This window comes from Microbacterium arborescens (assembly GCF_049707515.1).
Lineage (GTDB): Bacteria > Actinomycetota > Actinomycetes > Actinomycetales > Microbacteriaceae > Microbacterium > Microbacterium arborescens_B.
Genome location: NZ_JBNAFI010000003.1, coordinates 1 through 110981, shown reverse-complemented (window position 1 = coordinate 110981; position 110981 = coordinate 1). Strand labels below are relative to the sequence as shown.

Here is a 110981-nt window from a genome sequence, read left to right as displayed (position 1 = left end):
GCACCGTCAACTTCTACACCTCGCACGACACGCGCGCGGCGTTCTTCGAGGACCTCGGCCTCTCCACCCCGGCAAGCGTCGAGGAGGCCTCGAGCGACAGCGAGAAGTTCTCGGGCAGTGTCAGCGCCGAGCAGGTCGACGTGTTCTCCGATGTTGACATCATCGTCACCTACGGCGACGACCAGCTCGTCAGCACCCTCGAGGGCGACCCGCTCCTGTCGCAGATGCCCGCCGTCGCGAACGGTGCGATCGTCTCGCTCGACGGCGCCGGCCCGCTCGGGACCGCCGCCAACCCCACCCCGCTGTCGATCTCGTACATCCTCGACGAGTACCTGACCCTCCTCGCGGAGGCCGCTGGAAAGTCGGCGTGACACACGCCCCTGTTCGCGGTTCGGGCGTCGCCATCGTGCGGCGCCCGAACCGCGTCCGCGCTGCTTGGCTGATCATCCTCGTCGCGGTCACCGTCGGGCTGTGCATCCTCTCCGTCTCCGTCGGGTCGCGCAGCGTGTCGTGGGACGAGATCCTCGCCGCCCTGAGCGGCGCACAGGCGAACCTCGACCAGGCGGCCGTCGGCCAGCGGATCCCCCGCACCGCGCTCGCCCTCCTCGTGGGCGCAGCGCTCGGAGTCGCGGGCGGGGTCATGCAGGGCGTCACGCGCAACCCGCTCGCAGACCCCGGCATCCTCGGCGTCAACATGGGCGCTTCCCTCGCGATCGTCATCGGCATCGCCTGGTTCGGTCTCGCCTCGGCCAGCGGCTACATCTGGGTCGCCATCATCGGCGCCGCAGTGGCCGCCGTGTTCGTCTATGCGATCGGGTCGCTCGGTCGCGGCGGAGCCACCCCGCTCAAGCTCGCCCTCGCCGGTGCGGCGACATCCGCCGCTCTCGTGTCGTTCGTCACGGCGATCTATCTGCCCCGCGGCGACATCGCCGACAACGTGCGCTCGTGGCTCATCGGCGGCGTCGGCGGCGCCACGTGGCCGTCGGTGTCGCTCGTGCTCCCCTTCCTGCTGGTCGGCTTCGCCGTGAGCCTGCTCTCGGCCCGCAGCCTGAACACGCTCGCCCTCGGCGACGACCTGGCCGCCGGTCTCGGCGAGCGCGTGGCTGTCGCCCGAGCCGTCGCCGCCCTCGGTGCCGTGCTCCTCTGCGGCGCCGCGACCGCGATCGCCGGCCCCATCGCCTTCGTCGGCCTCGTCGTCCCCCATGCCTGTCGGCTGCTCGTCGGTGTCGACCACCGCTGGCTGCTGCCCTTCTCCGCGGTCGCGGGGGCCGCCCTCGTCGTCGTCTCCGATGTCGTGGGCCGCGTCGTCGCGCGCCCCGCCGAGATCGACGTGGGGATCATCACCGCCCTCGTGGGCGGACCGTTCTTCGTCGCGATCGTCCGCCGCCAGAAGGTGAAGTCGCTGTGACCGCCCCGAGCGCGGCGTCCGCCAGCACCGCCGTCACCACCACCGCCGTCACGACCGTCGCTAGGCTGCGGCATCAGCGCGGACGCCGACGCCGTGCGGTGATCCTCGGCCTCGTCGGCGCCGTCCTGGTGGCCCTGGCCCTGAATGTCCTGGTCGGGCAGACCTTCTACTCGCCCGCCGAGGTGATGGCGGTGGTGCTCGGTCAGGATGCCGGCGGCGCGACCTTCACGATCGGACGCCTGCGTCTGCCGCGCGCGACCCTCGGCGCCATCGTCGGGCTGAGCTTCGGACTCGCCGGAGTCGCGTTCCAGACCATGCTGCGCAATCCGCTGGCGAGCCCCGACATCATCGGCATCAGCGCCGGATCGAGTGCCGCCGCCGCTTTCGCCATCGTCATGCTGGGTCTCAGCGGCTTCGCCGTCTCGGCGTTCGCCATCATCGCGGGACTCCTCGTCGCGCTCCTCATCTACCTGCTGTCGTCGCGATCGGGATCGGCGGGCACCCGCCTCATCCTGATCGGTATCGGCATCGCCGCGATGCTCGATGCGCTCACGCAGTACGTCCTGTCGCAGGCCGGGCAGTGGGATCTTCAGGAGGCGCTGCGCTGGCTGAACGGCAGCCTCAACGGCGCGACCTGGAACGAGGTCATCACCGCCGGCGTCGCGCTGCTCGTGCTCGCACCGGTTCTGCTGTCGCGTTCGCGCGATCTCGCCGCGCTGCAGCTCGGCGACGACACCGCCGCCGCCATCGGCACACGGGTGGCGCGGACGCGACTGATCGTCGTCGTCACGGCGGTCAGCCTCATCGCCTTCGCCACGGCGACCACCGGTCCCATCGCGTTCGTCGCGTTCCTCTCCGGTCCGATCGCCGCGCGCGTGATCGGACCCCGCGGGTCGCTCCTGGTCCCGAGCGCCCTGATCGGCGCGCTTCTCGTGCTCGTGGCCGACTTCGTCGGTCAGTACGCACTCGGCATCCGGTATCCGGTCGGCATCGTGACCGGCGTGCTGGGCGCGCCCTACCTGCTCTACCTCATCATCCGTACCAATCGCGCCGGAGGTTCGCTGTGACCGACGATCACACTCTGCTCGCCGAGGACCTCACCGTCGGATACGGCGATCGCACCATCATCGACGGGCTCAGCCTGCGCATCCCGTCGGGCCGCATCACCGCTGTCGTCGGGCCGAACGCCTGCGGCAAGTCGACGCTCCTGCGCTCGATGTCGCGTCTGCTGTCACCCCGGGCCGGGCACGTCCTGCTCGACGGCGCCGAGGTTCATCGGATGCCGGCGAAGGAGCTCGCCCGCACGCTCGGCCTGCTGCCGCAGTCGCCCACCGCGCCCGAGGGCATCACCGTCTCAGACCTCGTGGGCCGCGGACGCAACCCGCACCACGGCCTCTTCTCACGCTGGACCACCGCCGACGACGAGGCGGTGGCCGAAGCGCTCACGGCGACCGAGACGCTCGAGCTGGCCGACCGTGCCGTCGACGAGCTGTCGGGCGGACAACGACAGCGCGTGTGGATCGCGATGGCGCTCGCACAGCGAACCGACCTGCTGCTGCTCGACGAACCGACGACCTTCCTCGACGTCAGTCACCAGATCGAGGTGCTCGACCTGCTCACCGACCTCAATCGGAATCGCGGCGTCACCGTCGTCATGGTGCTGCACGACCTGAACCTCGCCGCACGCTACGCCGATCACCTCGTCGCCATGCGCGGCGGCAGCGTCATCACCTCCGGCTCGGCCGAGCAGGTGCTCACCTCGGAGACGATCGAGTCGGTGTTCGGCATCCGCAACGAGGTCATCACCGACCCGCGTTCGGGCAAGCCCCTCATGCTCCCGCTCGGGAGGTACCACGTCGAGGGCGAGTAGCGGGCATACCGGCTCGGCGCCGGTGCGTCGTCGCCATCATGCCGCCGCCGGCGGCCGTGGTCAGGCCCACCGCGACCGCAGCGGCTGCGAGAGCCAGCGGAAGGGTGGCGGCGCCGGCGATCACGCCGACGAGGATCGGCCCGCCCGCGTCACCCACCTCTCGGCCCAGTTCGGCGCTGCCCATCGTGCGCCCCATCCGCTCGGGCGGGGTGGTCGACGCCAGGCGCGCGAAGCCGAGCGGGGTGATCGCGCCGACGCCCAGACCGATGAGCACGGCCGCGAGCACCATCGTCGGCACGGAGGGGGCGAAGGCGACGAGGACGAGTGCCGCGATGAGCAGCACGGCGCCCGTCACCATGACCGCGACGACACGGTGGGGAGCAGCGTCGTGGAGACCACCGATCCGGGGCTGCACGACCGCGGACACGACGGCGAGCAGACTCACCACACCCATGCCGATGAGCGGATGCAGCCCCAGTTGCGCGCCGACGAAGGGGAGGAATCCCACGGCGATGCCCAGGGTGCCGGTGGCCACCGCGAGAAGGAGAACGGGGCCGAGGAAGACCGGCGCCGTCGACTGCCGCACGAGCTCCACGAGCGTCGCCCGCTGCTTGGGCAGCACCGGCACAGCCGGCATCGCGACGAGTGCCCACGCGGCCGCCGCGACGGCGAGCAGCGCGAGCGCGAGGAAGAGGGCGGGAAGCCCGGCCCACATGATCAGGGCGGCACCGATGAGCGGTCCGGCGGCGTACCCCAGGCCCTTCCAGGATCCGTACTTGCCGAAGTACCGTCCGGCTGACGCGGGGCCGACGAGGCGTGCCACCGCCGAGGAGGAGGCCGGGGAGAACGCGGCGGCCGCGGCTCCTTGGCCCAGCCGCGCGACCGCGAGCACGGCGGCACTCGAGGCGAAGACGCCTACGAGCGAGGCGGCAGCGAACACGAGCAGACCGCCGACGATGACGGGTTTGACTCCGACCCGGTCGCTGAGAGCTCCGAAGAGCGGCTTGAGAACGACCTCCGCGATGTCGTAGATCGCGAGGATGAGCCCCAGCGTCACCAACGTCAGACCGATCTGATCGGTCTCCGTGCCCAGAGCCGCAGCGACGCCGTGCGCCCCGAAGGCCGTGGTGAACCCGGCGAGGTACAGCGGTTTCAGGCCGATGATCCGTGTCGTCACGGATCGAGCGTAGACGCGCGCCGTGGACTCACACGCCGGAGTGCGCCTCCGCGGACGCCGCGCCGGCGGCGCGCCCGCCACGGCCGCGCGCCCACCGCGCCAGGAAGTACAGGGCCACCCCGACGATGAGGAGAACAGCGCCGAAGATCCACACTCGAAGCGTCTGCTGGCTCAGGAGAAGCAGGCACGACGCGATGCCGAGGACCGGGACGAACGTCCACACGCGGAAGTGATCGTGCTCGACACGGTCACGGCGCAGGACGAGCACCGAGATGTTGGCGCTCAGGAACACGAAGAGCAGCAGCAGGACGACGGTCTCGGCCAGCAGCGCGAGGTCGCCGACGAGTGTCAACAGCATCGCGACGAGCGTCGTGGCGAGGATCGCGACCCACGGAGTACGCCGGCCCGGCAGCACCCGCGACAGCGTGCGCGGCAAGAGCCCCTGCTCGGCCATGCCGTACGTGAGACGGCTCGCCATGATCATCGTCAGAAGCGCGCCGTTGGCGACGGCGATGAGCGCGATCAGGCTGAACAGCCACGACGGGACGGCGACGCCGCTCGCCTCCACGACGGCCAGGAGAGGTCCGCTCGAGCTCGACAGCTCCTCGGGCGGCAGCGCGATGCTGCTCGCGAGACCGACCAGCACGTAGACGAGCCCTGCGGCACCGAGCGCGGCGAAGAGCGCACGCGGATACATCTTCGAGGGCTCCTTGACCTCTTCGATCATGTTGGCCGAGGTCTCGAACCCCACGAAGGAGTAGTACGCGATGATCGCGCCGGCGAGCACCGCGGACGCGACCCCGGTGCCCTCGGGAACCTGGGTGACGCGCGACACATCCCCGCCGCCCCCGGCGAGGAGGAACCCGACCACGACGACGACGATGACCAGGCCGGAGACCTCGATCGCGGTCATGACGAAGTTCGCGCCCATCGACTCGCGGATGCCGCGGGCGTTGAGCGCTGCCAACACGGCGAGGAACACGATGGCGACCGGAACCACGGGAACCTCGACGAACGTCTGCAGGTACTGGCCCGCGAACGCGATCGACAGCCCTGCCGCGCTCGTCACTCCGGCGGCCAGCATGCAGAAGCCCACGAGGAACGACACGAGCTTGTTCTTGAAAGCCCGCTCGGCGAAGACTGCCGCGCCTCCGGCGCGCGGGTACTTCGTGACCAGCTCGGCGTACGAGCCGGCGGTCAGCATCGCCAGCACCAGCGCCGCGAGCAGAGGCGCCCACAGCATCCCACCCACGCGCTCCGAGAGCACACCCATCAGTGCGTATACGCCCGCCCCCAGAACGTCTCCGAGGATGAATGCGAACAGCAGCGGTCCGCCGATGCCGCGCCGCAGGCTGGAAGGCGCAGGGGTATCTGTCTTGCTCATTCCGAGAACATTAGGTCGCGGCATCCCGAGACCCGTAGCGGGTTGACACCGGGCGCATGGCGCATCCCCTCGGGATGCGGGTCCCGCGTATCCTCGCGAGACACGCGGAAGGGATGTTTCTCAGCGGTAGCGCCGCGGCACGGTCCAGGGGCGACCGAACTCGGTGTTGAACGACTCGGGGTCGAACGGGCTGTCGCCGCCGGCGGGGAAGCTCGTCAGCTCGCCGAACACGACCCGCCCGTCGACGTCGTACAGATCGACGCGGACGAAATCGGCGCTCTCGCCGAGGCGCTCAGCGATGCTGATCATCTCGTCGAGATGCGCGGGACGGGCGCGCTCGGGCTCAGCCCACGGCGGCCCTCCGCTCATCGGGATACGACTCCAGTCGGGGCGGAAGAAGTCCTGCGTGCGACCGCCGAAGCGCCCGCCGTCGACCTGGATGAAATGGCATCGGCCGTGGAAGACGAAGAACTTGTAGTCGTCCGGGATGCCGCCGTCGGCGCCGACCAGGAACTCTTCGACGATGACGCGGCGCGGCACCTGCCCGTAGACCCACTCGCGGTTCGGACCCTGCCCGTAGAGCTTGGTGAGCCAGCCCGCGGCGATCGCCGCGATGTCGTGCGGGTTCGCGGCCTGCGGCCGTACATGCCGATAGACCCAGCCCCAGCGCGCCTCCGGAAGCCGCGCCTCGGCGGGCGCAGCGGGCGACACGACGATCGCGGCGCCGCTCCCGTGCGTCGGCTTCACCACGTAGGCCTCGGGCCACTCGAGGTTCAGCAGATCCTGCGGGTCATCGACGATCGCGTACGCGCGGGGCAGGTAGTGCTCGCCGATGACCGCGGCGACGTGGTCACGCACGGCGGCCTTGTCCGCGAATGTGACGATGATGCTGCGGCGGTCGCGCAGCATCTTGTAGCGCACCTTCTCGCGGAACGTCGTCGGGTTGCGGGTGCGCCACAGGCGCAGCATCCGCACCAGCCGACTGCGCTCACGCCACCTGACGCCGCCGCGTGCTGCGCTCACGACTCGTCGGTGTCGTCTTCCTCGTGGCCGACCGACTTCGCTTCGAGGAACGAGCAGAGCTCGGCGGCGACGGTGAACTCGGCGGCAAGGGCGTGCATCTGGAAGCTGCTCAGGATCGTGAAGTCCGGCTGCGGCTCGATGGTGACCCGCCAGCGTGCGTCGCCGACCTCGATCGGCTCCATGAAGACCGATACCGACGAGTTCGCGAGGGGCACGACGACGAGGCCGGTGTCGGAGCCCTCGGACCCGTCCTGCACGAGCACCCTGATCAGATCTCCCGCCCCCCGGAGGTCGTTGAACTCGCGCAACCAGCGCTCGAGCGTCTCTTTACTGCGGAACGGCATCGGGCTCCAGACTGGCCGAGAAGGGGGGCGCGCGGAATCCCGCGCATTGGATCCTAACGGGTCATCAGCCGCAGATCTGCTGCACGTGCTCGCGCCACGACCGTGCTACGGCAGTTGCAGCGCTCCATCCACGCGGCGGGGGATGTCGACGGGTCCGTCGCGCAACTCCGGGGGGAGTTCCGAGGCCGGAGCGTTCTGCCAGGCGACGGGTCGAAGGTAGCGCCGGATGGAGGTGGCGCCGACCGACGTGTGCACAGAATCGGTCGACGGCCATGGCCCGCCGTGATTCTGGGCCCATGCCACGGCGACCCCCATGGGGTACTGATCGAACAGGATGCGTCCCGCCCGGGCGCCCAGGGTCGCCCGAGCGGCGGGCACACCGGTGTCGCCCGGCTCGAGGAACAGCGACGCGGTCAGCGATCCGGGCAGCGAGGCCGCGAGGCGGGCGGCGTGATCGTCGTCGCGATAGCGCACGACGACAGCGGTCGGTCCGAAGCACTCCTCGGTCAGGCGGGCCGGCAGCTCCTCGCCCTCGAACTCGACGAGAGAGGGAACCGTGCGCCCGCGCTCTGCTGCGGCAGCGACCTCGCCGAGGCTCGCACCGGACACTTCCTGTGCCCCGGTTGCGGCCACCAGATCGACGACGCCGGCACTGTAGGCGGCAGCCATTCCGCGTGTGAGTGCAGGCTTCGCCTCGACCCGGCCGATCTCCCCCGCGAGAGCGGTGACGAGTGCGTCTCCCGTGGCTCCAGCGGGAACGAGCGCGACTCCGGGTTTTGTGCAGAACTGTCCGCCGCCCAGCACGATCGACGCCGCCAGTCCCGCCGCGATGGACTCCGGCCGGGCTGCGGTTGCAGCGGGTGAGATGAGGACCGGATTGATGCTGCCCAGCTCGCCGTAGAACGGGATGGGGTGCGGCCGGGACGCTGCGAGCTCCGCCAGGGCACGCCCACCACCCGGCGATCCCGTGAAGCTCGCCGCTCGGATGAGGGGAGCCTGAACGAGATCGATTCCGGCCTGGTACCCGTAGACCACGGAAACCGCGCTGCCCACCACGGGCTCGACGACGGAGGCGATCACCGCACCCACCAGCGCGCTGGTGGCCGGGTGCCCGGGATGCGCCTTCACGACGACGCCGGCGCCGGCAGCCAGAGCGGCGGCGGTGTCGCCCCCGGCTACCGAGAAGGCGAGCGGGAAGTTGCTCGCCGCATAGACGGCGACGGGTCCCGAAGGCACGAGCATGCGCCGCAGATCGGGCCGAGGACCCATCGGGGTGTCCCCGGCGTGATCGATCGTCGCTTCCAGATACGACCCCTCTCGCACCACGTCGCCGAAGAACCGCAGCTGGAAGGTCGTCCGTGCGAGTTCGCCCTCCAGCCGGCTCGTTCCCAGCGCCGTCTCCGCATCGGCCGTGGCCACGATCTCTCGGCGGCGCGCCTCGAGCGCGTCGGCGATCGACTCGAGGAGGGACGCCCGCCCGGAACGGCCGAGCGTGATCAGGTGATCCGTTGCCCGCGCGGCCGCGGTGACGGCTGCGGCGAGCCCTGCGCCATCGGTTTCCTCGAGGTCGAGTGAGCGCTGGATGCCGGTCGCCGGGTCGGTGGTGGTGACAGGGGTCATGTGTCGTGGTCCTTCGGTCCGGGTGAAGTCGTTCGATGCTGCGAGCCGCACACGGGGCGGGTGCGGGACGGGTGCGGCGGGGGTGCGCTCACATCCAGGCGGTCGATCCGTCGGGCTTCACCGGGACGCGGCGCTCCCAGTGCACCCAGTCATCCTTCGCGAGTGAGCTCTCGTCGATGGTGATTCCCCATCCGGGCCGGTCGGGCCGCAGTTCCAGGTGACCGTCACGCGGCTCGTACGGGTCATGGCACCACGACACCGGGTCGGGTTTGAACTCGAGGATCGAGAAGTTCGTCGTCGCGGCGGCGAAGTGAACGTTCGCCGCGGTCGCTAGAGGTCCGAGCGGGTTGTGCGGGGCGACCGGAACGTAATGGGCCTCGGCGAGATGAGCGATCTTGACCATCTGCGTCAGCCCGCCGACCACGCAGATGTCGGGCTGGACGATGTCGGCTCCCTGCGCGGTGAGCAGACCGAGGAACTCGTAGGGCGAGTAGAGCGATTCGCCCGTCGCGAGCGGCACGGACAACGCCGAGAGCTCGGAGCGGATCCGGGCCCAGGCCGGAAGGTGCTCCGGCCTGATCGGCTCCTCGAGGAACAGCGGTTCGTTCGGGGCGAGAGCGGCACCGAGCGCGACCGCCTGCTGCGGCGACCACAGGCACGCATGCGCGTCGAAGGCGAACTCGACGTCTGCCGGATGTGATTCACGCACCTCGCCGAAGTACCGTCCGAGCTCGGCTGCGACGACGCCGAACCGGTGCCGGTGCAGATCGGCGCGGTAGGGACTCAGCTTGAACGCGGTGAACCCGAACTCCTCGTGCAGTTCGGACGTGCGATCGACCAGCTGCGGGATGTCCGGGGCCGAGTACAGCCCGGCGTAGACCCGCACCCGGTCGCGCACGGCACCGCCGAGCAGCTGGTAGACGGGCATCCCCGCCGCTTTCCCGGCGATGTCCCACAGCGCGTGATCGATTGCCGCGAGAGCTGCCAGACCGATCGCCCCCGGTGGGAACCGGGATGACTGCAGCAGCAACTGCGACACGTACGAGGTGCGGCGGGCGTCGATGCCTTTGATCTGCTCGAACAGGTACTCCAGCAGCGGGGGGAAGGCGAGATCGGGGCCGTGGTTGTAGACCTCCGCCCAGCCGTCTATCCCGTCATCCGTGGTGATCTTCACGAGCACGCGCGGCCGATCGCCGACGCGCTGCAGGTAGGTGTCCAGCCTCTCGATGACGCTCATGCCGGCACCCGTACGGACTGGGTTCCGGCGGTCGTCGTCGGCGGCGGTGCCGACCACGAGGCGATCGACTCGGTCACTTCCTCGCGAGCTCGAGCAGACAGCGGGGCGCTCGGGGGACGAAGATCCCGGCGGCAGAGGCCGAGCTGGTGCATCGCCTCTTTCACGACGGCGACGTTGTCGGCAGAACGACGACGGGCTCGCAGGTGCTCGAACTGGCGGATGCTGCGCCACACCCGCTCCGCCTCGGCTGGATCATTGCCCCGGAGGGCATCGAGCATGGCGAGCGATTTCGCCGGCACCACGTTCACGAGCCCGGACGTGAAGGCTCGCGCACCGCCCTGCCAGTAGGCGGGAGCGTACGACTCGGCGAGACCGGCGATCCACAACACGTCTGCAGTCGTGCCGGCGGCGACCTCCGCGCGAACCGACGCGAAGACCACCGGATCCGGCACGGAGTACTTCAGCGCCACCACGTTCGGTGCTCGGTCGATCAGTCGGGCGATGTGAGCACCGGTCACCAGCGGCGTGCTGAGGTAGGGCACCACGCCGATCTCCGGAACAGCGTGCGCGACGGTGACGTTGTATTCGACCCATCCCTCGGGCGACAGGTACGGCAGGACGGGTTGATGCACCATCACCGCGTCGACGCCGGCCTCCCGCGCGAACCGCGCGTCCGCCACGGCCGTGGCGAGGTCGAAGCCCACGCCACCGACGAGCACGGCTCGGCCGGCAGCCGCGTCCGCGACGGTGAGAAGGACGGCTCTGCGCTCCTCGGGCGAGAGCGCATAGAACTCCCCCGTGTTGCCGTTCGGAGTCAGCGCGGTGACACCGGCGGTGACGAGCCGGTCGATGAGGCTCGCGAGCAGCGGGTGATCGACGTCACCGCCCTCACCGAACGGCACCACAGGAATGCCGACGACAGTGGAGAGTCGGTCGATCAGGGAAGCGCGGTCGAAGGATGATCCGGTCATCATGACGCCCTCTCATTCGTGGGGTGGATGACGTCGGAGAGCGCCACAACGGGTTTGATGCGCACCCAGAAGGCGTAGATGCCCGCGCTGATGAGGCAGCTCAACGCGGCGAACACCAGCGGTCCGACGTAGGAGTTGTTGCTGAAGGTGAGGAAGAGGCCGATCGCGATGGGGCTGATCAGGTTTCCCAGCTGCGAGCCGAAGTTCTGGAACCCGGCGACCGAGCCGACGGTGTCGGGCGTCTCGGCAACCTCGGCGGGAAGGCTCAGGATGGCCGCTCCGGCGAAGGAGTGCGCAGCGCTCGAGACGGTGAGCACGACCATCACGAGCACGTTCGACTCGATGAAGGGACTGAACCCGATGCAGGCGCTCAGAACCAGACCCGCGATGATCGGGATCTTTCGCGCGGCTCCGGCGGACACCCTGCCCGACGCGAGCAGCCGATCCGACACGATGCCGCCGAGAACGGTCGCGCCGATCGCGATGACAGCCGGGATCGCCCCCACCAGCCCGAACTCCTCCTTCGACAGGTTCCGATCGTTCAGCAGATAGCTCGGATACCAGGTGAGGAAGAACGCGCCGGCCAGAGAACGGAAGACGTACCCGAACATGAGCGCCCAGACCTGATTGTCGCGCAGGAGCGCCCGCCACGGCTTCTTCTCGGCGGCGCTCTGGGCGAGGACCATCTCACCCTGGTCGGAGTTGATGTACTCCAGCTCGGCGGCGTTCACGCGAGCGTGCTTCTCCGGTGCGCGGTAGACGATGAGCCAGCCGATGACCCACAGGACGCCCACCGCGCCGATCAGAAGGAACGCGAACCGCCACCCGGCGAACAGTGCCAGCGCGGTGACGATGGGGATGGAGAGCGCGGTGCCGATCTGCTGCCCCATGTCGAACAGGCTCGAGGCGAACGCGCGCTCGCGGCGCGGGAACCACCGCGAGACCACCTTGATGTTCGCCGGCTGCACCGGCGCTTCTCCGATGCCGAGCCCGAGCCGGAACACGATCGTCGACGCCACGCCGGTCGCGAGCGCGGTGAGCGCTGTCCAGATCGACCACCAGCCGACCGCGATCGGGTAGATCACGCGCGGCCCGAACTTGTCGAGCAGCCAACCGGAAGGGATCTGGAAGAGCGCATACGTCCAGAAGAAGGACGAGAGCAGCACGCCCTGAATGGCGGGCCCGATCTCGAATTCCTCGGCCATGAAGGGCAGCGCCACGCCGAGGGCAGCCCGGTCGAGGTAGGCGATCGTGAGTCCCAGCGCCGAGAATCCGACGATCGTCCAGCGCGTGTTGCTGCGTCGAGCACGCGCGGTGGATGCGGCGGAGGAAGACGGTTTCGTATCATTGTGAAGCATCGTTGCTCCTTGCTAAGCGACGGTGACCACTCCGTGAGGAGCGTTGAACAGGGGGCGGCTCGGGAACTTGGCGGTGAACGAGCCGTCTCTTTCTCTAGGCCGACCCTCCTTCCGCGGAGTCGGGTCCCGTGGGCGCGATGCGTCGACGGGCGAAGTCGGCGACGTGCTCACGCACCAGGCGTGCCGCGGCTTCCGAGTCGCCCGAGCGGGCGACCTCCAGGATGCGGGCGTGCTCTGCGGCCTCGTGGCGCCACGAGGCGGTACGAGCCCACGAGCCGGCCGAGATGAGCGCGATCTGGTCGCGGAGACCATCGAGCGTCTGCACGAGCAGCGGATTGCCGCACTCGCGGTACAAGCTCCGGTGGAAGTCACGGTTCGCCAGGCTGCGCTCGGATCCGCTTTCGGCGGCTTCAGCGCGCTCCAGGGCCTCGACGGCTCCCGCCGCGTCGAAGCCGGCGGCGACGCTTCGCCGAACCGCTTCCGGCTCGAGCAAGAGGCGCATGTCGTAGACGGCGACGGCGTCGTCCTCGGTGAACACGCGCACGACCGCGCCGGTGTATGGCCGGATGACGACGAGGCCGGTTCCTTCCAGCGTCTTCAACGCCTCGCGGACCGGCGTCTTGGATACCCCTAGGCGACTCGCGAGATCCGATTCGACGAGTGCGTCGCCCGGGCTCAACTGCCCGTTGAGGATCGCGCTTTTCAGCAGTTCGAGGACGTGCGATGTTCGTGATGTCGTGGCGACAGGTCCGAACGATGGGATCGACATCGCTGGCACACCTCCTCGTGGCTCTCGTACATCATATATGAGAGCCGGTGTCAGCTGTCAACCGATCAGCCCTCGGCTACAGGATCGTCACGGAGCCGGATCGGTGATCCCGATCCGGCTCCGTGGCGGTCATGCCAGCGCCTCGATGACAGCCTTCGCGACGGCTTCGCTGGATTGCGGGTTCTGGCCGCTGATGAGGTTGCCATCACGCACCACGTGCGACGTCCACGGCGCGCCGCCCACCACCAGGGCGCCACGCTCGCGAAGCGTGCTGGCCACCAGCCACGGCGTGTTCTGCCCCAGCCCTCCGGTCGACTCCTCCTCGTCGGTGAACACGGTGACCCGGCGTCCCGCGAACGCGAACACACCCGAGGCGTCGATCGCGCTCAGCAGCCCGGCCGGGCCGTGACAGAACGGTGCGATCAGCGTCCCGGCGGCGTTGGCCGTGGTGAGAATCGTGCCGAGGTCCGCGTCGAAGGCGAGGTCGGCCATCGGCCCGTGACCGCCCGGAAGGACGACGGCGTCGAACGCAGTGGCATCCACCGCGCCCAGCGCAACCGGATGGCCCAGCGCCTCAGCGATCGAGGCGAGGTAGGTGCGGAAGTCGTCTACCTTCGCCTGGTCGCCCACGATTTCCACTGTCAACGAGCCGGAATCGACTGTCGGAACCCGTCCACCGGGCGTGGCGATGATGATGGTGTGGCCTGCCGCAGCGAGATCGCGGTGCGCGACAACGAGTTCCTCGGCCCAGAACCCGGTCGGATGAATCGAGCCATCAGCGAGAGTGAGCGAGTCGGCCGCGGTCACGACCATCAGAATGTTCGACATGAGAGAGTCCTTTCGACAAGGACGACTCTCCTCCCCGCCGCTTCCCAGGAGGCATCGGTGATCCGATGCGTGCCATCAGAAAACCAGGCACTCTGACGGCTAATGGATCAGCCGCCTCAGCTCGGCGGCCACCGCGCCGATCGCCGCGTTGCCGTCTGCCTCCCGACCCCGCGTGGCCAGGTACAGCGTGTTCAACGGCGCCACCTCCGGCCTCTCCAACGCCACCAGGGTTCCCGCCGTCAGATCGGCAGCAACCAGATACGACGGCAGCACCGACATCCCCACCCCCGCCCGAACCACCTCGCGGATGTCCCGCAGGTCGGGGATCACCGCCGCCACCCGCAGGCCGGTCGGCGCCCTCTCGAACACGCTGCGCCAATACCGGCGGATGATCGGGAGATCCTCGGCGTACGCGACAACCGGGATGCTCTCCGGCTCCACCCCCTGCCACCCGGGTCCGGCGACCAGCACGAACTCCTCGTCGTAGAACGGCACCGCGGCAATGCCCCGTCGACGAGGCGGGACCGCGCTCACCACCACGTCGACGGCTCCTGCGAGGAGGCCATCGAGCAGGTCATCGGCGAGTCCGAACACCAAACGGATCGGCGCGCCCACCGCATCGATCATCTGCCGCAGATGCGGCACCACCATGAACGACAGGATCTCCGCCGCACCCCCCACATGCACCGCCCGCGGCGCCGCCGCCGCGCGGCTGGCGAGAACAGCCGCGTCTTCCAACGCATCCACATGCGTGGCGACCTCACGAGCCAGCTCGACCCCCTTCGCGGTCGGCGACACCCCCGACGAGCCCCGAACGAAAAGCGCGAACCCCAGCGTCGCCTCCAACGCCTGCACATGCGCCGACGCCGTCGCCTGCGACACCCCCAACAACTGCGCAGCCCGGGTCAACGACCCCGTCCGAAACACCGTCACGAACGTCCGCACATGATCGAGGCTGGTACCCGCCATGTCACCCCCTGCTGGATCGGTCGTTCACCCCAAGAACATAGTGATCTGCGGCCGGCACACCGCGAGCGTCCGCCACGCGCGCACGCGCGTGCGTCTCTTCGACATCGCCGCCAGACCCGGTGGTAGAGGATCACGGAGCGCATCGAAGCGGGTCAAGTTCCAGCTCCCTCGACCATGCGCCCGAAGGCGAACGCAAGTGGCGGAATTGCTACTCGATCGCCACTTCCCGTGAGAATCCGCCATCGTCGCCGATGACCGACAGCTCAGTCCATTCCCACGGCCATGTCGGTGAAGCGCGAGAAGTGACCCTGGAACGCCACCGTCACGGTGTCGGTCGGGCCGTTACGGTGCTTGGCGACGATCAGATCGGCCTCACCGGCGCGGGGGCTGTCCTTCTCGTAGGCGGCCTCGCGGTGCAGCAGGATGACGATGTCGGCGTCCTGCTCGATCGAGCCCGACTCACGCAGGTCGCTGATCGCGGGCTTCTTGTCGGCACGCTGCTCGGCACCACGGTTCAGCTGCGATAGCGCGATGACCGGGACCTGCAGCTCCTTCGCGAGCAGCTTCAGGGCACGCGAGAACTCCGAGACCTCCTGCTGGCGCGACTCGACGCGCTTGCCGCTCGTCATCAGCTGCAGGTAGTCGATCACGACCATCTTGAGACCCACGCGCTGCTTGAGGCGGCGGCACTTCGCGCGGATCTCGACGAGCGTCATATTCGGGCTGTCGTCGATGTACAGCGGCGCGTCGTTGATCCGCCCGCGGGTCGCGGCGACGGTCGTCCAGTCGCGCGAGTCGAGCGTTCCTTTACGCATCGACTGCAGGGGCACAGCTCCCTCGGCGCTCATGAGGCGCATCGCGATCTCGCTGCGCCCCATCTCGAGCGAGAAGAAGATCGTCGGCGAGTCGTTCTTGATCGCGGCGGCGCGGGCGAAGTCGAGCGCAAGCGTCGACTTACCCATGGCGGGTCGGGCGGCGACGACGATCATCTGGCCGGGATGCAGACCGTTCGTCAGTTGATCGAGGCCCGAGAAGCCGGTCGGGATGCCGGTCATCTGACCGTCACGCCCGCGCGCGGCCTCGATGTCGTCGATGGCCGCGGTGACGGCGACCTCGAGCGGGACGTAGTCCTCGGCCTTCTCTGCACCGGTGACCGAGTAGATCTCGGCCTGCGCATTGTTGACGAGGTCGACAGCGTCGCCCTGGCCGTTGTAGCCCATCTGAACGATGCGGGTTCCGGCCTCGACGAGCCGGCGCAGCAGGGCACGCTCGTTGACGATCGTCGCGTAGTACCCCGCGTTCGCCGCGGTGGGCACGATCGAGGTCAGGGTGTGCAGGTAGTCGGCGCCGCCGGCACGCTGCAGCTCACCGTTCTTGATCAGCTCGTCGGTGACCGCGACGACATCGGTCGGTTCACCGTGCGAGTAGAGCGAGAGCAGCGCCTCGTAGATGAGTTCGTGCTTGGGCACGTAGAAGTCCGTGCCGCGCAGCGTCTCGATGACGTCCGCGACGGCATCCTTCGATAGCAGCATTCCGCCGAGCGTGCTCTGCTCGGCGAGCATGTCGTGAGGTGGGGTGCGGTCGGGTTCGCGCCGTCCGCCGAGCCTGTCGTCAGAGATGTCCGCGATCGACATCCGCACCCCCGCATCCTGGCCTGTGACCGAGCCGGAGTACACGGTATGGAGGGCATCTGACACCCGCAAACCGGCCTGTGGATAACTCTGTGGAGAGATTGCGGGAAACGCCGCGACGGTTGTGCAGAAGTCCTGTGGAAAACGCCCGGGAATACGTCGAAAGTCAGCGAGTTTCTACCGTCTGACCAGGGCTTCGAGTTTCCCCAGCCTGTGGATGAAGATCCTGGTTGAAGTCTCACTTGAAGGTTGTCATCTGGGGACTCACTTGTGTAAAACACCGTACTTGTCAAGTCCACCGGAGCCCCCGCGCGTCACGCGTCGCAACGATCGCACCCGTCACTCCGTGACCTCCGGAGCGCCTCGAGAAGCGGTCCTCCGAGGCGCGCCGGGCCCCCCGCGTGCTCCTGTTCCAGCCTGCGCGAACGGGGGCCTCAGACGCCGTCCCACAGGAGCATCCCGTGTACGGTGCACGGCCCGGAAACGACGGATGCCGCGAACCCGAAGGTCCGCGGCATCCGTTCTGGTGCGCCAGGTATTACTTGGCGGCGACCACCTGCAGGGTGATGACGGCGGTGAGGTCGTCACGCAGGCGAATGGTCGCCTCGTGCTCGCCCACGGCCTTGATCGGCGAGGTGATGTGGATCTTGCGCTTGTCGAGGTCGCCGAGGCCGGCGGTCTTGACCGCGTCAGCCACGTCGGCGGGCTTGACCGCACCGAACAGACGGCCTTCGGCGCCGGCCTTGACCGACAGCTTGACCTTGTTCGACTCGAGGTTGTTCTTGAGGGCCACGGCCTCTTCGTGGTCGTGGATCGCGCGGGCGTCACGAGCGGCGCGGATGGACGCCACCTGCTTCTCGCCGCCGCGGGTCCAGGCCACTGCGAAGCCCTGGGGGATGAGGTAGTTACGGGCGTACCCGTTCTTGACCTCGATGACGTCACCGGCGCTTCCGAGCCCGGCGACCTCGTTCGTGAGAATCAGCTTTGCCATGTCGGTGCTCCTTACCGGCCAGCGCCGGCGTAAGGCAGGAGCGCCATTTCGCGCGCGTTCTTGATCGCCTTGGCGATCAGACGCTGCTCCTGCACCGAGACACCGGTGATACGACGGGCGCGGATCTTCCCACGCTCCGAGATGAACTTGCGGAGCGTCGAAACGTCCTTGTAGTCGATGACGCCGACGCGGATCGCCTTCGCGGGGGCCGCGTTCTTCGCGCCCTTCCGCGGCTTGCGGCGGTCGCCGGTTGCCTTTCCAGCCATTGTGTTTCCTTACGAGTGTGATGATCGGATGCCGCTGCGCGCAGCATCCGGAATCCGATTCAGAACGGGGTGTCGTCGCCGTAGGAGGCGCCGCTGGTACCCGGTGCGCTCCACGCATCGGGAGCCGAAGAACCCGGGGTCGCCCACGGCTCCTCCTGCACCTGCTGCTGCGGGCGCGACTGCTGACCGCCACCGAAGCTTCCGCCGCCACCACCACCGGAGCCGGATGCCGCGCGCGTGACCTGTGCGGTCGCGTAGCGCAGCGAGGGGCCGATCTCGTCGACCTCCAGCTCGATCGCGGTGCGGTTCTGGCCCTCACGGTCCTGGTAGGAGCGCTGACGCAGGCGGCCGGTCGCGACGACCCGCATGCCCTTGGTCAGCGAACCCGCCACGTGCTCGGCGAATTCGCGCCACACGGACGCGCGGAGAAACAGCGCTTCGCCGTCCTTCCACTCGTTCGCCTGACGGTCGAAGGTGCGAGGAGTCGAGGCGATCGTGAAGTTCGCCACCGGCAGGCCGTTCTGCGTGTAACGCAGCTCGGGGTCTGCCGTGAGGTTGCCCACGACGGTGATGACGGTCTCGCCGGCCATGTGCCTTAGGCCTTCGCAGCCTTAGCGGGGGCAGCAGCCTTGCGGGCGGCCTTCGCCTCGGAGCGCGCCTTCTCGGCGGCGACCTGTGCGATGGCCTCCTCGGCGCGCAGGACCTTGGTGCGCATGATCGACTCGCTCAGCTTCAGCTGGCGGTCGAGCTCCTGCGTGGTCTCGCTCGTCGCGGTGAAGTTGACGACGGCGTAGATGCCTTCGTTCTTCTTCTGGATCTCGTACGCCAGGCGGCGACGGCCCCAGATGTCGACGTTCTCGATGGTTCCGCCGTCATTCGTGATGACCTTGAGGAACTTGTCAAGGTTGGGAGCAACCTGACGCTCATCGATCTCGGGCTGGAGAATCACCATGAGCTCGTACTGGTACGTGTGCGTCACTGACCCACCTCCTTCGGACTAGAACGGCTCCCGGGCATTTCCCGGAAGCAGGAGGGTGTGTAGCACGTGCCCGACCGAGGTCGGACAACCTCAACAGCTTACCTGATCGCACGTCGGTTCGCCGACCGACCACCGGTAGCGTGGGCGCATGGAGTGGACGGCGGACGTCTCGGTCGGCGACTGGCTGCGCGAACGGGTCGATGAGCCATGGCGCGGGACGATCCACGACGTCGTGCCCCGCGGCTTCGAGGCGTACGCGCGGATCCTCCATCCGGCATCCGTTCAGGCGCGGGCCGACGGCACGCCCTTGCCGTCACCGGACGCGTGGTTGGCGATGGGGTGGCAGCAGTCGCAGCAGATGAGCTCGGACCTCGTCACCGATCCCGTCACATGGGCGGAGACCGCCGCCGCTTTCGGGACGACGCTGCACCCGCTGGCGCAGTGGGACGCGATCGTCCGCTCGCCCGAGTTCGGCTCGAATCAGATGACATCCCCCGACGGCCGCTGGTTCCAGGCGCCCGAGATGGGCGAACTCGACCCGCACCGTCTGACTGTTCTCGCGCGTGAGCTCGACAGGCACACCTCGACGGCGGATGACGTGTACGCGGGCCTATGGGAGGGTCGCGGCGGCCTGCTCGGTCATATGGGCCGTCATCCCTCGCGCGCGTTCGTCCAGATCGGCGACCCCGACGACGCCACTCTGGCCCGCCACAACCGCATGCTCGGCTCGTCGTTCTCGGACCGTTTCAACAACGTGTTCCGGAAGCCCACCTGGCAGGAGGGCATCCTCTCGCGCGAGATCTCCGAGGGCCCGCGGCTCACCCTGCCCGAGCGCGCTTTCGTTCTCTTCCGCGGCGACGCAACCGAGTTCGCCGACGACGACTGGGAGCTGCGGATGCCGTGGCGCGACCGCACCGCCGACGCTGCAAGCTTCGACGCGCGCGCGCAGAGCCCCAGCCTGCTCTGGCCAGCAGACCACGCGTGGGTGATGGTCTCGGAGGTCGACTTCGACTCGACCATCGTCGGCGGATCGCATGAGCTCGTCGACGCGATCTGCCGCTCCCCCGAGTTCGAAGCCCTCCCCCTGCCGGTCGACGCATCCCTGTACTGGGGCGCAGACGAGGTGAACCGATGAGCGTTCCGTTCGACCCCCGCCCCCTGCAGGAACCCGTCTCGCCGACGACCGCGCGGGCCTTCCGCAAGCACCTGGCCGACAGCGGTCGACTTCCGGGCGGGTCGGGCACCGCCGGCGTGATCATCGCGGTGGTCGTGGTCGTCTTCGTGGTGCTGGTCTTCGGCGGCGTCCTCTCGGCCATCGTCGGCGGCTTGGTGTTCGCGATCGGGACGCAGTCAGGGTCCGGTGCCGCACTCTCGCTGACGCCCCTCATCCCGCTCGTCATCCTCATCGCGCTCGCGGCGCTCATCCCGTTCTTCGGCCGCCGCCAGCGCGCTGCGCAAGCCGCGGTCTGGTACCGGCTCGACCGCTTCGCGCGCGCCAACGGGATGAGCTTCGAGCCCCAGCGCCCACAGCCGCCGCTGCCGGGCATGATCTTCTCGCAGGGGTCGGGCCGGATGGCATCCAACCTCGTTCGCGGCGACCAGCCGAGGTTCGTGGAGTTCGCCAACTACCGGTACACCACCGGGTCGGGCAAGAACCAGCAGACCCACACGTGGGGCTACGTCGCCGTGCACCTGTCGACTCCTCTGCCGCACATCGTGCTCGACGCGCTCGGCAACAACGGGCTGTTCGGCTCGAACCTCCCGGTCACCTTCGACCGCGACCAGCACCTGAGCCTCGAGGGCGACTTCGACAGGTACTTCCGCCTGTATTGCCCCCGCGGGTATGAGCGCGACGCCCTGTACCTCTTCACGCCCGACATCATGGCGCGCTTCGTCGACAACGCCGCTGCCCTGGATGTCGAGATCGTCGACGACTGGCTCTTCTTCTACGGCCGGCGCGACTTCTCCACCCTCGACCCGGCGACGTGGTCGTGGCTGTTCGGTGCGGTCGCGGCGATGATCGACAAGCTCGCGCAGTGGGAGCGATGGCGCGACGACCGGCTCGCCGCCTCGGCCGGGCACGCCGGGCCTGCGACGTCGGCGTCCGACACCGCTGCCCCATCCCCCGCGGCCGCCGGCGCTGGCGTGTCGGCCGGCCCCGCCGCGGGCACCTCAGGCGCGGGCGCGGGCACCCCGGCCGACGTTCCGACGGGGCCCGGCCCCTCGGCGAGCGCCGCGCCCGCCCTGCCGGTCACCCCGCCGCCCGGTCTGCTCCGCCCGCCGCCCGGTGTCGCCGCGCCGGGCCAACGCCTGAAGAAGGGCGTGCCGTGGATCACGGTGGTCGTCGTGCTGCTGATCGTCACCGTGGGAGCGATCGGACCCGTCATCGCCTTCATCGGCGGACTCTTCGCCGCTGTGCGTTGAGCCGGGCCCGGCGCCGGGGGCAGCGTGTGGGTCTGCGGGGGTGCCGAGCCCATAGCCTGGGCGGATGACGCTGGAGATCAGACGAGTCATCGATGCCGATGAGGAGGCGTGGTCGACGCTGTACGCCGGATACCGCAGCTTCTACTCACTCGAGGATGACGCGTCGGCGGTGCGCCGCACGTGGGAGTGGGTGTCGCAGGGGCGGCACGGTCTCACCGGTCTGGTCGCGGTCCACGATGGCTCCGTCGTCGGGCTCGCCAACCTCCGCCGGTTCGCGCGACCGTCCACGGCCACGATCGGTCTGTACCTCGACGATCTGTTCACCGCGCCCGAGGCGCGAGGCGCCGGGGTCGCATCGGGTCTGCTGCGCGAGGCCGCAGCCGTCGCCGCTGCCGAGGGCGCAAGCGTCGTTCGCTGGATCACTGCAGCCGACAACGCCGTCGCACGACGAATCTACGACGGCGTGGCCACCGCCACGGCATGGGTCACCTATGACATGAAGCCTTCCGCGACCGGCTGAATCCATCCGGAACCCGCTCGTCCACCTCGCCGAGGTCCCACTTCGGCCGGAGACTCACGCCCGATTGCCGGCCCAATCGGGACCTCGCATGCTGTGGCATCCGCCCCGGGCGCGACCGGCGCACTCTTCGCCGCGGTGCGCTGAGCTGCCGCTCAGCGCAGCATCCGCGCCGTCAGTTTCTGCGCCGTGCCGGTGAGGAACATGACGAGCAGCCCGAGGTAGCCGACGGCCGGGAAGCCGATCGCGATCGCGAGGGCCACGAGGAACAGGACGATCATCGAGAGGTCGATCGACATCCCCGCCCGCAGGTCCTGACGTGAAGCGCTGTGCAGCTCCGGATGCCGCGACAGGTGGATCCGGGTGACGAGCAGCATTCCGCTCGTGACGACGAGTGTGCCGATGTAGAGCACCTTCTGCAGAGCATCGTCGGCGACCTGTCCGGTGAGGGCGGTGACGACCGGCATCCACACGATCGTGAGCATCCAGCCGACCGTGATCCACATGAGCGCGGCGGTGATCCGCTGGACGGACACGAAGAGCCGGTGGTGCAGCATCCAGAACATCGCGATCAGCACGAAACTGATGAGGAAGCTCTGCAGCTGATGCCGCTGGTCGACGAGCCACTCCCACGTCGTATGGTCTCGGGCCGCGCTGTCGCCGACGCTCTCCATGAGCGGCAGGACCAGCAGCGTCATCGCGATGGCGACGACCGCGTCGACGAAGGCCTTCGTGCGCTCGGCGCTGAGTCCCCGGAAGCCGGACTCGGGCGCGACGTCCTCGCTCATGCCGAGGATGCTAGCGCGCCCGCGCCGGCCGTCGTCACTGCGAGAGATTGCGGTCCAACCGGTCGAGGAGAGACTCGAGCGAGATCTCGAACTCCTCGTCGCTGCGGTCCTCGCTGAGCAGCGCTCGCAGGCGGAGGACTTCGGGAGCATCCTGAAGATCGACGCGCCCGTCACCCTCGGGTATGGCGGCATCGCCCTCATCGAGGGCTTCGTCGACGGGTCCCGTGTCGGCGCCGCGGACGGCTGATTCGAGAAGCAGTTGCCCGAGGAGGAAGCTGCTGAACGCTCGGTAGGCATCGACCGCCTGGCCGTCGGTGAAGCCCTGCGAGATCAGCGAACTGAGGAAGATGTTCACGACTTCGACGCTCCGCAGCGGCGGACGCAGCCAGGGAGCTGCCGGGTGTCGAGTCGCGATCAGCGGGAAGGCCTGAGGGTGATCGATGGCGATCCGGCGAACGCTGTGAGCCGTCACCTGCAGGAATCCCTGCCATCGCGTGTGGGTCTCGGCGCTCAGTGTGGAGGTGAGGTCGGCCATGAGGAGCGCAACGACGCCCTCGAGCAGATCTTCCTTGCCATTGATGTACCGATAGAGCGACATCGCCTCGACGTTGAGTTCCTGCGCCAGCGAACGCATGGAGAGCCCCGAGGCCCCCAGGCGATCGATCTGACCGAGAGCGGTCGCGACGATGAGGTCGCGACTCAGCCTCGGAGAAGAAGCGTTGCCTGACGTGCTGTCGTCGTGACCCATCGCGAGCATCACCTTCCGGTCGTCCTCGAGTGTCCCACTGCTCGCGCACCATGCGCGCACGGGCCGCGTCCGACTTACGGTGTAAGCCGGAAAACCATACGCTCATCCGCCTGCGACGACAACGGCATTCGCGGCAGCCATCGATCGACGTACCGTCGCGCCATGAGCAGCAACAGCACTCCTGAGTACCGCGAGCCGGGTGCGCCTGTGTTCGATTCCGACTCCACCAGCGCGGCCGTCCCGGTCGAAAAAGGCCACACCGTGCGCCACGACGTCCACGAACGCGAGAAGGCGGAGTTCGGAGGCTTCAAGTTCGGATCCGCGTTCTTCGGTTGGCTCACCGCCATGGGATGCACCGTTCTCCTCACCGCCCTCGTCGCCGCGATCGGGGCCGCCATCGGCGTCGGCAGCGGCGCCACTCCCGACCAGGCCGCCGACGCAGCCGCGGACAACAGCACGACGGTCACCGTCGTCAGCGCCATCGTCATCGGTCTCGTCCTCCTCATCTCGTACTTCGCCGGCGGCTACGTGGCGGGACGAATGGCCCGCTTCAGCGGCGCGAAGCAGGGAATCGCCGTCTGGATCTGGGCGATCGTGATCGCGATCGTCGTCGCGGTCATCACCGCGATCGCCGGATCGCAGTGGGACATCCTCGGCAACCTGCAGGGCTTCCCGCGCATCCCCATCACACCCGAGACCGCGACCCTCACTGGCATCCTCACTGCGCTCGGCGCAGCCGTCGTCACCCTTGTCGGAGCCGTCCTCGGCGGACTCGCCGGGATGCGTTACCACCGCAAGGTCGACCGGGTCGGACTCGGGAGCTGAGCGCACCTCAGCAACCGCCGCAAGAACACCAGTGAAAGGCAAGACCACCATGATCAGTGAACAGAACGTCGCCAGCCTCATCGGAGCGAACGTCACCGACCCCGACGGCCACAAGGTCGGTTCCGTCGGGCAGATCTACGTCGACCCCGCGACCGGAAGGCCCAACTGGGCCACCGTTGCCACCGGGTTCTTCGGCACGTCCGAGTCGTTCGTTCCGCTCGATGACGCCGACGTCATCGACGGCGACCTGCGGGTGCCGTTCACCAAGGACTTCGTCAAAGGCGCCCCTCGGATGGAGACGGACTCGGAACTGTCCGAAGCCGAAGAGGCGAACCTGTACGAGTACTACCAGGGCCGCGACTCCTCGGGCGGCGCAGCCGATCGCGACCGCGACGTCTCGACCGATCATGCGGATGCCACCGCGGGCCACGACACGTCCGGCCCCAACACCGATCACGCGATGACCCGTTCCGAGGAGCAGCTGCACGTCGGCACCGAACGGGTGGAGACCGGCCGCGCACGGCTGCGCAAGTACGTCGTCACCGAGCAGGAGACGGTGACGGTTCCCGTCAGTCGCGAGGAGGTCCGGCTCGAGCGTGAGCCGATCACCGACGCGAACGCCGGCGACGCGCTGTCCGGACCCGACATCAGCGAGGAAGAACACGAAGTCGTCCTCTCGGAGGAACGACCGGTCATCGCCAAGGAGACCGTGCCGGTCGAGCGGGTCAAGCTCGACACCGACACCGTCACCGACACCGAGCAGGTCAGCGCGGACGTGCGCAAGGAAGAGATCGAGCTCGAGGGCGGTACTCCCGGAACCGCACACGATCGCCCCTGACCGACCTGTGCGCCCGTGCGGACGGGACGTCACCACGGAAGCGCCCCGTCGCGACAGCGAGCGGGGCGCTTTCGTGGATCGCGCCCCGCCTCAGCGCGGCGTCACCGCGACCGCGACCTGCCGTAGCGCTTCGAGGACTCTGCGGACGGGCGCGTGCGCAACCGCGTCGGGGCGGGCGAGCACGTCGACGTGGCGCGCGAACGGGGCGCCGACGATCGGGCGGAGAACCATCCCGTCCACGGCCAACGGGGCGGCGGTCGTCCGCGGCATCACGGCGACGGCACCGCCGGCGCGGACGACCTGAGCGGCGACGGAGAACTCGTTGATGCGGTGGTCGATGCGCGGGCTCTGACCGATCAGCGCGCCGAGGTGGGTGAGCACGCCGGCAAGAGGGAAGCCCTCGTGCGTCGAGATCCACCGTTCATCCCGCAACTGTTCGGGCCGGACGGCCTCAGAAGCGGCGAGGGGATGCGTCGCGGGCAGCGCGATGTCGAGCGGCTCCACGAGGAGCGGCATGACCACCAATCGCCGAACCGGCCACTCCGGATCATGCGCGAGGCGATGCGCGATCACGAGGTCGTAGTCGGCGGTGAGGCCGGCGAACTTGTCCTGTGCGACGTCGGCATCGGCCAGCGAGACCCGCGGCCCGTCGCCCAGCTCTGCGAGGAGCGGTGCGAAAAGGGTGAGGCCGGCGCTGTGGAACGCGGAGACGCGGACTGGCCGCTCATCATGGACGAGGAACGAGCCGACCGCGTCCTGTGCCTCGGCGAGGGCCTGCTCGACGCGCGTCGCCGCGATCGCGAGCGCTTCGCCGGCCTCCGTCAGTACGAGCCGGCGCCCCTGCTTGACCGTCAGTGGAACCGGCACACCGGCTTGCAATGCCGCGAGCTGCTGCGAGACCGCGGACGCGCTCACGTGCATCGAAGCGGCGACGGCCGCGACGCTGCCGCGGTCGCCGAGTTCGCGGAGAAGGCGGAGCCGAGCCGGATCCATAAGCAGATCCTTCAGTGTCGATGAAGAAGCAGGCCGTTGCTCTTCCGCATCGGCCCTCTGAACACTAGCCCTATGCCTCTCCGCCCGAGAACCGATTCCCTCGTCGATGCCCTCCTGCTCGGCGTCGCGGCCGTCTGGGGTGCGAGCTTCCTCGCCGCCAAGGACCTCGCTGCGGACACGGGCGTACCGTCGGCCGTCGCTCTCCGCTTCCTCGTCGCCGCAGCCGCGACGGCTCTCCTCTGCCTGGCACGGCGCGAGCACGTCCCCCGGGGACGGGGCCTCCTGATCGCCGTCGGCCTGGGCTGCTCGCAGGCCGCGGTCATCGGGCTCGAGACCTGGGGCGTACACCTCACGACGGCGACGAACGCGGGACTCCTGATCAGCCTGGCACTGGTCATGACTCCCGTCCTCGAGGGAATCGCCTCTCGCTCCTGGCTGCCGCGGCCATACTTCATCGCCGCCATCGTCGCCGTGGTCGGCGTCGCGCTCCTCGTCTCGGAGGGCGGTCTGCGCGAACCCACCATCGGCGATGCGCTCGTCATCGCCGCGGCGGCCGTCAGAGCGTTCCACGTGACGGCGAGCGCGCACCTCACCCGCGGCCGCGCGGATGGCTCACTTGGTATGGTGCTCGTTCAACTGGTCGTCTGTGCTGCCGTGTTCACGGTCATCGCCGGGCCCGATCTGCCCGCGGCCGCCCTCCGACTCGACGCGGGCGGCTGGATGAATGCCCTCTTCCTGGGGCTGCTCTGTTCGGTGTTCGCCTTCGTCGTGCAACTCTGGGCCGTGAGGCGCACCTCCGCCTCGCGAGCCAGCATCCTGATGGGCACCGAGCCGGTGTGGGCACTGCTCGTCGGCGTCGTCATCGCGGGCGAGGCGATCGGATTCATCGGGCTCTGCGGTGCCGTTCTCATCGTGGCCGCGAGCTATGCCGGTCAGGCCATCGAGCGGCGGCATCGAGAGCAAACGGAGGCGACCGCGAACCGATCCGGAGCTGCGCACGCTCCCCTGTCGATCGAGTGAGCCTCTCGCACGAACGCCGAATGCAACGGCCGAACGGCCGAATGCCCGACCACACCCGTCGCCTGGGCGATAATGAGCGCTGGGCATGGGCGCAGGGTCCTCGCCGTGGTCATTGGAGGACCGGATGCCGTTTCGGACGATGGAAACGCTGGAAGCATGGCTGGCGGAGTTCGGCGAGCTGGGTTACCCGATCAGCGACCGGTTGCGTGTGATGCCGCAGGAAGGCCCCGACGGACAGGACACCGGCTTGATCGGGCTCGACCTCGCCAACGCCGGGACGGTGACCTACCTCCAGCCCGAGCCGATCGGGTCGACGCACTGGGCCATCACGTTCGAGGCCCGCGAACTCGAGGTCAAGCTCGATGCCGGCCGGGCACTCGAGTTGTCGACCGAGCTGGCGATGGTCTCCGCGCTCTGCGCATTCCTGCAGAGCAAGTCCACCGCCTTCCTCCTCGAGCAGCACGCCGCGGCGACGTCCAGCTGAGGCGTCACGTCAGCCGCACGGGCCGCCTCAGCGCCGCGAACGGCGCGTGACGAAGCCCTCGGCCTGCTTGGACTCATGGGCGACGCGCACGCCGTAGCGGTACGCGAGCTTTCCGCCGAGCCACCCCGAGACACTCAGCGTCAGCAGGCTCACCGCGCTGAAGATCACGCCCGCGATCGGGATGTCGTCCGTCGAGGTGCGCAGGAAGAGCTGGAACAGGTACGCCCCGCACACGACGAAGTTGAGCCCCATGTGGATGGTGGCCGTGCTCGACGACCGGGTGCGGTCGGGGATGCGCATGTAGTCGAAGATGCCGAGCACGATGGCCACGACGCTCCCGACGAGGCCGATCCCGATGAGCACGCGCGATCCCACGGCGTACGGGGTGGGGTCGGCGACGATCAGGCCGATGATGTCGAAGACGAAGCTCGCGATCCACGCCCCGATCGGGATCGTGACGGCGATCGGGTGGAACGGATGTCCGTAAGGGCCGGCCAGCGGATTCGCAGGCCGCTTGTCGGGACGGGTGTCCAGGTCGGTCATGATCTCTCCTCGGTCAGGGCAACGGTTCCAGGCCCTCGGCCTGGGTCGTCTCGGTCGCGACGCGGACTCCGTACGTGTGGGCGAGCTTTCCGCCGAGCCATCCCGACACCGAGAGCAGCGCGAGTCCGCCGAAGCTCGCGATCATGGCGAGCGTCGGAACCGTCTCCTCCTCGACGCGAAGAGCCAGGCTTCCCGCGAAGACCGCCATGGCGATGAAGTTCAGCACCATGTGGGTCAGACCCGTCACCCGCGCGGGCGTGCCCTTCGGAATGCTGCTCCAGTCGATCAGACCCAGCACCGAGGCAACGACGGCGCCGAGAAGGCCGATCGCGATGAGGATGCGGGCGCCCAGGGCGTAAGCCGCGGCATCCGGGCTCATGACCGCGATGACATCGAAGACGGATGCCGACACCCACGCGCCGATGGGCAGGATGATCGCGATCGCATGGAACGGATGCCCATAGGGCCCCGCGATCAGCGACCGCGGGTATTTCGCCCGTGTCAGGGGTGCGGTGTCGACCATGGCGTTTCCTCTCGTCCGACATTCCGACCGTACGGGCGTCCCGGGGGGAGGTACGTACCGGGTTGACAAGCCCCGCGTCCGACCTCTACGGGCGCTCGCGCAGGCTGCGCTCCACCGCCTCAACCAGCGAGCGGAACCGCGGCGACGAAGCGAGATCGTCGAGCAGGACGACTCGGCGGTCGGCGTCCGCGAGCGGCACCTGCCAATTCGGGTACTCGTCGTCGGTTCCCGGCTGGTTCTGGACGCGCTTCTCACCGACCGCGTCGACCAGCGAGACGCCGAGCAACCGCGAGGGGGAGGCGGCGAGGAGGACGTGCAGGGCCTCGACGACCTCCCGCTCGCCGGCGTCGTCGCCGATCAGTCCGCGCGAGCGCAGCATCGCCAGCATCCGGTCGCGCTCCTGCTCGAAATCGGCGAGCTCGTCCTCCACCGAACGTGTGAGCAGCTCGAGCCGCGCGCGCAGGGCGACGTGCTCACCGTCGAGGTACCCGGCGGTCGGCGGCAGGTCGTGCGTGTTGACGGTGGCGAGCACGTCCGTGCGGTAGCGCTCCGGGGCAAGAGGCCCGCCGTCCTCATCGGTCTCGAACCACAGCACCGACGTGCCGAGGATGCCGCGCTCGGCGAGGTAGTCGCGCACCCAGGGCTCGACGAGGCCGAGGTCCTCCCCGATGATCACGGCGCCCGCCCGGTGCGCCTCGAGGGCGAGGACACCGATCATCGCCTCGTGGTCGTAGCGGACATAGGTGCCTTCGCCGGGCCCGAGCCCCTCCGGGATCCACCAGAGGCGGAAGAACCCGAGGATGTGGTCGATGCGCAGCGCTCCCGCATGCCGGAGGAGCGAACGGATCATGTCACGCAGCGGCGTGTACGCGTGCTCGGCGAGAGCCTGCGGCAACCACGGCGGCTGATTCCAGTTCTGACCCTGCTGGTTGTACATGTCGGGCGGCGCGCCCACGACGACACCCGGCGCGTAGAGGTCTCCCATCGACCAGGCGTCCGACCCCACCGTCGAGACGCCCACCGCGAGGTCGTGCATGATGCCGATCCGCATCCCGGCTGCTGCCGCCGACGCTGCCGCTTCATTCAGCTGCTCGTCGACGATCCACTGCAGCCAGACGTGGAAGGCGATGCGATCCCCCAGCGTGTCCCGGAGCTCGGTGACGACGGGGTCGTCGATCGCGGTGCCATCGGGCAGGCGCTCCCCCGTCTCCTTCTCGTGCTCGCGCACCGCGGACCACAGCGCGAAGTCGGCCAGGGCCGACCCCTCGCGGCGGGCGAAGGCGTCGCGCCGCGCGCGGCGCGCGGGCGACAGGGGGACATCGTGCACGAGAGCGAGCGCTTCGCGCTTAGCGGTCCAAGCGGCGTCGCGATCGATCCGCTCGGCGTTCGTGTTGCCTTTGGCCGCAGTCTGTTGCAGCGACGAGAAGCGTTCGCGCGCGGCATCACCGAGGTATGCCGCTTCGGGAATGAGCTCGGGTCGCACGTACAGGGGAGCCAGGAAACGACGAGATGACGGGAGGTAGGGCGACGGCTCGATCGGCGTCGTCACCTCGGCGGCGTGCACCGGGTTGATCAGCAGATAGTCCGCACCGGCCTCGCCCGCGACCGCGGCGAGGTCGGCGAGGTCGGCGAAGTCCCCCAGTCCCCAGGAGCGGCGGGAGCGCACTGAATACAGCTGAGCCATCAGACCCCAGGAGCGCTGCGCCCTCTCCGCGGGCGGCGGGGCCAGCCGCTGCGGCGTGACGATGAGCGCGCCGCTGTCGAGCACCTCGTCATCCCCGCCGTACTGTCGCGCCTGAACCGTATGCCACCCCAGCGGGACGTCGGCAGGCACGGGAACCCGCACCCGCCAGCGCGTCCGGCCGTCGACACTGCGCGCGACCGGCTGCTGCTCGGGAATAGCGAGTGGGCGCACGGAACCGTCCTCGAGCACCAGGGCGACCTCCACGTCATGACCGTCGGCGACGTGCAGCTCGATCGTCCCTCCCCCGCGGCGAACGACCGAGGATGCGGGCACGAGGCGCCGCCAGGGTGCCGCCTCCCCTTCGGCGAGAGCCGCCGCGGCCTCGTCGTCGTCGGCAGCCGCCACGCCCATCGCGCCGAGGATCGCGCGCAGCGTCGCGACGGGCACCTGCACCTGCACGCCCGAGTACGACCAGTACTCCGTGGCGACGCCGTGCGCCCGCGCGAGCGCGAGGAGCGTCGGTGTCGGCGCGTCATTCGGCGCGTTCATCTCGGACATCTCGCCACTCCTCATCTCCTCGACCGATTCGGTCACGACCCCGTCACCCGCTCGAACAGTCCCGGGTAGCTGAGGACGAATCCGTCGTCGTCGACCGTGATGGTCCGGCGGAAGTCGCGGTCACGCGACTCGAAGCAGTAGGCGCGCGGTCCGACACGCGTGTATCGCTGACGCCCAAGCCCGACGTCGAGGGAAGGCACCTGCACCCAGGCCACCTCGACGTCCGCGTGTCCGCCGACGGTGAGCTTCAGCCGCCGGATCGGCAGGGCGTTCGTCGCGGGGGTGGCGGTGATGTCGATGTCGATCGCGCCGTCGACCTCGCCCACGATGCGGGTGCCGTCATCGGAATACTCCGTCGTGCAGCGCTCGATCGTCTCGACCGATCCGATGCTCGTCCATGTGATCCGCGTGGTCCTCACGGATCGCCTCCCCTCGAGGTGCGGATGCCTCGGCACCCACCGGAGCGATGTTTCACGTGCAACATCGCGCCGCCATCCTCTCAGCGCATGCGGCGCGACGGAACGGTCGCTTGTCGGGGTTGCCGAGCGAAGCGAGTCATGCGACGATGCCGGGTCGCCGGGGACGACGGGGCGGGTCAGTTCGCGCTGCGCGCGGCCCACCACTCGCGCAGTCGCTGCTCCGCAGCATCCTCGCCGATCATGCCCTCATCGAGCCGGATGTCGAGGAGGTACCGGTACGCCTCGCCGACCTCGCGGCCGGGGCGGATGCCGAGGATCTCCTGGATGCGGTTGCCGTCGAGCTCCGGTCGCATCGCGCCGAGCTCCTCTGCCGCCGCGAGCTCGTCGATGCGGCGTTCGATGTCGTCGTACGCCGACTTCAGCCGCGCGGCCTTCCGCTTGTTCCGCGTCGTCACATCGGCGCGCGTCAGGATGTGCAGACGTTCGAGCTCGTCGCCCGCGTCGCGGACGTAGCGCCGCACGGCCGAGTCCGTCCACGCACCCTCGGAGTACCCGAAGAAGCGCAGGTGCAGCTCGACTAAGCGGCTCACCGATGCGATCGTGTCGGAGTCGAACCGCAGAGCCTGCAGGCGCTTGCGCGCCATGCGCGAGCCTTTGAGGTCGTGGTGGTGGAAGCTCACTCCCCCGCCGGGCTCGAGCTTTCGCGTCGCGGGCTTGCCGATGTCGTGAAGCAGCGCCGCCAGACGCAGGACGACATCGGGCTCGGTACCCGGGTTGCGCTCCTGCTCGAGCTCGATGGCCTGGCGCAGCACCGTCAGGGAGTGCTCGTAGACGTCTTTGTGGTGGTGGTGCTCGTCGATCTCGAGCCGGAGAGCGGGCACCTCGGGCAGCACGAGCTCCATCAGCCCCGTGTCGACGAGCGACCGGATGCCGTGATCGGGGTCATCGGTGCGCAGGAGTTTCACGAGCTCGCCCTGCACGCGCTCGGGGCTCACGATTGTCAGCGTCTCGCGGAGTTCCGCCATCGCCTGCCGGGTGGCGGAGTCGAGCGAGAAGCCGAGCTGCGACCCGAAGCGCGCGGCGCGCAGCATCCGCAACGGGTCGTCGCCGAAGCTCACCGCGGGATCGCTCGGAGTACGCAGCGTCGTGGCCACGAGGTCTTCGACGCCGCCCGTCGGGTCGACGAGGGACGGCCCCGGCACGCGCAGAGCCATGGCGTTGACGGTGAAGTCACGGCGCGCGAGGTCCTGCTCGAGGGTGTCGCCGAACTCCACGGTGGGCTTGCGGGTCACACCGTCGTAGCTGTCGGCGCGATAGGTGGTGATCTCGATCTGCTCGCCGCGGATCTTCGCACCGATCGTGCCGAAGGCGCGGCCGATGTCCCACGTCGCGGTGGCGAGCGGCTTGACGACGTGGAGGATGTCGTCGGGCCGGGCGTTCGTGGTGAAGTCGAGGTCGTTGGTCTTTCGCCCCAGCAGCGCATCCCGCACGGGGCCGCCGACGATCGCCAGCTCGTAGCCGGCGCGCTCGAATGCGTCGGCGAGCGCGGAGACGACGGGGGATGCCGCCAGGGCGCCCAGGCGCGCGACACCCTCGGCCATGTTCAGCATGCCCCGAGCCTACCCGGCCCCTCCGGGCCTCCCTCAGCCCGCGGTTCCGCTCGACCGTGCAGTCGGCCGGTCGCCCAGTCGCCCGGTCGCTCAGTCGGCCATCGCCGGCGATACGTCGGCGAACGACAGGAAGCCCGTGAAGAGCAGCTCGCGCACGCGAGGCAGCAGATCGGCGCGCAACGCACCGGGGTCCACCTCGAGCAGGTCGGCGATCGCCGCCACCAGCACTCCCACCGGAAGATCACCGTCGCTGGCTCCCACCAGCGCGGCGAGGGCGGGATCGACGTCGAGCACTCGGCCGAAGCCGGCACCCTGTCGCAGCTCGATCACCTGCGGGTCTTCGACGCCGGGCACATGGTGGCGCGCCTCGGTCACATCGGGCGCGACCCGCAGCACCGCGACATCCAGATCCGCGTCGGTCATGCTCGAGAGCCGCTCCCACGCGGCGAGCGCATCACCGACGTGCGGACCGAGGGCGCCGGGGATGCTGCCCGCGACGCGCTCGTAGCGTGCGAGCGTCGGGATGAGCGGCGGCCGGTGCAGCGTGATGTAGCCGAAGCCGACAGCCGTGACGCCGCGACCGGCGAAATCGTCAAGCCAGGCCTGGACGAGCGGAGCGTAGGCGGGCGAACCCGGCGCCGTGCCGCCGTCGCGCACCCACAGCTCGGCGTACGCGAGAGGATCGAGCTGTTCGCGCTCCACGACCCACGCGTCCAGCGCCACGGACGACTCCGACACCCACGAGCGCACGCGCTCGAGGCCGTCCTCGCCCTCGCGGTACTCCCAGTTGCCGAGCAGCTGTGCCACACCGCCGGGGGCGAGCACCGAGCCGACCTCTCGCACGAAGGCGGCGACGAGGTCATCGCCGGCCATCCCGCCGTCGCGGTACTCGTACGCCGGGACGCCCTCCACGCGCGGTGTGATCACGAACGGGGGGTTCGACACCACGCGTTCGAATCGCTCCCCCGCGACCGGATCGAACAGGCTGCCCAGCCGCGTCTCGATGCCGGCGACGTCGTTGAGGAGCGCGTTCAGCCGCGTGAAGGCGAGAGCCCGCTCCGACACGTCCGTCGCCACGACCGTGTCACCCGCGCGTCGCGCCCGGAGCGCCTGGATGCCGCACCCGGTGCCGATGTCGAGCACGCGGCCCACCCGGGTCGTGAGCTGGAGTCCCGCGAGCGTGAGCGAGGCACCGCCGACCCCGAGCACGTGACCGGTCGGCAGTGGACCGCCCACGGCCGCCTCGTCGAGGTCGCTCGCGATCCACCAGTGGCCCTCGCCGGCGGCATCCGAGATGTCCTGCGGTCGCACGAGGGCGTCGGGCACGACGAGCTCCCCCTCCCCGTGCGCGAGCCCGAGATCGATCAGCCCGTCGGCCCCGAGCGTGGGCAGCGCGGTGTTCACGACCGCGCGCGGCGCGGAGCCGCCGAGGAACAGCAGTCCCGCCAGCACGGCGAGGGCGTCGGTGCGTCCGGCGAGCACGCGGCGAGCGGGCTCGACGAGGCCGTGGCCCACCGCGGTGTCGACCATCGTGCCCCAGAGCCCGCGCACCGCGTCGGCGCGGTACCCCGCGGCATCCAGGTCGGTGCGGAGGGCCGCACAGCGGCCGGCGTCGGGGTTCAGGGTCACCCGACCATTCAACCCTGCAGAGCGCACGAATAGCCGCAGGCCCCGGCCCGCCTCGGATGACGCACAGCAGCGCCGCCCTAGACTCTGTGCGACCCTGCGGTCGGGTATCGCAGCGGGTCGAGAGCCGCCATGACCGACATTTCCCCTGCCCCCGCCCGCGCGCGTCGCGGCCGTCGCGGTGCCCGCCTGCTCGGGTGGCTCGCCGCGGCAGCCATCGCCGTCGGCCCGCTCGCCGCCCCCGGCGCCGCCCTGGCCGACTCCACGCCGACTCCGACGCCGAGCGCGAGCGCGACTCCCGGTGCTTCCGGAACCACAGCCCTCATCGTCGCTCCGGCCAACTCGGGGCTCGTCGCGACCGGCGCCGACGCCACGATCTCGGTGGTGCAGCGCAACGGCTCGGAACGGGCTCTCTCCGCCGGTGCGGTGTCGGTGGGGCTTTCGCGGTCGGCGCTGACCTCCGCGCAGGCCGTGGTCGATTGGCTCCGTCCCTCTGAGGATGCCGCAGAGCCGCTGCCGGTGCTCGAAGAGGTGGGCCGGGCCGACGTTCCCGAGCTCGCCGCCGGCGAGGAGCGGGGCACGAACGTGACGGTCTCCGCCACCGAGAAGGACCTCGTCGGGCTCGCGCCCGGCGTGTATCCCGTCTCGGTCTCCGCCCCCGGCGGCTCCTCCCGCACCGTCATCACGGTGCCGCGCCCCGACGCTCCCGCCCGGTCGGCCACGGTCGTCGTTCCCATCACCGCGGGGGCCCGGACGTCGGGGCTCCTCACGGCGACCGAGCTCTCCGATCTGACCGGTGACGACGGAGCGCTCAGCGCCGCCCTCGACGCCGTCGCGGGAACACCCGCCGTCCTCGCCGTCGATCCGGCGATCGTCGCGTCGATCCGCGTGCTGGGTTCGAGCGCACCGGCGAGTGCGACGGCGTGGCTCACGAGCCTCATGACCCTTCCCAACGAGCGCTTCGCGCTGCAGTTCGGCGACGCGGACCTTGCAACCCAGGTGCACGCCGGGCTCTCCGGCCCTCTCGAGCCCATGACGCTCGCCCCGTACGCCGATCCCGCCGACTTCGCCCCCGCCGCGGGGTCGACCACGAGCGCTCAGGTGCCCGATCTCGACGAGCTGCTGGCCGTCGGGACCGCGCTCAACACCGTCGACGACGTGTTCTGGCCCGCCGGTGGCACGGCCGGTGCGGATGTCGTGACGACGATCGACGCGACCTCCGGACCGGACGCCGCCGCGCTCACCCTCGTCCCCTCCGACACCGTGTCGAACGCCGTGTCAGGCGCCAGTGAGGATGTTCGAGCGGCCGTCGGCGAGGCCGACCTGCTCGTATACGACCGTCTGGTCTCGTCGGAGCTCGCGCGCGTGGCTGCGGCATCCGACGACGCACCGGTGCGGAGCGCGGCGCTCGCGGCTGCGACGGCGCAGGTCGCGTTGAGCGGCGAGGGACCGCTGGTCGCCACGATCGACCGGCCCGCGACGAGCTCGCGCGCCGGGCTGCGCAGTGCCATCGCAGCCGTCGCCGCCAGCCCGGGCGCATCCCCCGCCTCACTCGAGGACCTCCGCGCCGTGCCCGCGTCGCAGGTGACGGTCGCGGAGATCCCGGCCGCCGAAGACCGCGTGGCCGCCCTGCAGCGCTTCCTCGACGACGAAGCCCGCCTCGCCACCTTCGCCACCGCGCTCGTCGAGCCCGCTCAGCTGACGACGCGCGAGCGCACCGCCATCCTGCAGCTGATCGGCAACGCGTGGCTGGCGGACCCCTCGGCCTGGACGACGGCGGTCACCGACCACGAGCAGGCCACCGTGAGCACGCTGGATGCCGTCGGCATCGCCAATCCCGGCACGATCAACTTCCTCGCCACGAGCGCCCCCATCCCGGTCACCGTGCGCAACGACCTGCCGTGGCCGGTCTCGCTCGTGCTCTTCGCCGAAACCGGCGACCCCCGCCTCATCGTCCAGAAGGCGACCGTCGTCGAGGCCGGAGCCCAGCAGAACACGCGTGTCGACGTGCCCGTCGAAGCCCGCGTCGGGCGCGGCGAGACGACGCTCGATCTGCAACTGCGCAGCACGGCGGCGGTGCCGATCGGTGCCCCCGAGGCCATCGAGCTGACCGTCCGTGCGGAGTGGGAGTCGGTCGGTATCGCGGCGATCGTCGTGGTCGTCGTGGTCCTCATCGTCGCCGGTGTGATCCGCACGGTGCTGAAGCTGCGCCGGCGCCGAACCCACGGCGTTCCCGAACAGCGGAACGACCCCGAACAGCAGGAGATCACCGAGTGAGCGGAATCGGCCGAGCAGGAGCGGTCGTCGCCGCGGGAACACTCGTCTCCCGGGTCACGGGCCTCGTGCGCAACATCGTGCTCGCCGCTGCGCTGCCGGTGATCGCCACGAGCGCCACGGGCGGGGCGGCCGACGCGTTCGCGATCGCCAATCAGCTGCCGAATAACATCTACGCGATCATCTCGTCCGGCCTCCTGGCCGGCGTCATCGTCCCCCAGATCATCCAGGCGGCGAAGCACCGCGACGGCGGCAGCGCCTTCGTCTCCAAGCTGCTGACGCTCGGCGTCACCGCCCTCTTCGTCACGACGGTCATCGCCGTCGTCGCTGCGCCTCTGCTCGTGGCGGCGTTCGGCTCCCGGCTGGGGCCGGAGGCATCAGCGCTGACGCTGGCATTCGCCTACTGGTGCCTGCCGCAGCTGCTCTTCTACGGCATGTACGCACTTCTGGGCGAGATCCTCAACGCGCGTGGGGTGTTCGGTCCCTTCGCCTGGTCGCCGATCGTGAACAACATCGTGTCGATCATCGGCTTCGTCGTCTTCATCTGGCTCTTCGGGGTCCAAGAGGACGTGGTCGGCTGGACGCCGACGATGGTGTCCGTCATCGCCGGCACCGCCACCGCGGGCATCGTCGCGCAGGCTGGCGTGCTGCTCCTGTTCTGGCGCCGCGCCGGTCTGCACGTTCGTCCCGACTTCGGATGGCGCGGTATAGGACTGCGGCACATCGGGCGCCTCGCGGGCTGGACGTTCCTGATGGTCGTCGTCGGCCAGCTCGCCGGCCTCGTCCAGACGACCCTCGTCAGTGCGGCATCCAGCGCGGGCGCCTCGGTGGCCGCTATGTCCTACGCGTGGCTGGTGTTCATGCTGCCGTTCTCGGTCATCGTCCTGTCGATCGGAACGCCCTACTTCACCCGCCTGAGCGAGCATGTCGCCACCGGACGCCCCGACGCGCTCCGCTCCGACCTGGATGCCGCCACCCGAACGATCGGGATCTTCATGGTCGGCGCGCTTGCCGCGATCGTCGCGGCGATCCTGCCGATCTCTCGCGTCTTCACGACCGGTCCGCAGACGGCGGCGACGTTCGCCTGGGTGCTCGCCGCGTACCTCGTCGCTCTGCTCCCCCTGTCGTTCCAGTTCGTCCTGCAGCGCACGTTCTATGCCCACCAGGACACCCGCACACCCTTCGTGTTCACGTTGGTGCAGGCGATCCTCGTCGCCACGACCGCCGTCACCGCCTACCTCGTGCTGCCTGTCGAATACCTCGCGGTCGGCATCGCGCTGGGCCAGTCGCTCGCGAACATCGTCCAGCTGGTGCTCGCGGTCGTCCTCCTGCGGCGGAAGATCGGCCCGCTCGGCCTCGCCGGCGCGGTACGGGGCGTTCTCCGCTTCATCGTCGCCGGCATCCCCGCCTGCGCCGCGGGATGGGGCGTCTCGCTGCTCCTGACCGTGGTGTGGGGGTGGACGATCGAGACGATCGCCGCCGCGCTCTTCGGAGGCGCCGTGATCGGGCTGACGACACTCGTCGCCTACGTCATCCTCCTCGCCGTGCTTCGCGCGCCGGAGCTCGGTCCCGCCGTCCGCGCGGTGCGCCGCATCCTGGGGCGCTGACACTCCTCTCCTCGGCCGCCGGGGAATGCCCCACGGCTACCATGGGTTGGACGTGTCGGGGTATCCGCGACGCGGATTCCAGACCCCAGAAAGGGATGTCGACGTGCGACAGGTCATCATCATCGGATCCGGCCCCGCCGGCTACACGGCCGCGATCTACGCGGCACGCGCGAACCTGAAGCCGCTGCTCATCGCGAGCTCGGTCGAAGCGGGCGGCGAGCTGATGAACACCACCGAAGTCGAGAACTTCCCCGGCTTCCCCGAGGGCATCATGGGCCCCGATCTCATGACGAAGATGCAGGAGCAGGCCGAGAAGTTCGGCACCGAGGTGCTGTACGACGACGTCGTCGACCTCGACATCGCCGGCCCCGTCAAGAAGATCACCCTGGGCAGCGGTGCGACGCACGAAGCCGACAGCCTCGTCTTCGCCACCGGTTCCGCTCCTCGCAAGATCGGCATCGAGGGCGAGAGCCGCCTCTCCGGACGCGGCGTCTCGTACTGCGCCACCTGCGACGGCTTCTTCTTCCGCGACCGCGTGATCGCCGTCGTCGGCGGTGGGGACTCCGCCATGGAGGAGGCCACGTTCCTGACGAAGTTCGCGTCGAAGGTGTACGTCATCCACCGCCGCGACGAGCTGCGCGCCTCGAAGATCATGCAGAACCGCGCGATGAACAACGACAAGATCGAGTTCGTCTGGAACAGTGAGGTCGCCGACATCCTGGGCGAGGATGCCGTGACCGGCGTCGTCCTGCGCGACACCGTCGACGGATCGACGCGCGAGCTCGCTCTCGACGGGATCTTCGTCGCGATCGGCTACGACCCCCGCACCCACCTCGTGCACGGCGCGCTCGACCTGACCGAGCACGGCACCGTGTGGGTGGACGGCCGCTCGTCGCGCACGTCCGTCCCCGGCGTCTTCGCCGCTGGTGACGTCATCGACCCGACCTACCGCCAGGCGGTCACCGCCGCGGGCAGTGGAACCGTCGCGGCACTGGACGTCGAGCACTACCTCGCCGCCCTCGGCGAGGCCGCCGAGCCTGCGGCCGACTCGTCGCCGCTGCGCGGCCGACCCGACGAGGGCCTGGAGTCGCTCGTCGCCGAGACCGAGAACGCATAACGGAACATTTCACCCGCCCGCGTCGTTGACGTAGGCGACACCCTTTCGAAGGAGATCACACATGACCGCCAAGGCCACGACCGAAAGCACCTGGCAGCAGGACGTCCTCGACGCCGACGGACCCGTCCTCGTCGACTTCTGGGCCGCGTGGTGCGGTCCGTGTCGGATGGTCAGCCCCATCCTCGACGAGATCGCCGGCGAGCACCCCGACAAGATCACGGTGCTCAAGCTCAACGTCGACGAGAACCCCAACCTCGCCATGCAGTACCAGATCACCTCCATCCCGGCGATGAAGGTCTTCAACAAGGGTGAGGTCGAGAAGACGATCATCGGCGCCAAGCCGAAGTTCGCCCTCGAGCAGGACCTCGCCACCTACATCGGCTGAGAGCCCGGACGTAGGAAGTCCCGGTCGGATATTGCATCTGACCGGGACTTTTCTTTGTCCTGCATGAGGCAGGATCAGGAAGCATCCGCGCGCGTCGCGGCATCCCAGCGGCGGTGCGGTTCGCTGCCGAGAAGCCGCCATACGGCACGTGTCAGCTCCGGATGATCCAGGGCGATCTGCCGGAGCACGCGGTAGTTGCGAGCGGAGCTCGGACGTCCACCGCCGTAAGCCGCGATGTTCTCGGCGCGCAGCATCAGCACGACCAGTTCATCGACCGTCGGAAGCTCCTCCATGAACTCCCACGGGTCTTCGCCGCTTCGCAGGCGCTCTTCCACGAGAACCGAGAGCTCGTCGGCCGCCTCCGCGCGAAGCAACTCGACGCTGGCGCGCCTCGGGGTCTGCTCGTCACTCACCGAACAAGCCTAAGCGGCGTGGCCGACATCGGGGTCAGCGGGCGCCGTACGCGTCCTCGCCCAGCTCGGCGAGGATGCGGTTCAGGTCCTGGATCGTCGCGAAGTCGACGACGATCTGACCCTTGCGCGCGCCCAGCGAGATTTTGACCTTCGTGTCGAGGCGGTCGCCCAGCCGACCCGCGACCTCATCGAGGTGCGCCCGCACACCGCCGGCCTTCGGCGCGGGGCGGCGGGTGCCGGCCGACTCGACGGTCTTCGCGGCAGCCTCGGCGGCGCGAACGGACAGGTCTTCGTTGACGATCTTGTCGGCGAGACGCTGCATCCCGTCGGGGCCGTCGACCGAGAGGATGGCTCGGGCGTGACCGGCGCTCAGAACACCGGCCGCGACGCGCTGCTGTACGGGCATGGGCAGCCGCAGCAGACGGATCGTGTTGCTGATCTGCGGCCGTGAGCGCCCGATCCGGGTGGCAAGCTCCTCCTGGGTGATCCCGAAGTCTTCGAGGAGCTGCTGATACGCCGAGGCTTCTTCCAGAGGGTTCAGCTGCGACCGGTGCAGGTTCTCCAGCAGCGCGTCCCGGAGCAGATTCTCGTCGGAGGTGTCGCGCAGAACCGCGGGAATCGCCGTCAAGCCCGCCTCGCGCGCCGCGCGGGTGCGCCGCTCCCCCATGATCAGCTCGTACTTGCCGTCCTCGTTCGTCCGCACGACGACCGGCTGCAGGACACCGAACTCCCGCACACTGTGGACGAGTTCCGCGAGATCGTCACTGTCGAAGTGCGTGCGCGGCTGCCGCGGGTTGGGAACGATGTCGTGAGGATCCACCTGGATGAGCGCGGCCCCTGGGATCGAGACCAGCTGCGGCGCGTCGGCATCCTTCGCATCGGTGGACGTCGACGCATCCCCGGCAACGGTGGCCGTCGATCCACCAGGGAAGAAGACGTCGACCGGGCGCGTTGCCGACGCTTCCGAGGTAGGGATCAATGCGCCGATTCCTCGACCCAATCCGGTGCGCTTGGCCATCAGGCTTCTCCCTTGTCTGCGTGTGGCGTCGCAGACGCGCGCTGCGCGATCTCGACGGCTGCCTCGCGGTATGCCACCGCGCCGGCCGATTGCCCATCGTAGGCGATGACTGTCTGGCCGAAACTCGGCGCCTCCGACACACGGACCGAGCGCGGGATGACCGTGCGGAGTACCTCGTTCGGGAAGTGCGACCGGACCTCCTCCGCGACCTGCTGTGCGAGGCGGGTGCGCCCGTCGTACATCGTCAGCAGGATCGTCGACAGGTGAAGTCGGCTGTTCAAGTGCTTCTGGATCATCGACACGCTGCCCAGCAGCTGGCTCAGGCCCTCGAGCGCGTAGTACTCGCACTGAATAGGGATCAGAAGCTCGTCCGCGGCGGTGAACGCATTGATCGTGAGCAGACCCAGGGAGGGCGGGCAGTCGATGAGGACGAAGTCGATACGATCCTCTGCCGTTGCCAGGTAGTCCTCGATCGCGGTGCGCAGCCGATGCTCGCGCGCGACCTGAGAGACCAGCTCGATCTCCGCACCGGCGAGGTGGATCGTGCTGGGCGCGCAGAGGAGGTTGGGCGACTCCGGGCTGGTCTGGATGATGTCCGAGAGCGGGAACTGGTCGATGAGCACGTCGTAGACGCTCGGGATGTCCGCGCTGTGAGGCACCCCCAGCGCGGTCGACGCATTCCCCTGCGGATCGAGGTCGATCACGAGGACTCGTGCGCCCACAGATGTGAGGGACGCAGCCAGGTTCACCGTCGTGGTGGTCTTCCCGACGCCGCCCTTCTGGTTCGACACCGTGATTACGCGCGGCTCGCCGGAGAACGTGAGGGTGATCGTGTCCAGAGCACGCCGTCGCGACGACAGATCGGCGATCTCACGCGCCAGGGGTGAATCGAACGTCAACGACGCGCGGCCCGAATCGGCTTCTGTCATTCGTTCAACTCCTCGTTGTCAATGTCTCACTCTAGGCAGGGCCGCCGACGTTCGCGTGATCCGGCGGTCCGCCGGTGTTTCACGTGAAACATGCACCCGCGACCGGCCGGCATCCGTGTTTCACGTGAAACATCAGCGCACGGTGGCGCGGATGACTCGCGTGGGCTCCGCGAGGACCGCATCCCCGACGACCTCGACACGCACATCGGTCAGGCGGAACCGTCGGATGGCCTTCTCGGCTGCGGCGATCTCCGTCTGTGCGTTGGCGCCCTTAAGCAGGATCAGCTCGCCACCGTCACGAACCAGCGGAGCGGTCAGAGGTACGAGAGTCCGGAAAGCACTCACTGCACGAGCGGTCACCGCATCGAGAGTCGCACCCCGGTTCCACTCCTCTGCCCGCGTGCGGACGATCTCAACGTTCTCGAGACCGAGGTCGCTGACCTGCTCCGTCAGCCATGCCACGCGGCGCTCCATCGTCTCGATGAGAACCCACTCGACGTCAGGTCGTGCGATCGCCAGCACGAGACCGGGCAGGCCGGCTCCCGAACCCACGTCGCCCACGCGACCCGAGAACAGCGGCGCAGCCGCAGCACAGTTGAGAACGTGGCGTGTCCACAACCGGGGCAGCTCGAGCGGGCCGATGAGACCACGCTCTTCCCCGTGGGCGGCCAACGACGCCGTATAGCGACGAACGAGATCGGCTCGAGGCCCGAAGAACGCCTCGACGGCGTCGGCCGGCTCGGGTTCGATCACGGGTGTTTCACGTGAAACATCAGCCATGACGGATGACGGTGTGCCGGTCGGCGCCTTCACCGTAGGACTCCGACACGACGCCGCGCTCGGCGGCGATGTCGTGCACGAGCTTGCGCTCGTAGCTCGACATCGCAGGAAGCGATGCCTGCGAGGCGCCGTCGTTCAAGCGCTCGACGGCCCGGTCGACCAGGCGCTCGAGCTCGCGCTGGCGCGCGTCGCGCGAACCGCCGATGTCGAGGATGAGCCGCGAGAAGCGACCGGTCTTCGTCTGCACGGCGATGCGCGTGAGTTCCTGCACGGCCTGCACCACGTCGGGGTCGGCGAGCAGCCGCAGCGACTCCGGCTCTTCGGCCTCGACCGAGACGTACGCCCGACCCGCGCGTACGTCAAGGTTGAGGTCGCCGTCGATGTCGGCGATGTCGAGCAGCCCTTCGATGTAGTCGGCCGCGATATCCCCCTCCTGCTCGAGGTCTTCGACCGTCGCCTCGGTTCGCTCAGCCGTCGGGGACTCGGTGGGGTTCGTCATGGTTCCTCGCGTGTTCGATCTATCCGGTGAAGGCAGCCCGGGGCTCAGCCCTGCGGCGTGTCCTTCTGCGACTGCTTCTTCGCGCGCTGCTTGCCCATGGGCTGCTGCCGCTTCGGCTGAGCAGCGCGTGCGCGCTCAGCCTCCTCGAGAAGACGCTGCTGCTCGGCCTCGTACTTCTCCATCGAAATGACGCGGCCCTTCGCATCGAGTGCCTTGCCCTTACGCGCGAGGCGCTCCTCGCGGGCCTTCGCGGCCTCGGATCCGGGGGTCGGAAGGTTGCGGATGACGATGAACTGCTGCGCCATGGTCCAGATGTTCGACGTGAACCAGTACATGACGACACCGAGCGGGAAGAAGACGCCCGAGAAGATGAACGCCAGCGGCAGCACGTACAGCATGATCTTCTGCATCTGGTACGCCTGGCCGGTCTTGGCCTCGGGCGACAGGTTCTTCGAGATGATCTGCAGCTGCGTGATGAACTGCGACACGATCATCAGCACGACGAGGATCACCAGGATGGTGACGGTGGCCGTCTGTCCGAGGTTGATCGCCTCGATCATGTTGGTGTGCAGCGGCGCGACGTCGAACAGCTGCGCGTCGTAGAACTGCTTCGTGAGGTCCACGTTGAGCAGGCCGACGCCACCGACGCCCCATTCGGCGTGCTTCTTCACGTCGCTCAGCGTGTAGAACATGCCGAGGAGGATGGGCATCTGCACCAGTAGCGGAAGGCAGCTCGACACCGGTGTCGTGCCGTGCTTCTTGTACAGCGCCATGGTCTCCCGGCTCATGGCCTCACGAGAGAGCTGGTCGCGCTTGCCGCGGTACTTCTCCTGGATCTTGCGCATGTCGGGCGCGAGCTCCATCATCTTCCGCTGGCTCTTGATCTGCCGCACGAACAGCGGGATGAGGGCCGAGCGGACCACGATGACCAGGCCGATGATCGACATGACCCAGGTCGCACCCGCGGCGGCCGGCATGCCCACCGTGGTGAGGACCCAGTGCCAGAAGACCAGGATCGCCTCGACGAGGAACTTGAACGGCCACATGATCGTGCTGAAGAAGTCAGCACCGCCGGGAGGAGGAGTCGTCGGGGTCGGCACGACGGGAGTCGGCGTGGCGAGGAAGAGATCCAGCACGGGATCAGTCCTTTCTCGGCGGCACGACGAAGCCGTGCCTGGTCAGGGTGTGGCGGAAGTCCCGATGGGCGGGAACGTCGTCGACGCCCCCTTCTGCCCAGGGGTGGCAGCGGGCGAGCCGGGTCGCGGCGAGAGCGGAGCCCTTGACGAGTCCGTGCTGCTGCACCGCACCGACCGCGTAGGCGGAACAGCTCGGGTAGTACTTGCAGACGTCGCCGTAGAGCGGCGACACCACGGATCGGTACGCATGAAGCAGAGCGATCCCGGCATTGCGCGGCGCGAGCGGCACGGCGCGGAGAACGGATGCCGCGTCGAGGCGACCCTCACCGACGGACGCGGTCGGCAGCGTCGACCAGCTCATACCGCCGCACGTCGTCGCAGACACCGCTCCACCTCGTCTCTCAGATCGGCGAAATCCGAGCGCGCCGCGGACGGCAGTGCTCGGATGACGATGTCGGCGCCCTCGCGGACGTCGGGAAGAGCCTGTGCGCAAACGGCCTTCAGCCGTCGGCGCACTGAGTTGCGCACGACGGCTGAACCGACTTGCTTGCTGACGATGAAACCGAAGCGGGGAGCCCGGTCGGCACCGGTGGACACAACGTAGGTCACGGTGTGCGCACCGGCACAGCGAGCACCCCCGCGGACGACGGCCTTGTAATCCGCCCCGCGCGTGATCCGGTTTCCGCGCGCCAGCACAGAAGAGGGTGTGTCAGGCCGAAAGCTCGGTGCGGCCCTTGCCGCGGCGAGCCGACAGGATGGCGCGGCCGGCGCGAGTGCGCATGCGGGCGCGGAAGCCGTGCTTCTTGGCGCGGCGGCGGTTGTTGGGCTGGAACGTGCGCTTGCTCATAGGGATCACTCCGGATCGGCGGTCACCGGAACGCTTCAGACCGGGGACACGGGTACAGGACTGCCCTCGCGGGCATAAGTCAACCGACTAAGGGTACGTCGCGATTTCCTGTAACTCAAACCGAAGCGATGGGAACCCGCAATTATCCACCGCTGTACACAGGCCCTGGCGGCGACACGCGGGCCGGAACTACAGTGGATTTGGCGGTCTCGTCGCCGCATGACTAGCGTGTCACGGGCAGTTATCCACAGCTATCCCCAGATCGGCGCGAAGCTGTGTGGACAAGCATCGATCATCCGCGGGGGAACTCTTGGCTCAGCACGATCTCCCGGACGTACCGGTGTGGAACGCGGTCCTCGACCTGCTCGCCGACGATGACCGGGTGACCCCGCAGATGCAGGGATTCCTCAGTCTCGCGGTCGCGCAGGGCGTGATGGGCGGAACCCTCTACCTCGACGTCCCCAACGACCTCACCGCGGCGCAGCTGAACAAGCGCCTGCGCCAGCCGATCATGGAGGCGCTCGCGCACGTCCATGTCGATCCGGGCGCCTCGAGCTACCGCGTCGTGGTCAACCCCGAGCTCGCCGACGCCCACCTGACGGCCCCGCTCCCCGTGCAGTCCGCGGCGGCCCCCGCCCCGCTCCGGCCCGCGGGCGAGGAGTACGTCGAAGCCCCGGCCTCCGCGTCGCGGCACGACACACGACTGAACCCGAAGTACACCTTCGACAACTTCGTCATCGGGCAGTCCAACCGCTTCGCTCATGCCGCAGCCGTCGCTGTCGCCGAAGCACCGGCGAAGGCGTACAACCCGCTGTTCATCTACGGCGACTCCGGCCTCGGCAAGACGCACCTCCTCCACGCGATCGGCGACTACGCGCTCAACCTGTACACCGGCATCCGTGTGCGGTACGTCTCGAGCGAGGAGTTCACGAACGACTTCATCAACTCGATCGCCAACAACCGCGGCTCCGCCTTCCAGGCGCGGTACCGCGAGGTCGACATCCTGCTGATCGACGACATCCAGTTCCTGCAGGGTCGCGCCGAGACGCAGGAGGCGTTCTTCCACACCTTCAACACCCTCCACGACCACGACAAGCAGGTCGTGATCACCAGCGACGTGCCGCCCCGTCACCTCACCGGTTTCGAGGACCGCATGCGCAGTCGCTTCGAGTGGGGCCTCATCACCGACGTCCAGGCCCCCGACCTCGAGACCCGCATCGCGATCCTGCGCAAGAAGGCCCAGTCCGAGCGGCTGCTCGTGCCCGACGACGTGCTCGAGTACATCGCCACGAAGGTGTCGTCGAACATCCGCGAGCTCGAGGGCGCGCTCATCCGTGTTTCGGCGTTCGCGAGCCTCAACCGCTCGAACCTCGACATCTCGCTCGCTCAGACGGTTCTGCGCGACATCGTCGATCAGGATGACGCGAACGTCATCTCCCCCACCGACATCATCACCGCGACGGCGCAGTACTTCCGGCTGTCGGTCGATGATCTGTACGGGTCCAGCCGGTCGCAGGCGGTGGCCACCGCTCGCCAGATCGCGATGTACCTGTGCCGCGAGCGCACGAGCCTGTCGCTTCCCAAGATCGGCCAGCTCTTCGGCAACCGCGACCACACCACCGTGATGTACGCGTACAAGAAGATCAGCGAGCTCATGAAAGAGCGGCGCTCGATCTACAACCAGGTCTCCGAGATCACCTCGCAGCTCGGCCGGCGCTGACCCCGCGCCCGCAATGCCGCGCTCTCGACGCCCAGCTTGACAGCGCGTCGACGACGCCCGATCATGCCGTTCTGCACAGTGTGGAAAACCTGTGGATAACTTCGCTTCGGCGTCGAACAGTTGTGAACGAATCACACATCGCCTGTGGAGCGCCAGCGGAACGGCCTCGTCGAGCGCACCGTGTCATCCCACGGTCGTCCGCAGTCGGCTCACAAGTTACAAACGTGTGGTTCCCGTGTCTCGACTGACCTCGCGCCAGTTGTCCACAGTTTCCACAGCGGAGATGAAGAAGACAGTTACATCTAGAGAATTTGCGATTCGATCACCGTGACGGCGAACGGACCGGTCGGAACGGTGCTTCGGGAACGGCTCGACTTGGGCACTAGCATGGGAGAGCTTTCATCCACGACAAGGGAGCGCCAGTGAAGTTCCAGGTCAATCGCGACGTCTTCAGCGAGGCTGTGTCGTTCGTCGTGAAGCTCCTCCCCCAGCGCAACCCCCAGCCGATCCTGGCGGGTGTGCTCATCGAAGCGACCGACAACGGGCTCTCGCTCTCGGCATTCGACTACGAGGCTTCAGCACGAACCACGATCGAGGCGACGATCGACGAGCCGGGCACGATCCTCGTGCACGGACGCCTGCTCTCGGAGATCGCCAGCCGCCTGCCGAACGCGCCGATCCAGATCGCCGTCGACGACGACGGCATCCTGCTCACTTGCGGGTCCGCGCGATTCACGCTGGCGTCGATGCCGGTTCAGGAATATCCCGCCATTCCCGAGGTCTCGGGTGAGTCAGGTGTCGTTCCCGCCGAAGACTTCGCGACCGCGATCGCGCAGGTCGCCTTCGCCGCCTCGCGCGACGACGTCACGCCGGTGCTCACCGGTGTCCAGCTCGAGGTGACCGGCACGCAACTGAGCCTCGTCGCCACCGACCGCTACCGCGTCGCGCTGCGCGACATCCCGTTCGACAGCGGCATCGCCGCCGACGAGAACACGACCACCGCACTCGTCCCGGCTCGTACGCTCACCGAGGTCGGCAAGACCTTCGCGCACTCCGGTGACATCACCGTGTCGTTCTCAGGATCCGGCGATCGCGAGATCATCGCCTTCACCGCCGGCAACAAGACGGTCACGTCGCTGCTGATCAAGGGCAACTTCCCGCCCGTGCGGCGACTGTTCCCCGAGGCGACGGAGCACCACGCCGTCGTCAACACCGGCGAGCTGATCGAGGCCGTCCGCCGCGTGGCCCTCGTGCTCGATCGTTCGGCGCCGCTGCGTTTCACCTTCGGTCCCGAAGGGGTGTCGATGGATGCCTCCGGCACTGAGCAGGCTCGCGCGACCGAGTCGGTCGACGCGACGCTCACGGGCGAGGAGGTCGTCATCGGTCTGAACCCCCAGTACCTGCTCGAGGCTCTCGCGGCGGTCAAGAGCGAGTTCACGCGGGTGACGTTCACCTCGAGCGAGAACGCGAACAAGCTCAGCCCGATCCTCATCACCCCGCAGACCTCGGGCGGCGTGGAGTCCTTCAAGTACCTGCTGCAGCCGAACCTCCTCCTCCGCTGATCGTCACCGGAGCGCGGCCACCTCGCGTGGCGCTGTCGGAGACGAGAACTAGGGTGATCTGATGATCGTGGAGCAGTTGAGCCTGGTGGACTTCCGCAACTACGCGGCCGCCGAGCTCTCCCTCGCTCCCGGAGCGAACGTCTTCGTCGGGCGCAACGGCCAGGGCAAGACGAATCTCGCCGAGGCGATCGGCTACTTCGCAACGCTCGGCTCCCACCGGGTCTCGCAGGACGCCCCCATGGTGCGCGATGGGGCGGATGCTGCTTTCGTCCGCGCGCGCCTCGCCCACGGTCAGCGTCGGGTGCAGCTCGAAGCCCAGCTGAATCGAACGGGGTCGAACAAGGCGCGGGTCAACGGCTCACCGGTGCGCACCGCGGAACTCCCCCGCTACGCCCAGGTGGTGCTCTTCGCGCCGGAGGACCTGCAGATCGTCCGGGGTGATCCGTCGGCGCGTCGACGGTTCGCCGATCAACTGCTCATCCAGCGGGCTCCGCGCCTCGCCGGCGTCCTCGCCGATTACGACCGCGTACTGAAGCAGCGCAACGCATTGCTGAAGTCGGCTCGTGCCCGCGGGGTCCGGGGCGAGGGCCTGTCGACGCTGGAGGTCTGGGACGACAAGCTCGTCGCCCTCGGAACCGACGTCATCCGCGCCCGTCTGCGACTCGCGGCCGAACTCGCCGGTCCCGTGGCCCGCGCCTACACGGCGATAGCCGGCGCCGACCACCGGCCGCAGCTGCAGTGGGCGCTCTCGGTCGGCGGTGCCGATCCCGAGGAGGACGACTCGCCGAGCGACGCGGGGGTCGCCGACGCCGCTGCGATCGAACAGCTCTTCCGTACCGCCCTCGCCGACCGCCGCAGCGCGGAGCTGGACCGCGGCATCACGCTCGTCGGGCCCCACCGTGACGATCTGATCCTGCGCATCCGCGATCTTCCGGTGAAGGGCTACGCCTCGCACGGCGAGTCGTGGTCGGTCGCCCTCTCGCTCCGGCTCGCGTCGGCCGAGCTCCTACGCGCGGAATCGACGCTCGGAGATCCCATCGTCATCCTCGACGACGTCTTCGCCGAGCTCGACGCGGATCGGCGGGCGCGACTGGCGGGCATCGTCGCCGATTACGAACAGGTGATCGTGACGGCTGCGGTCGCCGAAGACGTGCCGCTCGAACTGCGCGCCCGCACCGTACGCGTCGAGGCGGGCACCCTGCACGAGGAAGACACCGATGCTCCCCTCTGACGAGGCACCCGAGACGATCGCGACGTATCTGCGGCTGCGCGGGCTCGAGCCGTCGGGCCGGTGGAAGAACCGGCGACGCAGCCGCACCGACGACGACGAGAACCAGCCGTTCACCTCGGGCCGTGACCCGAAAGGGCTCGGCGACGTCATCGCCGACCTCACGCGGCAGGCCGGCTGGGATGCGCAGCTGTCGCGAGAGGATCTTGTGCTGCGCTGGGCGGAGGTGGCCGGCGAGGAGACGGCTCGTCACGCATCCCCCGTCGCCCTGGCGGACGGTGTCCTCACCGTGCAGTGCGACTCGACGGCCTGGGCGAAGAACCTCCACATCATGCGGACGGCCATCACGACTCAGCTGGTGAAAGCGTTTCCGCAGTCGGGGGTGCAGTCGGTGCGTTTCGTAGGCCCGGACGTCCCCTCCTGGAAATGGGGCCCCAGAGCCGTTCCAGGCCGTGGCCCTCGCGATACCTACGGATGAGCCACGTCCCCAGTCATCGAATCCGACTTTCGTTCGCCATACGGGCGCTGAGGCCCGCGCGCGAGCGCGCGAAAGGGTAGACTGGGCGGGACCGACCGAACCGATGTGGAGCGCTCGAAACCTATGACGTCTCAGAATTCCGACAGCGTTCCCGAAGACCCCGAAACCCCCGAAACGGCCGAGACGACTCCGGCCAAGGTGCCCAACGAGTACGGCGCGGATGCAATCCAGGTGCTCGAAGGCCTCGAGGCGGTTCGCAAGCGTCCGGGAATGTACATCGGATCGACGGGCGAGCGCGGCCTGCACCACCTCGTCTACGAGATCGTCGACAACGCGGTGGACGAGGCCCTCGCCGGCTACTGCGACACGATCCACGTGACGATCCTCGAAGACGGCGCGCTCCGCGTGATCGACAACGGTCGCGGCATCCCGGTCGATCCCCACGCCTCGGACCCCACGAAGTCGACCGTCGAGGTCGTCCTCACGGTCCTTCACGCCGGCGGCAAGTTCGGCGGCGGCGGGTACGCGGTCTCGGGTGGACTGCACGGCGTCGGCTCGTCGGTCGTCAACGCGCTGTCCACGCGGTTCGAGGTCGAGATCAAGCGTCAGGGATCGGTGTGGCGCCAGACCTTCGCCGACGGCGGCAAGCCGCAGGCGCCGCTCGCGAAGGGTGAGGACAGCGACGAGACCGGGACGACGGTCACCTTCTGGCCCGACGGCGACATCTTCGAGACGACCGCCTTCGACTACGACACCCTGCGCACGCGCTTCCAGCAGACGGCCTTCCTCAACAAGGGGCTGCGCATCACCCTCACCGACGAGCGTCCGGAGGCGTCTGTCGTCGTCGACCTCGACGAGGGCGGTTCCGAGGCGCGGCAGCGCCGCGACGACTTCCTCTACGAGCGCGGACTCGTCGACTACGTCGAGTACCTCAACAAGCTGCGCAAGACCGAGGTGGTCAACGACGAGATCATCGAGATCGAGTCCGAAGACACCGTGCGCCACATCTCGCTCGAGCTCGCGATGCAGTGGACCACGAGCTACACCGAGAACGTCTTCACCTTCGCCAACACCATCAACACCCACGAGGGCGGTACCCACGAAGAGGGCTTCCGGGCCGCGCTGACGACGCGCGTCAACGCGTACGCGCGCGACAAGGGGCTGCTCAAGGAGAAGGACGACAACCTCACCGGCGACGACATCCGCGAGGGCCTGACGGCCGTGATCTCGGTGAAGCTGTCCGAGCCGCAGTTCGAGGGTCAGACCAAGACGAAGCTCGGCAACACCGAGGCGAAGGCGTTCGTGCAGAAGATCGTGGGCGATCAGCTCACCGATTGGCTCGACCGCAACCCGGCGCAGGCCAAGCGCGTGATCATGAAGGCCGTGGATGCCGCGACCGCGCGGCTCGCGGCCCGCAAGGCTCGTGAGACGGCCCGCCGCAAGAGCGTGTTCGAGTCGGCATCGATGCCCGACAAGCTCAAGGACTGCACGAGCAAGGACCCCTCGATCTCGGAGATCTTCCTCGTCGAGGGAGACTCCGCCGGCGGCTCGGCCGTGCGCGGCCGAGACCCCGAGACGCAGGCGATCCTGTCGCTGCGCGGCAAGGTGCTCAACGTCGAGAAGGCGCGGCTGGACCGCGCCCTCGGCAACAACGAGATCCAGGCGATCATCTCGGCGTTCGGAACGGGCATCGGCGAGGACTTCGCCGTCCAGAAGGCCCGCTACCACAAGATCGTCCTCATGGCCGATGCCGACGTCGACGGCCAGCACATCACGACGCTGCTGCTGACCCTGCTGTTCCGCTACATGCGCGGACTGATCGAGGCGGGCTACGTCTACCTCGCGATGCCGCCGCTGTACCGGCTCAAGTGGACCAACGCCGAGCACGAGTACGTCTTCAGCGACAAGGAGCGCGATGCGCTCCTGGCCGAGGGTCTCGCCAACGGCAAGCGCATCCCGAAGGAATCCGGCATCCAGCGCTACAAGGGCCTCGGCGAGATGAACCCGAAGGAGCTGTGGGAGACCACGATGGACCACAGCACCCGCACCCTGCGCCAGGTGACGATCGACGACGCGGCCGCGGCCGACGAGATCTTCTCGGTGCTCATGGGCGAGGACGTCGAGTCCCGCCGCACCTTCATCCAGCGCAACGCCAAGGACGTCCGCTTCCTCGACATCTGATCGAGCCGGCGACATCGAGAAACTGAGAACGCATGTCTGACGAAGAACGTCCCGACCTCACGCCTGCCCACAACCACGGCAACATCGATCAGGTCGACCTCCAGGTCGAGATGCAGCGGAGCTACCTCGACTACGCGATGAGCGTGATCGTGGGGCGGGCGCTCCCCCGCGTCGAAGACGGCCTCAAGCCCGTGCACCGCCGCGTCATCTACGGCATGTACGACGGCGGCTACCGTCCCGACAAGAGCTACTCGAAGTGCGCTCGCGTCGTCGGCGAGGTCATGGGTCAGTACCACCCGCACGGTGACAGCGCGATCTACGACGCGCTCGTGCGTCTCGTGCAGCCCTGGTCGCTGCGCTACCCGCTGGCCGACGGTCAGGGCAACTTCGGCTCGCCCGGCAACCAGGGTGCGGCGGCGCCGCGATACACCGAGACCAAGATGGCCGCGCTCGCCATGGAGATGGTCCGCGACATCGACGAGGACACCGTCGACTTCGAGGACAACTACGACGGCAAGACGCAGGAGCCCGTCGTCCTGCCCTCGCGATTCCCGAACCTCCTCGTCAACGGCTCGGTCGGTATCGCGGTCGGCATGGCCACCAACATCCCGCCGCACAACCTGCGCGAGGTCGCCGAGGGAGCTCTCTGGTCTCTCGAGAACCCGGATGCCTCGCGCGAAGAGCTGCTCGAAGCGCTGATGTCGCGCATCCACGGCCCCGACTTCCCCACCGGCGCGCAGATCCTCGGAACCAAGGGCATCCGCGAGGCCTACCGCACGGGCCGCGGTTCGATCACGATGCGCGCGGTCATCGAGGTCGAGGAGATCCAGGGCCGTAACTGCCTCGTGATCACCGAGCTGCCCTACCAGGTCAACCCCGACAACGTGGCGCTGAAGATCCGAGATCTCGCCCGCGACGGCAAGATCACCGGCATCGCCGACATCCGCGACGAGACGAGCGACCGCACCGGTCAGCGCCTCGTGGTCGTGCTCAAGCGCGATGCCGTCGCGAAGGTCGTGCTGAACAACCTGTACAAGCACACGCAGCTGCAGGAGAACTTCGGCGCCAACATGCTGGCGATCGTCGACGGCGTGCCCCGCACCCTGCCCCTCGACGGCTTCATCTCGCACTGGATCACCCACCAGATCGAGGTCATCGTCCGGCGCACCCGCTACCGCCTCAACGAGGCGGAGAAGCGCATGCACATCCTGCGCGGCTACCTCAAGGCGCTCGACGCGCTCGACGAGGTCATCGCGCTCATCCGTCGCTCGCCGACCGTCGACGAGGCGCGCGAGGGACTGAAGAGCCTGCTCGACATCGACGAGGTGCAGGCGGATGCCATCCTCTCGATGCAGCTGCGACGCCTGGCCGCCCTCGAGCGCCAGAAGATCATCGACGAGGCGAACGAGCTCGAGCTGAAGATCGCCGACCTCAACGACATCCTCGACACGCCGAGCCGCCAGCGCACGATCATCGCCGAGGAGCTCACCGCGATCGTCGACAAGTACGGCGACGAGCGGCGCACGCACATCCTGCACGGCTTCGACGGCGACATGTCGATGGAAGACCTCATCCCCGAAGAGGAGATGGTGGTCACCGTCACCCGTGACGGCTACATCAAGCGCACACGCAGCGACAACTACCGGTCGCAGCACCGCGGCGGCAAGGGCGTGAAGGGTGCGCAGCTGCGCGCCGACGACGTCGTCGAGCACTTCTTCGTGACGACCACGCACCACTGGCTGCTCTTCTTCACCACGAAGGGCCGCGTCTACCGCACCAAGGCGTACGAGCTGCCCGAGGCCGGCCGGGACGCGAAGGGCCAGCACGTCGCGAACCTCCTCGCGCTTCAGCCCGGTGAAGAGATCGCGCAGATCCTCGACATCCGCGACTACGCCGCGGCGCAGTACCTCGTGCTCGCCACGCGCGACGGCAAGGTCAAGAAGACGGCCCTGACGGAGTACGACACGAACCGTCAGGGCGGTGTCATCGCCATCCGACTGCGCGGTCAGGAGGACGAGACCGGCGGTGACGAGCTCGTCAGCGCCCTGCTCGTCGACGAGGGCGACGACATCCTGCTCATCACCCGCAAGGGGATGTCGCTGCGCTTCTCGGCCACCGATGACGCGCTGCGCCCGATGGGACGCTCGACCGAGGGCGTCAAGGGCATCTCGTTCCGCGACGACGACAGCCTGCTCTCAGCGTCCGTCGCGCGCACCGAGGGGTACGTGTTCGTCGTCACGGACGGCGGCTACGCCAAGCGCACCTCCGTCGACCAGTACCGCACGCAGAGCCGCGGTGGCCTGGGCATCAAGGTCGCCAAGCTGAACGACGATCGCGGCGTGCTCGCGGGCGGTCTCATCGTCTCCGAGACCGACGAGGTCCTCGTGGTTCTTGCCAGCGGCAAGGTGGTACGCTCCTCCGTGGCCGAGGTCCCGGCCAAGGGTCGCGACACCATGGGCGTCGTCTTCGCCCGGTTCGGTGACGACGACCGCATCCTCGCCATCGCCCGAAACGGTGAGCGGGGACTGACCGAAGACGCGGCATCCGAGGATGCCCCCGCCCCGGATGCCCCCACGTCCGCGGATACCGAAGAGAGTGGTTCTGACGCATGAGCACGGTCGCCGACAAACTCGCCAAGAAGTCCACGAGCAAGACCAGCGCCAAGCAGGTGCGCCTGCGCCTCGTGTACGTCGACTTCTGGTCGGCCGTGAAGCTGTCGTTCCTCGCGGCTGTCGCGCTGGCCATCGTGACGATCGTCGCGACCTTCCTCGTGTTCATGGTGCTCAGCACGACGGGTCTCATCAACCGGGTGGACGAGCTGTTCGTGGCGTTCTCCAACGGCGACTTCTCGATCACGCAGTTCCTGAACCTGCCGCAGGTGATGGCGTTCGCGGCGATCGTGGCCATCCTCAACCTCATCGTCATCACGGTGCTCGGCGCGGTCGTCGCCGGCATCTACAACGTGATGGTCAAGGTCACCGGCGGTCTGCTCGTCGGCTTCACCTCCAATTAGTAGATTCCCGGATTCTCGGGTAAAGTCTTGGAGGTTGCCGGCGCGTGAAGCGCGTCGGTACGGGGCTATAGCTCAGGCGGTTAGAGCGCTTCACTGATAATGAAGAGGTCCCAGGTTCAAGTCCTGGTAGCCCCACCCCGAACCCCCTCGGGGCCTTAGCTCAGCTGGTAGAGCGCCTGCTTTGCAAGCAGGATGTCAGGAGTTCGAATCTCCTAGGCTCCACGAACAGAACGCCGGTACTCCTCGGAGCACCGGCGTTTTCGTCGTCTGCGTCAGACGGCTTCGTGGCGTCGGACGGCTCGGGGGAGGGGATCAGCGGGCGCGGTGCTCGGTGATGTCGGCGACGGTCGCGCTGTAGGCCTCGATGAGGGCGTCGGCGTCGACGAAGAGGCTGTAGCCGTGTGCGCCCGCGCCCATGGCGATCCGGCGCCCGACGATCGACGCGTCGGCGTACACGGGCCATTCGGTGGTGCTGCCGATCGGGACGATCGTGCCGCGCTCGTAGCCGGTCGCCGCGAGGGCGAGCTCGGGTTCCGGCAGCCGCAGCTTGTTCACGCCGACGAGCGCGCGGAGCTTCGGCCAGGAGATCACCCGGTCGCCGGGCACGAGGGCGAACAGGTAGGTGTCGTCGCTGCGTTTGACGACGAGGGTCTTCACGATGTCGTCGGGCGCGAGACCGAGCAGAGCGGCGGCCTCGTCGAGGCTCGCGGCGTCGGGCCGCGGTCGCACGACGACATCGAGCCCACGCTCGGCCGCCGCGAGGCGGACCCGAGACGTGGGCTCGAGATCTTCAGTCATCCGATTCAGGCGTCGGGAGCGCGCAGCGGGTCGTCGGCAACCCACAGCTCGTCGTCGGCACGGAGCGTCTGCCATGCGGCGTAGAGCACGCCGGCAGCGGCGGCGACACCGAGGATGAGGGCGATGACGCCGCCGGCGCCACGCTTCTTCTTGGGCTCGGGCAGCGCGGCGCGCGACTGGAACTTCTTGGTCGCCACCTTGCCGTACTTGGCGGCCTTCTTCTTCACCGCCGAGAGGTCGAGGTCGACGCCGCGGCCGTGCGCGATGCGCTCACGGGTGTCGTTCGCGGCATCCCAGACCGACAGAGCGCCGCCGACGACAGCACCCGCGGCGGGGATGAGCGCGCCGTTGTAGACCTTGCGGGTCGCGCGCACGCTCTTGTCGACGTACGGCGCGGCATACTGCTCATACGTGTGCTGAACGGCGGGCTTGACGTGCTCGCGGTTGTAGTGGCCCAGCTGGTGGCCGGCGTCGCGTGCGACGTTGGCGGCCTCTCCCATCAGGACCTGCTGCGACTCCCACAGGGTGTTCGCCTGCTTCTGGAGCTTGCGGAGTTGCTTCTTGCGCTTGCGGCTGAGGCTCACGTGGGCCCTCCCTGCATCGTGGGACGTTTCCCCTCATCTTGCCAGAGAGCGCCCCAGCCAGCAGGGCATTGACAGGTGCGAGAATGGCAGACATGCCTCAGCACACTGCAGTAGCGACGATCCACACCAACCACGGCGACATCGTCGTCAACCTTTTCGGCGACCAGGCGCCGCGCACGGTCAAGAACTTCATCGGCCTCTCGGACGGCACGGGGGAGTGGACCGACCCCGCCACGGGCCGGCCGGGCCAGGGCGCGCTCTACTCCGACGTCATCTTCCACCGCATCATCCCGAACTTCATGATCCAGGGCGGCGACCCCCTCGGACAGGGCATCGGCGGACCCGGATACAACTTCGACGACGAGATCAGCCCCGAGCTCGACTTCCAGAAGCCCTACATCCTCGCGATGGCGAACGCCGGTCTCCGCCGCAACGCCATCACCGGCAAGGCTGAGGGAACGAACGGCTCGCAGTTCTTCATCACGACCGACCCCACGCCCTGGCTCCAGGGCAAGCACACGATCTTCGGCGAGGTCGCCGACGACGCCTCGCGCCAGGTCGTCGACACGATCGCCGCGGTCAAGACCGGCGCGCAGGACCGCCCGGTCGACCCCGTGGTCATCTCGTCGATCGACGTCGCGGCGGTCTGAGCGGTACGTGAGCGCGTCCGAGCTGCGGAGCAACCCCGACAACTTCTGTTACCGGCATCCCGACCGGCAGAGCTTCGTTCTCTGCCAACGCTGCCTGCGCACCATCTGCGCGGAATGCCAGACCCAGATGCCCGTCGGCGTGATCTGCCCCGAATGTCTGCGTGATCAGCAGAAGAACTCGGACGCGCCGCGTCCCCGCCGCACCCCGCGCATCCTGCGCGCGGTGCGTTCCGACGACTCCCGCCCGCTGGTGACCTACGGCATCATCGGCGTGACCTTCTTCGCGTTCGTCGTCGGGCTGATTCCCGGCGTCGGTCGCGCGGTGCAGGGGATGCTGGCGCTGTTCCCGCCGGCGCTGTACCCGGAGTTCACCGGGGTGTTCCAGCCGTGGCGCCTCTTCACGGTGCTGCTCGTCCACGGCGGCTTCTGGCATGTCGGACTGAACATGCTCGCGCTGTGGATGCTGGGCCGCAGCCTCGAGCCGATGCTCGGCCGCGCCCGCTTCCTCTGGCTCTATCTGCTCAGCGGCCTCGGCGGCTCCGTCGCCGTCGTCCTTTTCGGATTCGGCTCGACGGTCGTCGGAGCGTCGGGTGCCATCTTCGGCCTGTTCGGAGCGCTCCTGGTGATCGGTCGCCACATCGGTGCGAACATCACCGGAATAGCCGTGGTGTTGGGCATCAACCTGGTGATCACGTTCCTGCCGGTGCTCCTGAGCGGGCTCGGCGGAGGCGGCGGTGTCCAGGTCTCGTGGCAGGCCCATGTCGGCGGACTGGCGGTGGGTGCGCTGGTCGGCTACATCTTCGCGCGCACTCGGACGATCCGGCGGCGGCGGCTTCAGGTCTGGTTGCTCGGCGCCACCGCAGCGGGACTGATCGCCCTGCTGGCGGTGCCGCTCGCGTTGTACTGACCGAAGTTATCCACAGCTCTATCCCCAGGTGGGGATGGAATCACACCGGTGTGATTCGTTCTTGTGGAGAACGGTTCAGCGCCACCGCGTCGTCATCAGGAAGCCCACGAACGCGATGCCGAACCCGATCACGAGGTTCCACCCGCCGATGCCCGGCACGGGAAGCGTGGAGTTGCTGAGATAGAAGACGAGCACCCACACGAGTCCGATGAGCATCAGACCCAGCATGATCGGCTTGAACCAGACCGGGTTAGGTGCGTCATCCGCGGGGCGTCGTTCCACGGTCGGGTCGTCGTGGTCGCTCGAAGATGCCATGGAAGAATCCTAGCTGTCGGGTTCGCATCATCCCCGGCGGCTAAACTCGCCAATCGTGGAGAGCACCCGCACGTCCGGCCTGCGCGCACGACGTTCGCCGGCGTCGTCGCGTCGCCGCCTGAGCGTCGTCGGTGTGCTGGGGGAGCTGCTCCTCACCGCCGGCGTCGTCATGCTGCTCTTCGTGAGCTGGCAGATGTGGTTCGGTGACATGATCATCGGCTCGCAGAAGCAGGCCGAAGCGTCAGCCCTCGCGCAGGAGTGGCAGGCCGAGGGGTCGGGCGCCGGCCCGGGGAGCGACGCGTCCGTCCTCGACGTTCCGGTGCTCGCCGAGCCCGCGGACGGTTCCGCGTTCGCCGTCATGTACGTTCCGCGGTTCGGTGCCGACTGGCAGTTCACCATCGCGAACGGCACCAGCAAGAAGGCCATCCTCGACCAGGGCCAGATCGGCCACTACGAGGGCACCGCGATGCCGGGCGCCGAGGGGAACATGGCGGTGGCCGCGCACCGGTGGACCTCCGGCGCGCCGTTCGACCCGGTCGACCGCCTCGTCATCGGAGACGCGATCGTCGTGCAGACGCCCGACGGTTGGTACACCTACCGCTTCCGCAACGTCGAGTACGTGCAGGACACCGCCATCGAGGTGCTCAATCCGGTTCCGCAGCAGGTCGACCTGAGCGCGAACGGCAAGTACCTCACTCTCACGAGCTGCGCGCCCAAGCTGAACATGCTCGAGCGCATCATCTCCTACGCGGTGTTCGAGGAATTCACCCCGACCGCCGCCGGCCCGCCGGCATCCCTGAGCGAAGAGGCGTCCACCTGATGTACGCAGCGCTGTGGCGCATCCTGCCCGGACCCTGGTGGCTCCGGATGATCTTCGTGCTCATCCTGGCGGCGGCCGTCGTCTACGCACTGTTCTTCTGGGTCTTCCCTGCCATCGCGCCCTTCTTCGCGCCCGGCGAGGAGTCGACGGTCGGGTGACCACGGTCCTCGTCGTCGACAATCGCGACAGCTTCATCCATACGCTCGTGGGGTATCTCCACGAGATGGGCGCTGAGACCCGGATGGTCGATGCGGATGCCGTGACCGAGCCCGACCGTCTGGTCGCCGCTTACGACGCCGTGCTGATCTCGCCGGGACCGGGGGCACCCGAGGACGCCGGGTCATCGGTGGAGGTCGTCCACGCGGCCGCGGCATCCGGCGTTCCGCTGCTCGGTGTGTGCCTCGGCCATCAGGCGGTGGCGGTCGCCTTCGGGGCGACGGTCGCGGAGGCACCGGAACTCATGCACGGGATGACGTCGGCTGTGCGGCACGACGGGTCGGCGATGTTCGCCGGGATGCCGCAAGAGTTCACAGCAGGCAGGTATCACTCGCTCGCCGTCGACGCGGCGAGCGTTCCGTCCGAGCTGCGCGTCACGGCCCGCGCGGCCGGCGGAACGATCATGGCCATCGCGCATCGCCACCTGCCGATCCTCGGCGTCCAGTTCCACCCCGAGTCCGTGCTCACCGAGGGGGGTCACCGGATGCTCGGGAACTGGCTCGAGTCCATCGGGCTCGCGGGAGCCCAGCAGCGCGGGGCCCGGCTCGTCCCGCAACGACCCGGCGCCTGAGCGCACGACGCGGGTGGGGGGATCAGCTTCCCGTGCAGACGGTCAACGTGACGGTCGACCCGATCGGCACCTCTCCGGGGGCGAGTGACTGCGACGAGACCGTCTGTCCACCGGCTCCCGCGGCGCAGCCCGGGTCTTCGACCACCTCGGGGATCAGCTGCAACGAGTCCTGCTGGAGCTCGCGCTGGGCGGCCTCGACGGTGTAGCCGGTGAGATCGACGAGCGTCACGGTTCCGCTCGCGACCACGAGGTTGACCGACGATCCCATCGCCAGGGACGAGCCCTCTGCTGCGGATGCTTCGATCACGGTGCCGGCCGGGAGCGTCGGGTCGTTGCGCGACCGGACCGTGCCCAGCTGCAGACCCGCCCGCGTCAGGGCTGCGGTCGCTTCGTCGCGTGAGAGGTTCTGGAGCATCGGCACGGTCGCCATCTCCTGGCCGCTGGACACGTAGACGGTGACGTTCTGACCGGGGGAGAGGGTGACGCCCGCCGCCGGTTCCGTGTCGATCACATCGCCGGCGGGCACGGCATCGTCGCTGCGATCCGAGCGCACGGGAGTGAGGTCGGCTTCCTCGATGAGGTTCTCGGCGAGGTCCCACGACGTTCCGGCGACCTCGGGAACGGTCCGCGACGTGCTCGGAACGGTGGTTCCGGTGTCGCGGAAGGCCAGCACCCAGATGAGCACGGCGATCAGCAGCGCAGCGAGCACGGCGACACCCGCCCAGATCCAGCTGACGGGCGGCCCGGATTGGGTGCGGCGCATCGTGGTGTCGGTGCTGAGCTGGCGCAGCGAGCGCGCGGTCTCGGCGGCGTGACGAGGGTCGGGTCCGTAGAGCTCGCTCGCGAGTGCGCCCATCTGGCGCTTCGTGGGCTGCTTGCCGCCGACGGCCTGATCGAGCGCACCGCGGAACTCCGTCGCATCCTGGAACCGCTGGAACGGACTCTTCGCGAGTGCGCGAAGCACCACGGCATCCAGGGCGCGCGGCACGTCTTCGACGAGCTCGGACGGCGGGAGGGGGGCTTCGCTGACGTGCTGGTAGGCCACGGCCACCGGCGTCTCGCCGCGGAAGGGCGCTCGTCCGGTGAGCAGCTCGTAGAGCACGACACCGGTGGAGTAGAGGTCGGCGCGCGCGTCGACCGGTTCGCCCTTGGCCTGTTCGGGCGAGAAGTACGCGGCCGTGCCGATGATCGCGGTGGTCTCGGCGACCGTCGAGGACGAGTCCGACACCGCGCGAGCGATGCCGAAGTCCATCACCTTCACGGTTCCGGCGTCGGTGATCATGACGTTGCCCGGCTTGATGTCGCGGTGGACGACGCCGGCGCGGTGCGAGTACTCGAGCGCCTCGAGGATCCCGTCGACATAGCGCACGGCGTCGGCCTCGGCGAGGGGGCCAGCATCGACCATGTCCTTCAGGAGACGACCGGAGACCAGCTCCATGACGATGTAGGGGACGGAGTGCTCGCTGCCGTCCGGATCGGTCTCGGTGTCTTCGCCGGCGTCGAACACGCGCACGATCGACGGATGCGACATCCGCGACGCCGCCTGCGCCTCGAGCCGGAACCGCATGCGGAAGCCGGCGTCGTCGGCCAGCTCGCGCTTGAGCACCTTGATGGCGACCTCGCGCCCGAGGGTGACGTCGTACCCGCGGTACACGCTCGCCATGCCCCCGCGCCCGATCGATTCGTCGATGCGGTAGCGCCCTGACAGCACACGTTGCTCTGCTGACACGTCACTCCCTGCGTTCGACTCGTATTCGGATGGTGGCCCCGTGGGCGAGGAGCGGGTCAGTCGTCGTCCGAGTTCCCGTTGCCGTTCCCGTTGCCGGATCCGCCGCCGTTGCCCCCGCCGTTACCGTTGCCGCTGGGCGTGGGAGACGGCGCGCTCTGGATGCTCGCGGCGGCTTCGGGCGAGGCGGACGACGTGCGGTCGCCGCTCTCGCCGGCGCAGGTGACCGTGTAGGTGACCGAGAGGGCGCCGGAGTCGCCGACGGTGACGGTCGCGGGGCGCTGGTTGAGGCTGAAGCTCGAGGTGGTCTGGCCGTTGGCGAAGGTGCCGCCCGAAACCGTGAAGCGGTACTCCGACGGGGTGAGGCCGGCCGGGCAGGTGAAGCTCGACCACATGACCTGGACACTCGAGCGCGCCGTGACGCTCGTGACGGTCTGGCCGTTCGACTGGATCGTCGGCGCAGCGGGCGCATCGAGCGGGCTGAGCTCGGCGTAGGCCGTCAGGGTCACCGAGTCGGTCGGCTGAACGTTGCCGAGTGGCACGACCTCGTAGACCAGCCCGACCTCTTCCTCGCTCGGGGCGGGATTGCCGGGCGCGCAGCTGACGTTCTCGAGACCGGCCTGCTCGGCCACCGCGAGGGCGTCCTCGCACGTGCGACCCGTCAGTCCCAGACCGTCGACGTTGATCGAGGTCGGCGCGCTGGGCGAGGGAGGGGCCGACGGCACGTCGGACGGCGTCGACGGTGCGGGCTGCGTCGGGGTCGAGGCACCGGGATCGGGCTCGTCGCCTCCGCCGGAGAGCAGCGCGAAGAGCGTTCCGCCCAGCACGATCACCAGGAGGGCGATCAGCGCGACGAGCGGCCAGGTCCACCGGCTGCGCTTGCGCGTTCGGGTGGCGGCGAGGTCATCGTCGCCGGCCGCGACGGCTGCGGGCGCCGCGGCACCCGCAGCGGCCAGGCCGGCGCCGGCCGCGGCCGCGCCTCCCGCGGGGAGCAACAGGGTGGCCGTGTCGCCTCCGCCGGCGGTCAAGAGCTGCGTGACGTCACTCGTGCCGGCGCCCGCCGCGATCGCGGGAACGGCGGCATGAGCGGCTGCGAGGTCGCCTCGACGCAGCGCGGAGGCCGCGCGCGCGACGGCGGACGCCGAGGCGGGCCGGTCGTCGGGCTTCTTCGCGATCATCGCGAGGATGAGCTTCTGCACCGGATCGGCGACCGTCGCCGGCAGCGGCGGCGGCTGCTCGTTGATCTGCGCCATGGCGATCGCGACCTGCGACTCACCCGTGAACGGACGCTTGCCGGCCACGGACTCGTACGCCACGATGCCGAGCGAGTAGATGTCGGTCGCCGGGGATGCCGCGTGGCCCGAGGCCTGCTCGGGGGAGAGGTACTGCACCGTGCCCATGACCTGGCCGGTCGCCGTGAGCGGCACCTGGTCGGCGATGCGGGCGATGCCGAAGTCGGTGATCTTCACACGCCCGTCGGGCGTGATCAAGAGGTTCCCCGGCTTGATGTCGCGGTGCACGAGACCCGCCGCGTGTGCGGCCTGCAGAGCGGACGCGGTCTGGGCCACGATGTCGAGCGTCTTGTCCGACGACAGAGCGCCCTCGCGCTCGAGGATCGTCGACAGCGCCTCGCCGGGGACGAGCTCCATGACCAGGAACGCGCTGCCGTTCTCCTCGCCGTAGTCGAAGACGCTGGCGATGCCCTCGTGGTTCACGAGCGCGGCGTGGCGGGCCTCGGCGCGGAAGCGCTCGAGGAACCCGGGATCGCCCATGTACTCGTCTTTGAGGATCTTGATAGCGACGGTACGGCCGATGACGTGGTCGGTGGCCTCCCACACCTCGCCCATACCGCCGATCGCGATCCGCGAATCCAGTTCGTAACGTCCGCCGAAGCTCACGCCTTGCATCGGTCTCATCTGTTCAGCACCGCCTCGATAACCTTCTTCGCAATGGGGGCTGCGATCCCGCTGCTCGTTCCGGCCTGCCCCTGACCGCCCCCGTTCTCGACCATCACCGTGACGGCGATCTGGGGGTCGTCCGCCGGCGCGAAACCGGTGAACCACAACGTGTACGGATCGCCTGGACCGTGCTCAGCAGTGCCCGTCTTTCCGGCGACATCGACGCCGTCTATTCTTGCACCGCTCGCGGCACCGTCACGGACATTGGCGACCATGAGCGTGCGCATCTGCTCGGCGACATCCGTCGTGAGAGCACGCCCGAACTCGCTCGGCTCGAACGTCTCCTGCACCGTCAGATCGGGTGCGACGACCGAGTCGAGCAGCTGCGGCTTCATCACCATCCCGCCATTGGCGATGCCGGCTGAGACCATGTTGATCTGCAGCGGCGTTGCGGTGACATCACCCTGTCCGAAGCCCGACAGCGCCGTGCGCGCATCGTTGAGTCCGCGCGGGTACTCGGAGGTGGAGGCGGCCAGGGGTACATCGATCTCGCTGTTGAAGCCGAACTTCTCCGCCTCCTCGCGGATCGCGTCGTCGCCGAGCTCGACGGCGAGCTCGGCCATCGGGATGTTGCAGCTCAGCCGGAGCGCGGTCGCGAGGGTCACCGTGTCACCCGGACCGCACGTGCCGAGGTCGAAGTTGTGCAGCGTGTTGCTCGTACCCGGGATCGTCCAGGTCGCGGGATTGGGGAAGGTCGACTCGGGCGTGTACTCGCCCGAGGAGAGAGCCGCCGACGCGACGACCAGCTTGAAGGTCGATCCCGGCGGGTTCAGATCGCCCTCGATCGCCCGGTTGAACAGGGGCTTCAGCGGGTCGGCGGCGAGCTCGTCGTATGCGGTGTTGACGCCGGCGGAGTCGTGCGAGGCGAGCAGATTCGTGTCGAAGCTCGGACTCGTGACCATCGCGAGGATGCGGCCGGTCGAGGGGTCGCTGGCGATGACGGCGCCCTCGTACCCCTGGAGCGCGTCGAACGCGGCCCGCTGGATCTGCGGGTCGACCGTGAGCAGCACATTCGACCCGCGGGCCGGCGCCCCCGAGATGATCTGCTCGAGGCGCGCGAGGAACTGCGTGTCGTCGGTGCCCGAGAGCGACTGGTTCATGATCTGCTCGATGCCCGCTGACGAGCCCAGCACGGGGTTGATCCAGCCGGTGATGGGCGCCCACATGGCGGCATCCGTGTACTGGCGCTGCCAGGAGTAGATGTCGCCGCTCGGGACGGATGCGGCCACGACGGATCCGCCCGCGATGATCGACCCGCGCTGCACCTCGAACGAGTCGTACAGGGTGCGCCGGTTTCCGGGGTTCTCGTTCAGGGCCTGGGCCTGGATCACCTGGATCCAGCTGGTCGAGATGAACAAGGCGAGGAACATCGCCAGCATCACGAAGCTCAGTCGTCGCAGTTCCTTGGTCATCCGATCACCACCCGGGGTCGAGAGCGAACCGCATCGGAGATGCGGAGCAGGAGGGCCACGATGATCCAGTTGGCCACGAGCGACGAGCCGCCCGCCGCCAGGAAGGGCGTCGTGAGACCCGTGAGCGGGATGACGCGCGTCACGCCGCCGACCATGATGAACACCTGCAGGGCGATCGTGAACGACAGGCCGGTGGCCAGCAGCTTGCCGAAGTCGTCCTGGCCGGCCAGGCCGATGCGCACGCCTCGGCTCGTGAAGACCATGTAGAGGCACAGCAGCGCGAAGACGCCGATGAGGCCGAGTTCCTCACCGAGGCTCGGGAAGATGTAGTCGCTCTGCGACAGCGGCGTCATCCAGGGCCGTCCCTGACCGAGACCGGTTCCGATGAAGCCGCCCTTCGCGAGCCCGTACAGGCCGTTGATGAGCTGGAAGCTGCCGCCGGCCGCATCGACGTTGTTCGGGTCGAAGGGGTTCAGCCAGTTCTGGAGACGCCCGTTGACGTAGGGGAGCACCTGCGAGGCGAGGATCACGCCGGCGAGCACGAGGCCCAGGCCGATCATGACCCAGCTGGTCTTGCCGGTCGCGACGTAGAGCATCGCGATGAACATCCCGAAGATGAGTGTTCCGGTGCCGAGGTCGCGCTGCAGCACGATGATGCCGAGCGAGATCGCCCAGATGACCAGCACCGGACCGAGCTCGCGGGCTCGGGGCCAGGTGACGCCGAGGAAACGGGTTCCGACGGAGGTGAGCGACTCGCGGGTGCGGACGAGATAGCCCGCGAAGAAGATCGCCAGAGCGATCTTGGCCAGCTCGCCCGGTTGGAACGACACGATGCCGCCGATCGACACCCAGACGTCGGCACCGGCCTCGACGCCGAGACCGGGGACGAACGGAAGGAGCAGCAGCGCGATGCCTGCGAACCCGAAGACGTAGGTGTAGCGGAAGAGCACGCGGTAGTTGCGCAGGGCGATCACGACGATCAACGCGGCGACGAGGGCGATCGCGCACCAGACGATCTGGCGCACGGCCAGCATGTCCCAGCCTGCCGAGGTGCCCTCGAGGTCGATGCGGTAGATCATCGCGATCCCGACACCCGACAGGAGGGTCGCGATGGGGACGACGAACGGATCGGCGTCGCGCGCTCGCAGGCGCAGCACGACATGGATCGCCAGGGCGAGCACGTCGAGCACGCCGCAGTAGATCAGGAACGACGAGTCGATCGCGCCGTTCCGGCCGAGCTGCACGAGGACCAGGGCTGCGGCGTTGATGACGAAAGCGAACAGGAGCAGGCCCAGCTCGCGGTTGCGCTGCGTCTGCGGCATCCGCAGCTTGCGCAACGCTGTGATGACCGAGGTGTCGGCCGAGACGGCGGTACCGGTCACGATGTGCCTCCCTCCACGCGCAGGTTCTCGACGATCGCACGTGCGTCGTCGAGCGAGTCGGCCGTGATGCTCTGCTCCACGAGCTGCAGCTGGTAGGGCGCCAGCCTGTCGAGCGGGATCTCGGTGTCCTCCTCGGGCGTCGACAGCGAGATCGGGCCGATGGTCGGCGGGATGCCGCGGTAGATGACGACGGTGTCTTCGTCGACGCCCACGAAGTAGCGCGTCTGGGTCCAGCTGTAGGCGGCGAACAGCACGACGCCGATGGCTGCGAGGATCACGACGAACCCACCGAACCAGGTGAGGCGCCGCCGGCGCGCGCGCCGCCGATCCTCCTCGATGAGCTCCTCGAGGAACTCGGCGGCCGGTTCGAAGTGCGTCGGCTCGTTCGCGGCCTGACGCACCGGATGCAGCCAGCCGCTGCGCTGCGGGCGGGCGGCGGGCACCTCGATGCCGAGGGGGTGCGATGCCGACCCGACCACCGTCGGGGGGCCGCTGAAGAGCGGATGCTGCCCCCCGACGTCGACGATGACGATCGTGACGTTGTCGGGCGCGCCGCCGTCGAGGGCCTGCTTGAGGAGGTTGTCGGCGGTGCGACCCGGAGCCCAGCCCTGCGCGAGCGCCTTCGCCGTGTGCGGGTCGTCGACGACACCCGACAGGCCGTCGGAGCACAGCAGCCACCGGTCGCCGGGCTGCGTGGGCATGATGAACGTGTCGATCTCGGGATCGGGGTCCATGTCGCCCAGCACGCGCATCAGCACCGAACGGCGGGGGTGGTAGCGGGCCTCTTCGGGGGTGATGCGGCCCGAGTCGACCAGACGCTGCACGAACGTGTGATCGGTCGTGATCTGGGTCAGGGCACCGTCGCGGAACAGGTAGAGGCGGGAGTCGCCGATGTGGGCGATGACGGCGTACTCGTCGACCATGACGAGCGCACTGACGGTGGTCCCCATGCCGGCGAGCTCGGGACGCACTTTGACGGTGCCGATCAGCTCGGCGGCGGTGTCGGCCAGAGCCTCGCGAAGTGCGGCCTCGGCGTCGGTCGTGGAGGCGAAGGCGTGGTCGAGGCTCTCGAGCCGCCGCACCGCGAGGCTCGAGGCGACGTCACCGCCGGCATGTCCGCCCATACCGTCGGCGACGACGAACAGGTTCGAGCCGCAGAAGCCCGAATCCTGGTTGTTCGAGCGCACCTTCCCGGTGTGCGAGATGGCGGCGCTGGAGCCCTGGAAGACCATGCGGACGGGCTACTTCCGCAGTTCGAACGTCGTGGCGCCGACCTTGATCGGCGCGCCCACGACGACCGGAACCGGAGAAGCCACACGCTCGCCGTCGTGCCACGTGCCGTTGGTCGAGTCGAGGTCCTGGATCATCCACTGGTTGCCCCACAGCACGAGCCGTGCGTGGTGGCTCGAGGTGTAGTCGTCGCGGATGACGAGACCCGATTCGCTCGATCGCCCGATGGTGAGGGGCTCCGAGCCGAGCGGAAGCTCGAGGCCGGCCTTCGGACCGCTGGTGATGACGATCCGCGACACGGCGTCGGTCGTGGCCTTGCCGCCCGTGCCCGTCGGTGCGGGTGTTCCCACGGCACCGACGGCTGCGGTCGCGGCATCCGGCGACGACGTGGGCGGACGGGTGACCGACGGGCTGCCAGCGGGCGCACCGCCGACTGCTGCCGGCTCGGGGAGCTTGCGCACCTTCACGCCGAACAGATCGGCACGCAGCGAGTAGACGACGGCGAAGACGAAGAACCACAGCAGGACCAGGAACCCGATCTGCAGCAGCAACAGGGTGAGCGGACTCATCGGGCGTCACCTCGGGTGTCGTACATGCGGGTCGCGTCGGCCGCCGACATCCGGGGGCGGGCGGGAGCCTGCGTCTGGGGGACCACGCGGAAGACGATATCGGTGCGGCCGATGCGCACGACGCCGTCGACGGGCAGCGCGGCCTCGCCGACGCGCGCGCCGTTCAGCTGCGTGCCGTTGGTCGAACCGAGATCCCGCACCATGGCGCGCTCGCCGTCCCACAGGATCTCGACGTGCTTGCGGCTGGTGCCCGCGTCGGGGATGGTGATGTCGGCGTCGCTGCCGCGGCCGATGACGGTGCGCGCCGCGGTGATCGGATGCCGGGTGCCGTCGATGTCGAGAACCGCCTGCCACGACACCCGGGCGCCCGCGTGGGAGTTCGAGTCGACGCGCACGGTGCCCGTCGACAGCTGCAGGTCCGCGTCGAGGGTCACGGTCACCGCGCCCGAGAACGAGTAGCCCTGGGCACGGGCGTGCTTCTCGACCAAGCCCCGGAGCTCGTCGAGGAGCGCGGGACCGATCGCCTGCATCCGCTCGGCGTCGCTGTCGGACAGGCGCACCGTGAAGGCGTTCGGGACGAGGATGCGGTCGCGGCTGACGACCGCCGCCTTCTTGTCGAGTTCGCTGCGGAGGGCGGATGCGATCTCCACCGGCTGGACGCCGCTGCGGAAGGTCTTCGCGAAGGCGCCGTTGACGGCACGCTCGAGACCCTTCTCGAAGCTGTCAAGTAGTCCCACGGGGCTCCTCAGGCAGGCGGATGGTTGCTTCATCGTAGTCAGGCAGCCTGAACGGACGATGCATTGGGGCCCGGATCGGGGCGGGGAAGCATCCCCGGGCGTGATATCCTCGGGAAGTTGAGTCCGTGGAAACGCGGTCTCGCGCGAGTGGCGGAATAGGTAGACGCGCTGGCTTCAGGTGCCAGTGCCCGCAAGGGCGTGGGGGTTCAAGTCCCCCCTCGCGCACAGCGAGATGAAGGCCTCCGAACGGGGAACTGTTCGGAGGCCTTCGCCGTATCCGGGAGATGAATGTGTACGAGAAATCGAAGCCGGCCGGCCCGGCGATGAAGCGCGACGACGGTGAGCGCCTGCTCGGTTCCGCTCGGAGCGGCGCCGTGTTCGTGACCACCGTGTTCGTCGTGACGGTGGTGCAGAGCCTGATGGTCCCCATCGTCGACCTCGTCACGGCGCAGCTCGGCTGGCCGCTGGTCATCCCTGCGGGGGTGGGCATCACGCTCCTGCTCGCGGGATGCGCCGTTCAGGCCCTGGTCTTCCTCCTCGTCGACCGCCGACCCGAGGTCACCGTCGTCGTCGCCACCGCGGTCTACCTCGCGCTCGTGGTCGGGCTCGACGTGCCGAGCTGGTTGTCGAGTATGAAGCTCGTGATCGCGCTGAGCCTCTTCTTCCTCGCGGCACGTCGTCCCGCGCTGATCTCGCTCCTGTGGCTGGTGGGCGTCTCGATCGCGACGGTCGTCACCGTCACCCTGTGGGCGCTGTCGTTGGGCGATGACGTCAGCTTCACGCTGGTGTTCTCGCTGGGGGAGGGGCTGACCTTCGTCGCACCTGCGGCGGGCGCGGTCGCCCTCGGCATCTGGTGGGGCGCTCGGAAGCGTCGGACGGCGCGCGCCCGCGAGCGGGCGGAGATCGCCGAGCGCGAGCACGAGCACCGCGTCGAACAGGCTCGGGATCGCGAACGCGCGCGTATCGCGCAGGAGCTGCACGACGTGGCCGGTCAGCACATCGCGGGCCTCATCACGCTGACCGATGCGGCGCTGCAGATGGCGGTCAGCCGGCCCGACGACGCGCGCGAGCTGATGGCGGATGTGCGCAGCGAGGGTCAATTCGCTGCGGCGAGCCTCGCGGGGGCGCTCTCGGACCTCCGAGCCGTCGGCACGGAGCTGCCGGAGGCGACCGCAGACCTCCGCCGGCTCGACGAGCTGATCTCGTACTGGCGCAAGCGTGGCACGGAGGTCGAACTGGTCGCCGAGGGCGACTTCGCCGACCTCCCGGCTGTCGTATCGACATCCGTGTACCGGTGCGTCCAGGAGGCGCTGACCAACGCGGCCAAGCACGCGCCGGGTGCGCCGGTGAGGGTGGCGGTTCATCACTCGTTCGATCGACTTTCGCTCGTCGTCGAGAACGGTCGCGCGGATGACGGACGAGTCCCGGTGGCCGGCCTCGGCCTCGGCTGGGGCCTGTCAGGGGTGACCGGGCGCATCGAGCTCCTGCGCGGCTCCCTGCGGACCGGCCCCACGCCGGAGGGCGGGTGGCGCCTGGATCTGAACGTGCCGGTTCCGCCCATCACGGACTGAGCGCGGTGCGAGCATGCGGGCCCCCCACCCCATGCCTCCAGTACGCGCGTGCCGGGCTCGTCGGCGTGCCCCGGGGTGGCCGTTAAGGTCGGATCCATGAGTGATTACGCGGTCATCGGACGCCCGGGCTCCTATGCGAAAGGAGTCGCGCGGCGCCTGGAGATCCTGGACCGCGCGATCGAGGTGTTCGCCGAGCGGGGCGCCGGGGGAGCGAGCCTGCGCCGGATCGCGGACGCCATCGGCGTATCGCATGCCGCATTGCTGCACTACTTCGACTCACGCGAGCAGATGCTCGTCGCCGTGTACGAGCATGCCGAGAGTAAGCGCGCCACGGATCCCGACGCCTCGTCCGATGCCGTCGACCTCATTGTGCAAGCCGCGATGCAGAACGCCGACGTGCCCGGTCTCGTCGAGCTCTACACGACCCTGCTGGCCGCTTCGCTCGAGGCGGCGGGCGGCAGCAGTCGCCAGTTCTTCACCGACCGGTTCGACCGCGTGCGGGATTCGCTGACCGAGCGGCTGCGCGAGGATCAGCGAGCCGGCGGCATCCGTTCCGACGTCGATGCAGCCGAGGTCGCCGCCCTGATCGTCGCGGCCTCGGACGGTCTGCAGGTGCAGTGGCTGCTCGACCCGTCGGTGCGACTGCAGGCGACCCTCCAGACGTTCGCGCGGCTGCTGCGGCCTCACGAGTGCGGGTGCGGCGACCGCGGCTGAGGCCGTAGCCGCCGCACCAGATGCGACGGGTCAGCGCACCTTCTTGATGGGGATGATCACCAGCGCGCCGACGAGCGTCACCGCCCCCGCCGCCCACAGCATCGCGGTGTAGTTGTACTCCTGACCGGCGGTGATGCCCATCGTCAGGAAGTACAGCGCGAAGGGCGCGGCCACTGACTGCGGCAGGGCGTTGGCGATGTTGATGACGCCCAGGTCCTTGCCCGGACGCTCGGGATCGGGCAGAACGTCGATGATTAGGGCGTTGTCGACCGCGGTGTAGATTCCGTACGCGAGCCCGAGGAGAAGCTCGGCCAGGTAGAAATGGGCCACGCTGTCGGCCTGCCCCAGCACGATCAATCCCACGGCGGTCGCGGCCGTGGAACCGCCCACGAAGATCTTGCGACGACCCAGCTTGTCGCTCAGCCAGCCCGAGATCACCGAGCTGACCAGGAGCGCGACCGTGTATATGAGTACGCCGTTCGCGACGGCGAGTGTCGCGTCGCCGACCGAGAGCCCGAGGTGCTCCTGCATGTAGAGCAGACGGAACGTCGTGAACATGAACGTGCCGAGGGTGATGAGGAAGCGGGACCACCAGGCGAAGCCGAAGTCCGGGTTCTTGATGGGGTTGGTCCAGAACGATCCGATCAGCGCGCCGAGATTCAGCGGTCGGATCCGGTAGTCGGGCACCTCATCGCGGGCGACGAGCGCGTACCAGACGATCGCGATGACGGCCAGGATGCCGGGGACGATGAACAGTACGGGGAGGTTCCCCACGAGGAGGACCGAGGCATAAGTGCCGGTGAGGATCGCGACGTTCTGGGCGACGGCGATGATGCTCGACCCCTTGCCGCGCTGGAACTCCGGAACGTTGTCGGCGAAGCTGGCGACGAGCGCCGCGAGCACCGCGTTGGCGGCGACCTGGCTGCCGACCCAGCCGATCGTGAGCACCAGCTGGTTCTGCGCGAAGGCGACGACGGCGAGGAACACCAGGAACGCGAGGATGCCGCCGATGAGCCACGGGCGACGACGGCCCCAGCGCGTGCGAGTGCGATCACTCAGCTGGCCCGCGAGGGGATTCGCCAGGAGGGCACCGAGCGCGCCGAAAGGAAGGACCGATGCGATCAGCTCGGCCGCGCCGTCGGGGGCGATCTCCTGAGCCTTCAACTGCATGCTCAGCAGAACCGGCGTCAGCAGGGCGATGAAGAGCCCGAACTGAGCGGCGAAGAGGCCGATGAAGTACTTGGGCCCCACCGGGATGGTGCTCACCGGTCGCGTCAGGGGCGGATCAGCCGGTGAGGGGTGCGCGATGGACAAGTGACGCCTCCTTGAGTCAGACAAAAACCAACCATCGGTTGGTTTTGGATAAAGTAGCCGTCGGCGCTACCCCGCGCAACCTCGCCGTAACATCAGCCGACCGGCGGCGAAGCTCGTCGTCCCCCGAAAGGAATCGCCACCATGGACACATCGGTGTCAGACCTGACCCTCGAAGAGAAGGCGTCACTGACGAGCGGAGCGAGCTTCTGGTTCACCAAGCCGATCGAACGCGTCGGGGTGCCCGAGCTGATGCTCACCGACGGGCCGCATGGACTGCGCAAGCAGCGCGTCGGCGGCGATCACCTGGGATTGGGCGACAGCGTGCCGGCGACCTGCTTCCCGCCCGCGGTCGCCCTCGGATCGTCTTGGGACCCCGAGGTGGCGCGGCGCGTCGGTGAGGCGATGGGCACGGAGGCGGCGATCGAGGACGTCGCGGTCCTCCTCGGCCCCGGCATCAACATCAAGCGCTCGCCGCTGTGCGGCCGGAACTTCGAATACCTCTCGGAGGACCCCGTGGTCTCTGGCGTACTGGGGACCGCCATCGTCAGCGGCATCCAGTCGCGTGGCGTCGGGTCCTCGCTCAAGCACTTCGCCGCGAACAACCAGGAGAGCGACCGCATGCGCGTCTCCAGTGACATCGATGCCCGACCGCTCCGCGAGATCTACCTGCGAGGCTTCCAGCGTGTCGTCGAGGATGCGCAGCCGTGGACGGTCATGTGCTCGTACAACCGCATCAACGGCGTCTACGCGTCCGAGGACCCGTGGCTGCTGACGCAGGTGCTGCGCGACGAGTGGGGGTTCGACGGACTCGTGGTGTCCGACTGGGGCGCGGTCAACGATCGCGTCGCCGGGCTCGCAGCGGGACTCGATCTCGAGATGCCCTCCAGCGACGGGCGCACGGACGCGCAGGTCGTCGCAGCCGTGCGCGGTGGCGAGCTCGACGAGGCCGTCGTCGATGTTGCGGCCGGTCGCGCGCTGGAGCTGGTCCGCAAGGCGTCCGGGTCGACGGCAGCCGATATCACCGGGCCGCTCGACGCCGACGCCCACCACGCCCTGGCGCGCGATGCCGCGAGCCGGTCGATCGTGCTGCTGAAGAACGACGGCGACCTGCTGCCGCTCGCGGCGGACACGTCGGTGGCCGTCATCGGAGCCTTCGCGACCGACCCGCGTTACCAGGGTGCCGGCTCGTCGCAGATCAACCCGACGCGCCTGGACGTCGCGCTGGACGAGATCCGCCGTATCGCCACCGCTGCGGTCACGGCCGCGGCCGGGTTCTCGATCGAGGCCGACGCCGCGGACGAGCAGCAGGCCCGGCTGCGAGACGAGGCGGTCGCCGCGGCATCTGCCGCCGATGTGGCCGTTCTGTTCCTGGGCCTGCCCGCGCGCCTCGAATCCGAGGGGTTCGACCGCGACGACATCGATCTGCCCGCCGTGCAGCGGCAACTGGTCGACGCCGTCGTCGAGGCGAACCCGAGGACCGTCGTCGTGCTGTCGAACGGCGGTGTGGTCGCGCTGCCGTTCGCCGACAGCGTGCCGGCTCTGGTCGAGGGCTGGCTCCTGGGCCAGGCTGGCGGAGGCGCGATCGCGGACGTGTTGTACGGGGTCGTGTCACCGTCGGGCAAGCTCGCCGAGACCATCCCGGTTCGCATCGAGGACACCCCGGCCTATCTCGACTTCCCCGGGGAGTTCTCCCATGTCCGCTACGGCGAGGGGCTCTTCGTCGGGTACCGCTGGTACGACGCGCGTCGACTGCCGGTCGCCTTCCCGTTCGGCCACGGTCTGTCGTACACCACCTTCGCCTACGGCGATCTCTCCGCGCAGGTTCGCGGCGACGGCGATGTCGAGGTCACGGTCGAGGTGACCAACACCGGCTCGCGCGCCGGACGCGAGGTCGTGCAGGTGTACACGTCGCTGCCGGCGGGCCGGGTGCAACGCCCCGTCCGGGAGCTCAAAGCGTTCGCCTCGGTCGAGCTCGACGCGGGGGAGCGTCGCACCGTCACGCTCATCGTGCGCCGAGCAGACCTCGCCTACTGGGACGTCCGTTTCGATCGCTGGGTCGTCGAGGGCGGCGACTACGTCGTCGACGTCGCCGCATCGAGCCGCGACGTGCGCGGTACGCTCAGCCTCCCGGTCACGGGGGATGACGTGTCGTTGCCCCTCACTCGGGAATCCTCGATCGAGGAGGCGCTCGCCGATCCCGGAGCGGGGCCGGTCCTGCGGGAAGCGCTGGGGCGGTCGATGGGCGAGGGCGTCGATGAGATGATCGCCATGGTCGGGTCGCTCCCGCTCGGGCGGATGGGGATGTTCGGTGGAGCGGCCGACGAGACCGAGTCGTTGCTCGAGCGGGTGCTCGGGGCAGCAGGTGACGTGCAGAGCTAGGTGGCCGCCTCTGATCGTGCCGGTTTCGTCGTTTCCGGCCATCGGTTCAGTCCCGCCGGGTCGGGTCCGCCGCCGACGGGTCGATGTTCTCGATCAGGTGCAGCTGCGTCCCGTCGGGATCGACGAGGAAGCCGGCGCGCTGACCCCAGGGCTGCGGTTCGATGGGCTGCAGCCGCGGCATCCCCCGGGGTGTCTCGGTCACGCCCGATTCGCGGACGCGTCGGTAGAACTCATCGGCGTCGTCGACGCGAATGCTGCACATGAACGAGCTCGCCTCGGGCACCAGATCGGGGTAGGGGAAGAACTCCGATCGGACCGTACCTCGGCTGAGGATCAGCCAGTCCTCGCTCCGGTGGTCCTGGCGGAACCCGAAGCCGCCGTAGAACGCGCTCGTGACCTCGAAGTCACGGGACGGGAGGTTTGGAACGGCGTGGTCGGTCATGGTGCGAGACCGTAGTCATCCGAATCCTGGCCCGCCAGACTTCAGCCGATGGCGGCGCGCAGCTCGGCCGCTGCCGCGCTGACGTCGGGGGCGCCGTAGAGCGCGCCGCCGACGACGGCGACCTGGGCTCCCGAGTCGCGCACGGCGGCGATCGTGCTGAGGTTCACGCCACCGGCGATCGAGAACGGCACGCCGGACGCTTCGCCGGCGCGCAGCAGCGTGTCGAGGGAGTAGCCCTCCAGCGCCTGCTCGTCGAGGCCCGCGTGCACCTCGACGAACTCGGCGCCCAGAGCCACGACCTCCTTGGCGCGCGCAGCCTTGTCGGCGACGCCGATGAGATCGACGACGACGCCCTTCCCGCGCGCGCCGGCTGACTTCACAGCGCCGGCGATCGTGCTGTCGTCGGCCGCGCCGAGCACGGTGACGAGATCGGCGCCGGCGTCGAAGGCGAGATCGGCCTCGAGCTCACCGGCATCCATCGTCTTCAGGTCGGCGAAGATCACCTTGTCGGGGTGCGCGTTCTTGAGCGCGGTGATCGCCGAGCGTCCCTCGCTCTTGATGAGCGGGGTGCCGAGCTCGAGGATGTCGACGTGCGCGGCGGCGGCCGCGGCGAGCTCGAGAGCCTTCTCGGTCGAGAGGGTGTCGATGGCGAACTGCAGCTTCATGAGGTGTCCTATCCGTGGGGTGGTCGGGGTGGTCGGGGTTGGTGGTCCGGCGGCGGGCTGACGCGGTCGGCCGGGTCACTCGAGGTTGGCGTGGCGCGGCCACAGCTCGTCGGCGCTCGTTCCCTGCCGCCCCCACATCGCGTGGAACAGACCGTCGCCGATGACGATGACGAGCTGCTCGAACAGGCTCCCGGCGTACTGGCGCGAGGCTGCGGCCGAGCGGTCGAGCTTCTGCGCGGCCGGCACCACGACCACGACGTCGGAGAGTCGGCCGAGGGCGGACCCGGCGTCCGCGGTGATGGCGGCGACGGCTGCCCCCTCATCGGATGCCGTTCGGGCTGCGCGCACCACGCTCTCGGTGCTGCCGGACCCGCTGGCCGTCAGCAGCAGGTCGCCGGCGCGGATCGCCGGGGCGGTCGGTTCACCCACCACGTGGACGTCGAGGCCCAGGTGCATGAGCCGCATCGCCGTCATCCGCAGCGCGATGCCCGAGCGGCCCGCTCCCGTGAGGAACACGCGATCGGCGGCGAGCAGCGCGTCGGCCAGCTGGTCGAGCGCGGGTGCGGCGGCGACGGCGGTGCGCTCGGCGGCGCGCAGCAGCTCGTTCGCGACGAGGGACACGGCGGCGGATGACGAGTGCGCGACCGAGGGGGACGCGGTCGATTCGGGCATGGGCTCCAGTGTGCGCGGATGCTCCGGATGTCGTGATCACCCGGTTGGGTGGTTCCGACTACCCGAACGGGTGGGGTGGGTAGTGTGGGCTGTCATGCACCTGGACGAGATCTCCTCCGCCGCCGCGCGCCGCGCCGCCGCCGACCACGCCCGGGCGCTCGCGGACCAGCGCGACCGGTACGCGCTCACCCTCGAGTCGCTCTTGGCGACACTGCGATCGCCGCGCCTCGACGATCGCGCGGCCCGCGCTGTGGCCGTCGATGTCGCAGCGGGTGCGCTCGTCGGCCTGCGGGTGCAGACGGACGAGCAGGGGGCCGCGCTCGAGCCGGTCGTCGGTGCCTTCGAGCGTCTGCGCGGCGACCTTCGACCCCTCGTTCGGTACAGCGATCTGGAGGTGCAGTTCGTCGAGCCGCCGGCGAACGGTCGCGCGCTGCCGGGCGAGATCGCCCATGCGGCGCGCACGATCGTGCGCAGCACCGTGCTGGCGATCGTCGACCGCGCCGAGACCTCGCGCATCCGCATCCAGTGGGACTGCGACGGACTGCACCTGCTCATCGGCATCCGCGACGACGGCGACGGAGAGCTGACGCGCCACGACGACGCGTTGCGCCCGGTGGCCGAGATCGTCTCGTCGCTCTCCGGACACCTCGCCGTGACCTCCACGAAAGGATGGGGGTCGGAGGTCGACATCCAGCTGCCGCTCGATCCGCCGGCGATCCCCGGGGAGGTGCCCGACGGCTTCGAGGCGAGCCCGCGCGAACGCGATGTGCTTCGCTTCATCGCCGCCGGCCGGCGCAATCGGGACATCGCCGATGCTCTCGGGGTCAGCGAGAACACCGTCAAATTCCACGTGTCGAACCTGCTGCGCAAGGCCGGCGCGGCCTCACGCGCCGAGCTCGCCGCGCTCGCCCGGATGTAGACCCGGCCGTCAGATGCCGTCGAGGGTCGGCGGCAGGGCGAAGACGAGTTCGTCGATCTCCTCGCCGCGGGCGGGGGCGTACGCGCGCTGGCGCCGGATCTCACTGAATCCGTTCTTGCGGAGCACGGCGATGGATGCCTCGTTGTCGGCGGCGACGCGGGCGTAGAGCGGCCGCTCGGCCTCGCGTGCGACGAGCAGTCGGAGGGCGGCGGAGGCGACACCCCGTCCCCGCGCATGGCGGGTGATCCAGTAGGTGACCTCCCGGTCGCCGTCGACGGTGAAGCTCGCGGCGGTCCCGGCGAAGCCGCCGTCGGCGGTCACGACCAGCATCGTGACGCGATCGTCGGCACGGTGCCGCTCGAGCCACGAGTCGAACGCCGCGCGGTCGGACGGATCGTCGGCGGTGAAGGCCGCCTGCCGCACCGCATCCGGATCGCGCATCATCTCGAACACGGCATCCGCGTCGTCGTCGTCGAAGGGTCGGAGATCCACATGTGCCACCCCCGCACGCTACGCGGATGAAATCCGTCTCATCTGCGGGTATCGGTGCGGCGCGAACATCAGTACAGTTGTCCCCGTCACGCTCTGCGTGACGTATCCGGGGGGATCCGTCGACGCCCGGGCGCTGCATTTCTGGCACGCAGCCCGGGCGTCGAATGGGGGAGGACCCCGGTTGTCAGTCCGTGGGCATCAGCTGCGCGCGCAGCTCGTCGATGTCAGCGGCGACGCCGATGGCGCCGCGGGCCTCGTCGGGCGTGCTGAAGCCCCACGACACGAAGATGACGGGCACGCCCTGCGCGGCGCCGCCTTCGACATCGTGGTGACGGTCGCCGACGAGCACGGGACGCGACACGTCGACGCCGTCGGCCTTCAGCCGACGGAGCGCTTCGCCGACGATGTCGGCCTTCGAGCTCAGTGTCTTCTCGTCACTGGTCGCTCCCACGATCTCGCGCAGCCGCGGGGCGAGGCCGAAGTGCTCCATGAGGGCACGCACCTGGATCTCGGGCTTGGAGCTGGCCGTGGACTGCGGCACCCCCGCCTCGTTCAGCTCGACGATGAGGTCGGCGACGCCGGGGTAGAGTCGCGCGCCCGTCGTGTAGCCGTCGGCCTTGCCGAGCACGCGGTAGAACGACACGGCCTCCGTCGCCTTCTCCGGCGTCATCCCGAGGTTCCTCTGGAACGACTCGTGCATGGGCGGGCCGATCCAGTCGATGAGCTGATCGTGCGTCGGCGCAGGGTGACCGAAGTGGTCGAGCGTGATCGTGAGTCGGCGGAGGATGCCTTCGGACGCGTCGACGACCGTGCCGTCGATGTCCCACAGGACGCAGGAGAACGGCGATCGGGTCATGACTCCACCCTACGTTCCGCGCCGCGGGGGAATGTCTCGCGCCCTCCGGGCGCTGGACCTCCCATGACGACTTCCAGCACGTCCTCAGCCCACGCTTCCGGCACCTTCCGCATCGGCGGCGACCTCGAGGTGAACCGCCTCGGTTACGGCACGATGCAGCTCACCGGCCCCGGTGTCTGGGGTCCCCCGAAGGATCACGATGAGGCGATCCGCGTCCTCAAGCGCGCCGTCGAACTCGGCGTGAACTTCTTCGACACCGCCGACTCGTACGGTCCCTACGTCGCGGAGGAGCTCCTCAAGGAGGCGCTGCACCCTTACGGCGACGATGTGATCATCGCCACCAAGGCCGGGCTGACGCGCACGGGCCCCAACGAGTGGCCGCCGGTCGGTCGTCCCGAATACCTCCGTCAGGAGGCCGAGATGAGCCTCCGCCGTCTCGGCCTCGAGCGCATCGACCTCTTCCAGCTGCACCGCATCGACCCGCAGGTGCCGCTCGAGGATCAGGTCGGCGAGCTGAAGAAGCTGCAGGACGAGGGCAAGATCCGCCACATCGGCCTCTCGGAGGTCTCGGTCGACGAGGTGAAGGCCGCGCAGCAGATCGCGACGATCGTGACGGTCCAGAACCTCTACAACCTCCAGAAGCGCGACGCCGAGGAGCTGCTCGACTGGTCGGAGGAGCAGGGCATCGGCTTCATCCCGTGGTTCCCGCTCGCCACCGGTGGGCTGACCGGGGCCGATTCGCCGCTGAGCGAGCTGGCCGAGCGCAAGCAGGCATCCCCCGCCCAGATCGCGCTCGCGTGGCTGCTCAAGCGCTCGCCGGTGATGCTTCCCATCCCCGGCACGTCGAGCGTCGCGCACCTCGAGGACAACCTCCGTGGCGCCGAGATCGAGCTCACCGACGAGGAGTTCGCCGAGCTGTCGAAGCTCGGCGGCTGAGCCCTCGTGCGCGCCCCGTCAGAACAGGCGGGGCGCGCCCGACTCGATGCCCTTCATGGCGTCGTAGTCGAGCGTCACGCAGCGGATGCCGCGGTCGGCGGCGAGCACCTTGGCCTGCGGCTTGATCTCCTGAGCCGCGAACACGCCGGTGACGGGCGCGAGGTGGGGGTCACGGCCGAGCAACTCGAGGTAGCGGGTCAGCTGCTCGACGCCGTCGATGTCACCGCGGCGCTTGACCTCGACGGCGATCGTGCCGCCCGCCGGATCGCGCAGCAGCAGGTCGACGGGGCCGATCGCGGTGGGGAACTCGCGCCGCACCAGCGTCAGGTCTTCGCCGATGACCTCGACCTGCTCGGCGAGGAGCCGCTGCAGGTCGGCCTCGACGCCGTCCTTGATGAGGCCGGGGTCGACGCCGAGCTCGTGCGAGGAGTCGTGGATCATCTCGTAGATCCGAACGACGAGGGTGTCACCCGACTTCGCGTGACTGACCCGCCACTGCTCGACGACCTGCTCCTCGACATCCGGGTCGTCCTCCGGCGTCTCGACGGTGAGCGTGCACGGCGGGCTCATCCAGTTCAGCGGCTTGTACGACCCGCCGTCGGAGTGCACGAGCAGACTGCCGTCGCCCTTGTGCACCAGCAGCCGGGTAGCCAGCGGAAGGTGAGCATTGAGGCGCCCCGTGTATTGAACGGAGCAGCGGGCGATGACCAGACGCACCCGACGAGCCTATTCGCTCTCGCCGCCGGCGGGCGTCCCGTCCCGACCGGGCCGCGATGCGGCATCCGCCGTGACCTCGTAGATGATCTCGAGACCGTCCTCGTCGTCCCACTGCTCGCCGCGCTCGACGAACCCGTAACCGTCGATGAGCGCGCGTGAAGCCGCGTTGTCGGGACTGATGGTGGCGCGGACCGTTCGCACCTCGGGATGCTCGCGTGCGACGTTCAGCAGGATCTCGAGGGCTCGGCGGGCGTAGCCGTGGCGCCGGAGCGGGGGGTCGACGCGATATCCGACCTCCACCATCCCGGTCTCGTCGGGTGGCCCGTGAAAGCCCGCGATCCCGACGGGCACGTCGACGAGCGGATCGACGATCAAGCGGGTGACCCAGGGGGAGTCGCCCGGAGACGCGAGCACCTGCGCGCTCCGGATCCGCCACAGCCAGTCGCATTCCGCGCCGGTGAGGAACGGAGTGGCGTAGAACTGGTCGAGGCTCGCGGCGTCGCCCGCACCGAGGGCATGCAGCACCTGCTCGGGGATCATGTCGAGACGGACGCCCGTGTCGGGGTCCGGGTGATGCCAGGACTGTGTGGAGATCGTCATTGCGGATGATCCTGGCAGAGCGACGGCGCGCCCGCCCGTTCGCGCGACCGCGCGTCCGCGCCCATGGGCCTCCAGCGCAGCCTCGAGGTCCCAGTTCAGCCGGGAATGGCGGCGGGATACCCGGCTCAATTGGGACCTCGGGGCTCAGGCCTGCGCGGGCCACGCGACGGGTCAGTGGCGGCCGGCGCCGACCTTGGCTCCGGGCAGCGGTTTGGCTGCCGACGACGCGAGACCGGAGGCCGCGACCAGCACGACCAGGATGAACAGGGTCGGCAGCAGGCCGATGTGGTCGCTGATGAACCCGAGGATCGGCGGCCCGCAGAGGAACGCGACGTAGCCGATCGTGGCCGCCGCGCTCACACGGGCCGCCGCGCGGGCGGGGTCGTCGGCGGCCGCCGACATCCCGAGGGGGAAGCCGAGCGATGCGCCGATGCCCCACAGGGCGGCACCGACGAAGACGAGCGGCAGATTCGGGGCGAGGATGAACAGCAGGATGCCGGCGGTCGCGGCGACAGCGAGCACGCGCAGCGTCGCGACGCGGCCGAACCGGTCGACGAGGGGGCCGCCGAAGACCCGCACAACGGTCATCGACACGCTGAAGACGGTGAGCGCCGCGGCGCCGATGGCCGCCGTCCCGCCCTCGTGCTCGATGACCCCGAGCGCGAGCCAGTCGTTCGCGCCGCCCTCGGCGAAGGCCATGCCCAGCATGATGATGCCGAGCGTGTAGGTGCGCGGTTCGCGCCAGGCCGACAGCGACACCGCGAGGCGCTGGCGCCAGCCGGGCTTGGGAGCGTCCGGATGCGGCGCGGCGGTGTCGCCGTCTGCGGCGGCGTCGGCGGCGACGGCATCTGTGACGGCCCGGCGCGGGACGTTCGCGATCGCGACGATCGCGAGAACGACGATGAGAGCCGCCATCGTGACCGCGTGGACTGCGACACCGATGCGCAGTCCCGCGGCGATGGCTCCGACGCCCGCGCCGATCACGGTGCCGAAGCTGAAGAAGGCATGGAACAGCGGCAGGATCGTCTTGCCCGACTGGGTCTCGATGGCGGCACCGTCGACGTTCATCATCACGTCGAGGCATCCGTTGCCGAATCCGAACAGCGCGAGTCCCGCGATGAGCATGGCGTAGGAGTGGAAGAAGCCGCTTCCGAGCCCCAGGATCGCCAGGCCGATCGACAGCGTGATGAGCACCCCGAACATGCCCGTGCGGGTGCCGACCCGCGCGATGACCACCGAGCTGGCGGAGAGGCCGAGGATCGAGGCGATCCCCATCGCGAGCAGCGCCAGGCCGATCTCGCGGTTCTCGATTCCGAGGTCTTCTTTGATCGAGGGCACGCGTGCGGCCCATGTGGCGATGCTCAGCCCGCTCGCGGCGAAGATCGCGAAGACGGCATTGCGCCAGCGAAGGTACACGGATCGGGAGAGCACGTCGGTCACCGGGTCAGCGTACCGAATCGATTCGACGTTTCACTACGGCCGGGTACGATCAGGGCGTGAACGCACGTCGGCCCACCATCTCGGATGTCGCGCGAGCGGCCGGGGTGTCGCCGTCGACGGCATCCGTCGTCTTCAGCGGCAAGACGCCCGTGAGCGACGCGACGCGCGCGAAGGTGCTCGCGGCCGCCGCCGAACTGGGGTACCTCGGACCCGACCCGCGCGCGGCGTCGCTTCGCCGGGGGCGCAGCGGGATCATCGGCGTGGTCAGCGGAGGCCGGCTCGGCAGTGTCTTCGGCGACCCCGTGATGCGTATGACGATGGACGCGCTCGCCGACGCCGTCGCTCCCATCGGCGCCGGCCTTCTGCTCCTGCGCGAGGGAAGCGTCGTCGCGGGGGAGCCGACCCTCATGACCGCTCCCATCGACGCCGCAGTGCTGATCGGATGCAGCACACTGCTGCGCGACCACCTCGCGAGTGTTCGCGCACGCGGCATCCCGGTCGTGGTCATCGAGGGCGACGGGGGAGAGGGCGTGCCGCGCATCGCGCTGGACAACCGCGAGGCCCAACGGGTCGCCGCCGAACACGTGCGCGACCTCGGCCACACCCGTGTCGTCGCCGTCACGATGCCCGTGCGGTGGGGATCGGAGTCGGGCTGGCTGTCGCGCGACGACGAGAGCACGACCTCCGTCGACGTCGTCGCCGACCGCCTCGCCGGGTTCCGCGACGTGTTCCCCGATGCCGCCGCCTACGCGGCCGTCGACAGCTCGATCGACGCAGGCGTCACCGTGGGGCGCGCCCTCTTCGCCGGCGACGGGCCCCGGCCGACCGCGATCGTCGCGCAGAGCGATCTGCTCGCCGTGGGCGTGCTGCGCGCGGCGGAGGAGGCGGGGCTGCGAGTGCCGGCGGACGTCAGCATCACCGGTTTCGACGGCATCGTCGTCGACGGCTTCGCGCCGCACGAGCTGACGACCCTCGTCCAGCCCGCCTGGCAGAAGGGCCGGGCCGCCGGAGAGGCGGTCGCCGCCCTCCTCCGGGGCGACACGCCCGACTCGCAGCGGTTCACGAGTACGTTCCGTCTCGGGAACACGACGGGCCCAGCGCCTGTCGAGTCCTGACCCCGTGGGCCGCTCACCCGCATCCTGTCGGTAGGATGGGTGACACGACCCCCCACGCCCAGAGGAGGCCTGTTGCTGATCTTCCTCGGTGCGTTCGCGGTTCTACCGCTGGTTTTGCCGTGGTTGATCAGACGAATTGGGGCTCGCGCCTTCTTCGTCGCGGCGCTTCTGCCGATCGGGGCCTTCCTCGATGCCGCGCTCCGCGGTCCTGAGGTTCTCAGCGGAAGCATTCCGTTCGAGTCATACGCCTGGATCCCGCAGCTCGACATCGCCCTGTCGATGCGGATGGACACGCTGGCGTGGATCATGACGCTGATCGTCACGGGCGTCGGCGCTCTCGTGATGATCTACTGCCGCTGGTACTTCGACGGCAAGAAGGTCGGCGTCGGACAGTTCGCAGCCGTGCTCCTGGCCTTCGCCGGCGCCATGTACGGACTCGTGCTCACCGACGACATCGTCGTGCTGGTGATGTTCTGGGAGATCACCAGCGTCCTGTCGTATCTGCTGATCGGCTTCTACAACGGTCGCGGCGCGAGCCGGCGAGCGGCCCTGCAGGCGCTGCTGGTCACGACCCTCGGCGGACTCGTGATGCTGATCGGCGTCGTCATGCTCGTCGTCCTCTACGGGACGACGAGCCTCAGCGCCATCGTCTCCGCCCCGCCGCCCGAGGGTGCGCTCCTCAACGTGGCGATCGCCCTCACGCTCGTGGGAGCGCTGAGCAAGTCCGCCATCTTCCCGTTCCACTTCTGGCTTCCCGGCGCGATGGCGGCCCCGACTCCGGTCAGCGCGTACCTCCACGCCGCGGCGATGGTGAAGGCCGGCATCTACCTGATCGCCCGTCTCGCGCCGGCCTTCGCTCACGAAGACCCGTGGCGGCCCATGGTCATCGGACTCGGCGTCTTCACGATGCTTCTCGGCGGGCTGCAGGCGTTGCGCGAGTCAGACCTCAAGCGCATCCTCGCCTTCGGCACCGTCAGCCAGCTCGGCATGCTCACCGTCGTCCTCGGCTACGGCGAGCGGAACTCCGCGCTCGCGGGGCTGGCGCTGCTCGTCGGCCACGCGCTGTTCAAGTCGTCGCTGTTCCTCGTGGTCGGCGTCATCGACCGCCAGCTCTCCACCCGTGACATCCGCGAGCTCTCCGGCGTGGGCCGGCAGGCGCCGACGCTCGCCGTGTTCTCGATCATCGCGATCGGGTCGATGGTGGGCCTCGCCCCGACGATCGGGTTCGTCGCCAAAGAGGCGGTGCTGTCGTCGCTGCTCGAGGGTGGCGGGGACCCGGCCTCGCTGGCGCCCCTGATCGGCATCGTGCTCGGGTCGGTGCTGACGACCGCGTACGGTGCGCGCTTCATCTGGGGTGCGTTCTGGACGAAGAAGGATGCCGCGGGCGAGACGCTCCCGCGCACCGAGTGGCCCGATCCGCCCATCGGTTTCCTCGCCGCGCCGGTGCTGCTGGGCGGGCTGTCGATCGTCGGCGGTATCGCCGCCCCGCTGCTGGACGCCGCGTTCAGCGGTTACGCCGACACGATGCCCGAGTCGGCCGGCTCCGATGGGTACGAGTACCACCTCGCGCTGTGGCACGGTCTCGAGCCGGCGCTGTTCCTCTCGGTGGGCAGCATCCTCGCCGGTCTCGCGCTGTTCTGGTTCGTCGGCCGCGGCGGCGGCACGCAGCGCCGCTGGCTGCCCTTCACCGCCGTCGATGCCTACAACGGCACGGTGCGCGCGGTCGTGCGCACCTCGGTCTGGACGACGTCGCTCACCCAACGCGGATCGCTGCCCGTCTACGTCGGAACGATCTTCGTCGTGTTCGTCGCGGCCGAGGGCACGGCGCTCATCGCCCACGGCGGCTGGCAGGCCGACCTCGCGGCATGGCACTCGCCGATGCAGGTCTTCGTCGCCCCGGTGATGATCATCGCGGGCATCATCGCGGTGCGCGCCCGCAAGCGCTACACCGGCGTCGTGCTGGTGTCGGTCACCGGCCTCGGGATGGTCGCGCTCTTCGCGTCGGCGGGAGCCCCCGACCTCGCGCTGACGCAGATCCTCGTCGAGACCGTCACGCTCATCGCCTTCGCGCTGGTGCTGCGCCGCATCCCCTCGCGGATGGGCGATCACAACGCCTCGGTGTGGCCGATCGGCCGTGCGCTGCTCGGGCTCGCCGTGGGTGCGACGATGGCGCTCGTGGCGATCGTCGCGACCAGCGCGCGCGTCGCCGAGCCCATCTCGACGGCCTTCCCCGACCTCGCCTACGGGATCGGTCACGGCAAGAACGTCGTCAACGTCACCCTCGTCGACCTGCGCGGATGGGACACGATGGGCGAGCTGTCGGTGCTCATCCTCGCCGCCACCGGTGTCGCCTCGCTCGTGTTCGTCACCCACCGCTCCGACACCCTGTCGCGGGCCGTCTCGTCGCTGCCGCCGGGGGTGCTCCGCACGCGGCGCCCGCTCGTCGAGACGGCCGAGGGTCCGCGTCCGCGGGCCGGCACGGGCTCGTCGCGGCAGGCATGGCTCGTGGGAGGGCAGAAGCTCCGCCCCGAGACCCGGTCGATCATGCTCGAGGTGATCGTCCGCATCCTCTTCCACACGATCATCGTCGTCTCGCTCTACCTGCTCTTCGCCGGTCACAACCTGCCCGGCGGCGGGTTCGCGGGCGGTCTCGTCGCCGGCATGGCGCTCGTCATGCGCTACGTCGCGGGCGGGCCGTACGAGCTCGGTGCCGCGGCTCCGACCGATGCGGGCCGTCTGCTGGGCGTCGGGATGGCGCTGGCCGTCGGCACCGCGATCGTCCCGCTCTTCTTCGGCGCGCCGGCCCTCACCAGCACGTTCTGGGAGGCCGAGCTGCCGGTCCTCGGCCACGTCGAGTTCGTCACGTCGACGATCTTCGACGTCGGGGTCTACCTCGTGGTCATCGGGCTCGTCCTCGACGTGCTCCGCTCGCTCGGTGCGGAAGTCGACCGTCAGCGCAAAGCCGGAGAGGAGCTCGCCCGATGAACGTCTCGCTGATCCTGATCATCATCATGGGGGTGCTCTTCGCCGCCGGCGTCTACGCGATGCTCGAGCGCAGCCTCACGCGAGTGCTCATCGGCTTCCTCCTGCTCGGCAACGCCGCGAACCTGTTCCTGCTCGTGGTCATGGGCGCGCCCGGCGTCGCACCGTTCTACGGTTCCGCCGACGATCCGGCCGAGTTCAGCGATCCGCTGCCGCAGGCCCTCACCCTCACGGCGATCGTCATCACCTTCGCCGTGTCGGCGTTCCTGCTCGCCCTCATCTACCGTTCGTGGCAGCTCGGCCAGGCCGACACCGTCGAGGACGACGAGGCCGACATCGCCGTGCGCGGCCGCGTGGCCGAGGACGAGGAGGCGATGGAGCAGGAGATCACCGACGAGGACGACGACGCGACGACCGACTTCGTCGGCGACCTCACCTCGCCCATTACCGTGCTGCACTCGCGCGACTTCGACGCGCTGCGCGACGACGCGCCCACCGATCGCCCCGGAGGAGACCGATGAGCGCCCTGGTCCCCCTCCTGGTGACGCTGCCCCTGCTGGGGGCCGCGGTCGCACTCATCTTCGGTCGTCGCCGCCGCATCCAGGTGGGCGTCTCGATCGTCACGCTCACCGCGACGCTCGTCATCGCGGCCGTGCTGTTGAACGCGATCAACGCCACCGGCGTGCCGATCGCGGTGTCGGTGGGCGGGTGGCCGATCCCGTTCGGCATCGTGCTCTACGTCGACCGGCTCGCGGCCCTGCTCGTCGTGGTGTCGAGCGTCGTGCTGCTCGCCGTTCTGCTCTTCTCGGTCGGACAGGGCGCCGCCGACGGCGACGACGAGACGCCGGTGTCGATTTTCCACCCGTCGTACCTCATCCTCTCGGCGGGCATCTTCAACGCCTTCATCGCGGGTGACCTGTTCAACCTGTACGTCGGTTTCGAGATCCTGCTCGTCGCGTCGTACGTCCTGATCACGCTCGGTTCCACCGAGTCGCGCATCCGCACCGGCGTCGTCTACATCGTCGTCTCGCTGGTGTCGTCGATCCTGTTCCTCTCCGCCATCGCCGCGATCTACGGGGCGCTCGGAACGGTCAACATGGTGCAGCTGTCGCAGCGGATGACCGAGCTGCCGCAGGAGACCCAGCTCGTCCTGCACCTGATGCTGCTGCTGGCCTTCAGCATCAAGGCGGCCGTCTTCCCGCTGTCGTTCTGGCTGCCCGACTCGTACCCGACGGCACCGGCGCCGGTCACGGCGGTGTTCGCCGGCTTGCTGACGAAGGTCGGCGTCTACGCGATCATCCGCACCGAGACCGAGATCTTCCAGGACAACGACGTCAACACGCTGCTGCTGATCGTCGCCCTCGCAACCATGATCGTCGGGGTGCTCGGCGCCGTCGCGCAGGCCGAGCTCAAACGGATCCTGTCGTTCACCCTGGTCAGCCACATCGGCTACATGATCTTCGGGCTCGCCATCGCGACACCCGCGGCGGTCGGAGCGACGATCTACTACATCGTCCACCACATCGTCGTGCAGACGACCCTCTTCCTCGCGGTCGGGCTCGTCGAGCGCCGCGCAGGGTCGACCTCGATCCTCAAGGTGCGGGGCCTCATGCGCGCGGCGCCGCTGCTCGCCGTGCTCTACTTCATCCCGGCGATCAACCTCGGTGGTCTCCCGCCGTTCTCGGGCTTCATCGGCAAGTACGCGCTCTTCGACGCGGCGGCCGACGAGGGCACGCCCCTGATGTACGTGCTCATCGTCGCGGGCATCATCACCTCGCTGCTCACCCTGTACGCGCTGATGCGCGCGTGGAACCTGTCGTTCTGGCGCGAGAAGGACGAGACCGGTGAGGGCGAGAGCGAGACCGACGCGCGCATCGCGTACCTCGGGGATGCCGAGGGCGCCGACGTCCAGACGCAGAGGCGTGTCATCCCGCGCATCATGACGGCCGCCACGGCGGGCATGGTCGCGGTCACGGTGGCGCTGACCGTGTTCGCCGGGCCGCTGTACGACCTGTGCGCTGCAATCGGGGACTCGCTCCTGCAGCCGGTGACGATCAGCCAGCTCGAGCGGGAGGTGCAGGGATGAGGGGCGCCGCCAAGCGCAACGCCGCGACCGCGCTGTGGCGACAGCTGCCGTTCTTCGTGTGGCTCGTCGCCCTCTGGATGCTGCTGTGGGGCCAGTTCACCGTCCTCGCGGCGCTGACCGGAATCGTCGTGGCGCTCTTCGTCACCCGCATCTTCCGGCTGCCCCCGGTGGAGCTCTCGGGTCGGGTCAACCTCTGGTGGGGCCTGGTCTTCTTCCTGGAGTTCCTGCTCTCCCTCGTCAAGGGCTCGCTGCTGGTGGCCTGGCAGGTCATCGACCCGCGGCGTCAGCCGGGAGCCGCGATCATCGCCGTTCCGTTGCGCACGGATGACGACCTGATCATGACGCACGTCGCGGTGACGGCATCCCTGATCCCCGGCTCGCTCATCATCGACATAGACCGCGACCGCCGCATCCTCTACGTGCATGCCATCGGCGTCCGCAGCCAGGAACAGCTCGAGCAGCAGCGTCGCGAGATCCAGCACTGGGAAGAGCGCATCGTCCGCGCGGTCGGGTCGAAGGAACAGGCGCATCAGCTGTCGGATCTGCGGAGGGAGCGCTCGTGACCTGGCTCATCGTCGTCATCTCGGTCGTCTTCGCCGTCTCGGCGCTGCTCACCCTCTGGCGCATCATCGTCGGACCGTCGATCCTCGACCGCGCCGTGGCGTCGGATGTGCTCCTGACGCTCGTCATCTGCGCGCTCGGTGCCGAGATGGCGATCAACCATCACACACGCACCCTGCCCGTGCTGCTGATCGTCGCGGCGGTCGGCGTGTTCGGCTCGATCTCGATCGCCCGCTTCGTCGCACGGAAGGACAACACGGACGCATCATGAGCATCACCGACGTCATCGCCCTCGTGCTCGTCCTCCTGGGCGCCCTCCTGTGCCTCACCGCCGCGATCGGTCTGCTGCGTTTTCGCGACGTCCCCACACGCCTGCACGCCGCGACGAAGCCTCAGGTGCTCGGCTTCATTCTCATCTGCATCGCCGTCGGGGTCTCGCTGCACTCGTGGCCGGTCGTCGCGTTCCTCGTGCCCGTAGCGCTCATCCAGCTCGCCACGGCGCCGCTGTCCGCGCACATGGTGGGGCGCCAGGCCTACCGGAACCAGACGCTCGACCGGGACTCGCTCTTCGTCGACGAGTTCGCCGAGGCGCCGGCACCCAGCGACACCCGCGACTGAACGGGCTGGCGCGGCCGGACGGTCAGGCGCCTACCCTGCGAGCGTGTCGAGATGGCGTGCGAGCACTCGGTCCGCATCGCGGGTGGGGTCGTCCGACGGGGTCCACAGCAGGTGGAGGGCCAGTCCATCGAGAAGGGCGTGCAGGCGGACGGTCTCGAGCTCGCGGTCGAGACTCGCGTCGAGCAGGCCTGCTCCCGCCAGCTCGTCGAGCACCGCCGAGCACACTTTCCGAACTACGGCAGCCCGGCTGCTCGCTCTCAGCTACATTGCAGTTGCGTACTGAAATGCGGAAGCGACCCAGCCAAGGATGACCCAGGTCAGGACCGGGGTGATAACGCTCACCAAAGCAAGAACCCACATCATTCGATCGCGCGTGCGGTATGCCAGGCCGCCCGCCCACATAGCGAGCAAAAGACAGACGGCGGTGGCACCAGCTGTCAGGAATGTGATTGTCCAGCTCGAGTGAATGGTGGCTGTGGAGCCGTCCGCGAGCAGCCAGGTGCACCGCCGACCGATGGGCCATGCGGAGGCTTCGGCATGTGTCAGAGCCTGCTCTGTCAAGGAGGCATCGGCAGGCGGAGCGAGTTGACATTGCGCCTCTGCACTGACTCTCGTTTCCAGATACTGAGCAGCAAGTCCGACCATGAGGAACGCTGCAGCCACGAAAAACAGGGCCGCGAGGAAGGCTCTGATTGGTCGGTGCCCTTTAATGCTCATGGTCGGACCTCCGCTCAGAAATTGCTGGAGTCAGCACGGGTGCTGGCTGGGGGCGACTTCTCCGTAGCCCCCAGAGTTCCAGCACACGGTCGGTGCCGTCCAGTTTCGCCGCTCACCGAGCATCGGGCGCGCACTATATCCGCATGATGTGAGCCCCATGCAGTCCGTGTTGGACAGCCAGGGCTGCAGCACACAGCCCGCGGAGTTCACAGGTTGGATGGTCCCGAGGCGCCGGCACCCAGCGACACCCGCGACTGAACGGGCCGGCGCGGCCGGACGGTCAGGCGCCTACCCTGCGAGCGTGTCGAGATGGCGTGCGAGCACTCGGTCCGCATCGCGGGTGGGGTCGTCCGACGGGGTCCACAGCAGGTGGAGGGCCAGTCCGTCGAGAAGGGCGTGCAGGCGCACGGTCTCGAGCTCGCGGTTGAGATCGGGTTCGAGCAGGCCTGCTCCCGCCAGCTCGTCGAGCACCGCCGAGCACACTCTCCCGACACCCTCGTGCAGCTCTTGCGCGTTGCCCGTGAGGCCGGGGTCGGTGAGCGCGAGCCGGCTCAGCTGAAGCTGGACGGTCAGTTCCACGCGGCGCGTCATGTCGAGGGGCAGGAGCTCCCGCATCCACCCCATCGCACGCTCACGCCCCTCGCCCGATACGGCGCGGATGCGGCTCGTGACAGCGGTCCGCAGGCGCTCGAAGCAGAATCGGCGCAAGGCGTCCTGCGTGGGGAACGCGCGACGCAGCGATGCCGTCGCGATACCGGCTTCGTCTGCCACCTTCCGAACCGACAGGGCGGCCAGGCCGTCGCGGGCGAGCACTCGGAAAGCTGCTGCCGCGATCTCGTCGTTCCGATCGTCGTGGTCGATGAGGCGGGGCATGACCTCATCCTGCCGCAGCGGCGGGTGGGCGCTTCGGCCACACCGAGTAGCCGAACGCCCAAAGCACGTCGACGCCCACGATCACCCCCAAGACGGGGAAGAAGCCGAGCAGTTCCGACGTGCGGTCTGCGTCGCCGACGAGCAGGATGAGCCCGCCGAGGATGGTCGCGGCGATCGCTGCTGCCAGGACGGTGCGAGGCACGTCCTTCCAGCACGCCACGGCGTATGCGGCTCCGTACAGCCGGGGCCGTGGCGCGGCCCCGCGGAAGCGGGTCGCGAACTTCGCGTCCGCCCAGGCGACCATGCGATGTCCGTAAGCGACGGAGACGCCGATGTAGAGCGCCGCGAGACCGTGGTGCCACGAGGCCGTGCCGCCGCGCAGCAGATCGACGGCGACGAGAACGAGAAGGATGAGGTCGATGAGCGGTGCTGCGAGCAGGAGCACCCCGCCCAGTCGCGGGCGGTGGAGGACGTAGCGCGTGATGAGCCCACCCGCGATCGCGACCCAGAACCCCACCTCGCAGGCGATGATCGCAGCCAAGATCATGGCGATTCCTTCCGAGAGGTCGAGGGCGTCTATTTAGCACGACTGTACTAAATAGTTCGTTTCGCGCAATTCCGCCCGCGGCCGGTCATCGTCCGATTGACTAGAGGCATGACGTCCGCCCCTCCTGACACCCGGGCCGCGGTTCTCGACACCGCTCCGGTGATCCTGGCGTCGGCGCGCAGGTCATGGGAGCCCTTCGCGCGGCAGGCGATCATCGCCGCCTTCGTCGTGGGCGCCGCCGTCGCAAGTGCCGCGATGCCGTGGCTGAGCGTGACCGATGCGTCCCGGATGTGGCAGGGCGCCGCGCTGGCGGTGGCGCTGCTGCTGGTCGCCGCGCTCATGGTCAGGTCGCCGGCTCTCCGACGCGCCGAAATAGCCATCCCGATCGGCGACTTCATCGCCGTCGGGCTCCTGAGGTTCGGCACGGGCGACACCCAATCGGTGTTCCTCGCCATCATCGTGCTGCCCGTCATCTGGATCGCCGCCGGTCCCGGCCGCTGGCGCATCCTCGTGCCCCTCGCCGGCACATGCGTGACACTGCTGCTGCCGATGGTGCTCGTGCCCGGGCACGGCATCACGGTGAGCGAGACGGTGCGCCTGGTCATCGCCGTGCTGGTCTACGCGGCGGCGGGCGCGGTCGTGAACGAGCTGTCGCGACTCTCGCTGCAGAAGCTGACGACGTCGCAGTGGCACCGGCGCCTCGCCGAGGCCGAGGTCTCGCAGGCCGCCCTCGTGCAGCGCTCGCTCCAGCCCGTCGACGGCTCGTCGTTGCCGGGCAGCTTCCGGGTGGCCGGTGCCTGCGTACCCGCTCGCACGGTGGGCGGGGACTTCTACGACTGGTACGCCACGCCCGACGGAGGTACGGCGTTCACCCTCGGCGACGTCATGGGCAAGGGCGTCGGACCGGGGATGATCGCCGCCGCCGTCCGCACCGTCATCCGCAGCAGCCTCGACGAGGCGGACCCCGCCACCGCCCTGCGCCGTGCGGCCGTGGGTCTCGACACCGGCCCGGCCGCTGCGATCGGAGCACAGTTCACCACGTGCTTCCACGCCCGCATCAGCCTCGACGGCACGTTGCGGTGGGTCGACGCCGGCCACGGACTCACGGTCATCCGCAGCATCGACGGTACGAGCGTGTTCCTCCGATCGGGGCACCTCCCGATCGGGGTGGGGAGCAACTGGACCAGCTCGGAGGTCTCGCTCCAGCCGGGAGACAGCGTCATCAGCGTCAGCGACGGCGTGCTCGACCTCTTCGGCGGCTCGCTCGACTCGATCGACCGTTATCGCGAGTTCATCGAGGGGCGCGATGACATCGAGACCATCGTCAACGAGCTCGTCGCCCGCGCCACCCGGACCGAGCAGGAGGATGACGTCACCGTCATCGCCGTCACCTGGGGTGCGGCCTGAGGGATCGAGGTGCGCTCAGCGCGCACGGTTGCGCACGAGCTCGAGCGCGGCCTTCTCGTACCAGCTGCCAGCAGCGGGACCGCCGTTGCACAGGCCGTCGCTCTCGCCGGGTCGCTTGATCCACAGCAACGCGTCGAGCGCCGAGCCCGGGGCTCCCGCGCGCGGCGTCGTGCCGAGGCCGACGCCCGAGGGGTTGCACCAGTCGCCCTGCCACCCGCGGCCGTTGCGCGAGGTGTCGATGACGTAGCGGGGCGTGCCGCCGAGCAGCGCGCGCAGCCGCTCCGCGTACTGCTGCTCCGTCGCGGTCCGCGAGAAGTTGGAGACGTTCGTGGCGAACCCGCGGCCCTTCAGCACGCCGGCGTCGCGCAGGCGCTGGGCCATCGTCTCCGGAGGCACCCAGTTCGCGTTCCCGGCGTCGATGTACGCGGCGACGCCCGCTGCGGTGAGTGCCGATACGGCATCCCGGATGAGGCTCGTGCGCGGGCCCTGGCCGGCGCAGTCGCCGAGCATCGCGAGCGCGTCGGGTTCGACGATGACGGCCGAGCCGGTGCCGCGCAGGGTGTCGGCGATGAGCTTCGTCCAGGCGCGGTACCGCGTCGGCGTGAGTCCGCCCGACGAGTGGGCCGCGCAGTCGCGCGCCGGGATGGCGTACATGACGAAGGTCGCGACCTTCCGCTGCTTCTTCGCCGCGGCGGTCTCGGCCTTGAGTACGCGGACGAGCTCGGCATCGCTGTACCACTCGCCGAGCCACGTGGCGGTGGGCGTGCGGGCGATGACGTCGAGGGCGTCGGCGACCGCGGTGCGACCCTGCGCTCGTGCATCCGCCGCCGCGACGGCCGCAGCCGAGTAGGTGGGGAGGGCGGCCCCGCGCGCGAGGGGATTCGGACCCGGATGCGGGGCGGGCGCGGAGGCCGCGGCGCGTTCGGGCTCCGCCGCATGAGCGCTGCCGGTCACGGAGGCGACCGCCCCCAGGGCGACCGCCATCGCGAGAAGCGCGGCCGCGGCGGGCGGCATCCGGAGACTGGGTCGCATGGGGTCCTCGTTCGAAACGTCAACCGAGGATAACCGGACCGCCGCTCGTCTGGACCGGTCGACCGGGTATTCCCTTCGCGTTCGGGAGCGGATGCGCGCGATCGACGGCGCGTCAGGAGCGTTCGGCGGTGGCGTCCGGCACGCGACGCTCGCTCAGTTCGGGCCGGGTGCGAGGACGAACTCTCCCGTCGGACCCGGGTTGACCGCTATCTCCCACCTGAAGCCGTCGGGGTCGGCGAAGTAGCCCGAGTAGCCGCCCCACTCGCGCCGGCAGCCCGCAGTCACCGGTGCGCCGAGCGCTGCCGCCTCGGACAGGACGGCGTCGACGTCGCGGGGCGTCGCGACGTTGTGCGAGAGGGTGAGCGGCGCCAGTCCCGTCGCCGGCGCTGCACCGATCTCGGCAGTGAACCCGGCGAGCGACCAGAGGGAGAGGATCAGGCGATCGGCCACCGGAAGCATCAGAACGTCGTCGCCGACGAAGATCGGGGTCCAGCCGAGCCCGTCGACGTAGAAGGCCCCGCTGCGGTCCACATCGGCGACGGCCAACGTGATGAAGCTGAGGCGTTGTTCCATGCTCCGAGTGTGCCAGCCCGGGTGGTCAGCCGATGAGGCTCGGCTGCAGGTCGCGGAGGGTGCGGCGATGCGTCATCCGGGTGACCCCGATCGCCGCGAGCAGCAACGCGCCCAGCATCCAGGTGAAGAGCACGGCGAGGTCGAGGCTCACGCGGCTGAGGTCGCCGCCGTACATCCACTGCCGCATCCCGTCGACGACATAGCCCATCGGCAGCACGTGGTGCAGGGCCGCGAGCGGAGCCGGCAGCGTCTGCCACGGGAATGTGCCGCCGGCCGTCACGAGCTGCAGAACCATCAGCACGAGACCGACGAACTGGCCGACCGATCCCAGCCAGACGTTGAGCGCGAGGATGATCGCGGCGTAGGTGAACGACGCGGTGAGCAGCATCCCCAGCGTCCCGACCGGGCTCGAGAAGTCGAACCCGAGCGCGAACGAGAGCACGCCGAACAGGACCACCATGCCGACACTGCCGAGCATGGCCGGGGTCAGCCAGCCGGCGAGCGTCACCCGCACGGGCGAACGCAGTGCCGTCACGGCGCGACGTGAGATCGGCTTGACGATGAGGAACAGCGCGTAGATGCCGATCCACCCCGCAAGCGCAGCGAAGAACGGCGCCAGCCCGGCACCGTAGTCGCCGGCCTTCGCGAGATTGCCCGAGTCGACCGACACCGGGTCGGCGATCGTCTGCGCCTGCTGATCGCGAAGGCCGGGCGTCGAGTCGGGCAGCTGCGCGACACCCGAGTCCAGTCCGTCGCGCAGTGTCACGAGCCCGCCGTCGAGGGTTCCGAGACCCGAGGCGAGCTGACGGGCGCCGTCGTGGAGTCGGGCGGCTCCGTCGGCGGCCTCTCCGGTCGCCGCGGCGAGCTGACCCGCACCCGACGACACGGATGCCGCGCCATCGGCGGCCTGCGCCGCGCCCGTGGCGAGCTGCGCGGCACCCGAGCTGACCTGGGCAGCCCCGGCGGCGAGACGATCGATCTGCCCCACGGCATCGTCGACGCGCGTCGCGCCCGACTGCAGGCGCTCGCCGATCGGATCGAGGCGCGCGAGCACGTCGTCGATCTGCGCCTGGTCGAGTCCGCGGTCGGCGAGCAGAGCCGCGATGTCCGACCGCACCTGAGGCAGTTGCCCGGCGGCCTCGTTGACGGCACTGCGGGCGCGATCGGCATAGCCGGCGATCTCCGCGGTGCCGTCGGACACCTGGGCTGCGCCCGTGGCGAGGTCGGACGACCCCTGCGCGAGCGCACGCGTGCCGTCGGCGAGCTGCGACGCCCCGGCGGCGAGGCTGCCGGCGCCGTCACGTAACTGCACGGCGCCGCTCGAGAGCTGACCGGTGCCGTCGGCGAGATCGTTCGCGCCGGAGAGGGCCTGGCCCGCGCCGTCGACCAGCTGGTTCGCGCCGTCGGTCGCGTTCTGCAGCTGCACGCGGATGTCGGCGATGCCGGTGAGCAGTCGCGACGCGGCCTCGCGACCGACGAGCTCGGCCACCGAGCTGCGGATGCGCTCCACGGCCTGCGAGCCGATCGAGGAGGCGAGGTAGTTGTTCGCGTCGTTCGTGGCGAGCACCAGCGTCGCCTGATGGGGGTCGTCGCCCGCCGCGCTCGTCAGCGCCAGCGAGAAGTCGTCGGGCAGCGTGACCGAGAAGTCGACGTCGCCCGTGCGCAGCGCCTCGCGCGCCTGCGCGGCATCCATGCGCCGCCACCCGAAGGCTCCGTCGTCTATGAGCTGATCGGCCACCTGCGAGCCGTAGTCGACCGTGCCGTCGCCATCGCTCGCGGGCGCGCCCTGGTCGAGGTCGACGAGGGCCACCGGGATGTCGGCGAACTTGCCGTACGGGTCCTGGTTGGCCCACAGGTAGAGGCCGCCGTAGAGCACGGGCACGAGCATGAGCGCAATGAGCGCGACCACCGACATCCGGGTGGCGGTCAGGCGGCGCAGCTCGGCGCTGATCAGGGCGGGGATCTTCATCGGGCGGCTTTCGGGCGGGTGCCCCGCAGCCGGATGCCGCTGGGAAGCGGCCGACGGTGCGGCGCGGAGGGGTCGGATTCGGTGAGGAGGTTCGCGGCTGCCTGGCCGGCGATCACGAGCACGGCATAGCCGCGGCCGGCGAACTCCTGTGCGAGTCCCCACCAGGCACGGGGGTCGCCGCCGTGCCGGTCGGGGGAGACGAGGACGAGGCCGTCGACGCCGGGCCGCAGGACCGCGAGCTCGAGCAGCATCCGGATGCGGTCGGTCGCGGGCACATCTCCGATCGGAACACGCGAGTACGCGCGCAGGTCGTGCTCGTCGAGCCAGCGTCGGGCGGAGAGCGGATCGGCGGGTCGGCCCGCGAACATCAGCTCCTCACCGACCACCCCGACGGTCGAGATGTTCGGCGGCACGTCACTGACGTCGGGCGCGTCGACGAGGGCGGTCCGGTGCCTGAGGCTGCGGCTGGCACGGGCTCCGTCGAGCGTCACGGTGCCGCCGTCGGGCCGCATCCGCCCGCTCGCGATGAGGCCCAGAACCGTCGGGCGCTGCTCGGTCTCGGCGATGGCGAGGGTGGCGCGGCCCGATCGGAAGCTGAGGCTCGTCGGCGGCAGGGCGAGGTCGCGTCGTCCCTTCGCCACCTCGCGCAGCTCGACGCGCATCAGGACGCCGCCACGACGTCGGGATGCGAAGCGATGAGCGTCTCGGCCTCGCGCCACGAGAGCCCCGCGATCGACAGCACGGCGCGCACGACGAGGGATCGCGCCTCGGGCGACGAGGCGTCCAGGCGCACGATGACGGTGCGCGCGGTCTCCTCGATCAGGCGCGCGAGCGTCGGGGCGGCGACATCGGTGCGCAGGCTCTCGTCGTCCTGGCCGCGCCGGACGAGGTTCATCAGCGCGCGACGGAGCGGGGCGAGCGCCGCCGCGGAGTCCTCGACGTGGCGTTCGTCGAGCGCGACGGCAGCCGCGACCTGCACGTGGGATGCCTCGCCCCACAGGCGTCCGGTGAGGCGGGCGAGCACGACGGGCGCGGGCTCGGTGTCGAGGTGGAGGTCGGGGTCGGCGGCGATCGCGTTGAAGCGCTGGGCGCCCGAGGCGACGAGTTCGCGCACCAGGGCGTCGCGGTCGTCGAAGTGGCCGTAGAGCGCGCGGCGGCTGAGGCCGGCGGCGCGCGCGATCGCATCGACCGAGGCGCTCGGGTCGAGTGCGAGCGTTCGCGCGGCGGCCGAGAGCAGGCCGGCGCGGTTGGCGGCGGCATCCTTCCGCGGGCGACGGGTGGAGACAGTGTCGGTCACCCGTCGATGATACGAACGTGCACACGTATGTGCAAGTTCTCTCGCCGTCGTACCCGTCGCCTACGGTGGGGCCGTGTCTGGCAGCCCGCCGACGCGTCCCGGATCACGAGCCTGAACCGATGGAGGGATCAGCGATGGACCACCGACACGGAGAGTTACTGCAGAGGACGGCCACGGCGCGGGCGGACGAACTGCCCGGCTCCGAACTGACGCACCCGTTCGGTGCGGAGTGGGACGTCTTCAAGGTCCGCGGCAAGGTGTTCATGCTCCAGACCGACCGCGAGGGCGAGAAGATCGTGACCGTGAAGGCTCACCCGTCCGACAGTGAGGCTCTCCGGGCGCAGTACGACGACATCCGACCCGGCTACCACATGAACAAGCGGCACTGGATCACCCTGCATCCCGGCGGGGGACTGGAGGCGCAACTCGTCCGCGAGCTCGTCACCGATTCGTACCTGCTCGTCGTCGCCAATCTGCCCCGTCGGCTGCGTCCCGTCGACCCCGAGATCTTCGGCGCGGACTGACGTCGGCGACCAGCCGAGCTGGAGCTGTCGAAGCCGGTGCCGCGTCGGATCACTCGGATGCGGCGGGCTGCGCCGCGTGAGGGCGGTCGCCGGGCCCGGCGCCGTGTCAGTCGGCGCCGAAGTCGAACGAGGCGGACTCGCCCGCGGCATCCACCTTGTCGGCGAGATCCTGGTCGGTCGGCTCGACGTTGCCGGTGATCTCGGCGGCGCCGCCGCGCTCGAGGTCGCCCACGAGCTCGGCCGTCGGGCCGCCGATGAGGCCGATGCCGACGTAGTGCTCGAGGCGCGACCGCGAGTCGGCGATGTCGAGGTTGCGCATCGTGAGCTGGCCGATGCGGTCGGTCGGCCCGAAGGCCGAGTCGCCGACGCGCTCCATCGAGAGCTTCTCCGGCGAGTACGACAGGTTGCGGCTCTCGGTGTTCAGGATCGTGTAGTCCTCGCCGCGGCGCAGGCGCAGGGTCACCGTGCCGCTGATCGCGGAGCCCACCCAGCGCTGGATCGACTCGCGCAGCATGAACGACTGCGGCTCGAGCCAGCGGCCCTCGTACATCAGGCGGCCGAGGCGGCGGCCCTGCTCGTGGTAGGTGGCGAGGGTGTCTTCGTTCAGGATGCCGTTGACCAGGCGCTCGTACGCGATGAACAGCAGCGCCATGCCCGGAGCCTCGTAGACACCGCGGCTCTTCGCCTCGATGATGCGGTTCTCGATCTGGTCGCTCATGCCGAGGCCGTGGCGACCGCCGATCGCGTTCGCCGCCATCACGAGCTCGACGATGTCGGAGTACTCGACGCCGTTGACCGCGACGGGGCGGCCGGCCTCGAACGTGACCGACACGTCCTCGGTCTCGATCTCGACCGCGGGATCCCAGAACCGCACACCCATGATCGGCTCGACGATCTCGAGCGACACGTCGAGGTGCTCGAGCGTCTTCGCCTCGTGCGTCGCGCCCCAGATGTTCGCGTCGGTCGAGTAGGCCTTCTCGACCGAGTCGCGGTACGGGAAGCCGTGCGCGACGAGCCACTCGCTCATCTCGGTGCGGCCACCCAGCTCGGTGACGAAGTCGGCGTCGAGCCACGGCTTGTAGATGCGCAGCGCGGGGTTCGCGAGCAGGCCGTAGCGGTAGAACCGCTCGATGTCGTTGCCCTTGTAGGTGGAGCCGTCGCCCCAGATGTCGACGCCGTCCTCCTTCATGGCGCGGACCAGCATCGTGCCGGTGACGGCACGGCCGATCGGCGTCGTGTTGAAGTAGGTGCGACCGCCCGAGCGGATGTGGAAGGCGCCGCACGCGAGGGCGACGAGGCCCTCCTCGACCATCATCGGCTTGCAGTCGATGAGGCGCGAGCCCTCGGCGCCGTACTGCAGCGCGCGGCCCGGGATCGACGCGATGTCGTCCTCGTCGTACTGGCCGAGGTCGCCGGTGTAGGTGAACGGGACGGCGCCCTTGTCGCGCATCCAGGCGACGGCGACGGAGGTGTCGAGACCCCCCGAGAAGGCGATGCCGACGCGCTCGCCGACGGGCAGGGACTGGAGGACCTTCGACATGGGGACAATCCTACTGAGCGGGCGGGCGGGCGATGTGCGGCGAGCGTGAGCCGCGGGTGTCAGCCCTGCGTGACGGGCACGACGAGGCCGCCCCAGGTCTCGTTCTCGAAGTCGGCGACCTCGGGCGAGGTCAGCAGGTCGTAGAGCGCGACGATGCGGGGGTCGTCCTTCAGGTCCGGGCGCGTGGCGAGCACGTTGTAGTACGGGCTGCCCTCGCCCTCCGTGAGGATCGCCTCGTCGGCCGTGAGGCCGGCGGGCAGCGCGAAGCTGATCGTCACGAACGCGGCGTCGACGTCGGGCACGGCCTGCGGGAGCGTGGCGTTCTCGATCTCCTGGAACTCGAAGTCGCGCGGGTTGTCGGTGATGCCGGTGAGGTCGACGACGTCGTCCGAGACCTCGATGAGGCCCTCCTGCGCCAGCAGCTTCAGCGCACGTCCCTCATTGGTGGGGTCGTTCGGGATGGCGATCGTGGCGCCGTCCTCGAGGTCGTCGAGGCTGTCGACCTTGTCGGAGTAGAACGCCGCCGAGGGCAGGTACGCCTCACCCACGCTGATGAGGTCCGATCCGGTGTTGCTGTTGAAGTTCTCGAGGAACGTCGAGTTCTGGAAGAGGTTCGCGTCGATCGACCCGTCCACGAGCGCCGTGTTCGGGGTGTTGTAGTCGGTGAAGGGCACGAACTCGATCGTGAGCCCGAGCTCGGCGGCGCCGTTCTCGGCGATGTGGTTCAGGATGTCGCCGGCGGGCGTCTGCAGCGCGCCGACCTTGATCGTGCCGAGGCTGTCGCCGTCACCGGAACCGGCGTCTGCGGTGTCGGCCGAGCTGCCACAGCCGGTCAGCAGCAGAGCGGCCGATGCGACGGCGGCGACGAGGAGCGGTGTGCGTGCGGTGCGAGACATGGGGGAGTCCTCTCAGGGAACGGATGCGGATGCGGGTGCGGTGCGGAGCGAATGCGGTGCGGAACGGGTGTTGCAGCGGTTCGGTGGTTCAGGATGCCGGTGTCGTGATGCGGGCGCGTCGTGCGGCACGTCGCGAGGCGCCGCGGCTTCGAGGGGAACGCCGGGCGAGGCGCCGGGCGCCCCAGCTGGCGAGCCCTTGCAGCACCATGACGATCGCGAAGATCACGACGATGACGCTGACGATGTGGATCCAGCTGTACTGCTGGTAGCCGTAGCGGATCGCGACGTCGCCGAGGCCGCCGCCCGCGACGGTGCCGACCATGGCCGAGAAGTTGATGATCGAGGTCACCGTCGTCGACAGGCCGAGCAGCATCGCGGGCGCCGCCTCGGGCAGCAGCACCTTCGTCACGAGCTGCCAGCGGCTCGCACCGAGGGACGCGGCGACCTCGAGCAGCCCGTCGTCGACCTCCTTGATCGCGATCTCGACCATGCGGGCGAAGAACGGGATGGCGACGACGGACAGGGGCACGATCGCGGCGGTCGGCCCGATGAAGGTGCCGACGATGAGTCGCGTGAACGGGATCAGGGCGACCATCAGGATGATGAAGGGCACGGAGCGGCCGAGGTTGACGATGAAGTCGAGGACGCGGTTGATCACGATGCCGGCACGGCGCGAACCGAACGGCGTCGCAAGGAACCGGCCCTGTTCCGTGCCGACGAGCACGACCCCGAGCGGTAGCCCGATGACGATCGTCGCGAGCAGCGCGACGCCGACCATGTAGAGCGTCTGGGCGGTGGCGACCAGCAGCAGGTTCAGCAGTTGCTCGTTCATGCGGCATCCCCTCGGCCCGCGCCTGTCGGCGTGACGGTGCCGGCGTCGCGCAGGACGTCGACGATGAGCCCCTGACCGCGCAGGTCGGCGATGACGGCGGATGCCGCGGCCGCGGGCACCTCGAGGCGGGTACGACCGGCCTGTGTGCCGGCGATCTGCTCGACGAGTGCGCCGAGCAGCGAGACATCGACGTCGTGGTCGCGGGCGATCCGGGCGATGACAGGACGATCGGCGGTGCCGCCGGCGAAGGTGATGTCGATGACGGTCGCGCTCGGGTCGGCGCCCGCGGGGATGGGGCCGAGCGGGAAGAGCTGCGATGTGAGCCGGGAACCGGGCGTGCGGATGACGTCGGTCAGCCGGCCACTCTCGACGATGCGCCCGTGCTCGAGGAGGGCGGCCGAGTCGCACGTCGACTTCACGACATCCATCTCGTGGGTGATGAGGAGCACCGTCAGCCCGAGCTCGGCGTTGATCCGCCGGTACAGGTCGAGGATCGCGGTCGTCGTCTCGGGGTCGAGCGCGCTCGTCGCCTCGTCGGAGAGGAGCACGCTCGGGCCGCTCGCGAGGGCGCGCGCGATGCCGACGCGCTGCTGCTGCCCACCCGACAGCTCGTGGACGGACGCGTCGCCGCGGTGGCCGAGGCCGACGAGGTCGAGCATCTCCTGCGCACGGGCGCGGCGCTGGGCCTTCGACGTGCCGTCGAGCTCGAGCGCGAGCTCGACATTGCCCCGCACCGACCGGCTGCCCAGCAGGTTGAACCGCTGGAAGACCATGCCGATGCGCCGGCGTGCCGCGCGCAGGCTGTTCGCGTCGAGGGCGGTCAGATCGACGCCGTCGACGACCACTCGGCCTGTATCCGGCCGCTCGATGAGGTTGACCATCCGGGCGAGCGTGCTCTTACCCGCCCCGCTCTGGCCGACGATGCCGTAGATCTGCCCCGAGGGGATCTCCAGCGAGACGTCGTCGACGGCGGGCACGCCGCCGTACGTCTTAGATACGTGCTCGAGCGCGATCACGGTCGGGCCTTTCCGGAGGTCTGCGCCGTCGGGTCGTCGGCGTCACACCGAGTTTCGCGGGCGTTCCCGCGCCGGCGAATTCGCGTTACCGCAGATGTCGCCGGCGTTTGCGCCGCCGGGAACCCCACTGCGCCCGAGAACGCACCGTCGCCGCGAGAAGGTACCCCGCAGGGTGCGTTGTCGCAGGGGTGGTGCGTTCTCGCCACGGCTTCGGCGACGCGGCGGCGCGCGGCAGGAGGCCGGGAGCCTCAGCCGAGCGAGACGCCCGTGATGGTGACCTCGGTCGCGGGGGCGCCGTCGGCGGCGCCGCCTTGTGCCCCCGCGGCGGCGACCTCGCGTACGACGGCCAGGCCCGCCTCGTCGAGCTGGCCGAAGACGGTGTACGCCGGGGGCAGGGGGGAGTCCTCGTAGACGAGGAAGAACTGCGAGCCGTTCGTGTTCGCACCGGCGTTCGCCATCGCGACTGTCCCGGCCGGGTAGGTCTCGCTGTCGTCGAGCTCATCGGCGTAGCTGTACCCGGGTCCGCCCCGACCGGTGCCCGACGGGTCGCCGCACTGCAGTACGAAGATCCCCGAGGTGGTGAGGCGGTGGCAGGGCGAGTCGTCGTAGTAGCCCTGCTCGGCGAGCGACGCGAAGCTGCCCACGGTGCACGGAGTGCGATCGGCATCGAGGGTCATCGGGATGTCGCCGACCGACGTCTGCAGGACGGCGGCGAGCTGACCCGACACCTCGGCCTCGGCGGGCGGCATCTCGACGTCGCGCACCCCGCCGGCGGCTTCGACATAGGCGCAGGCACCGTCGGGCACGGCATCGGCCGTCGGCATCGCGTCGGGCTCGGCGGGCGCGGGCGACGACGCGCATCCCGCCAGGGCGAGAGCCGACAGGACGAGCAGGGTGGAGCCGAGGCGAGCGCGCATGAACCGAGCCTAGGGTCTCGGATGCCGCATCCCGGGTAGCGCGTTCGAGGGCACGCGGCGCCGATGCCCGCGCGGACGATGGCCGCGCGGGCGGGGCACCTGTTCAGGACGCGCTCCGGGTGGCACGATCGGACCGGGACGCCCGCGCGCCGCGGGCCGGAAGGGGCGATGATGGCTGACGACGCGAAGGGCGGGGCGGGATTCTCCGACGAGGAGAAGGCCGCGATGAAGCAGCGTGCCGACGAGCTGCGGTCGACGAAGGGGCTCAAGGGGGCGGCGAAGCTCGCGAAGGAGCTTGAGGCCTGCATGGCGGCGATCGAGGCGCTCGAGGGGATCGACGGCGAGGTGGCCCGGACGGTGCACCGGATCGTGTCGGAAGAGGCATCCGACCTCGATCCCAAGACGTTCTACGGCTTCCCCGCGTACGCGCGCGGCGGCAAGGTCGTGATCTTCGTCCAGCCGAAGTCGAAGTTCGACACCCGCTATCCGACGCTCAACTTCGATGAGACCGCGACCCTCGACGACGGGGCGATGTGGCCGACGTCGTTCGCGATCGTCGAGGTCACTCCCGAGGTCGAGCGCCGGATGCGGGAGCTGGTGCGCGCCGCGGTCGATTGAGCCTGCGGACTGCTCGCGCTCAGGACAGCAGCGCCTCGGCGCGCAACGTCAGGGCGATCGCGACGAGCGTCGACAGCAGACCGGCCGCCAGCAAGAGCCCGGGATGCGCGAGACCGATGACGAGCTGTCGCGTGCGCGGCGCCTCGGCGAGGAAGTGCTCCGGGATGCGGTGCCGCGTCGGTACGGCGGACCATCCGCGCAGGCGCACGAGGTAACCGGCGTAGCGGATGATCAGCACGCAATAGAGCAGCACCGTCACGGGCGGCACGATGCGCCCGAACAGATCGGCGGCGGTGAGCCAGGCCGTCTCGATGTCGCTGCCGCTCTCGTCCGTCAACTGCACGGCGATCGCGGCGCCGATCACGATCGAGCCCAGCCAGAAGATGAAGGCGCTGAACAGGGCCAGGAATCGCGCGAAGAAGTGGGCCAGGATCGACGGCTCGTACTCGAGATGCGACCGAGGAGTCTGCGAGAGGACGGCGAGCGTGGCCACGAGGGGTGGCAGCGCCGCGGTGAGAGTGAGGGCTGCGCGTAGCCAGTGCGGACCGCCCAGAAGATCGCACACGACCAGCAGGGCGACCGTGCCGGTCATCCAGACGACGCCGAGGGCTGTGGGATGCGAGATCAAGAACGACGGATGATGCTGCTCGAGGCGTGCACCGACGCGCTCGACGAGTCGCCGTCCCCGCTCGTTCGCCGCCACGGGGGGATGCTACTACCGCCGGGGATGCCTGGTCGGGCAGGGAGTAACCTGGAGGCGTGCGTACCGTCCGTCTGCTGATGCCCTCCGGGCGTGAGGGGGTCTCCGGCGCGCTCAGCGCCGGCGGCACAGGCGCGGCATCCTTCGTCCTCCTCGCCGGTTGATCCGGCGCGCATCGCGTCGACCTCGTCCGCGATGCGCCTTCCCGATCGCGGGCGGCTCCGTTCGCTCCGCGACGATCTGCTCATGACTGCGTGCTGGAACCCCGCTCCGGGTGACGGCGCGAGAGTCGTGCGCGAACGCGTACTCAGACAGGACCTTCCATGTTCGCTCTCACCGAGAAAGCCATCCGCTCCTCGTTCATCAACGTCTCTCAGCGCGAGCGCAGCTCGCTCGTCGTCCCCGCCGATCTGACGGACGTCGATTGGTCGACCCGTGACTACTACGGATGGCGCGACCCCAAGACGCCGATGCTCGGGTTCATCGTCGCTGACGTCGACGGGGAGCCCGTCGGCCTGCAGCTCCGTCAAGCCGACCAGCCCACGAGGACCCGACCGCAGTGCTCGTGGTGCTGCGATGTCACGCTGCCGAACGACGTGGTGTTCTTCGCCGCGAAGCGCGCCGGCAAGGCCGGCCGTTCCGGCAACACCGTCGGGACCCTGCTGTGCTCGCGGTTCGAGTGCTCACGCAACGTGCGTCGCCTCGACCCGCCGCCCTACCTCGGATTCGACGCCGCGGCCGCACGCGACCGCCGCGTCGAGGCACTGCGCACCCACGTCGACGGGTTCTTCCGCGACCTGCGCGACGGCGTCTGACCCCGGGGCTGCCGCGCGCTGACTGGCCGGCATCCGACGTTCACGGGCGTCCGGTCCGGCTCCCTTTCGCGGCGCAGGGCCGGACGTCTCAGCGGCCCGGGATCGAGGCGGCGTCTGCGAGCAGGGCGTCAGCGGCCAGTGCGTCGAGCGAGAGGTCGAGGCTCGCTGCGACGGCTGCGACCGTGGCGAACGACGGGGTGGCGAGCCGTCCCGTCTCGATCTTGCGGAGAGTCTCGGGCGATACGCCCGCGGCCGTTGCGACATCCGTGATCGACCTGTCGCCGCGGGCGCGACGCAGGAGGCTCCCGAGGCGGCGGCCGCGGTCGCGTGCTTCGGGGGTCAGTGCCCGACGGACCATCATGCGCCCATCGTATCGGTATAGTTTGACCGGTATTTGTATACCGCCTTATGGGAAGAGACAGTCGATGATCGAGATCTTCGCGCCGCACGAGATCGACCGAGCCCGCGAGACGGGCGCGATCGTGGGCGGCATCCTGCGCGAGATCGAGTCGCGCGTGCGGGTCGGGACCAACCTGCTCGAGATCGACGAGTGGACGAGGCAGCTCATCGCCCAGAACGACTCGACATCCTGCTACGTCGATTACGCGCCGTCCTTCGGTCGTGGCCCGTTCGGGCATTACATCTGTACGGCCGTGAACGACGCGGTTCTGCACGGGATGCCGCATGACTACGGCCTGGCGGACGGCGATCTGCTCACCCTCGACCTCGCGGTCATCAAGAACGGCATGGCCGCGGATGCCGCCATCAGCTTCATCGTCGGCGCACGTCGGTCCGCCGACGCGGTCGCACTGATCGAGGCGACGGAACGGGCTCTCGCTGCCGCTATCGAAGTGGCACGTCCGGGCAATCGGGTCGGCGACCTCTCCCGCGCGATCGGCACCGTGCTCTCCGGCGCGGGCTACTCGATCAACACCGAGTTCGGCGGTCACAGCATCGGGTCGGTCATGCACGGCGACCTCCACATCCCCAACAGCGGACGGCCGGGCCGCGGCTACACGCTGCGGCCGGGTCTGCTCATCGCGATCGAGCCGTGGGTCATGGCAGACACGAACGTCCTCGTCACCGACGCTGACGGGTGGACGCTCCGCAGCTCGACCGGATGCCTCACCGCGCACACCGAGCACACGATCGCCATCACCGACGGGGCGGCGGAGATCCTCACTCTGCCGCGGTGACCTGAGGAGGTCTGCTGCGGGCGCGGCGACGGGTGGCCCACACCGCGCCGAAGCCGACCACGACGAAGCACACGGCGATCACGACGACATACGCCGCGACCATCCCCCATCCGCCCGGATTGTTGGGGTTCAGGAAGGGGTACGGATACCAGTACGGCTCACCGGTCGTCGGGTTCGTGACGAGTGGCCCGCGGACGAGCGTGTACGCCACCCACAGCAGGGGAAAGGCCACGATCACCCAGACGACTCGCCATCGGAGCGCCCGCCGGCGGGTGCCGATCAGCAGGTCGAGAAGGAGGAAGATCGGTCCGATCAGATGCAGCACCTCGTTCGACCACGGCACCGGCTCCGATCCCTGCGGAAGTGTGATGCCGCGGAGGAGGGCGTTGTAGATGATCCCGGTGATGACCATGTACGTCGTCGCGCAGGCGAGCGCCGCGGCGAGCCCGAGCGAGGTCTCCGCTCCGGTCGGGCGGGTGAGCGTGCGGATGGCCGCCGACGCGAGCACGGTCGCGGCGATCACGTTCGAGAGGATCGTGAAGAAGCTGAAGAAGTTCGCGAACACGGTGGCGACATCTCCGCCGGCCTCCGCCGTGCGCGTCAACGAGACGGCCAACTGGGTCACGACGGCGGCGAGGATCACGACGGCCATCGGCAGACGGAGAAGCGACCACACCGTCACCTGCTGAGGGTTCTGCACGAGGGGACACTATCGCCCGCGGTGCGGTCCGTGACCGTATGTGGCGGCAGCGCGAAAGAGCGCACATCGAGGCGGCTAGCGTCGCCGTGCGGCATCCGCGGTATGGATCGCGGCTGCTGCGCGTTGGGTTCGACGGCGCCGCATGCGAAAGCGATGGTGTCGACGGCCGAACGCGATCAGCGGTCTGTTTGAGAGGACGATGCCCCATGACCATCACCACCCCCACGGTGCTCGGCGTTGCCGACGTCCGGGACAACGCCGCCTGGCACTCGCTGACTGGCGCGCACGCGCATCTCGCCATCGGTGACGACCTCGTCCGCCGATACCCGGATGACGTCGCAGGCTTCGTCGGGGTGCGGTCGTGGGATGAGCCCGCTGTCTGGGACTCTCTCGCGACCGTGGTGGGTTCGGGCAACGAGTTCAGCATCAGTTCGCCCGATGTCGCTCCGCAAGGTGCGGGTGCGCCGTCTGCCGCACCGGCGCCACAGCTTCCGGATGGGTGGGTCGAGACCTTCCGCGGGGCGGGCGTGCAGCTCGTCGAGACCGACCGCCTGCGACCCCGACCGGATGACGAGGCGGTCGAGCTCGGCCAAGCGGATGTGGCCGAGATGCTGGCCCTGGTCGAGCGCAACCGGCCCGGGCCCTTCCGTCCGCGGACCTACCTCCTGGGGCGGTACATCGGCATCCGGCGCGAGGGGCGGCTGATCGCGATGGCGGGGGAGCGCCTGCAGCCGGGCGAGTGGACCGAGATCAGCGCTGTCGCGACCGACGAGGCCTTTCGCCGGCAAGGGCTGGCCTCACGGCTCGTCCTCGACGTCGCGTTCCACATCCAGCAGCGGGGTGGCCGCGCGATGATGCACGCGGCGGCGTCGAACGTCAACGCGATCGCCGGCTACGAGAAGCTCGGATTCGAGCTGCGACAGCGGACGAGCTTCACCGGCGTGCGGATTCCCTGACCGCGCGCTCCTCCCCAAGTAGCGATGGCGGGCACTTGTTGAGTTCGTAGCTGTGTTCGAGGGTGATGTCTGACCCCTCTGCGACAATGGGAACATGTCAGCGACAGGTCAGTCGAGCGAAGACACCGCAGAGCGGGCGCCGCACGACGCTGCGTTTGCTGGATTCCGACGCTCGCTCGACCTCCTTCACGCGGGTGAAGTCGCGTCGGTGCGTGCCTTGGCCGAGTTGGGTCGGTCGGCTCTGCGCGAGGCGCGCCGTGATGGGGTGCGTGGGGTGGCGTCGGACATGGAGCTGCGGTCGGTGGCGGCAGAGGCTGCGGGCATGGCGCGGCGCAGCGACCGCCGACTGCAGGCGGATATCGATCACGCGTTGACGATCGTGGATGACTACCCTGCCGTGTTCGCGGCGTGGGAGTCGCGCCGGATCACCCGCGACCACGTCGACGTCGTCGTGAAAGCCGGGGCCGGTGTGCCCGCGGAAGTGCGCGCGGAGTTCGAGGTCGCGGCGATCGCGGTATGCGAGCGCGACATCGCCACCCGAGTCCGAGAGCCGTTGCGGGCTTTGACGGAGAAGCTGCATGAGCGGTCGTTCACACAGCGGCACCGCGAGGCTGCCGCGGGACGGTGCGTGCGGATGCTGCACGGACCTGACGGGATGTCGGATGTGATCGCGACGGTCCCGACGGTGATCGCGGTGGGAATGCTCGACCGGCTCACGCAGATGGGCCAAGCGGTCAAGGACGCACGGGTAGGTGCCGGAGTCGCTGCGGGTGACGGTGCGGGTGGTGCGGATGCTGCGTCGAGTGCGGATGCTGCGGCCCCGGGCGAGGCGCCCGATGCGCGGACGATGGACCAGCTGCGCGCTGACATCCTCAGCGACCTCGTCCTCGGTGGGGCGCCCGTTGTCGACCCGACCTATGGGACTGATCGGGCGGGCGGGCTCGGCGCGATCCGCGGACGGGTGCAGGTCGCTGTCACCGCCGAGACGTTGATGGGCAAAGACGAGCACCCCGCCGAGGTGGTGGGAGCCGCGCTGATCGACGCGGACACGGCGCGGCAGCTCGCGGGGCAGGTGTCCGAGTGGGACCGGCTCTTCATCGACCCCGTCACCCGCACCCCCGTCGAGGTCGACACATACCGGCCGACCGCGTCGATGAAGAAGCTCCTCACCGCCCGAGACCAGCGCTGCCGGTTCCCCGGATGCCGGCGCGCCGCGATCCGGTGCGAGATCGACCACACCATCGACTACGCCAAGGGCGGCCACACCCACATCTTCAACCTCGCCCACCT

Annotated in this window: 115 protein-coding genes and 3 tRNA genes (1 of these 118 running past the window's edge); 49 read left to right on the top strand and 69 right to left on the bottom strand. The window is 69.2% G+C overall.

What is annotated here, in order from left to right; genetic code table 11:
• The 4 genes in view from ACPYN5_RS07515 to ACPYN5_RS07500 are tightly spaced (each overlapping or abutting the next) and all read left to right on the top strand, a layout consistent with a single transcriptional unit that may run on beyond the window.
• On the top strand, positions 1-371 hold the final stretch of the coding sequence (locus tag ACPYN5_RS07515) for an iron-siderophore ABC transporter substrate-binding protein (RefSeq protein ID WP_424448355.1). It extends 667 nt beyond the left edge of the window; the window shows 371 of its 1038 coding nt (coding positions 668-1038); the start codon falls outside the window, past its left edge; it ends in the stop codon at positions 369-371.
• Positions 368-1408: a FecCD family ABC transporter permease gene (locus ACPYN5_RS07510; RefSeq protein WP_424448354.1), complete on the top strand. Its 1041-nt coding sequence runs from the start codon at positions 368-370 to the stop codon at positions 1406-1408. The genes ACPYN5_RS07515 and ACPYN5_RS07510 overlap by 4 nt, the downstream gene beginning before the upstream one ends.
• Positions 1405-2475: a FecCD family ABC transporter permease gene (locus tag ACPYN5_RS07505; protein ID WP_424448353.1), complete on the top strand. Its 1071-nt coding sequence runs from the start codon at positions 1405-1407 to the stop codon at positions 2473-2475. The genes ACPYN5_RS07510 and ACPYN5_RS07505 overlap by 4 nt, the downstream gene beginning before the upstream one ends.
• A complete protein-coding gene (locus ACPYN5_RS07500) occupies positions 2472-3278 on the top strand; it encodes an ABC transporter ATP-binding protein (RefSeq protein ID WP_424448352.1) in 807 nt (268 codons plus the stop codon). The genes ACPYN5_RS07505 and ACPYN5_RS07500 overlap by 4 nt, the downstream gene beginning before the upstream one ends.
• Here ACPYN5_RS07500 and ACPYN5_RS07495 read toward each other — a convergent pair.
• From ACPYN5_RS07495 to rpsF, 16 genes are all read right to left on the bottom strand, one after another.
• Positions 3238-4455, bottom strand: coding sequence for an MFS transporter (locus ACPYN5_RS07495; protein ID WP_424448351.1), 1218 nt, complete (start codon positions 4453-4455; stop codon positions 3238-3240). The two genes, ACPYN5_RS07500 and ACPYN5_RS07495, sit on opposite strands and share 41 nt — an antisense overlap.
• A 28-nt stretch (positions 4456-4483) precedes the next feature.
• Positions 4484-5839, bottom strand: a complete 1356-nt coding sequence (locus ACPYN5_RS07490; protein WP_424448350.1) for an APC family permease — start codon at positions 5837-5839, stop codon at positions 4484-4486.
• 120 nt (positions 5840-5959) lie between these two features.
• Complete coding sequence (locus tag ACPYN5_RS07485; RefSeq protein WP_424448349.1) at positions 5960-6862, bottom strand: ATP-grasp fold amidoligase family protein; 903 nt, start codon at positions 6860-6862, stop codon at positions 5960-5962.
• Positions 6859-7206 carry a hypothetical protein gene (locus tag ACPYN5_RS07480; protein ID WP_424448348.1) on the bottom strand — a complete coding sequence of 116 codons (348 nt, stop codon included), beginning with the start codon at positions 7204-7206 and terminating at the stop codon, positions 6859-6861. Before ACPYN5_RS07480 ends, ACPYN5_RS07485 begins: the two co-directional genes overlap by 4 nt.
• A 105-nt stretch (positions 7207-7311) precedes the next feature.
• A complete protein-coding gene (locus tag ACPYN5_RS07475) occupies positions 7312-8826 on the bottom strand; it encodes an aldehyde dehydrogenase family protein (protein WP_424448347.1) in 1515 nt (504 codons plus the stop codon).
• A gap of 88 nt (positions 8827-8914) precedes the next feature.
• Positions 8915-10063, bottom strand: a complete 1149-nt coding sequence (locus ACPYN5_RS07470; protein WP_424448346.1) for a mandelate racemase/muconate lactonizing enzyme family protein — start codon at positions 10061-10063, stop codon at positions 8915-8917.
• On the bottom strand, positions 10060-11034 hold the full coding sequence (locus tag ACPYN5_RS07465) for a dihydrodipicolinate synthase family protein (protein WP_424448345.1): 975 nt from the start codon (positions 11032-11034) through the stop codon (positions 10060-10062). Before ACPYN5_RS07465 ends, ACPYN5_RS07470 begins: the two co-directional genes overlap by 4 nt.
• Positions 11034-12392 carry an MFS transporter gene (locus tag ACPYN5_RS07460; RefSeq protein WP_424448344.1) on the bottom strand — a complete coding sequence of 453 codons (1359 nt, stop codon included), beginning with the start codon at positions 12390-12392 and terminating at the stop codon, positions 11034-11036. Before ACPYN5_RS07460 ends, ACPYN5_RS07465 begins: the two co-directional genes overlap by 1 nt.
• A 94-nt stretch (positions 12393-12486) precedes the next feature.
• Positions 12487-13161, bottom strand: a complete 675-nt coding sequence (locus tag ACPYN5_RS07455; RefSeq protein WP_424448343.1) for a GntR family transcriptional regulator — start codon at positions 13159-13161, stop codon at positions 12487-12489.
• Positions 13162-13290: 129 nt separating this feature from the next.
• Positions 13291-13989, bottom strand: coding sequence for a type 1 glutamine amidotransferase domain-containing protein (locus ACPYN5_RS07450; RefSeq protein WP_424448342.1), 699 nt, complete (start codon positions 13987-13989; stop codon positions 13291-13293).
• A gap of 99 nt (positions 13990-14088) precedes the next feature.
• Entirely contained in the window at positions 14089-14958 is an 870-nt protein-coding gene (locus tag ACPYN5_RS07445; RefSeq protein WP_424448341.1) for a LysR family transcriptional regulator, read from the bottom strand.
• Positions 14959-15221: 263 nt separating this feature from the next.
• On the bottom strand, positions 15222-16592 hold the full coding sequence (gene dnaB / locus ACPYN5_RS07440; protein WP_412939687.1) for a replicative DNA helicase: 1371 nt from the start codon (positions 16590-16592) through the stop codon (positions 15222-15224).
• A gap of 535 nt (positions 16593-17127) precedes the next feature.
• The gene (gene rplI, locus ACPYN5_RS07435; protein ID WP_023953547.1) at positions 17128-17580 is read right to left on the bottom strand and encodes a 50S ribosomal protein L9; all 453 of its coding nucleotides are present in this window, start codon (positions 17578-17580) and stop codon (positions 17128-17130) included.
• An 11-nt stretch (positions 17581-17591) separates the two neighbouring features.
• Positions 17592-17846 (bottom strand): 30S ribosomal protein S18, encoded by a 255-nt coding sequence (gene rpsR / locus ACPYN5_RS07430; RefSeq protein ID WP_023953545.1) that lies wholly within the window; start codon positions 17844-17846, stop codon positions 17592-17594.
• A gap of 59 nt (positions 17847-17905) precedes the next feature.
• Entirely contained in the window at positions 17906-18436 is a 531-nt protein-coding gene (locus ACPYN5_RS07425; protein ID WP_424448340.1) for a single-stranded DNA-binding protein, read from the bottom strand.
• 5 nt (positions 18437-18441) lie between these two features.
• Positions 18442-18798, bottom strand: coding sequence for a 30S ribosomal protein S6 (rpsF, locus tag ACPYN5_RS07420; protein WP_210007747.1), 357 nt, complete (start codon positions 18796-18798; stop codon positions 18442-18444).
• Positions 18799-18973: 175 nt separating this feature from the next.
• Here rpsF and ACPYN5_RS07415 point away from each other — a divergent pair, with 175 nt between their 5' ends.
• The 3 genes from ACPYN5_RS07415 (at position 18974) to ACPYN5_RS07405 (ending at position 21769) form a co-directional block, all read left to right on the top strand.
• Positions 18974-19960 carry a hypothetical protein gene (locus tag ACPYN5_RS07415; RefSeq protein WP_424448339.1) on the top strand — a complete coding sequence of 329 codons (987 nt, stop codon included), beginning with the start codon at positions 18974-18976 and terminating at the stop codon, positions 19958-19960.
• Complete coding sequence (locus ACPYN5_RS07410) at positions 19957-21249, top strand: hypothetical protein (RefSeq protein ID WP_424448338.1); 1293 nt, start codon at positions 19957-19959, stop codon at positions 21247-21249. Before ACPYN5_RS07415 ends, ACPYN5_RS07410 begins: the two co-directional genes overlap by 4 nt.
• A gap of 64 nt (positions 21250-21313) precedes the next feature.
• The gene (locus ACPYN5_RS07405; RefSeq protein WP_424448337.1) at positions 21314-21769 is read left to right on the top strand and encodes a GNAT family N-acetyltransferase; all 456 of its coding nucleotides are present in this window, start codon (positions 21314-21316) and stop codon (positions 21767-21769) included.
• Positions 21770-21921: 152 nt separating this feature from the next.
• On the opposite strand, the gene ACPYN5_RS07400 is transcribed toward ACPYN5_RS07405, so the two are convergent.
• Positions 21922-22554 (bottom strand): TMEM175 family protein, encoded by a 633-nt coding sequence (locus tag ACPYN5_RS07400; protein ID WP_424448336.1) that lies wholly within the window; start codon positions 22552-22554, stop codon positions 21922-21924.
• A gap of 34 nt (positions 22555-22588) precedes the next feature.
• Positions 22589-23188 (bottom strand): TetR/AcrR family transcriptional regulator C-terminal domain-containing protein, encoded by a 600-nt coding sequence (locus ACPYN5_RS07395; protein ID WP_424448335.1) that lies wholly within the window; start codon positions 23186-23188, stop codon positions 22589-22591.
• 276 nt (positions 23189-23464) lie between these two features.
• Here ACPYN5_RS07395 and ACPYN5_RS07390 point away from each other — a divergent pair, with 276 nt between their 5' ends.
• Positions 23465-24127: a hypothetical protein gene (locus tag ACPYN5_RS07390; protein ID WP_424448334.1), complete on the top strand. Its 663-nt coding sequence runs from the start codon at positions 23465-23467 to the stop codon at positions 24125-24127.
• Positions 24128-24176: 49 nt separating this feature from the next.
• On the top strand, positions 24177-24965 hold the full coding sequence (locus ACPYN5_RS07385; protein ID WP_424448333.1) for a DUF2382 domain-containing protein: 789 nt from the start codon (positions 24177-24179) through the stop codon (positions 24963-24965).
• Between the two features lie 90 nt (positions 24966-25055).
• On the opposite strand, the gene ACPYN5_RS07380 is transcribed toward ACPYN5_RS07385, so the two are convergent.
• Positions 25056-25958 (bottom strand): LysR family transcriptional regulator, encoded by a 903-nt coding sequence (locus tag ACPYN5_RS07380; RefSeq protein WP_424448332.1) that lies wholly within the window; start codon positions 25956-25958, stop codon positions 25056-25058.
• A gap of 72 nt (positions 25959-26030) precedes the next feature.
• On the opposite strand from ACPYN5_RS07380, the gene ACPYN5_RS07375 reads away from it, so the two are divergent.
• Positions 26031-26978 carry a DMT family transporter gene (locus ACPYN5_RS07375; RefSeq protein WP_424448331.1) on the top strand — a complete coding sequence of 316 codons (948 nt, stop codon included), beginning with the start codon at positions 26031-26033 and terminating at the stop codon, positions 26976-26978.
• A gap of 139 nt (positions 26979-27117) precedes the next feature.
• A complete protein-coding gene (locus ACPYN5_RS07370; protein WP_424448330.1) occupies positions 27118-27462 on the top strand; it encodes a hypothetical protein in 345 nt (114 codons plus the stop codon).
• A gap of 27 nt (positions 27463-27489) precedes the next feature.
• Here ACPYN5_RS07370 and ACPYN5_RS07365 read toward each other — a convergent pair whose 3' ends face one another.
• The 6 genes from ACPYN5_RS07365 to ACPYN5_RS07340 all read right to left on the bottom strand — a co-directional run bounded on the left by ACPYN5_RS07365 (position 27490) and on the right by ACPYN5_RS07340 (position 34428).
• Complete coding sequence (locus ACPYN5_RS07365; RefSeq protein ID WP_424448329.1) at positions 27490-28005, bottom strand: DUF2231 domain-containing protein; 516 nt, start codon at positions 28003-28005, stop codon at positions 27490-27492.
• A gap of 13 nt (positions 28006-28018) precedes the next feature.
• Positions 28019-28528 carry a DUF2231 domain-containing protein gene (locus tag ACPYN5_RS07360; RefSeq protein ID WP_424448328.1) on the bottom strand — a complete coding sequence of 170 codons (510 nt, stop codon included), beginning with the start codon at positions 28526-28528 and terminating at the stop codon, positions 28019-28021.
• Between the two features lie 85 nt (positions 28529-28613).
• On the bottom strand, positions 28614-30770 hold the full coding sequence (gene malQ / locus ACPYN5_RS07355) for a 4-alpha-glucanotransferase (protein WP_424448327.1): 2157 nt from the start codon (positions 30768-30770) through the stop codon (positions 28614-28616).
• A gap of 32 nt (positions 30771-30802) precedes the next feature.
• On the bottom strand, positions 30803-31189 hold the full coding sequence (locus ACPYN5_RS07350; protein ID WP_424448326.1) for a putative glycolipid-binding domain-containing protein: 387 nt from the start codon (positions 31187-31189) through the stop codon (positions 30803-30805).
• Between the two features lie 176 nt (positions 31190-31365).
• Positions 31366-32799 carry a CCA tRNA nucleotidyltransferase gene (locus tag ACPYN5_RS07345; protein ID WP_424448325.1) on the bottom strand — a complete coding sequence of 478 codons (1434 nt, stop codon included), beginning with the start codon at positions 32797-32799 and terminating at the stop codon, positions 31366-31368.
• A 90-nt stretch (positions 32800-32889) separates the two neighbouring features.
• Complete coding sequence (locus ACPYN5_RS07340; RefSeq protein WP_424448324.1) at positions 32890-34428, bottom strand: DUF7059 domain-containing protein; 1539 nt, start codon at positions 34426-34428, stop codon at positions 32890-32892.
• Between the two features lie 129 nt (positions 34429-34557).
• Here ACPYN5_RS07340 and ACPYN5_RS07335 point away from each other — a divergent pair, with 129 nt between their 5' ends.
• The 4 genes from ACPYN5_RS07335 (at position 34558) to trxA (ending at position 39808) form a co-directional block, all read left to right on the top strand.
• Positions 34558-36702: a DUF6049 family protein gene (locus ACPYN5_RS07335; RefSeq protein ID WP_424448323.1), complete on the top strand. Its 2145-nt coding sequence runs from the start codon at positions 34558-34560 to the stop codon at positions 36700-36702.
• Complete coding sequence (murJ, locus tag ACPYN5_RS07330) at positions 36699-38306, top strand: murein biosynthesis integral membrane protein MurJ (protein WP_424448322.1); 1608 nt, start codon at positions 36699-36701, stop codon at positions 38304-38306. Before ACPYN5_RS07335 ends, murJ begins: the two co-directional genes overlap by 4 nt.
• 103 nt (positions 38307-38409) lie before the next feature.
• Positions 38410-39423 carry a thioredoxin-disulfide reductase gene (trxB, locus tag ACPYN5_RS07325; protein ID WP_424448321.1) on the top strand — a complete coding sequence of 338 codons (1014 nt, stop codon included), beginning with the start codon at positions 38410-38412 and terminating at the stop codon, positions 39421-39423.
• A 61-nt stretch (positions 39424-39484) separates the two neighbouring features.
• The gene (gene trxA / locus ACPYN5_RS07320; protein ID WP_178012290.1) at positions 39485-39808 is read left to right on the top strand and encodes a thioredoxin; all 324 of its coding nucleotides are present in this window, start codon (positions 39485-39487) and stop codon (positions 39806-39808) included.
• 74 nt (positions 39809-39882) lie between these two features.
• Here trxA and ACPYN5_RS07315 read toward each other — a convergent pair whose 3' ends face one another.
• From ACPYN5_RS07315 to rpmH, 9 genes are all read right to left on the bottom strand, one after another.
• Entirely contained in the window at positions 39883-40221 is a 339-nt protein-coding gene (locus tag ACPYN5_RS07315; protein WP_424448320.1) for a tryptophan synthase subunit alpha, read from the bottom strand.
• Between the two features lie 34 nt (positions 40222-40255).
• Complete coding sequence (locus ACPYN5_RS07310; protein WP_424448319.1) at positions 40256-41239, bottom strand: ParB/RepB/Spo0J family partition protein; 984 nt, start codon at positions 41237-41239, stop codon at positions 40256-40258.
• Positions 41239-42168: a ParA family protein gene (locus ACPYN5_RS07305; protein WP_424448318.1), complete on the bottom strand. Its 930-nt coding sequence runs from the start codon at positions 42166-42168 to the stop codon at positions 41239-41241. The genes ACPYN5_RS07310 and ACPYN5_RS07305 overlap by 1 nt, the downstream gene beginning before the upstream one ends.
• A gap of 132 nt (positions 42169-42300) precedes the next feature.
• Positions 42301-42948, bottom strand: a complete 648-nt coding sequence (gene rsmG, locus ACPYN5_RS07300; protein ID WP_424448317.1) for a 16S rRNA (guanine(527)-N(7))-methyltransferase RsmG — start codon at positions 42946-42948, stop codon at positions 42301-42303.
• Positions 42941-43447 (bottom strand): Jag family protein, encoded by a 507-nt coding sequence (locus ACPYN5_RS07295; protein WP_424448316.1) that lies wholly within the window; start codon positions 43445-43447, stop codon positions 42941-42943. The genes rsmG and ACPYN5_RS07295 overlap by 8 nt, the downstream gene beginning before the upstream one ends.
• A gap of 44 nt (positions 43448-43491) precedes the next feature.
• Complete coding sequence (yidC, locus tag ACPYN5_RS07290) at positions 43492-44580, bottom strand: membrane protein insertase YidC (protein WP_424448691.1); 1089 nt, start codon at positions 44578-44580, stop codon at positions 43492-43494.
• Positions 44581-44587: 7 nt separating this feature from the next.
• On the bottom strand, positions 44588-44944 hold the full coding sequence (gene yidD, locus ACPYN5_RS07285) for a membrane protein insertion efficiency factor YidD (protein ID WP_424448315.1): 357 nt from the start codon (positions 44942-44944) through the stop codon (positions 44588-44590).
• A complete protein-coding gene (gene rnpA / locus ACPYN5_RS07280; RefSeq protein ID WP_424448314.1) occupies positions 44941-45279 on the bottom strand; it encodes a ribonuclease P protein component in 339 nt (112 codons plus the stop codon). The genes yidD and rnpA overlap by 4 nt, the downstream gene beginning before the upstream one ends.
• Before the next feature lie 13 nt (positions 45280-45292).
• Positions 45293-45430 carry a 50S ribosomal protein L34 gene (gene rpmH / locus ACPYN5_RS07275; protein ID WP_036304730.1) on the bottom strand — a complete coding sequence of 46 codons (138 nt, stop codon included), beginning with the start codon at positions 45428-45430 and terminating at the stop codon, positions 45293-45295.
• Between the two features lie 394 nt (positions 45431-45824).
• On the opposite strand from rpmH, the gene dnaA reads away from it, so the two are divergent.
• The 9 genes from dnaA (at position 45825) to ACPYN5_RS07230 (ending at position 55834) form a co-directional block, all read left to right on the top strand.
• Complete coding sequence (gene dnaA / locus ACPYN5_RS07270) at positions 45825-47150, top strand: chromosomal replication initiator protein DnaA (protein WP_424448690.1); 1326 nt, start codon at positions 45825-45827, stop codon at positions 47148-47150.
• A gap of 422 nt (positions 47151-47572) precedes the next feature.
• Positions 47573-48712: a DNA polymerase III subunit beta gene (gene dnaN / locus ACPYN5_RS07265; protein WP_424448313.1), complete on the top strand. Its 1140-nt coding sequence runs from the start codon at positions 47573-47575 to the stop codon at positions 48710-48712.
• Positions 48713-48773: 61 nt separating this feature from the next.
• Positions 48774-49943, top strand: a complete 1170-nt coding sequence (gene recF / locus ACPYN5_RS07260) for a DNA replication/repair protein RecF (protein ID WP_424448312.1) — start codon at positions 48774-48776, stop codon at positions 49941-49943.
• Entirely contained in the window at positions 49930-50418 is a 489-nt protein-coding gene (locus tag ACPYN5_RS07255) for a DciA family protein (RefSeq protein ID WP_424448311.1), read from the top strand. The genes recF and ACPYN5_RS07255 overlap by 14 nt, the downstream gene beginning before the upstream one ends.
• A gap of 123 nt (positions 50419-50541) precedes the next feature.
• Positions 50542-52599 (top strand): DNA topoisomerase (ATP-hydrolyzing) subunit B, encoded by a 2058-nt coding sequence (gyrB, locus tag ACPYN5_RS07250; protein WP_424448310.1) that lies wholly within the window; start codon positions 50542-50544, stop codon positions 52597-52599.
• A gap of 32 nt (positions 52600-52631) precedes the next feature.
• Entirely contained in the window at positions 52632-55211 is a 2580-nt protein-coding gene (gyrA, locus tag ACPYN5_RS07245; RefSeq protein WP_424448309.1) for a DNA gyrase subunit A, read from the top strand.
• Positions 55208-55612, top strand: coding sequence for a DUF3566 domain-containing protein (locus ACPYN5_RS07240; RefSeq protein ID WP_424448308.1), 405 nt, complete (start codon positions 55208-55210; stop codon positions 55610-55612). Before gyrA ends, ACPYN5_RS07240 begins: the two co-directional genes overlap by 4 nt.
• A 61-nt stretch (positions 55613-55673) precedes the next feature.
• Positions 55674-55747 (top strand) — tRNA-Ile (locus tag ACPYN5_RS07235).
• A gap of 14 nt (positions 55748-55761) precedes the next feature.
• Positions 55762-55834: transfer RNA gene (locus ACPYN5_RS07230), tRNA-Ala, on the top strand.
• A gap of 90 nt (positions 55835-55924) precedes the next feature.
• Here the strand turns inward: ACPYN5_RS07230 and ACPYN5_RS07225 are convergent.
• Both ACPYN5_RS07225 and ACPYN5_RS07220 read right to left on the bottom strand, forming a co-directional pair.
• Positions 55925-56410 carry an aminoacyl-tRNA deacylase gene (locus ACPYN5_RS07225; RefSeq protein WP_424448307.1) on the bottom strand — a complete coding sequence of 162 codons (486 nt, stop codon included), beginning with the start codon at positions 56408-56410 and terminating at the stop codon, positions 55925-55927.
• A 5-nt stretch (positions 56411-56415) separates the two neighbouring features.
• On the bottom strand, positions 56416-56994 hold the full coding sequence (locus tag ACPYN5_RS07220; protein WP_424448306.1) for a DNA helicase: 579 nt from the start codon (positions 56992-56994) through the stop codon (positions 56416-56418).
• A 92-nt stretch (positions 56995-57086) separates the two neighbouring features.
• On the opposite strand from ACPYN5_RS07220, the gene ACPYN5_RS07215 reads away from it, so the two are divergent.
• Together ACPYN5_RS07215 and ACPYN5_RS07210 are read left to right on the top strand one after the other, a co-directional pair.
• On the top strand, positions 57087-57644 hold the full coding sequence (locus ACPYN5_RS07215) for a peptidylprolyl isomerase (RefSeq protein ID WP_424448305.1): 558 nt from the start codon (positions 57087-57089) through the stop codon (positions 57642-57644).
• A 7-nt stretch (positions 57645-57651) separates the two neighbouring features.
• Positions 57652-58551 carry a rhomboid family intramembrane serine protease gene (locus ACPYN5_RS07210; protein WP_424448304.1) on the top strand — a complete coding sequence of 300 codons (900 nt, stop codon included), beginning with the start codon at positions 57652-57654 and terminating at the stop codon, positions 58549-58551.
• 75 nt (positions 58552-58626) lie between these two features.
• Here ACPYN5_RS07210 and ACPYN5_RS07205 read toward each other — a convergent pair whose 3' ends face one another.
• Positions 58627-58866 carry a cell division protein CrgA gene (locus ACPYN5_RS07205; RefSeq protein ID WP_023953414.1) on the bottom strand — a complete coding sequence of 80 codons (240 nt, stop codon included), beginning with the start codon at positions 58864-58866 and terminating at the stop codon, positions 58627-58629.
• Positions 58867-58918: 52 nt separating this feature from the next.
• On the opposite strand from ACPYN5_RS07205, the gene ACPYN5_RS07200 reads away from it, so the two are divergent.
• The 3 genes from ACPYN5_RS07200 to ACPYN5_RS07190 are packed head-to-tail and all read left to right on the top strand — an operon-like array spanning position 58919 to position 60473.
• Positions 58919-59686: a class E sortase gene (locus ACPYN5_RS07200; protein ID WP_424448689.1), complete on the top strand. Its 768-nt coding sequence runs from the start codon at positions 58919-58921 to the stop codon at positions 59684-59686.
• Positions 59686-59844 carry a hypothetical protein gene (locus tag ACPYN5_RS07195; RefSeq protein WP_424448303.1) on the top strand — a complete coding sequence of 53 codons (159 nt, stop codon included), beginning with the start codon at positions 59686-59688 and terminating at the stop codon, positions 59842-59844. Before ACPYN5_RS07200 ends, ACPYN5_RS07195 begins: the two co-directional genes overlap by 1 nt.
• On the top strand, positions 59841-60473 hold the full coding sequence (locus ACPYN5_RS07190) for an anthranilate synthase component II (RefSeq protein WP_424448302.1): 633 nt from the start codon (positions 59841-59843) through the stop codon (positions 60471-60473). Before ACPYN5_RS07195 ends, ACPYN5_RS07190 begins: the two co-directional genes overlap by 4 nt.
• A gap of 22 nt (positions 60474-60495) precedes the next feature.
• On the opposite strand, the gene pknB is transcribed toward ACPYN5_RS07190, so the two are convergent.
• Genes pknB through ACPYN5_RS07155 form a run of 7 tightly spaced genes read right to left on the bottom strand, consistent with a single transcriptional unit; the run spans position 60496 to position 69487 of the window.
• A complete protein-coding gene (gene pknB, locus ACPYN5_RS07185; RefSeq protein WP_424448301.1) occupies positions 60496-62202 on the bottom strand; it encodes a Stk1 family PASTA domain-containing Ser/Thr kinase in 1707 nt (568 codons plus the stop codon).
• Between the two features lie 56 nt (positions 62203-62258).
• Entirely contained in the window at positions 62259-64115 is a 1857-nt protein-coding gene (locus ACPYN5_RS07180; protein ID WP_424448300.1) for a serine/threonine-protein kinase, read from the bottom strand.
• Positions 64112-65569 (bottom strand): peptidoglycan D,D-transpeptidase FtsI family protein, encoded by a 1458-nt coding sequence (locus ACPYN5_RS07175; protein WP_424448299.1) that lies wholly within the window; start codon positions 65567-65569, stop codon positions 64112-64114. Before ACPYN5_RS07175 ends, ACPYN5_RS07180 begins: the two co-directional genes overlap by 4 nt.
• On the bottom strand, positions 65566-66891 hold the full coding sequence (locus ACPYN5_RS07170; protein ID WP_424448688.1) for an FtsW/RodA/SpoVE family cell cycle protein: 1326 nt from the start codon (positions 66889-66891) through the stop codon (positions 65566-65568). Before ACPYN5_RS07170 ends, ACPYN5_RS07175 begins: the two co-directional genes overlap by 4 nt.
• Before the next feature lie 56 nt (positions 66892-66947).
• Entirely contained in the window at positions 66948-68183 is a 1236-nt protein-coding gene (locus ACPYN5_RS07165) for a PP2C family protein-serine/threonine phosphatase (protein WP_424448298.1), read from the bottom strand.
• Between the two features lie 9 nt (positions 68184-68192).
• Positions 68193-68750: an FHA domain-containing protein FhaB/FipA gene (locus tag ACPYN5_RS07160; RefSeq protein WP_424448297.1), complete on the bottom strand. Its 558-nt coding sequence runs from the start codon at positions 68748-68750 to the stop codon at positions 68193-68195.
• Entirely contained in the window at positions 68747-69487 is a 741-nt protein-coding gene (locus ACPYN5_RS07155) for an FhaA domain-containing protein (RefSeq protein ID WP_424448296.1), read from the bottom strand. Before ACPYN5_RS07155 ends, ACPYN5_RS07160 begins: the two co-directional genes overlap by 4 nt.
• 141 nt (positions 69488-69628) lie before the next feature.
• Here ACPYN5_RS07155 and ACPYN5_RS07150 point away from each other — a divergent pair.
• The 3 genes from ACPYN5_RS07150 (at position 69629) to ACPYN5_RS07140 (ending at position 71772) form a co-directional block, all read left to right on the top strand.
• Positions 69629-69712 (top strand) — tRNA-Leu (locus ACPYN5_RS07150).
• 65 nt (positions 69713-69777) lie between these two features.
• Positions 69778-71058: a sensor histidine kinase gene (locus ACPYN5_RS07145; protein ID WP_424448295.1), complete on the top strand. Its 1281-nt coding sequence runs from the start codon at positions 69778-69780 to the stop codon at positions 71056-71058.
• Between the two features lie 96 nt (positions 71059-71154).
• On the top strand, positions 71155-71772 hold the full coding sequence (locus tag ACPYN5_RS07140; protein WP_424448294.1) for a TetR/AcrR family transcriptional regulator: 618 nt from the start codon (positions 71155-71157) through the stop codon (positions 71770-71772).
• A gap of 30 nt (positions 71773-71802) precedes the next feature.
• On the opposite strand, the gene ACPYN5_RS07135 is transcribed toward ACPYN5_RS07140, so the two are convergent.
• A complete protein-coding gene (locus ACPYN5_RS07135) occupies positions 71803-73038 on the bottom strand; it encodes an MFS transporter (protein WP_424448293.1) in 1236 nt (411 codons plus the stop codon).
• Between the two features lie 189 nt (positions 73039-73227).
• Here ACPYN5_RS07135 and ACPYN5_RS07130 point away from each other — a divergent pair, with 189 nt between their 5' ends.
• Complete coding sequence (locus ACPYN5_RS07130) at positions 73228-75465, top strand: glycoside hydrolase family 3 C-terminal domain-containing protein (RefSeq protein ID WP_424448292.1); 2238 nt, start codon at positions 73228-73230, stop codon at positions 75463-75465.
• A gap of 46 nt (positions 75466-75511) precedes the next feature.
• Here the strand turns inward: ACPYN5_RS07130 and ACPYN5_RS07125 are convergent, their stop codons facing one another.
• The 3 genes from ACPYN5_RS07125 to hxlB all read right to left on the bottom strand — a co-directional run bounded on the left by ACPYN5_RS07125 (position 75512) and on the right by hxlB (position 77244).
• Positions 75512-75907: a bleomycin resistance protein gene (locus ACPYN5_RS07125; RefSeq protein ID WP_424448291.1), complete on the bottom strand. Its 396-nt coding sequence runs from the start codon at positions 75905-75907 to the stop codon at positions 75512-75514.
• Between the two features lie 41 nt (positions 75908-75948).
• Positions 75949-76572, bottom strand: coding sequence for a 3-hexulose-6-phosphate synthase (hxlA, locus tag ACPYN5_RS07120; RefSeq protein WP_424448290.1), 624 nt, complete (start codon positions 76570-76572; stop codon positions 75949-75951).
• Positions 76573-76647: 75 nt separating this feature from the next.
• Positions 76648-77244 (bottom strand): 6-phospho-3-hexuloisomerase, encoded by a 597-nt coding sequence (hxlB, locus tag ACPYN5_RS07115; RefSeq protein ID WP_424448289.1) that lies wholly within the window; start codon positions 77242-77244, stop codon positions 76648-76650.
• Positions 77245-77338: 94 nt separating this feature from the next.
• Here hxlB and ACPYN5_RS07110 point away from each other — a divergent pair, with 94 nt between their 5' ends.
• Positions 77339-78163, top strand: coding sequence for a helix-turn-helix transcriptional regulator (locus ACPYN5_RS07110; RefSeq protein WP_424448288.1), 825 nt, complete (start codon positions 77339-77341; stop codon positions 78161-78163).
• Between the two features lie 9 nt (positions 78164-78172).
• Here the strand turns inward: ACPYN5_RS07110 and ACPYN5_RS07105 are convergent, their stop codons facing one another.
• Together ACPYN5_RS07105 and ACPYN5_RS07100 are read right to left on the bottom strand one after the other, a co-directional pair.
• Positions 78173-78664 carry a GNAT family N-acetyltransferase gene (locus ACPYN5_RS07105; protein WP_424448287.1) on the bottom strand — a complete coding sequence of 164 codons (492 nt, stop codon included), beginning with the start codon at positions 78662-78664 and terminating at the stop codon, positions 78173-78175.
• A 175-nt stretch (positions 78665-78839) separates the two neighbouring features.
• Positions 78840-79511, bottom strand: a complete 672-nt coding sequence (locus tag ACPYN5_RS07100) for an HAD hydrolase-like protein (protein ID WP_424448286.1) — start codon at positions 79509-79511, stop codon at positions 78840-78842.
• 63 nt (positions 79512-79574) lie between these two features.
• Between ACPYN5_RS07100 and ACPYN5_RS07095 the strand changes: the two genes are divergently transcribed.
• Positions 79575-80447 carry an aldo/keto reductase gene (locus ACPYN5_RS07095; protein WP_424448285.1) on the top strand — a complete coding sequence of 291 codons (873 nt, stop codon included), beginning with the start codon at positions 79575-79577 and terminating at the stop codon, positions 80445-80447.
• 18 nt (positions 80448-80465) lie between these two features.
• On the opposite strand, the gene nucS is transcribed toward ACPYN5_RS07095, so the two are convergent.
• The 3 genes from nucS to ACPYN5_RS07080 form a co-directional block, all read right to left on the bottom strand.
• The gene (nucS, locus tag ACPYN5_RS07090; RefSeq protein ID WP_424448284.1) at positions 80466-81164 is read right to left on the bottom strand and encodes an endonuclease NucS; all 699 of its coding nucleotides are present in this window, start codon (positions 81162-81164) and stop codon (positions 80466-80468) included.
• Positions 81165-81173: 9 nt separating this feature from the next.
• Entirely contained in the window at positions 81174-81764 is a 591-nt protein-coding gene (locus tag ACPYN5_RS07085; protein WP_424448283.1) for a GNAT family N-acetyltransferase, read from the bottom strand.
• A gap of 171 nt (positions 81765-81935) precedes the next feature.
• Positions 81936-83204, bottom strand: a complete 1269-nt coding sequence (locus ACPYN5_RS07080) for an MFS transporter (RefSeq protein ID WP_424448282.1) — start codon at positions 83202-83204, stop codon at positions 81936-81938.
• Between the two features lie 56 nt (positions 83205-83260).
• Here ACPYN5_RS07080 and ACPYN5_RS07075 point away from each other — a divergent pair, with 56 nt between their 5' ends.
• From ACPYN5_RS07075 to mnhG, 7 genes are all read left to right on the top strand, one after another.
• A complete protein-coding gene (locus tag ACPYN5_RS07075; RefSeq protein WP_424448281.1) occupies positions 83261-84319 on the top strand; it encodes a LacI family DNA-binding transcriptional regulator in 1059 nt (352 codons plus the stop codon).
• A 72-nt stretch (positions 84320-84391) separates the two neighbouring features.
• Entirely contained in the window at positions 84392-87304 is a 2913-nt protein-coding gene (locus ACPYN5_RS07070) for a Na+/H+ antiporter subunit A (protein WP_424448280.1), read from the top strand.
• Positions 87301-87822: a Na(+)/H(+) antiporter subunit C gene (locus ACPYN5_RS07065; RefSeq protein ID WP_424448279.1), complete on the top strand. Its 522-nt coding sequence runs from the start codon at positions 87301-87303 to the stop codon at positions 87820-87822. The genes ACPYN5_RS07070 and ACPYN5_RS07065 overlap by 4 nt, the downstream gene beginning before the upstream one ends.
• On the top strand, positions 87819-89387 hold the full coding sequence (locus tag ACPYN5_RS07060; protein WP_424448278.1) for a Na+/H+ antiporter subunit D: 1569 nt from the start codon (positions 87819-87821) through the stop codon (positions 89385-89387). The genes ACPYN5_RS07065 and ACPYN5_RS07060 overlap by 4 nt, the downstream gene beginning before the upstream one ends.
• The gene (locus ACPYN5_RS07055; RefSeq protein WP_424448277.1) at positions 89384-89950 is read left to right on the top strand and encodes a Na+/H+ antiporter subunit E; all 567 of its coding nucleotides are present in this window, start codon (positions 89384-89386) and stop codon (positions 89948-89950) included. Before ACPYN5_RS07060 ends, ACPYN5_RS07055 begins: the two co-directional genes overlap by 4 nt.
• Positions 89947-90219, top strand: coding sequence for an MrpF/PhaF family protein (locus ACPYN5_RS07050; protein ID WP_023953368.1), 273 nt, complete (start codon positions 89947-89949; stop codon positions 90217-90219). Before ACPYN5_RS07055 ends, ACPYN5_RS07050 begins: the two co-directional genes overlap by 4 nt.
• A complete protein-coding gene (mnhG, locus tag ACPYN5_RS07045; RefSeq protein ID WP_424448276.1) occupies positions 90216-90566 on the top strand; it encodes a monovalent cation/H(+) antiporter subunit G in 351 nt (116 codons plus the stop codon). The genes ACPYN5_RS07050 and mnhG overlap by 4 nt, the downstream gene beginning before the upstream one ends.
• A gap of 30 nt (positions 90567-90596) precedes the next feature.
• On the opposite strand, the gene ACPYN5_RS07040 is transcribed toward mnhG, so the two are convergent.
• The 3 genes from ACPYN5_RS07040 to ACPYN5_RS07030 form a co-directional block, all read right to left on the bottom strand.
• The gene (locus ACPYN5_RS07040) at positions 90597-90827 is read right to left on the bottom strand and encodes a TetR family transcriptional regulator C-terminal domain-containing protein (RefSeq protein WP_424448687.1); all 231 of its coding nucleotides are present in this window, start codon (positions 90825-90827) and stop codon (positions 90597-90599) included.
• Between the two features lie 744 nt (positions 90828-91571).
• On the bottom strand, positions 91572-92156 hold the full coding sequence (locus ACPYN5_RS07035) for a TetR/AcrR family transcriptional regulator (RefSeq protein ID WP_424448275.1): 585 nt from the start codon (positions 92154-92156) through the stop codon (positions 91572-91574).
• A gap of 4 nt (positions 92157-92160) precedes the next feature.
• Positions 92161-92703 carry a hypothetical protein gene (locus ACPYN5_RS07030; RefSeq protein WP_424448274.1) on the bottom strand — a complete coding sequence of 181 codons (543 nt, stop codon included), beginning with the start codon at positions 92701-92703 and terminating at the stop codon, positions 92161-92163.
• 108 nt (positions 92704-92811) lie between these two features.
• Between ACPYN5_RS07030 and ACPYN5_RS07025 the strand changes: the two genes are divergently transcribed.
• Positions 92812-94110, top strand: coding sequence for a PP2C family protein-serine/threonine phosphatase (locus tag ACPYN5_RS07025; RefSeq protein WP_424448273.1), 1299 nt, complete (start codon positions 92812-92814; stop codon positions 94108-94110).
• Positions 94111-94125: 15 nt separating this feature from the next.
• Here ACPYN5_RS07025 and ACPYN5_RS07020 read toward each other — a convergent pair whose 3' ends face one another.
• From ACPYN5_RS07020 to ACPYN5_RS07000, 5 genes are all read right to left on the bottom strand, one after another.
• Positions 94126-95142 carry a glycoside hydrolase family 6 protein gene (locus tag ACPYN5_RS07020; RefSeq protein ID WP_424448272.1) on the bottom strand — a complete coding sequence of 339 codons (1017 nt, stop codon included), beginning with the start codon at positions 95140-95142 and terminating at the stop codon, positions 94126-94128.
• A 153-nt stretch (positions 95143-95295) separates the two neighbouring features.
• Positions 95296-95715, bottom strand: a complete 420-nt coding sequence (locus ACPYN5_RS07015; protein ID WP_424448271.1) for a VOC family protein — start codon at positions 95713-95715, stop codon at positions 95296-95298.
• A 25-nt stretch (positions 95716-95740) separates the two neighbouring features.
• Positions 95741-97684: a YhgE/Pip family protein gene (locus tag ACPYN5_RS07010; protein WP_424448270.1), complete on the bottom strand. Its 1944-nt coding sequence runs from the start codon at positions 97682-97684 to the stop codon at positions 95741-95743.
• A complete protein-coding gene (locus ACPYN5_RS07005) occupies positions 97681-98346 on the bottom strand; it encodes a hypothetical protein (RefSeq protein ID WP_424448269.1) in 666 nt (221 codons plus the stop codon). Before ACPYN5_RS07005 ends, ACPYN5_RS07010 begins: the two co-directional genes overlap by 4 nt.
• A complete protein-coding gene (locus tag ACPYN5_RS07000) occupies positions 98346-98981 on the bottom strand; it encodes a TetR/AcrR family transcriptional regulator (protein ID WP_424448268.1) in 636 nt (211 codons plus the stop codon). The genes ACPYN5_RS07005 and ACPYN5_RS07000 overlap by 1 nt, the downstream gene beginning before the upstream one ends.
• Before the next feature lie 134 nt (positions 98982-99115).
• Here ACPYN5_RS07000 and ACPYN5_RS06995 point away from each other — a divergent pair, with 134 nt between their 5' ends.
• Positions 99116-99505 carry an MmcQ/YjbR family DNA-binding protein gene (locus ACPYN5_RS06995; protein WP_424448267.1) on the top strand — a complete coding sequence of 130 codons (390 nt, stop codon included), beginning with the start codon at positions 99116-99118 and terminating at the stop codon, positions 99503-99505.
• 106 nt (positions 99506-99611) lie between these two features.
• On the opposite strand, the gene argG is transcribed toward ACPYN5_RS06995, so the two are convergent.
• From argG to ACPYN5_RS06970, 5 genes are all read right to left on the bottom strand, one after another.
• Positions 99612-101045, bottom strand: coding sequence for an argininosuccinate synthase (gene argG, locus ACPYN5_RS06990; protein WP_424448266.1), 1434 nt, complete (start codon positions 101043-101045; stop codon positions 99612-99614).
• A 59-nt stretch (positions 101046-101104) separates the two neighbouring features.
• Positions 101105-101941 carry a MetQ/NlpA family ABC transporter substrate-binding protein gene (locus ACPYN5_RS06985; RefSeq protein ID WP_424448265.1) on the bottom strand — a complete coding sequence of 279 codons (837 nt, stop codon included), beginning with the start codon at positions 101939-101941 and terminating at the stop codon, positions 101105-101107.
• 88 nt (positions 101942-102029) lie between these two features.
• The gene (locus tag ACPYN5_RS06980; RefSeq protein ID WP_424448264.1) at positions 102030-102773 is read right to left on the bottom strand and encodes a methionine ABC transporter permease; all 744 of its coding nucleotides are present in this window, start codon (positions 102771-102773) and stop codon (positions 102030-102032) included.
• Entirely contained in the window at positions 102770-103789 is a 1020-nt protein-coding gene (locus ACPYN5_RS06975; protein ID WP_424448263.1) for a methionine ABC transporter ATP-binding protein, read from the bottom strand. Before ACPYN5_RS06975 ends, ACPYN5_RS06980 begins: the two co-directional genes overlap by 4 nt.
• A 248-nt stretch (positions 103790-104037) precedes the next feature.
• Positions 104038-104706 carry a peptidylprolyl isomerase gene (locus tag ACPYN5_RS06970; RefSeq protein ID WP_424448262.1) on the bottom strand — a complete coding sequence of 223 codons (669 nt, stop codon included), beginning with the start codon at positions 104704-104706 and terminating at the stop codon, positions 104038-104040.
• Between the two features lie 171 nt (positions 104707-104877).
• On the opposite strand from ACPYN5_RS06970, the gene ACPYN5_RS06965 reads away from it, so the two are divergent.
• Complete coding sequence (locus ACPYN5_RS06965) at positions 104878-105324, top strand: hypothetical protein (RefSeq protein WP_424448261.1); 447 nt, start codon at positions 104878-104880, stop codon at positions 105322-105324.
• Between the two features lie 19 nt (positions 105325-105343).
• Here ACPYN5_RS06965 and ACPYN5_RS06960 read toward each other — a convergent pair whose 3' ends face one another.
• A complete protein-coding gene (locus ACPYN5_RS06960) occupies positions 105344-106027 on the bottom strand; it encodes a hypothetical protein (protein ID WP_424448260.1) in 684 nt (227 codons plus the stop codon).
• Positions 106028-106347: 320 nt separating this feature from the next.
• On the opposite strand from ACPYN5_RS06960, the gene ACPYN5_RS06955 reads away from it, so the two are divergent.
• Positions 106348-106839, top strand: a complete 492-nt coding sequence (locus ACPYN5_RS06955) for an FBP domain-containing protein (RefSeq protein ID WP_424448259.1) — start codon at positions 106348-106350, stop codon at positions 106837-106839.
• An 88-nt stretch (positions 106840-106927) separates the two neighbouring features.
• Here the strand turns inward: ACPYN5_RS06955 and ACPYN5_RS06950 are convergent, their stop codons facing one another.
• Complete coding sequence (locus tag ACPYN5_RS06950; RefSeq protein ID WP_424448686.1) at positions 106928-107197, bottom strand: helix-turn-helix domain-containing protein; 270 nt, start codon at positions 107195-107197, stop codon at positions 106928-106930.
• Positions 107198-107264: 67 nt separating this feature from the next.
• Here ACPYN5_RS06950 and map point away from each other — a divergent pair, with 67 nt between their 5' ends.
• A complete protein-coding gene (map, locus tag ACPYN5_RS06945) occupies positions 107265-108035 on the top strand; it encodes a type I methionyl aminopeptidase (RefSeq protein WP_424448258.1) in 771 nt (256 codons plus the stop codon).
• Here map and ACPYN5_RS06940 read toward each other — a convergent pair.
• On the bottom strand, positions 108019-108735 hold the full coding sequence (locus ACPYN5_RS06940; protein ID WP_424448257.1) for a Pr6Pr family membrane protein: 717 nt from the start codon (positions 108733-108735) through the stop codon (positions 108019-108021). The two genes, map and ACPYN5_RS06940, sit on opposite strands and share 17 nt — an antisense overlap.
• Before the next feature lie 206 nt (positions 108736-108941).
• Here ACPYN5_RS06940 and ACPYN5_RS06935 point away from each other — a divergent pair, with 206 nt between their 5' ends.
• Both ACPYN5_RS06935 and ACPYN5_RS06930 read left to right on the top strand, forming a co-directional pair.
• The gene (locus ACPYN5_RS06935) at positions 108942-109691 is read left to right on the top strand and encodes a GNAT family N-acetyltransferase (RefSeq protein ID WP_424448256.1); all 750 of its coding nucleotides are present in this window, start codon (positions 108942-108944) and stop codon (positions 109689-109691) included.
• A gap of 274 nt (positions 109692-109965) precedes the next feature.
• On the top strand, positions 109966-110981 hold a 1016-nt coding region (locus ACPYN5_RS06930), incomplete at its 3' end, for an HNH endonuclease signature motif containing protein (protein ID WP_424448255.1).

Excerpts from the sequence above, each read along its gene's own strand:
- rpmH (WP_036304730.1), bottom strand. The coding sequence starts at position 45,430 with ATGAGCAAGCGCACGTTCCAGCCCAACAACCGCCGCCGCGCCAAGAAG.
- ACPYN5_RS07370 (WP_424448330.1), top strand. The coding sequence starts at position 27,118 with ATGGAAACGCTGGAAGCATGGCTGGCGGAGTTCGGCGAGCTGGGTTAC.
- mnhG (WP_424448276.1), top strand. The coding sequence starts at position 90,216 with ATGAGCATCACCGACGTCATCGCCCTCGTGCTCGTCCTCCTGGGCGCC.
- dnaB (WP_412939687.1), bottom strand. The coding sequence starts at position 16,592 with ATGTCGATCGCGGACATCTCTGACGACAGGCTCGGCGGACGGCGCGAA.
- ACPYN5_RS07005 (WP_424448269.1), bottom strand. The coding sequence starts at position 98,346 with ATGCGCGTCGAGCTGCGCGAGGTGGCGAAGGGACGACGCGACCTCGCC.
- rsmG (WP_424448317.1), bottom strand. The coding sequence starts at position 42,948 with ATGGCTGATGTTTCACGTGAAACACCCGTGATCGAACCCGAGCCGGCC.
- ACPYN5_RS07345 (WP_424448325.1), bottom strand. The coding sequence starts at position 32,799 with ATGCTGAACATGGCCGAGGGTGTCGCGCGCCTGGGCGCCCTGGCGGCA.
- ACPYN5_RS07375 (WP_424448331.1), top strand. The coding sequence starts at position 26,031 with ATGCCTCTCCGCCCGAGAACCGATTCCCTCGTCGATGCCCTCCTGCTC.
- ACPYN5_RS07125 (WP_424448291.1), bottom strand. The coding sequence starts at position 75,907 with ATGACCGACCACGCCGTTCCAAACCTCCCGTCCCGTGACTTCGAGGTC.
- ACPYN5_RS07295 (WP_424448316.1), bottom strand. The coding sequence starts at position 43,447 with ATGACGAACCCCACCGAGTCCCCGACGGCTGAGCGAACCGAGGCGACG.
- ACPYN5_RS07130 (WP_424448292.1), top strand. The coding sequence starts at position 73,228 with ATGGACACATCGGTGTCAGACCTGACCCTCGAAGAGAAGGCGTCACTG.
- ACPYN5_RS07365 (WP_424448329.1), bottom strand. The coding sequence starts at position 28,005 with ATGACCGACCTGGACACCCGTCCCGACAAGCGGCCTGCGAATCCGCTG.
- malQ (WP_424448327.1), bottom strand. The coding sequence starts at position 30,770 with ATGTCCGAGATGAACGCGCCGAATGACGCGCCGACACCGACGCTCCTC.
- ACPYN5_RS07455 (WP_424448343.1), bottom strand. The coding sequence starts at position 13,161 with ATGTCGATCCCATCGTTCGGACCTGTCGCCACGACATCACGAACATCG.
- trxA (WP_178012290.1), top strand. The coding sequence starts at position 39,485 with ATGACCGCCAAGGCCACGACCGAAAGCACCTGGCAGCAGGACGTCCTC.
- map (WP_424448258.1), top strand. The coding sequence starts at position 107,265 with ATGATCGAGATCTTCGCGCCGCACGAGATCGACCGAGCCCGCGAGACG.
- ACPYN5_RS07195 (WP_424448303.1), top strand. The coding sequence starts at position 59,686 with ATGTACGCAGCGCTGTGGCGCATCCTGCCCGGACCCTGGTGGCTCCGG.
- ACPYN5_RS06955 (WP_424448259.1), top strand. The coding sequence starts at position 106,348 with ATGTTCGCTCTCACCGAGAAAGCCATCCGCTCCTCGTTCATCAACGTC.
- yidD (WP_424448315.1), bottom strand. The coding sequence starts at position 44,944 with ATGAGCTGGTCGACGCTGCCGACCGCGTCCGTCGGTGAGGGTCGCCTC.
- argG (WP_424448266.1), bottom strand. The coding sequence starts at position 101,045 with ATGTCGAAGGTCCTCCAGTCCCTGCCCGTCGGCGAGCGCGTCGGCATC.
- rpsR (WP_023953545.1), bottom strand. The coding sequence starts at position 17,846 with ATGGCTGGAAAGGCAACCGGCGACCGCCGCAAGCCGCGGAAGGGCGCG.
- ACPYN5_RS07415 (WP_424448339.1), top strand. The coding sequence starts at position 18,974 with ATGGAGTGGACGGCGGACGTCTCGGTCGGCGACTGGCTGCGCGAACGG.
- ACPYN5_RS07055 (WP_424448277.1), top strand. The coding sequence starts at position 89,384 with ATGAGGGGCGCCGCCAAGCGCAACGCCGCGACCGCGCTGTGGCGACAG.
- ACPYN5_RS07225 (WP_424448307.1), bottom strand. The coding sequence starts at position 56,410 with ATGACTGAAGATCTCGAGCCCACGTCTCGGGTCCGCCTCGCGGCGGCC.
- ACPYN5_RS07360 (WP_424448328.1), bottom strand. The coding sequence starts at position 28,528 with ATGGTCGACACCGCACCCCTGACACGGGCGAAATACCCGCGGTCGCTG.
- ACPYN5_RS07380 (WP_424448332.1), bottom strand. The coding sequence starts at position 25,958 with ATGGATCCGGCTCGGCTCCGCCTTCTCCGCGAACTCGGCGACCGCGGC.
- ACPYN5_RS07010 (WP_424448270.1), bottom strand. The coding sequence starts at position 97,684 with ATGAAGATCCCCGCCCTGATCAGCGCCGAGCTGCGCCGCCTGACCGCC.
- ACPYN5_RS07140 (WP_424448294.1), top strand. The coding sequence starts at position 71,155 with ATGAGTGATTACGCGGTCATCGGACGCCCGGGCTCCTATGCGAAAGGA.
- ACPYN5_RS07240 (WP_424448308.1), top strand. The coding sequence starts at position 55,208 with ATGAGCACGGTCGCCGACAAACTCGCCAAGAAGTCCACGAGCAAGACC.
- recF (WP_424448312.1), top strand. The coding sequence starts at position 48,774 with ATGATCGTGGAGCAGTTGAGCCTGGTGGACTTCCGCAACTACGCGGCC.
- ACPYN5_RS07390 (WP_424448334.1), top strand. The coding sequence starts at position 23,465 with ATGAGCAGCAACAGCACTCCTGAGTACCGCGAGCCGGGTGCGCCTGTG.
- ACPYN5_RS06970 (WP_424448262.1), bottom strand. The coding sequence starts at position 104,706 with ATGCGCGCTCGCCTCGGCTCCACCCTGCTCGTCCTGTCGGCTCTCGCC.
- ACPYN5_RS07180 (WP_424448300.1), bottom strand. The coding sequence starts at position 64,115 with ATGAGACCGATGCAAGGCGTGAGCTTCGGCGGACGTTACGAACTGGAT.
- ACPYN5_RS07175 (WP_424448299.1), bottom strand. The coding sequence starts at position 65,569 with ATGACCAAGGAACTGCGACGACTGAGCTTCGTGATGCTGGCGATGTTC.
- ACPYN5_RS06995 (WP_424448267.1), top strand. The coding sequence starts at position 99,116 with ATGGACCACCGACACGGAGAGTTACTGCAGAGGACGGCCACGGCGCGG.
- ACPYN5_RS07060 (WP_424448278.1), top strand. The coding sequence starts at position 87,819 with ATGAGCGCCCTGGTCCCCCTCCTGGTGACGCTGCCCCTGCTGGGGGCC.
- gyrA (WP_424448309.1), top strand. The coding sequence starts at position 52,632 with ATGTCTGACGAAGAACGTCCCGACCTCACGCCTGCCCACAACCACGGC.
- dnaA (WP_424448690.1), top strand. The coding sequence starts at position 45,825 with ATGCAGGGATTCCTCAGTCTCGCGGTCGCGCAGGGCGTGATGGGCGGA.
- ACPYN5_RS07450 (WP_424448342.1), bottom strand. The coding sequence starts at position 13,989 with ATGTCGAACATTCTGATGGTCGTGACCGCGGCCGACTCGCTCACTCTC.
- ACPYN5_RS07305 (WP_424448318.1), bottom strand. The coding sequence starts at position 42,168 with ATGACAGAAGCCGATTCGGGCCGCGCGTCGTTGACGTTCGATTCACCC.
- ACPYN5_RS07205 (WP_023953414.1), bottom strand. The coding sequence starts at position 58,866 with ATGGCATCTTCGAGCGACCACGACGACCCGACCGTGGAACGACGCCCC.
- ACPYN5_RS06935 (WP_424448256.1), top strand. The coding sequence starts at position 108,942 with ATGACCATCACCACCCCCACGGTGCTCGGCGTTGCCGACGTCCGGGAC.
- ACPYN5_RS07025 (WP_424448273.1), top strand. The coding sequence starts at position 92,812 with ATGACGTCCGCCCCTCCTGACACCCGGGCCGCGGTTCTCGACACCGCT.
- ACPYN5_RS07065 (WP_424448279.1), top strand. The coding sequence starts at position 87,301 with ATGAACGTCTCGCTGATCCTGATCATCATCATGGGGGTGCTCTTCGCC.
- ACPYN5_RS07490 (WP_424448350.1), bottom strand. The coding sequence starts at position 5,839 with ATGAGCAAGACAGATACCCCTGCGCCTTCCAGCCTGCGGCGCGGCATC.
- ACPYN5_RS07400 (WP_424448336.1), bottom strand. The coding sequence starts at position 22,554 with ATGAGCGAGGACGTCGCGCCCGAGTCCGGCTTCCGGGGACTCAGCGCC.
- hxlB (WP_424448289.1), bottom strand. The coding sequence starts at position 77,244 with ATGCCCGAATCGACCGCGTCCCCCTCGGTCGCGCACTCGTCATCCGCC.
- ACPYN5_RS07445 (WP_424448341.1), bottom strand. The coding sequence starts at position 14,958 with ATGGCGGGTACCAGCCTCGATCATGTGCGGACGTTCGTGACGGTGTTT.
- ACPYN5_RS07160 (WP_424448297.1), bottom strand. The coding sequence starts at position 68,750 with ATGAGTCCGCTCACCCTGTTGCTGCTGCAGATCGGGTTCCTGGTCCTG.
- ACPYN5_RS07170 (WP_424448688.1), bottom strand. The coding sequence starts at position 66,891 with ATGCCGCAGACGCAGCGCAACCGCGAGCTGGGCCTGCTCCTGTTCGCT.
- ACPYN5_RS07405 (WP_424448337.1), top strand. The coding sequence starts at position 21,314 with ATGACGCTGGAGATCAGACGAGTCATCGATGCCGATGAGGAGGCGTGG.
- ACPYN5_RS07470 (WP_424448346.1), bottom strand. The coding sequence starts at position 10,063 with ATGAGCGTCATCGAGAGGCTGGACACCTACCTGCAGCGCGTCGGCGAT.
- ACPYN5_RS07475 (WP_424448347.1), bottom strand. The coding sequence starts at position 8,826 with ATGACCCCTGTCACCACCACCGACCCGGCGACCGGCATCCAGCGCTCA.
- ACPYN5_RS06980 (WP_424448264.1), bottom strand. The coding sequence starts at position 102,773 with ATGAACGAGCAACTGCTGAACCTGCTGCTGGTCGCCACCGCCCAGACG.
- ACPYN5_RS07035 (WP_424448275.1), bottom strand. The coding sequence starts at position 92,156 with ATGCCCCGCCTCATCGACCACGACGATCGGAACGACGAGATCGCGGCA.
- ACPYN5_RS07110 (WP_424448288.1), top strand. The coding sequence starts at position 77,339 with ATGCACCTGGACGAGATCTCCTCCGCCGCCGCGCGCCGCGCCGCCGCC.
- ACPYN5_RS07385 (WP_424448333.1), top strand. The coding sequence starts at position 24,177 with ATGATCAGTGAACAGAACGTCGCCAGCCTCATCGGAGCGAACGTCACC.
- ACPYN5_RS07255 (WP_424448311.1), top strand. The coding sequence starts at position 49,930 with ATGCTCCCCTCTGACGAGGCACCCGAGACGATCGCGACGTATCTGCGG.
- ACPYN5_RS07460 (WP_424448344.1), bottom strand. The coding sequence starts at position 12,392 with ATGCTTCACAATGATACGAAACCGTCTTCCTCCGCCGCATCCACCGCG.
- ACPYN5_RS07020 (WP_424448272.1), bottom strand. The coding sequence starts at position 95,142 with ATGCGACCCAGTCTCCGGATGCCGCCCGCCGCGGCCGCGCTTCTCGCG.
- ACPYN5_RS06950 (WP_424448686.1), bottom strand. The coding sequence starts at position 107,197 with ATGGTCCGTCGGGCACTGACCCCCGAAGCACGCGACCGCGGCCGCCGC.
- rplI (WP_023953547.1), bottom strand. The coding sequence starts at position 17,580 with ATGGCAAAGCTGATTCTCACGAACGAGGTCGCCGGGCTCGGAAGCGCC.
- hxlA (WP_424448290.1), bottom strand. The coding sequence starts at position 76,572 with ATGAAGCTGCAGTTCGCCATCGACACCCTCTCGACCGAGAAGGCTCTC.
- gyrB (WP_424448310.1), top strand. The coding sequence starts at position 50,542 with ATGACGTCTCAGAATTCCGACAGCGTTCCCGAAGACCCCGAAACCCCC.
- ACPYN5_RS07465 (WP_424448345.1), bottom strand. The coding sequence starts at position 11,034 with ATGACCGGATCATCCTTCGACCGCGCTTCCCTGATCGACCGACTCTCC.
- ACPYN5_RS07215 (WP_424448305.1), top strand. The coding sequence starts at position 57,087 with ATGCCTCAGCACACTGCAGTAGCGACGATCCACACCAACCACGGCGAC.
- ACPYN5_RS07480 (WP_424448348.1), bottom strand. The coding sequence starts at position 7,206 with ATGCCGTTCCGCAGTAAAGAGACGCTCGAGCGCTGGTTGCGCGAGTTC.
- ACPYN5_RS07085 (WP_424448283.1), bottom strand. The coding sequence starts at position 81,764 with ATGACGATCTCCACACAGTCCTGGCATCACCCGGACCCCGACACGGGC.
- ACPYN5_RS06985 (WP_424448265.1), bottom strand. The coding sequence starts at position 101,941 with ATGTCTCGCACCGCACGCACACCGCTCCTCGTCGCCGCCGTCGCATCG.
- rpsF (WP_210007747.1), bottom strand. The coding sequence starts at position 18,798 with ATGGTGATTCTCCAGCCCGAGATCGATGAGCGTCAGGTTGCTCCCAAC.
- ACPYN5_RS07395 (WP_424448335.1), bottom strand. The coding sequence starts at position 23,188 with ATGCGTTCGCTGGCGCAGGAACTCAACGTCGAGGCGATGTCGCTCTAT.
- ACPYN5_RS07425 (WP_424448340.1), bottom strand. The coding sequence starts at position 18,436 with ATGGCCGGCGAGACCGTCATCACCGTCGTGGGCAACCTCACGGCAGAC.
- ACPYN5_RS07095 (WP_424448285.1), top strand. The coding sequence starts at position 79,575 with ATGACGACTTCCAGCACGTCCTCAGCCCACGCTTCCGGCACCTTCCGC.
- ACPYN5_RS07100 (WP_424448286.1), bottom strand. The coding sequence starts at position 79,511 with ATGACCCGATCGCCGTTCTCCTGCGTCCTGTGGGACATCGACGGCACG.
- ACPYN5_RS07410 (WP_424448338.1), top strand. The coding sequence starts at position 19,957 with ATGAGCGTTCCGTTCGACCCCCGCCCCCTGCAGGAACCCGTCTCGCCG.
- ACPYN5_RS07335 (WP_424448323.1), top strand. The coding sequence starts at position 34,558 with ATGACCGACATTTCCCCTGCCCCCGCCCGCGCGCGTCGCGGCCGTCGC.
- ACPYN5_RS07030 (WP_424448274.1), bottom strand. The coding sequence starts at position 92,703 with ATGATCTTGGCTGCGATCATCGCCTGCGAGGTGGGGTTCTGGGTCGCG.
- ACPYN5_RS07015 (WP_424448271.1), bottom strand. The coding sequence starts at position 95,715 with ATGGAACAACGCCTCAGCTTCATCACGTTGGCCGTCGCCGATGTGGAC.
- ACPYN5_RS07165 (WP_424448298.1), bottom strand. The coding sequence starts at position 68,183 with ATGGTCTTCCAGGGCTCCAGCGCCGCCATCTCGCACACCGGGAAGGTG.
- ACPYN5_RS07310 (WP_424448319.1), bottom strand. The coding sequence starts at position 41,239 with ATGGCCAAGCGCACCGGATTGGGTCGAGGAATCGGCGCATTGATCCCT.
- ACPYN5_RS06965 (WP_424448261.1), top strand. The coding sequence starts at position 104,878 with ATGGCTGACGACGCGAAGGGCGGGGCGGGATTCTCCGACGAGGAGAAG.